At 60.6% G+C, this 115,343-nt stretch carries 103 protein-coding genes and 3 pseudogenes (1 of these 106 running past the window's edge); 54 read left to right on the top strand and 52 right to left on the bottom strand.

The window, feature by feature from the left end; translation table 11 throughout:
- A protein-coding gene (locus F8N62_RS27440; RefSeq protein WP_150713609.1) for a lipocalin family protein crosses the window boundary here: on the top strand, positions 1-284 show its 3' portion. Its footprint begins 286 nt before the window's first position; 284 of the gene's 570 nt are visible here — the last part of the coding sequence; the start codon falls outside the window, past its left edge; it ends in the stop codon at positions 282-284.
- A gap of 93 nt (positions 285-377) precedes the next feature.
- Here F8N62_RS27440 and F8N62_RS27435 read toward each other — a convergent pair whose 3' ends face one another.
- Positions 378-1,742: a formimidoylglutamate deiminase gene (locus tag F8N62_RS27435; RefSeq protein WP_150713608.1), complete on the bottom strand. Its 1,365-nt coding sequence runs from the start codon at positions 1,740-1,742 to the stop codon at positions 378-380.
- Between the two features lie 200 nt (positions 1,743-1,942).
- Between F8N62_RS27435 and hutC the strand changes: the two genes are divergently transcribed.
- The 15 genes from hutC to mdoH all read left to right on the top strand — a co-directional run bounded on the left by hutC (position 1,943) and on the right by mdoH (position 21,529).
- The gene (gene hutC, locus F8N62_RS27430) at positions 1,943-2,611 is read left to right on the top strand and encodes a histidine utilization repressor (RefSeq protein ID WP_263597239.1); all 669 of its coding nucleotides are present in this window, start codon (positions 1,943-1,945) and stop codon (positions 2,609-2,611) included.
- 10 nt (positions 2,612-2,621) lie between these two features.
- A complete protein-coding gene (locus F8N62_RS27425; protein ID WP_150713606.1) occupies positions 2,622-3,191 on the top strand; it encodes a HutD family protein in 570 nt (189 codons plus the stop codon).
- A gap of 397 nt (positions 3,192-3,588) precedes the next feature.
- Entirely contained in the window at positions 3,589-5,286 is a 1,698-nt protein-coding gene (gene hutU, locus F8N62_RS27420) for a urocanate hydratase (protein WP_150713605.1), read from the top strand.
- 147 nt (positions 5,287-5,433) lie between these two features.
- Positions 5,434-6,906, top strand: a complete 1,473-nt coding sequence (locus tag F8N62_RS27415; RefSeq protein WP_150713604.1) for a purine-cytosine permease family protein — start codon at positions 5,434-5,436, stop codon at positions 6,904-6,906.
- Between the two features lie 68 nt (positions 6,907-6,974).
- The gene (locus F8N62_RS27410) at positions 6,975-7,943 is read left to right on the top strand and encodes an ABC transporter substrate-binding protein (protein ID WP_150713603.1); all 969 of its coding nucleotides are present in this window, start codon (positions 6,975-6,977) and stop codon (positions 7,941-7,943) included.
- 70 nt (positions 7,944-8,013) lie between these two features.
- Positions 8,014-8,865 carry an ABC transporter permease gene (locus F8N62_RS27405; RefSeq protein ID WP_010464518.1) on the top strand — a complete coding sequence of 284 codons (852 nt, stop codon included), beginning with the start codon at positions 8,014-8,016 and terminating at the stop codon, positions 8,863-8,865.
- The gene (locus F8N62_RS27400) at positions 8,862-9,692 is read left to right on the top strand and encodes a quaternary amine ABC transporter ATP-binding protein (protein WP_150713602.1); all 831 of its coding nucleotides are present in this window, start codon (positions 8,862-8,864) and stop codon (positions 9,690-9,692) included. Before F8N62_RS27405 ends, F8N62_RS27400 begins: the two co-directional genes overlap by 4 nt.
- Positions 9,693-9,852: 160 nt before the next feature.
- The gene (gene hutH, locus F8N62_RS27395; protein ID WP_150713601.1) at positions 9,853-11,376 is read left to right on the top strand and encodes a histidine ammonia-lyase; all 1,524 of its coding nucleotides are present in this window, start codon (positions 9,853-9,855) and stop codon (positions 11,374-11,376) included.
- 116 nt (positions 11,377-11,492) lie between these two features.
- Positions 11,493-13,025, top strand: a complete 1,533-nt coding sequence (gene hutH / locus F8N62_RS27390) for a histidine ammonia-lyase (RefSeq protein WP_150713600.1) — start codon at positions 11,493-11,495, stop codon at positions 13,023-13,025.
- A gap of 156 nt (positions 13,026-13,181) precedes the next feature.
- The gene (gene hutI, locus F8N62_RS27385) at positions 13,182-14,387 is read left to right on the top strand and encodes an imidazolonepropionase (protein ID WP_150713599.1); all 1,206 of its coding nucleotides are present in this window, start codon (positions 13,182-13,184) and stop codon (positions 14,385-14,387) included.
- A 10-nt stretch (positions 14,388-14,397) separates the two neighbouring features.
- Positions 14,398-15,201: an N-formylglutamate deformylase gene (gene hutG / locus F8N62_RS27380; protein ID WP_150713598.1), complete on the top strand. Its 804-nt coding sequence runs from the start codon at positions 14,398-14,400 to the stop codon at positions 15,199-15,201.
- 214 nt (positions 15,202-15,415) lie between these two features.
- Positions 15,416-16,387: a prolyl aminopeptidase gene (gene pip / locus F8N62_RS27375; protein WP_150713597.1), complete on the top strand. Its 972-nt coding sequence runs from the start codon at positions 15,416-15,418 to the stop codon at positions 16,385-16,387.
- Entirely contained in the window at positions 16,384-16,821 is a 438-nt protein-coding gene (dtd, locus tag F8N62_RS27370; protein WP_150713596.1) for a D-aminoacyl-tRNA deacylase, read from the top strand. Before pip ends, dtd begins: the two co-directional genes overlap by 4 nt.
- Before the next feature lie 321 nt (positions 16,822-17,142).
- Complete coding sequence (locus F8N62_RS27365) at positions 17,143-18,966, top strand: glucan biosynthesis protein G (protein ID WP_150713595.1); 1,824 nt, start codon at positions 17,143-17,145, stop codon at positions 18,964-18,966.
- On the top strand, positions 18,959-21,529 hold the full coding sequence (mdoH, locus tag F8N62_RS27360) for a glucans biosynthesis glucosyltransferase MdoH (protein WP_150713594.1): 2,571 nt from the start codon (positions 18,959-18,961) through the stop codon (positions 21,527-21,529). The genes F8N62_RS27365 and mdoH overlap by 8 nt, the downstream gene beginning before the upstream one ends.
- A 331-nt stretch (positions 21,530-21,860) precedes the next feature.
- On the opposite strand, the gene F8N62_RS32395 is transcribed toward mdoH, so the two are convergent.
- The 11 genes and pseudogenes from F8N62_RS32395 to ubiE form a co-directional block, all read right to left on the bottom strand.
- Positions 21,861-22,574: a methyl-accepting chemotaxis protein gene (locus F8N62_RS32395; protein ID WP_412071991.1), complete on the bottom strand. Its 714-nt coding sequence runs from the start codon at positions 22,572-22,574 to the stop codon at positions 21,861-21,863.
- 144 nt (positions 22,575-22,718) lie between these two features.
- Positions 22,719-23,777 (bottom strand): annotated as a pseudogene (locus F8N62_RS32390) (methyl-accepting chemotaxis protein); the annotation flags it as partial.
- A 161-nt stretch (positions 23,778-23,938) separates the two neighbouring features.
- Positions 23,939-24,646, bottom strand: coding sequence for a 16S rRNA (uracil(1498)-N(3))-methyltransferase (locus F8N62_RS27350; RefSeq protein ID WP_150713592.1), 708 nt, complete (start codon positions 24,644-24,646; stop codon positions 23,939-23,941).
- Positions 24,643-25,437: a twin-arginine translocase subunit TatC gene (gene tatC, locus F8N62_RS27345; RefSeq protein WP_008025235.1), complete on the bottom strand. Its 795-nt coding sequence runs from the start codon at positions 25,435-25,437 to the stop codon at positions 24,643-24,645. The genes F8N62_RS27350 and tatC overlap by 4 nt, the downstream gene beginning before the upstream one ends.
- Entirely contained in the window at positions 25,434-25,874 is a 441-nt protein-coding gene (gene tatB / locus F8N62_RS27340) for a Sec-independent protein translocase protein TatB (protein WP_150713591.1), read from the bottom strand. Before tatB ends, tatC begins: the two co-directional genes overlap by 4 nt.
- 10 nt (positions 25,875-25,884) lie before the next feature.
- Positions 25,885-26,163 carry a twin-arginine translocase TatA/TatE family subunit gene (locus F8N62_RS27335; RefSeq protein ID WP_150713590.1) on the bottom strand — a complete coding sequence of 93 codons (279 nt, stop codon included), beginning with the start codon at positions 26,161-26,163 and terminating at the stop codon, positions 25,885-25,887.
- 25 nt (positions 26,164-26,188) lie between these two features.
- Positions 26,189-26,521, bottom strand: coding sequence for a phosphoribosyl-ATP diphosphatase (locus tag F8N62_RS27330; protein WP_008047820.1), 333 nt, complete (start codon positions 26,519-26,521; stop codon positions 26,189-26,191).
- Positions 26,514-26,915: a phosphoribosyl-AMP cyclohydrolase gene (gene hisI, locus F8N62_RS27325; protein WP_150713589.1), complete on the bottom strand. Its 402-nt coding sequence runs from the start codon at positions 26,913-26,915 to the stop codon at positions 26,514-26,516. Before hisI ends, F8N62_RS27330 begins: the two co-directional genes overlap by 8 nt.
- Positions 26,916-26,995: 80 nt before the next feature.
- A complete protein-coding gene (ubiB, locus tag F8N62_RS27320; RefSeq protein ID WP_150713588.1) occupies positions 26,996-28,600 on the bottom strand; it encodes a ubiquinone biosynthesis regulatory protein kinase UbiB in 1,605 nt (534 codons plus the stop codon).
- A complete protein-coding gene (locus F8N62_RS27315; RefSeq protein ID WP_150713587.1) occupies positions 28,597-29,220 on the bottom strand; it encodes an SCP2 domain-containing protein in 624 nt (207 codons plus the stop codon). Before F8N62_RS27315 ends, ubiB begins: the two co-directional genes overlap by 4 nt.
- On the bottom strand, positions 29,220-29,990 hold the full coding sequence (gene ubiE / locus F8N62_RS27310; RefSeq protein ID WP_060542605.1) for a bifunctional demethylmenaquinone methyltransferase/2-methoxy-6-polyprenyl-1,4-benzoquinol methylase UbiE: 771 nt from the start codon (positions 29,988-29,990) through the stop codon (positions 29,220-29,222). Before ubiE ends, F8N62_RS27315 begins: the two co-directional genes overlap by 1 nt.
- Before the next feature lie 155 nt (positions 29,991-30,145).
- Here ubiE and F8N62_RS27305 point away from each other — a divergent pair, with 155 nt between their 5' ends.
- The 3 genes from F8N62_RS27305 to F8N62_RS27295 all read left to right on the top strand — a co-directional run bounded on the left by F8N62_RS27305 (position 30,146) and on the right by F8N62_RS27295 (position 31,953).
- Entirely contained in the window at positions 30,146-30,421 is a 276-nt protein-coding gene (locus F8N62_RS27305; protein ID WP_150713586.1) for a polyhydroxyalkanoic acid system family protein, read from the top strand.
- Between the two features lie 223 nt (positions 30,422-30,644).
- A complete protein-coding gene (locus tag F8N62_RS27300) occupies positions 30,645-31,067 on the top strand; it encodes a phasin family protein (protein ID WP_150713585.1) in 423 nt (140 codons plus the stop codon).
- Positions 31,068-31,077: 10 nt separating this feature from the next.
- A complete protein-coding gene (locus F8N62_RS27295; RefSeq protein WP_150713584.1) occupies positions 31,078-31,953 on the top strand; it encodes a phasin family protein in 876 nt (291 codons plus the stop codon).
- Between the two features lie 123 nt (positions 31,954-32,076).
- On the opposite strand, the gene F8N62_RS27290 is transcribed toward F8N62_RS27295, so the two are convergent.
- The 10 genes from F8N62_RS27290 to F8N62_RS27245 all read right to left on the bottom strand — a co-directional run bounded on the left by F8N62_RS27290 (position 32,077) and on the right by F8N62_RS27245 (position 45,092).
- The gene (locus F8N62_RS27290; RefSeq protein WP_150713583.1) at positions 32,077-32,694 is read right to left on the bottom strand and encodes a TetR/AcrR family transcriptional regulator; all 618 of its coding nucleotides are present in this window, start codon (positions 32,692-32,694) and stop codon (positions 32,077-32,079) included.
- Positions 32,695-32,721: 27 nt separating this feature from the next.
- Positions 32,722-34,404: a class II poly(R)-hydroxyalkanoic acid synthase gene (phaC, locus tag F8N62_RS27285; RefSeq protein ID WP_150713582.1), complete on the bottom strand. Its 1,683-nt coding sequence runs from the start codon at positions 34,402-34,404 to the stop codon at positions 32,722-32,724.
- Positions 34,405-34,519: 115 nt separating this feature from the next.
- The gene (gene phaZ / locus F8N62_RS27280) at positions 34,520-35,374 is read right to left on the bottom strand and encodes a poly(3-hydroxyalkanoate) depolymerase (protein ID WP_150713581.1); all 855 of its coding nucleotides are present in this window, start codon (positions 35,372-35,374) and stop codon (positions 34,520-34,522) included.
- 222 nt (positions 35,375-35,596) lie between these two features.
- A complete protein-coding gene (phaC, locus tag F8N62_RS27275) occupies positions 35,597-37,276 on the bottom strand; it encodes a class II poly(R)-hydroxyalkanoic acid synthase (protein ID WP_150713580.1) in 1,680 nt (559 codons plus the stop codon).
- 257 nt (positions 37,277-37,533) lie between these two features.
- A complete protein-coding gene (locus F8N62_RS27270; protein ID WP_149416795.1) occupies positions 37,534-37,911 on the bottom strand; it encodes a gamma-butyrobetaine hydroxylase-like domain-containing protein in 378 nt (125 codons plus the stop codon).
- A gap of 137 nt (positions 37,912-38,048) precedes the next feature.
- Positions 38,049-39,386 carry an ATP-dependent protease ATPase subunit HslU gene (hslU, locus tag F8N62_RS27265; protein WP_150713579.1) on the bottom strand — a complete coding sequence of 446 codons (1,338 nt, stop codon included), beginning with the start codon at positions 39,384-39,386 and terminating at the stop codon, positions 38,049-38,051.
- A gap of 55 nt (positions 39,387-39,441) precedes the next feature.
- Positions 39,442-39,972 (bottom strand): ATP-dependent protease subunit HslV, encoded by a 531-nt coding sequence (gene hslV / locus F8N62_RS27260; protein WP_007899242.1) that lies wholly within the window; start codon positions 39,970-39,972, stop codon positions 39,442-39,444.
- 244 nt (positions 39,973-40,216) lie between these two features.
- Positions 40,217-40,912 (bottom strand): SPOR domain-containing protein, encoded by a 696-nt coding sequence (locus F8N62_RS27255; RefSeq protein WP_150713578.1) that lies wholly within the window; start codon positions 40,910-40,912, stop codon positions 40,217-40,219.
- 1 nt (position 40,913) lies between these two features.
- Positions 40,914-42,650 (bottom strand): arginine--tRNA ligase, encoded by a 1,737-nt coding sequence (gene argS / locus F8N62_RS27250; protein WP_150713577.1) that lies wholly within the window; start codon positions 42,648-42,650, stop codon positions 40,914-40,916.
- A gap of 222 nt (positions 42,651-42,872) precedes the next feature.
- The gene (locus F8N62_RS27245) at positions 42,873-45,092 is read right to left on the bottom strand and encodes a primosomal protein N' (protein WP_150713576.1); all 2,220 of its coding nucleotides are present in this window, start codon (positions 45,090-45,092) and stop codon (positions 42,873-42,875) included.
- Between the two features lie 377 nt (positions 45,093-45,469).
- Between F8N62_RS27245 and rpmE the strand changes: the two genes are divergently transcribed.
- The 3 genes from rpmE to F8N62_RS27230 all read left to right on the top strand — a co-directional run bounded on the left by rpmE (position 45,470) and on the right by F8N62_RS27230 (position 47,989).
- The gene (gene rpmE, locus F8N62_RS27240; RefSeq protein WP_150713575.1) at positions 45,470-45,724 is read left to right on the top strand and encodes a 50S ribosomal protein L31; all 255 of its coding nucleotides are present in this window, start codon (positions 45,470-45,472) and stop codon (positions 45,722-45,724) included.
- Positions 45,725-45,737: 13 nt separating this feature from the next.
- Entirely contained in the window at positions 45,738-46,538 is an 801-nt protein-coding gene (locus F8N62_RS27235) for a thermonuclease family protein (protein ID WP_150713574.1), read from the top strand.
- Positions 46,539-46,720: 182 nt separating this feature from the next.
- On the top strand, positions 46,721-47,989 hold the full coding sequence (locus F8N62_RS27230) for a malic enzyme-like NAD(P)-binding protein (RefSeq protein ID WP_150713573.1): 1,269 nt from the start codon (positions 46,721-46,723) through the stop codon (positions 47,987-47,989).
- Positions 47,990-48,257: 268 nt separating this feature from the next.
- Here F8N62_RS27230 and F8N62_RS27225 read toward each other — a convergent pair whose 3' ends face one another.
- Entirely contained in the window at positions 48,258-50,693 is a 2,436-nt protein-coding gene (locus tag F8N62_RS27225; protein ID WP_412071990.1) for a penicillin-binding protein 1A, read from the bottom strand.
- A gap of 219 nt (positions 50,694-50,912) precedes the next feature.
- On the opposite strand from F8N62_RS27225, the gene F8N62_RS27220 reads away from it, so the two are divergent.
- From F8N62_RS27220 to gspM, 24 genes are all read left to right on the top strand, one after another.
- Entirely contained in the window at positions 50,913-51,977 is a 1,065-nt protein-coding gene (locus F8N62_RS27220; protein ID WP_150713571.1) for a pilus assembly protein PilM, read from the top strand.
- The gene (locus F8N62_RS27215; protein ID WP_150713570.1) at positions 51,977-52,543 is read left to right on the top strand and encodes a PilN domain-containing protein; all 567 of its coding nucleotides are present in this window, start codon (positions 51,977-51,979) and stop codon (positions 52,541-52,543) included. The genes F8N62_RS27220 and F8N62_RS27215 overlap by 1 nt, the downstream gene beginning before the upstream one ends.
- Positions 52,540-53,163, top strand: a complete 624-nt coding sequence (gene pilO / locus F8N62_RS27210) for a type 4a pilus biogenesis protein PilO (protein ID WP_150713569.1) — start codon at positions 52,540-52,542, stop codon at positions 53,161-53,163. Before F8N62_RS27215 ends, pilO begins: the two co-directional genes overlap by 4 nt.
- On the top strand, positions 53,160-53,687 hold the full coding sequence (locus F8N62_RS27205; protein ID WP_150713568.1) for a pilus assembly protein PilP: 528 nt from the start codon (positions 53,160-53,162) through the stop codon (positions 53,685-53,687). The genes pilO and F8N62_RS27205 overlap by 4 nt, the downstream gene beginning before the upstream one ends.
- A 13-nt stretch (positions 53,688-53,700) precedes the next feature.
- Positions 53,701-55,776, top strand: a complete 2,076-nt coding sequence (gene pilQ, locus F8N62_RS27200; protein ID WP_150713567.1) for a type IV pilus secretin PilQ — start codon at positions 53,701-53,703, stop codon at positions 55,774-55,776.
- 4 nt (positions 55,777-55,780) lie between these two features.
- Positions 55,781-56,299, top strand: coding sequence for a shikimate kinase AroK (gene aroK, locus F8N62_RS27195; RefSeq protein WP_150713566.1), 519 nt, complete (start codon positions 55,781-55,783; stop codon positions 56,297-56,299).
- Positions 56,300-56,450: 151 nt separating this feature from the next.
- On the top strand, positions 56,451-57,551 hold the full coding sequence (gene aroB, locus F8N62_RS27190; RefSeq protein WP_150713565.1) for a 3-dehydroquinate synthase: 1,101 nt from the start codon (positions 56,451-56,453) through the stop codon (positions 57,549-57,551).
- A 10-nt stretch (positions 57,552-57,561) separates the two neighbouring features.
- Entirely contained in the window at positions 57,562-59,157 is a 1,596-nt protein-coding gene (locus F8N62_RS27185) for an AAA family ATPase (RefSeq protein ID WP_150713564.1), read from the top strand.
- Between the two features lie 350 nt (positions 59,158-59,507).
- The gene (gene gltB, locus F8N62_RS27175; RefSeq protein ID WP_150713563.1) at positions 59,508-63,953 is read left to right on the top strand and encodes a glutamate synthase large subunit; all 4,446 of its coding nucleotides are present in this window, start codon (positions 59,508-59,510) and stop codon (positions 63,951-63,953) included.
- 33 nt (positions 63,954-63,986) lie between these two features.
- Positions 63,987-65,405: an FAD-dependent oxidoreductase gene (locus F8N62_RS27170; RefSeq protein WP_150713562.1), complete on the top strand. Its 1,419-nt coding sequence runs from the start codon at positions 63,987-63,989 to the stop codon at positions 65,403-65,405.
- A 247-nt stretch (positions 65,406-65,652) separates the two neighbouring features.
- A complete protein-coding gene (hemE, locus tag F8N62_RS27165; RefSeq protein ID WP_150713561.1) occupies positions 65,653-66,720 on the top strand; it encodes a uroporphyrinogen decarboxylase in 1,068 nt (355 codons plus the stop codon).
- A 292-nt stretch (positions 66,721-67,012) separates the two neighbouring features.
- Positions 67,013-68,479, top strand: coding sequence for an N-acetylglucosamine-binding protein GbpA (gbpA, locus tag F8N62_RS27160; protein ID WP_150713560.1), 1,467 nt, complete (start codon positions 67,013-67,015; stop codon positions 68,477-68,479).
- A gap of 79 nt (positions 68,480-68,558) precedes the next feature.
- Positions 68,559-69,101, top strand: coding sequence for a cytochrome b (locus F8N62_RS27155; protein ID WP_150713559.1), 543 nt, complete (start codon positions 68,559-68,561; stop codon positions 69,099-69,101).
- A complete protein-coding gene (locus F8N62_RS27150; protein WP_224791423.1) occupies positions 69,098-69,607 on the top strand; it encodes a type II secretion system protein N in 510 nt (169 codons plus the stop codon). Before F8N62_RS27155 ends, F8N62_RS27150 begins: the two co-directional genes overlap by 4 nt.
- Before the next feature lie 8 nt (positions 69,608-69,615).
- Positions 69,616-71,544: a type II secretion system secretin GspD gene (gene gspD, locus F8N62_RS27145; protein ID WP_150713558.1), complete on the top strand. Its 1,929-nt coding sequence runs from the start codon at positions 69,616-69,618 to the stop codon at positions 71,542-71,544.
- On the top strand, positions 71,541-73,022 hold the full coding sequence (gspE, locus tag F8N62_RS27140; protein ID WP_150713557.1) for a type II secretion system ATPase GspE: 1,482 nt from the start codon (positions 71,541-71,543) through the stop codon (positions 73,020-73,022). Before gspD ends, gspE begins: the two co-directional genes overlap by 4 nt.
- A 3-nt stretch (positions 73,023-73,025) precedes the next feature.
- On the top strand, positions 73,026-74,234 hold the full coding sequence (gspF, locus tag F8N62_RS27135) for a type II secretion system inner membrane protein GspF (protein WP_150713556.1): 1,209 nt from the start codon (positions 73,026-73,028) through the stop codon (positions 74,232-74,234).
- Between the two features lie 3 nt (positions 74,235-74,237).
- Positions 74,238-74,693 carry a type II secretion system major pseudopilin GspG gene (gene gspG / locus F8N62_RS27130; protein WP_150713555.1) on the top strand — a complete coding sequence of 152 codons (456 nt, stop codon included), beginning with the start codon at positions 74,238-74,240 and terminating at the stop codon, positions 74,691-74,693.
- A gap of 3 nt (positions 74,694-74,696) precedes the next feature.
- The gene (gene gspH / locus F8N62_RS27125; protein ID WP_150713554.1) at positions 74,697-75,164 is read left to right on the top strand and encodes a type II secretion system minor pseudopilin GspH; all 468 of its coding nucleotides are present in this window, start codon (positions 74,697-74,699) and stop codon (positions 75,162-75,164) included.
- Positions 75,157-75,540, top strand: a complete 384-nt coding sequence (gspI, locus tag F8N62_RS27120) for a type II secretion system minor pseudopilin GspI (RefSeq protein WP_150713553.1) — start codon at positions 75,157-75,159, stop codon at positions 75,538-75,540. The genes gspH and gspI overlap by 8 nt, the downstream gene beginning before the upstream one ends.
- On the top strand, positions 75,533-76,075 hold the full coding sequence (locus F8N62_RS27115; RefSeq protein WP_150713552.1) for a type II secretion system protein GspJ: 543 nt from the start codon (positions 75,533-75,535) through the stop codon (positions 76,073-76,075). Before gspI ends, F8N62_RS27115 begins: the two co-directional genes overlap by 8 nt.
- The gene (locus tag F8N62_RS27110; protein ID WP_150713551.1) at positions 76,072-76,923 is read left to right on the top strand and encodes a type II secretion system protein GspK; all 852 of its coding nucleotides are present in this window, start codon (positions 76,072-76,074) and stop codon (positions 76,921-76,923) included. The genes F8N62_RS27115 and F8N62_RS27110 overlap by 4 nt, the downstream gene beginning before the upstream one ends.
- Positions 76,920-78,026 carry a type II secretion system protein GspL gene (gene gspL / locus F8N62_RS27105; RefSeq protein ID WP_150713550.1) on the top strand — a complete coding sequence of 369 codons (1,107 nt, stop codon included), beginning with the start codon at positions 76,920-76,922 and terminating at the stop codon, positions 78,024-78,026. The genes F8N62_RS27110 and gspL overlap by 4 nt, the downstream gene beginning before the upstream one ends.
- Positions 78,023-78,454: a type II secretion system protein GspM gene (gspM, locus tag F8N62_RS27100; protein WP_150713549.1), complete on the top strand. Its 432-nt coding sequence runs from the start codon at positions 78,023-78,025 to the stop codon at positions 78,452-78,454. Before gspL ends, gspM begins: the two co-directional genes overlap by 4 nt.
- Before the next feature lie 160 nt (positions 78,455-78,614).
- Here gspM and F8N62_RS27090 read toward each other — a convergent pair whose 3' ends face one another.
- Complete coding sequence (locus F8N62_RS27090) at positions 78,615-79,844, bottom strand: MFS transporter (RefSeq protein ID WP_412071989.1); 1,230 nt, start codon at positions 79,842-79,844, stop codon at positions 78,615-78,617.
- A 168-nt stretch (positions 79,845-80,012) separates the two neighbouring features.
- Between F8N62_RS27090 and F8N62_RS27085 the strand changes: the two genes are divergently transcribed.
- Together F8N62_RS27085 and F8N62_RS27080 are read left to right on the top strand one after the other, a co-directional pair.
- The gene (locus F8N62_RS27085) at positions 80,013-80,915 is read left to right on the top strand and encodes a LysR family transcriptional regulator (RefSeq protein ID WP_150713547.1); all 903 of its coding nucleotides are present in this window, start codon (positions 80,013-80,015) and stop codon (positions 80,913-80,915) included.
- A gap of 465 nt (positions 80,916-81,380) precedes the next feature.
- Positions 81,381-81,647: a DUF6124 family protein gene (locus F8N62_RS27080; protein WP_150713546.1), complete on the top strand. Its 267-nt coding sequence runs from the start codon at positions 81,381-81,383 to the stop codon at positions 81,645-81,647.
- Positions 81,648-81,692: 45 nt separating this feature from the next.
- Here F8N62_RS27080 and F8N62_RS27075 read toward each other — a convergent pair whose 3' ends face one another.
- The 22 genes from F8N62_RS27075 to F8N62_RS26965 all read right to left on the bottom strand — a co-directional run bounded on the left by F8N62_RS27075 (position 81,693) and on the right by F8N62_RS26965 (position 102,600).
- Complete coding sequence (locus F8N62_RS27075; protein WP_150713545.1) at positions 81,693-82,403, bottom strand: hypothetical protein; 711 nt, start codon at positions 82,401-82,403, stop codon at positions 81,693-81,695.
- 66 nt (positions 82,404-82,469) lie between these two features.
- Positions 82,470-83,183, bottom strand: a complete 714-nt coding sequence (locus F8N62_RS27070; RefSeq protein ID WP_150713544.1) for a hypothetical protein — start codon at positions 83,181-83,183, stop codon at positions 82,470-82,472.
- Positions 83,180-84,328 (bottom strand): DUF2515 family protein, encoded by a 1,149-nt coding sequence (locus F8N62_RS27065; protein WP_150713543.1) that lies wholly within the window; start codon positions 84,326-84,328, stop codon positions 83,180-83,182. Before F8N62_RS27065 ends, F8N62_RS27070 begins: the two co-directional genes overlap by 4 nt.
- Before the next feature lie 642 nt (positions 84,329-84,970).
- Entirely contained in the window at positions 84,971-86,197 is a 1,227-nt protein-coding gene (locus F8N62_RS27055) for a beta-ketoacyl-ACP synthase (RefSeq protein WP_150713541.1), read from the bottom strand.
- On the bottom strand, positions 86,197-86,925 hold the full coding sequence (gene fabG / locus F8N62_RS27050; RefSeq protein ID WP_150713540.1) for a 3-oxoacyl-ACP reductase FabG: 729 nt from the start codon (positions 86,923-86,925) through the stop codon (positions 86,197-86,199). Before fabG ends, F8N62_RS27055 begins: the two co-directional genes overlap by 1 nt.
- The gene (locus F8N62_RS27045; RefSeq protein WP_150713539.1) at positions 86,922-87,383 is read right to left on the bottom strand and encodes a hotdog family protein; all 462 of its coding nucleotides are present in this window, start codon (positions 87,381-87,383) and stop codon (positions 86,922-86,924) included. Before F8N62_RS27045 ends, fabG begins: the two co-directional genes overlap by 4 nt.
- Positions 87,380-88,576 (bottom strand): beta-ketoacyl-[acyl-carrier-protein] synthase family protein, encoded by a 1,197-nt coding sequence (locus tag F8N62_RS27040; RefSeq protein WP_150713538.1) that lies wholly within the window; start codon positions 88,574-88,576, stop codon positions 87,380-87,382. Before F8N62_RS27040 ends, F8N62_RS27045 begins: the two co-directional genes overlap by 4 nt.
- Positions 88,573-89,187 carry a hypothetical protein gene (locus F8N62_RS27035; RefSeq protein WP_150713537.1) on the bottom strand — a complete coding sequence of 205 codons (615 nt, stop codon included), beginning with the start codon at positions 89,185-89,187 and terminating at the stop codon, positions 88,573-88,575. The genes F8N62_RS27040 and F8N62_RS27035 overlap by 4 nt, the downstream gene beginning before the upstream one ends.
- Positions 89,184-90,431: an NAD(P)/FAD-dependent oxidoreductase gene (locus tag F8N62_RS27030; RefSeq protein WP_150713536.1), complete on the bottom strand. Its 1,248-nt coding sequence runs from the start codon at positions 90,429-90,431 to the stop codon at positions 89,184-89,186. Before F8N62_RS27030 ends, F8N62_RS27035 begins: the two co-directional genes overlap by 4 nt.
- Positions 90,418-91,572, bottom strand: a complete 1,155-nt coding sequence (locus F8N62_RS27025; RefSeq protein ID WP_150713612.1) for a sodium:proton antiporter — start codon at positions 91,570-91,572, stop codon at positions 90,418-90,420. Before F8N62_RS27025 ends, F8N62_RS27030 begins: the two co-directional genes overlap by 14 nt.
- Positions 91,572-93,911: an MMPL family transporter gene (locus F8N62_RS27020; protein ID WP_150713535.1), complete on the bottom strand. Its 2,340-nt coding sequence runs from the start codon at positions 93,909-93,911 to the stop codon at positions 91,572-91,574. Before F8N62_RS27020 ends, F8N62_RS27025 begins: the two co-directional genes overlap by 1 nt.
- Positions 93,895-94,599, bottom strand: a complete 705-nt coding sequence (locus tag F8N62_RS27015) for an outer membrane lipoprotein carrier protein LolA (protein WP_150713534.1) — start codon at positions 94,597-94,599, stop codon at positions 93,895-93,897. Before F8N62_RS27015 ends, F8N62_RS27020 begins: the two co-directional genes overlap by 17 nt.
- Positions 94,596-95,021, bottom strand: coding sequence for an acyl-CoA thioesterase (locus tag F8N62_RS27010; RefSeq protein WP_150713533.1), 426 nt, complete (start codon positions 95,019-95,021; stop codon positions 94,596-94,598). Before F8N62_RS27010 ends, F8N62_RS27015 begins: the two co-directional genes overlap by 4 nt.
- Positions 95,014-96,558 carry an HAL/PAL/TAL family ammonia-lyase gene (locus F8N62_RS27005; protein ID WP_150713532.1) on the bottom strand — a complete coding sequence of 515 codons (1,545 nt, stop codon included), beginning with the start codon at positions 96,556-96,558 and terminating at the stop codon, positions 95,014-95,016. Before F8N62_RS27005 ends, F8N62_RS27010 begins: the two co-directional genes overlap by 8 nt.
- Positions 96,539-97,486, bottom strand: a complete 948-nt coding sequence (locus F8N62_RS27000; RefSeq protein ID WP_150713531.1) for a glycosyl transferase — start codon at positions 97,484-97,486, stop codon at positions 96,539-96,541. Before F8N62_RS27000 ends, F8N62_RS27005 begins: the two co-directional genes overlap by 20 nt.
- A complete protein-coding gene (locus F8N62_RS26995; protein WP_150713530.1) occupies positions 97,483-98,217 on the bottom strand; it encodes a glycosyltransferase family 2 protein in 735 nt (244 codons plus the stop codon). The genes F8N62_RS27000 and F8N62_RS26995 overlap by 4 nt, the downstream gene beginning before the upstream one ends.
- Positions 98,218-98,348: 131 nt before the next feature.
- Positions 98,349-100,031 (bottom strand): acyl-CoA synthetase family protein, encoded by a 1,683-nt coding sequence (locus tag F8N62_RS26990; RefSeq protein ID WP_150713529.1) that lies wholly within the window; start codon positions 100,029-100,031, stop codon positions 98,349-98,351.
- Positions 100,028-100,573, bottom strand: a complete 546-nt coding sequence (locus tag F8N62_RS26985; protein WP_150713528.1) for a hypothetical protein — start codon at positions 100,571-100,573, stop codon at positions 100,028-100,030. Before F8N62_RS26985 ends, F8N62_RS26990 begins: the two co-directional genes overlap by 4 nt.
- Positions 100,570-100,824, bottom strand: coding sequence for an acyl carrier protein (locus F8N62_RS26980; protein WP_084320988.1), 255 nt, complete (start codon positions 100,822-100,824; stop codon positions 100,570-100,572). The genes F8N62_RS26985 and F8N62_RS26980 overlap by 4 nt, the downstream gene beginning before the upstream one ends.
- Before the next feature lie 9 nt (positions 100,825-100,833).
- A complete protein-coding gene (locus F8N62_RS26975; RefSeq protein WP_150713527.1) occupies positions 100,834-101,109 on the bottom strand; it encodes a phosphopantetheine-binding protein in 276 nt (91 codons plus the stop codon).
- Entirely contained in the window at positions 101,087-101,899 is an 813-nt protein-coding gene (locus F8N62_RS26970; RefSeq protein ID WP_150713526.1) for a lysophospholipid acyltransferase family protein, read from the bottom strand. Before F8N62_RS26970 ends, F8N62_RS26975 begins: the two co-directional genes overlap by 23 nt.
- On the bottom strand, positions 101,875-102,600 hold the full coding sequence (locus F8N62_RS26965; RefSeq protein WP_150713525.1) for a beta-ketoacyl synthase chain length factor: 726 nt from the start codon (positions 102,598-102,600) through the stop codon (positions 101,875-101,877). Before F8N62_RS26965 ends, F8N62_RS26970 begins: the two co-directional genes overlap by 25 nt.
- A 264-nt stretch (positions 102,601-102,864) precedes the next feature.
- Here F8N62_RS26965 and F8N62_RS26960 point away from each other — a divergent pair, with 264 nt between their 5' ends.
- Positions 102,865-103,635, top strand: coding sequence for a ParA family protein (locus F8N62_RS26960; RefSeq protein ID WP_150713524.1), 771 nt, complete (start codon positions 102,865-102,867; stop codon positions 103,633-103,635).
- 131 nt (positions 103,636-103,766) lie between these two features.
- Here F8N62_RS26960 and trxC read toward each other — a convergent pair whose 3' ends face one another.
- On the bottom strand, positions 103,767-104,201 hold the full coding sequence (gene trxC / locus F8N62_RS26955) for a thioredoxin TrxC (RefSeq protein ID WP_150713523.1): 435 nt from the start codon (positions 104,199-104,201) through the stop codon (positions 103,767-103,769).
- Between the two features lie 192 nt (positions 104,202-104,393).
- Between trxC and F8N62_RS26950 the strand changes: the two genes are divergently transcribed.
- Both F8N62_RS26950 and F8N62_RS26945 read left to right on the top strand, forming a co-directional pair.
- Entirely contained in the window at positions 104,394-104,690 is a 297-nt protein-coding gene (locus F8N62_RS26950; protein ID WP_150713522.1) for a type II toxin-antitoxin system HigB family toxin, read from the top strand.
- On the top strand, positions 104,687-105,088 hold the full coding sequence (locus F8N62_RS26945; protein WP_150713521.1) for a helix-turn-helix domain-containing protein: 402 nt from the start codon (positions 104,687-104,689) through the stop codon (positions 105,086-105,088). The genes F8N62_RS26950 and F8N62_RS26945 overlap by 4 nt, the downstream gene beginning before the upstream one ends.
- Before the next feature lie 6 nt (positions 105,089-105,094).
- Here F8N62_RS26945 and selO read toward each other — a convergent pair whose 3' ends face one another.
- The 5 genes and pseudogenes from selO to F8N62_RS32380 form a co-directional block, all read right to left on the bottom strand.
- Positions 105,095-106,558 carry a protein adenylyltransferase SelO gene (gene selO / locus F8N62_RS26940; protein WP_150713520.1) on the bottom strand — a complete coding sequence of 488 codons (1,464 nt, stop codon included), beginning with the start codon at positions 106,556-106,558 and terminating at the stop codon, positions 105,095-105,097.
- Between the two features lie 48 nt (positions 106,559-106,606).
- Complete coding sequence (gene mscK / locus F8N62_RS26935) at positions 106,607-109,957, bottom strand: mechanosensitive channel MscK (RefSeq protein ID WP_150713519.1); 3,351 nt, start codon at positions 109,955-109,957, stop codon at positions 106,607-106,609.
- Positions 109,958-109,991: 34 nt separating this feature from the next.
- Positions 109,992-111,734, bottom strand: coding sequence for a potassium/proton antiporter (locus F8N62_RS26930; RefSeq protein ID WP_150713518.1), 1,743 nt, complete (start codon positions 111,732-111,734; stop codon positions 109,992-109,994).
- 199 nt (positions 111,735-111,933) lie between these two features.
- Positions 111,934-112,533, bottom strand: a pseudogene (locus F8N62_RS32385) (methyl-accepting chemotaxis protein); the annotation flags it as partial.
- A 303-nt stretch (positions 112,534-112,836) separates the two neighbouring features.
- A pseudogene (locus F8N62_RS32380) lies at positions 112,837-113,493 on the bottom strand (MCP four helix bundle domain-containing protein); the annotation flags it as partial.
- 359 nt (positions 113,494-113,852) lie between these two features.
- Between F8N62_RS32380 and F8N62_RS26920 the strand changes: the two are divergent.
- The 3 genes from F8N62_RS26920 to F8N62_RS26910 all read left to right on the top strand — a co-directional run.
- Positions 113,853-114,083 (top strand): hypothetical protein, encoded by a 231-nt coding sequence (locus F8N62_RS26920; protein WP_150713516.1) that lies wholly within the window; start codon positions 113,853-113,855, stop codon positions 114,081-114,083.
- Entirely contained in the window at positions 114,080-114,382 is a 303-nt protein-coding gene (locus F8N62_RS26915; RefSeq protein WP_150713515.1) for a cell division protein ZapA, read from the top strand. Before F8N62_RS26920 ends, F8N62_RS26915 begins: the two co-directional genes overlap by 4 nt.
- 100 nt (positions 114,383-114,482) lie before the next feature.
- Positions 114,483-115,343: cache domain-containing protein (locus tag F8N62_RS26910; RefSeq protein ID WP_191632452.1), on the top strand; the 861-nt coding region annotated here is incomplete at its 3' end.

Here is a 115,343-nt window from a genome sequence, read left to right as displayed (position 1 = left end):
CGGGCAAGACCGACAAGTTGTGGGTCGAGTTCGATAACTGGTTCTCGCGATTGCTGCCGGGTGTGGCGAAAGGCGAATACTGGGTGTTGTACGTCAGCGACGACTACAAGACCGCCATCGTCGGTGACCCTAGTCGCAAGTATTTGTGGCTGCTGTCGCGCACGCCGTCGGTCAATGGTGTCGTGCGTGAAGAATTGCTGAGCAAGGCGCGTCAGCAGGGTTACGACACTACGCGGCTGATCTGGCGTGCGTCGGATACGCAGATGGCCAAGACCTCGAACTAGCGGCGCGGTTGAAAAAGAGATCGCAGCCTTCGGCAGCTCCTACAGAATCACTCGATCCCTGTAGGAGCTGCCGAAGGCTGCGATCTTTTGCTTTTAGCCGAGAAGTTCGCGCAGGACCTGGGTGAACGCGCGATTGCTTTCCTCTTCGCCGGCATGCCGTCCATTGCGCACGACCCATTGGCCATTGACCAGCACATCGCGCACCTGGCGATCGCCGCCGGCAAACAACCAGCGATTGAGTATCCCGTCACCGATGGCCGTCGCCAGGTACGGATCGTTACCGTCCAGCACCAGCCAATCCGCACGCTTACCCACCTCCAGCGCACCGATCGGCTGGCCCAACGCCTGCGCGCCGCCATCGAGTGCCGCGTCGTACAGCGTACGGCCGACCATCGGCTGTTCCGCGCCGTACAGCCGGTTACGCCGCTGATCACGCAGACGCTGGCCGTATTCCAGCCAGCGCAGTTCTTCCACCACGCTCAACGAGACATGACTGTCGGAACCGATGCCCATGCGCCCGCCCTGAGCGAGGAAATCCACCGCCGGGAAAATCCCGTCGCCGAGGTTCGCTTCGGTGGTCAGGCACAAACCGGCGATGGCGCGACTCGTGGCCATCAGCGTGACCTCTTCCGGGTTGGCGTGGGTCGCGTGGACCAGGCACCAGCGCTGGTCGACCTCGGTGTTTTCGTACAGCCATTGCAGCGGACGTCGGCCGCTCCAGCTCAGACAGTCGTCGACTTCCTTCTGCTGCTCGGCAATGTGAATGTGCACCGGGCACTGCTTGTCGCTCGCCGCCAGCACTTCGCTGATTTGCTGCGGGGTGACCGCGCGCAACGAGTGGAAACACAGGCCCAGTGACTGCGCAGGTTGCTGCGCCAGGATCGGCTGCAAACGCGCCTGAAGTGTCAGGTAGTTTTCAGTGCTGTTGATAAAGCGCCGCTGGCCGTCGTTCGGTGCCTGGCCGCCAAAACCGGAATGGCTGTAGAGCACCGGCAGCAGGGTAAGACCGATACCGGCTGAACTGGCTGCCTGACTGATGCGCAAGGCCAGCTCAGCCGGGTCGGCATAGGGTTGGCCGTTGGTGTCGTGGTGTACGTAATGAAATTCCGCAACCGAGGTGTAGCCGGCCTTGAGCATTTCGATGTACAGCTGACGGGCGATCACGCCGAGTTGGTCCGGGCTGATTTTTCCGACGAGGCGATACATCAAATCGCGCCAGGTCCAGAAACTGTCGTTCGGATTTCCTGCCACTTCCGCCAGCCCGGCCATTGCCCGCTGGAACGCATGGGAGTGCAAATTCGGCATTCCCGGCAGTACCGGGCCGCTTATCCGTTCGGCGCCATCTGCGTGGGAATCGGCCTGGATATGGGTCAAAACGCCGTCGGCGCTGACCTCAAGTCGTACATTGTTGGCCCATCCACTAGGCAGCAGCGCGCGTTCGGCAAAGAAGGCGGACATGGTTCAGCACCCCATCGTGTGTTATTTGTATATACATATACAGACGTTTGCCTGCTCGGTAAACTCCGGCAAGCTAGCAACCTCTTACAGATGATCAAGGATTAACCGTGCCGACTCCGCCTGCCACATTGCCGCCAAATGCCAATCTGAGCGCCAATCTGGGCGACAGTCCGGCGCCTTTGTACGCGCGCGTCAAACAGATGATCACCCAGCAAATCGACAGCGGAAACTGGCCCCCGCACTACCGCGTTCCGTCGGAAAGCGAGCTGGTCAGCCAGCTCGGTTTCAGCCGCATGACCATCAACCGCGCGCTCCGCGAGATGACCGCCGACGGTCTGTTGGTGCGCATGCAAGGGGTGGGCACGTTCGTCGCCGAGCCGAAGAGCCAGTCGGCGTTGTTTGAAGTGCACAACATCGCCGACGAAATCGCCTCCCGCGGCCATCGCCATACCTGCAAGGTGATCACCCTCGAAGAAGAGGCTGCCGGTTCCGAACGCGCACTGGCGCTGGACATGCGTGAAGGTCAGAGGGTGTTCCACTCGCTGATCGTGCATTTCGAAAATGACATTCCGGTGCAAATCGAAGACCGTTTCGTTAACGCACTGGTGGCTCCGGATTACCTCAAGCAGGACTTCACCCTGCAAACGCCTTACGCCTATCTCAACCAGGTCGCGCCGCTGACCGAAGGCGAGCACGTGGTCGAGGCGATTCTGGCCGAGGCCAGCGAGTGCAAATTGTTGCAGATTGAAAAAGGTGAGCCGTGCCTGCTGATTCGCCGCCGCACCTGGTCGGGCCGTCAGCCAGTGACGGCCGCCCGATTGATCCATCCGGGTTCCCGTCATCGTCTGGAAGGCCGGTTCCATAAATAGAGAGCCATAAATGAGTAGCGTGAAGGTTCTACGCGCGGTCGATTATCCGCGCATGCCGTGGAAAAACGGCGGTGGCAGCACTGAAGAAATCACCCGAGATGCAGGCGCGGGCCTCGACGGTTTCGGCTGGCGCCTGTCGATTGCCGATATCGGCGAGTCGGGCGGGTTTTCCACCTTCGCCGGTTACCAGCGGATCATCACCGTGCTGCAAGGCGACGGCATGACATTGTGCGTTGACGGTCAGCACACTCGAGCGTTGTTACCCCTCGATCCATTTGCCTTCAGCGGCGAGAGCCAGGTTTCCTGCACGTTGCTTGGCGGGCCGATTCGCGACTTCAACCTGATTTATGCGCCGCAGCGTTACAGCGCACGGTTGCAGTGGCTGGAGGGAGAGCAGCGGTTTTTCAGTGAGGCCGGGACCGTTTTGGTGTTCAGCATCGCTGAAGCGCTTGAGGTGAAGGTCGGTAACGGCGCCCAGCAACTCGGTCGCCATGACTGCCTGCAACTCGTCGGTAACAACAGCTTGCTGGAAGTCTCCAGTAACGGCCCATGCTGTGTGATTGAGCTCACTGCACACTGATTCAAAACCCTTCAAAGATCGCAGCCTTCGGCAGCTCCTACAGGATGTACACCGTCCCCGACGTAGGAGCTGCCGAAGGCTGCGATCTTTTAGTTTCTAGCGTTCCCGAATGCGCACCAACTTGTTACCGAACGCCCCAGCGTGGCGCAAAACCACGCTCAAGTAACAAGCCTTTTACCCTCGCAGAATCCCGACGAAAAATTTCATCTGCCGCAGAACCCTTGATCTACAGGGCTTTCCAGCGCCACAGAATTTTTCTTGAACACCCCTCCAAGAAGTTGGCCGCCTGATTGCATATGCTTGTATGTACAAGTAAAGACGTATGCGTATGAGTCGATCGAGGCTCCCCGCAGCGTCCACTGATTCGGTTTGGATTGATCGCTGAGGAGTCTTTTTCGTGACTGACAATAAACCTGCTACCGCCTCTTTTACAAAGCGCCGTGATGTTGAAATCCGCGCATCGCGCGGTAACACGCTGACCGCCAAAAGTTGGCTGACTGAAGCTCCACTGCGCATGCTGATGAACAACCTCGACCCGGAAGTCGCCGAGAACCCTAAAGAACTGGTGGTTTACGGTGGTATCGGTCGTGCGGCGCGTAACTGGGAATGCTACGACAAGATCGTCGAAAGCCTGACCAACCTGAACGACGACGAGACCCTGCTGGTGCAATCCGGCAAGCCGGTCGGCGTGTTCAAGACTCATACCAACGCTCCGCGCGTGCTGATCGCCAACTCCAACCTGGTGCCACACTGGGCGAGCTGGGAGCACTTCAACGAACTCGACGCGAAAGGCCTGGCCATGTACGGCCAGATGACCGCCGGCAGCTGGATCTACATCGGCAGCCAGGGCATCGTTCAAGGCACCTACGAAACCTTCGTCGAAGCCGGTCGCCAACATTACAACGATGACTTGAAAGGTCGTTGGGTCCTGACCGCAGGCCTCGGTGGCATGGGCGGCGCTCAACCGCTGGCCGCCACCCTGGCCGGCGCGTGCTCGCTGAACATCGAATGCCAGCAGGTCAGCATCGATTTCCGCCTGAACAGCCGTTACGTCGACGAGCAAGCCACCGACCTCGATGACGCCCTGGCCCGTATCGAAAAATACACCAAGGAAGGCAAGGCGATTTCCATCGCCCTGCTGGGTAACGCGGCGGAGATCCTCCCGGAACTGGTCAAGCGCGGCGTGCGCCCGGACATGGTCACCGACCAGACCAGCGCCCACGACCCGCTCAACGGTTACCTGCCGGCCGGCTGGACCTGGGACGAGTACCGCGCTCGCGCCAAGACCGAACCTGCCGCCGTGGTCAAAGCCGCCAAGCAATCGATGGCCGTGCACGTGAAAGCAATGCTCGAATTCCAGAAAATGGGCATTCCAACCTTCGATTACGGCAACAACATCCGTCAGATGGCACAAGAAGAAGGCGTGGAAAACGCATTCGACTTCCCAGGCTTCGTACCCGCTTACATCCGTCCGCTGTTCTGCCGTGGCATCGGCCCGTTCCGCTGGGCTGCACTGTCGGGCAATGCCGAAGACATCTACAAGACTGACGCCAAAGTCAAAGAACTGATCCCGGACGACGCCCACCTGCACAACTGGCTGGACATGGCGCGCGAGCGCATCAGCTTCCAGGGTCTGCCAGCGCGTATCTGCTGGGTTGGCCTGGGCCTGCGCGCCAAGCTCGGTCTGGCGTTCAACGAGATGGTGCGCAGCGGTGAATTGTCCGCGCCCATCGTGATCGGTCGCGACCACCTGGACTCCGGTTCGGTCGCCAGCCCGAACCGCGAAACCGAATCGATGCAGGACGGTTCCGACGCCGTGTCCGACTGGCCACTGCTCAACGCTCTGCTCAATACCGCGAGCGGCGCGACCTGGGTTTCCCTGCACCACGGCGGCGGCGTTGGCATGGGCTTCTCCCAGCACTCGGGCATGGTGATTGTCTGCGACGGTACTGACGAAGCGGCCGAACGCATTGCTCGCGTACTGCACAACGACCCGGCGACCGGTGTCATGCGTCATGCCGATGCGGGTTATCAGATCGCAATCGACTGCGCCAAGGAACAAGGGCTGAACCTGCCGATGATTACCGGCAAATAACGCCGAACCCCGTAGGAGCTGCCGCAGGCTGCGATCTTTTGATCTTGATCTAATTAAAAGATCGCAGCCTCGTTTCACTCGACAGCTCCTACATAGCTCCTACACAGATCAAAAAAACACCGACCAACAATCCATAGAGGTTGAATCATGGCTGTTAACAACGATCGTGCAGGCAGTAAACCGTTGATCGAGACACGTTCGATCGACTACATCCCGGAGGCGGAAAGACACGGTCGTCTGTTGAGCCAGTTCACCCTGTGGATGGGTGCAAACCTGCAAATCACCGCGATTGTCACCGGGGCCCTGGCCGTGGTGCTGGGCGGTGATGTGTTCTGGTCGTTGATCGGTTTGCTCATCGGGCAACTGGTCGGCGGTGGCGTGATGGCGCTGCACGCGGCGCAAGGGCCCAAACTCGGCCTGCCGCAGATGATCTCCAGCCGGGTACAGTTCGGCGTGTATGGCGCGGCCATCCCGATCGTGCTGGTGTGTTTGATGTACCTCGGTTTCACCGCAACCGGAACCGTACTGTCCGGCCAGGCACTGGGCCAGTTGTTTGGCGTCAGCGACAGCGTCGGTATCCTCATTTTCGCCAGTGTCATCGTGCTGGTCACGGTGCTCGGATATCGGGTGATCCATTTCATTGGCCGAGTCGCCAGCGTCATTGGAGTGATTGCCTTTGTGTACCTGTTCTATCGTCTGATGAGCCAGACGGACGTTGGCGCGCTCCTGCAAATCCGCCACTTCAGCTGGAGCAGCTTCCTGCTCGCGGTGTCGCTCGCGGCATCCTGGCAGATCGCCTTCGGCCCTTACGTGGCTGACTATTCACGTTACCTGCCGAGCAAGACTTCCTCGGTGAAAACCTTCTTCGCCGCTGGCGCCGGTTCGGTCATTGGCGCACAGGTGGCGATGATCCTCGGTGTGTTTGCCGCGGCCTCGGCCAATGGGCAATTCGCTGGCCACGAAGTGGCTTATATCGTTGGTTTGGGCGGTACCGGTGCCACCGCTGCGCTGCTGTACTTCAGCATCGCGTTCGGCAAGGTCACCATCTCCACGCTGAACTCCTACGGCAGCTTCATGTGCATCGCCACCATCATCAGTGGTTTTCGTGGCCACCTGCAGGTCACGCGCTTGCAGCGTCTGATCTTCGTGCTAGCCATCGTCGGTGCTGCAACCCTGATCGCGTTGCTCGGCCAGCACTCGTTCCTCGGTGCGTTCAAGTCCTTCATCCTGTTCTTGCTGGCGTTCTTCACGCCTTGGAGCGCGATCAACCTGGTGGACTACTACTGCATTACCCGCGAGCGTTATGACGTGCCGGCGCTGGCCGATCCGAACGGTCGCTACGGCCGTTGGAACGCCTTGGGTATCAGCGTTTATGTCTTTGGTGTGCTGGTGCAACTGCCGTTCATTTCCACCAAGTTCTATACCGGTCCGCTGGTGGAGGCCATGGGTGGCGTGGATATTTCCTGGATCATCGGTCTGGTGTTGCCCGCAGCCCTGTATTACCTGTGTGCGAAAAAGTGGCACGGGTCCGTTCCCGATCAACTGATCCTGCCCGTCGAGCAGGACAGCGTTGCACCACCAAAAACTAGCGGGGCCGGTCGCGCTGCGGCGCAGGCCTGACTGGACGAGGACAGGGCTGGATGCCTCTTGACTGCCGTAAGCCCATTCATGATTAGGAGCGTCACACAATGAAATCGAACAAGACCCTGCTGACCACATTGCTTTCCATGGGCCTGCTCGCCAGCGCCGGCGTCACTCAGGCAGCCGGCTGGTGCGAGTCGGGCAAACCGGTGAAATTCGCCGGCCTGAACTGGGAAAGCGGCATGTTGCTGACCGACGTGATGCAAGTCGTGTTGGAGAAAGGCTACGACTGCAAGACCGACAGCCTGCCTGGCAACTCCATCACCATGGAAAACGCCCTGAGCAGCAACGACATTCAAGTGTTTGCCGAGGAGTGGGTTGGCCGCAGCGAAGTCTGGAACAAGGCCGAAAAGGCCGGCAAAGTCGTCGGTGTCGGCGCCCCGGTCGTGGGCGCAATCGAAGGCTGGTACGTGCCGCGCTACGTGATTGAAGGCGACGCGAAGCGCAAGCTCGAACCGAAGGCGCCGGACCTGAAAACCATTGCCGACCTGGCCAAGTACTCCGCCGTGTTCAAGGATCAGGAAGAGCCAGCCAAGGGCCGTTTCTACAACTGCCCGGCCGGTTGGACCTGTGAGCTGGACAACAGCGAAATGCTCAAGAGCTACGGCCTCGAAAGCACGTACACCAACTTCCGCCCAGGCACCGGCCCGGCGCTGGATGCGGCGGTGTTGTCGAGCTACAAGCGTGGCGAGCCGATCCTGTTCTACTACTGGTCGCCTACGCCGCTGATGGGTCAGGTTGACCTGGTCAAACTCGAAGAAAAACCCGGCGTGGACAAGAGCGTGACCATCAAGGTCGGCCTGTCCAAGACTTTCCACGACGAAGCCCCGGAACTGGTGGCCGTGCTGGAAAAGGTCAACCTGCCCATCGACCTGCTGAACCAGAACCTTGCACGCATGACCAAAGAGCGGATCGAGTCGCCAAAACTGGCGAAGATCTTCTTGAAGGAACATCCTGAAGTCTGGCACGCGTGGGTGAGCGAAGACGCAGCCAAAAAGATCGACGCGGCTTTGTAGGTTGAGCTTCTCCGACTGCCATCAGCGGCAGTCGCAGGCTTGATCGCAACCCCTTGATTGAGAGTCTCTTATGTTTCCCGAAAGCTTTACCTTTTCCATCGCCGACTGGGTCAACGGTTGGGTCGATTCGCTGGTCACCAACTACGGCGACGTGTTCCGGCACATCTCCGACACCCTGTTGTGGGCCATCGTCAATCTTGAAGGGCTGCTGCGTGCGGCGCCCTGGTGGCTGATGCTGGCAATCGTCGCGGGTGTGGCCTGGCACGCGACCCGCAAAGTGGTGACCACTGCGGTGATCGTCGGTTTGCTGTTCCTGGTGGGCGCTGTCGGCCTCTGGGACAAGCTCATGCAGACGCTGGCGCTGATGATGGTCGCGACGGTGATTTCGGTGCTGATCGGCATTCCGCTGGGCATTCTTTCGGCTCGCAGCAATCGCCTGCGTTCGGTATTGATGCCGTTGCTGGACATCATGCAGACCATGCCGAGTTTCGTGTACCTGATCCCGGTGCTGATGCTGTTTGGCCTAGGCAAGGTTCCGGCGATCTTCGCCACCGTGATCTACGCCGCGCCACCGCTGATTCGTCTGACCGACCTGGGCATCCGTCAGGTTGACGGCGAAGTGATGGAAGCGATCAACGCCTTCGGTGCCAACCGCTGGCAGCAACTGTTTGGCGTGCAACTGCCGCTGGCCCTGCCGAGCATCATGGCCGGAATCAACCAGACCACCATGATGGCGCTGTCGATGGTGGTGATCGCCTCGATGATCGGCGCCCGTGGCCTTGGCGAAGATGTGTTGGTGGGGATTCAGACCCTCAACGTCGGACGCGGACTTGAAGCCGGTCTGGCGATCGTGATTCTGGCAGTGGTCATCGACCGCATTACTCAGGCGTATGGTCGGCCACGGCATGAGGTGAGCAAATGAGCAACGAAGCCATCAGCAAAATCGAAGTCAAAAACGTCTTCAAGATTTTCGGCAACCGCTCGAAGGAAGCGCTGGGCATGATTGGCCAGGGCAAAACCAAGGATCAGGTGCTGGCCGAAACCGGCTGTGTGGTCGGCGTGAACGACCTGTCGCTGAGCATCGGCACCGGCGAGATTTTTGTGATCATGGGCCTGTCGGGTTCCGGAAAATCCACCCTGGTGCGCCACTTCAATCGCCTGATCGACCCCACCAGCGGTGCGATCCTGGTGGACGGCGTGGACATCTTGCAATACGACATGGAAGCCCTGCGCGAATTTCGCCGGCACAAGATCAGCATGGTGTTCCAGAGCTTCGGCCTGCTGCCGCACAAGACCGTGTTGGATAACGTCGCTTACGGCCTGAAAGTGCGCGGCGAGAGCAAGCAGATGTGCTCCGAGCGGGCGCTGCACTGGATCAACACCGTGGGCCTCAAGGGCTACGAAAACAAATACCCGCACCAGCTCTCGGGCGGCATGCGTCAGCGTGTCGGCCTGGCGCGTGCATTGGCGGCGGACACTGACATTATCCTGATGGACGAAGCGTTCAGTGCGCTTGACCCGCTGATCCGCGCGGAGATGCAGGACCAGTTGCTGGAACTGCAAAAGACCCTGCACAAAACCATCGTGTTCATCACCCATGACCTCGACGAGGCCGTGCGCATCGGTAACCGCATTGCCATCCTCAAGGATGGGCGGCTGATTCAGGTCGGCACGCCGCGAGAGATCCTGCATTCGCCGGCGGATGAGTACGTCGACCGCTTCGTGCAGCGGCGGGCTGCGGTGGTTTAAAGAGATTTGCGGTGTTTTGGCGGGCCCCATCGCGGGCAAGCCCGCTCCCACAGTGTTCTGTTGTGTGAATAAAATTTGTGCACCACAACAATCCCTGTGGGAGCGGGCTTGCCCGCGATGAGGCCGGTGAAGCTGCATCAATATTTGGTTGAGGTCAAAGATGTCCCAGGCTGAAAAAATCGTTATCACAGGCGATCGATTGCGTTGGCAGGATGTGGTCGCGGTAGCCCGTCACGGCGCACAACTCGAGCTGTCGCCCGAGAGCTGGGCGCGCATCGACAATGCGCAGGCCATCGTCCAGCGCATCGTCACCAGCGGCGAGCGCGCCTACGGCGTCAACACCGGTCTGGGTGCGTTGTGCAACGTCTCCCTGCAAGGTGAACAGCTCAGTCAACTGTCGCGCAACACCTTGCTCAGTCACGCCTGTGGCGTTGGCGCTCCACTGGCCGACGAGCAGACCCGCGCGATCATGTGCGCAGCGATCCGCAATTACAGCCATGGCAAGTCCGGCATTCATCGCCAGGTCGTCGAAGCCCTGCTGGCGTTGCTCAATCGCGGCATCACCCCGCAAGTACCGTCCCAGGGTTCGGTCGGTTACCTGACCCACATGGCGCATATCGGCATCGCGCTGCTGGGCGTCGGCAATGTCAGCTATCGCGGGCAGGTCATTTCTGCGCAACAGGCCCTGGCCGAAGAAGGTCTGCAACCGGTTCAGCTCGGCGCCAAAGACGGCTTGTGCCTGGTCAACGGTACGCCGTGCATGAGCGGCCTCAGCTGCCTGGCGATTGCCGATGCGACGCGTTTGGTGCAATGGGCTGACGTGATCGGCGCCATGAGCTTCGAAGCTCAGCGCGGGCAGATTGCAGCGTTCGATGCCGAAATCATTGCCCTCAAGCCGCACCCCGGCATGCAGCAGGTCGGCATCAATTTGCGGGCGCTGCTCGACGGCAGTGAAGTGATTGCGTCGAGCAAGGGCATTCGCACGCAGGATGCGTTGAGCATCCGTTCGATCCCGCAAGTCCACGGCGCCGCTCGGGATCAACTGGCCCATGCGATTCAACAGATCGAAACCGAACTCAACGGTTGCACCGACAATCCGCTGTTGTTGGGCACGCCGGATAACTTCCGCGTCATGTCCCAGGCCAACCCGCACGGCCAATCGGTCGCGCTGGCGGCCGATCTGCTGGCGATTGCCATGGCCGAAATCGGCTCCATCGCCGAGCGTCGCCTCGACCGTTTGATCAACCCGCACGTCAGCGGTCTGCCGGCTTTTCTGGTGGCTAATCCGGGGGTGAATTCCGGGATGATGATCGTGCAATACGTCGCCGCTTCGCTGTGCGCGGAAAACCGCCAATTGGCGCAACCGGCGGTGCTCGACAACTACGTGACCTCGGGCCTGCAGGAAGACCACCTGAGCATGGGCACCAACGCTGCGCTGAAGCTGCATCGCGCGTTGGAAAACTGCACGCAAATCCTCGCCATCGAGTACCTGTTGGCGGCTCAGGGCTTTGAATTCCTCAAAGAACAGCGCTTCGGCGCCGGCACCGATACTGCGTGGCGTCTGCTGCGTGAGCGGGTTCCGGCCTACGACCAGGATCGTTGGCTGGCACCGGATATCGCCGCCGCTGCCGGGGTGTTGAAAGATCCTGTTTTGCTGCACAAGGCTTTACCGAATCTGAACTGATTTCCACTGCACCAGCGTGCCAAGGCGCGGCTCCCCAAAAGGCGAGACGCGACGGACAACGGACATCTCCGGAGCGTCTGGTGAGCTCATGACAAACTCTCAAAAGGAGAATAAAAGTGACTGCGCTAAACCTGATTCCCGGCCAACTGAGCCTTGCCCAACTGCGTGATATCTACCAGCAGCCGGTAAAAATTACCCTCGACAACAGCGCCTCGGCGCAGATCGAAGCCAGCGTGGCCTGCGTGGAACAGATCCTCGCCGAGAACCGCACCGCCTATGGCATCAACACCGGTTTCGGCCTGCTGGCCTCGACGCGCATTGCCAGCGAAGACCTGGAAAACCTGCAACGCTCACTGGTGTTGTCCCACGCCGCCGGTGTCGGCGAGCCGATCAGCGACGCGCTGGTGCGTCTGGTCATGGTGCTCAAGGTCAACAGCCTGAGCCGTGGTTTCTCCGGCATCCGTCGCGTGGTCATCGACGCGCTGATCGCCCTGATCAACGCCGAGGTGTACCCGCACATTCCATTGAAAGGCTCGGTCGGTGCTTCCGGTGACCTGGCGCCATTGGCGCACATGTCGCTGGTGCTGCTGGGTGAAGGCAAGGCGCGCTACAAAGGCGAATGGCTGGAAGCGACCGAGGCGCTGAAAGTTGCCGGTCTGACCCCGCTGACACTGGCGGCGAAAGAGGGCCTGGCATTGCTCAACGGTACGCAGGTGTCCACGGCTTACGCATTGCGCGGTTTGTTTGAAGGTGAAGATTTGTTTGCCGGCGCCTTGTCGCTGGGTGCCCTGACGGTCGAAGCGGTACTCGGTTCGCGCTCGCCGTTCGATGCGCGCATCCACGCCGCACGTGGCCAGAAAGGCCAGATCGACGCCGCGGCCGCTTACCGCGATTTGCTCGGCGAGCGCAGTGAAGTCTCCGACTCGCACCAGAACTGCGACAAGGTTCAGGACCCGTATTCCCTGCGCTGCCAGCCGCAAGTCATGGGCGCCTGCCTGACCCAGTTCCGTCAGGCCGCCGAAGTGCTCGCCATCGAAGCCAACGCCGTCTCGGACAACCCGCTGGTGTTTGCCGCTGAAGGCGACGTGATTTCCGGCGGTAACTTCCACGCCGAACCCGTGGCCATGGCCGCCGACAACATGGCGTTGGCCATCGCTGAAATCGGCTCGCTGAGCGAACGTCGTATCTCGCTGATGATGGACAAGCACATGTCGCAACTGCCCCCATTCTTGGTGGCCAATGGCGGCGTGAATTCCGGTTTCATGATCGCTCAAGTGACTGCGGCGGCCCTGGCCAGTGAAAACAAGGCGTTGTCTCATCCGCATTCGGTGGACAGCCTGCCGACTTCGGCCAACCAGGAAGACCACGTGTCCATGGCGCCGGCGGCCGGCAAGCGGTTGTGGGAAATGGCTGAGAACACCCGCGGTGTGTTGGCCGTGGAATGGCTGGCGGCGTGCCAAGGGCTGGACTTGCGCGACGGCCTGAAGACCTCGGCGAAGCTGGAAAAAGCCCGGGCGATTTTGCGTAAAGAAGTGCCGTTCTATGAGAAGGACCGTTTCTTCGCGCCGGACATCAATGCAGCCAGCGAATTGTTGGCGACGCGCTGCTTGAACGAGCTGATCACGGCGAGCATTTTGCCTAGCCTGTGACGGCCCACCTGTAGGAGCTGCCGCAGGCTGCGATCTTTTGATTTCGCTTTTCAAAGGATCGCAGCCTCGTTGCACTCGGCAGCTCCTACAGGGGAATGCGTACCCCTGTGGGAGCGAGCCTGCTCGCGATTTTTTGAATACTGTGGAGACTAAGGGATGAAAACCCTCTGGCAACACTGCCACGTCGCAACCATGGCGCAGGGCGTCTACTCGATCATCGAAGACGCGGCCATCGTGACGTCCGGTGCGCACATTGAGTGGATCGGTCCTCGCGCTGAACTGCCTGCGGGTGAATACCCGGCCGTCAACGATTTGAACGGGGCCTGGGTCACTCCGGGCCTGATCGACTGCCACACCCACACGGTGTTCGGCGGTAACCGCAGCGGTGAATTCGAACAGCGCCTGCAAGGCGTCAGCTACGCGGAAATTGCCGCGGCCGGTGGCGGCATTGCCAGCACCGTGCGCGCGACCCGCGCTGCGACCGAAGACGAACTGTTCACCAGCGCCGCCAAGCGTCTGAAGAGTCTGATGCGCGACGGCGTCACCACGGTCGAGATGAAATCCGGTTACGGCCTCGACCTGAGCAGCGAACGCAAAATCCTGCGGGTGATCCGTCGTCTTGGTGCCGAACTGCCGGTCAGCGTGCGCAGCACCTGCCTGGCGGCCCATGCTTTGCCGCCGGAGTACGCAGATCAGGCCGACGCCTACATCGATCACATCTGCGCAGAAATGCTCCCGGCCCTGGCCGCCGAAGGTCTGGTCGATGCGGTCGACGCATTTTGCGAATACCTGGCGTTTTCGCCAGCGCAGGTCGAGCGGGTGTTCCTCACCGCTCAGGAACTGGGTCTGCCGGTGAAGCTGCACGCCGAGCAACTGTCGTCGCTGCACGGTTCGAGTCTGGCGGCGCGTTACCACGCATTGTCCGCCGATCACCTCGAGTTCATGACCGAGGAAGACGCCATCGCCATGGCCGAGTCGGGCACTGTCGCCGTGTTGCTGCCCGGCGCGTTCTACTTTCTGCGCGAGACTCAGTTGCCGCCGATGGACGCGTTGCGCAAGCACGCTGTGAAAATCGCCATTGCCAGCGACCTCAACCCGGGCACTTCGCCGGGGCTGTCGTTGCGCTTGATGCTGAACATGGCCTGCACCTGTTTCCGCATGACCCCGGAAGAGGCCCTGGCCGGTGCGACGATTCATGCCGCCACGGCGTTGGGCATGGCCGAGACTCACGGTTCGCTGGAAGCCGGCAAGGTCGCGGATTTTGTCGCCTGGCAAATCGATCGTCCCGCCGACCTGTCGTACTGGCTGGGCGGTGATCTGGAAAAACGCGTCGTGCGTCACGGCGTCGAAACGAGCGTTTAGGAGAACAGTTGTGGATAAGGTTCTGAACTTCAAACAAGGCCGCGTGCCGCTGCTGATCAGCATGCCCCACGCCGGCCTGCGCCTGACCCCGGCGGTCGAAGCCGGATTGATCGGCGACGCGAAAAGCCTGCCGGACACCGACTGGCACATCCCGCAGCTCTATGAGTTCGCCGCCGAGCTGGGCGCCAGTACGTTGGCCGCCGAATACTCGCGGTTCGTCATCGACCTGAATCGTCCATCGGACGACAAGCCTTTATATGCCGGCGCCACCACCGGGCTGTTCCCGGCAACATTGTTCGATGGAATTCCGCTGTTTCGCGAGGGTATGGAGCCTTCGGCGGCCGAGCGCGCGTCGTATCTGGAGCAGGTCTGGACGCCGTATCACAGCACCTTGCAGAACGAGCTGGCACGGCTTAGAGCCGAATTCGGCTACGCGCTGCTGTTCGATGCGCACTCGATCCGTTCGATTATCCCGCACCTGTTCGACGGCAAACTGCCGGACTTCAACCTCGGGACTTTCAACGGCGCCAGTTGCGATCCGCAGTTGGCCACTCAGCTGGAGGCCATCTGCGCGCGCCACGACAATTACAGCCATGTGCTGAACGGTCGTTTCAAGGGCGGTCACATCACCCGGCACTACGGTAACCCGGCCGACAATATTCACGCCGTGCAGCTGGAACTGGGCCAATGCACGTACATGGAAGAGTTCGAACCGTTCCGCTATCGCCCGGACCTGGCGGCGCCGACTCAAGTGGTGCTCAAGGAACTGCTGCAAGGGTTGCTGGCCTGGGGCGAAAAGCACTACAAGCGCTAAAACCTAGCGAAAAACCCTGTGGGAGCGAGCCTGCTCGCGAAGAATTCGGGAGCGCCGCGGGGTGTCTGACGCAGCGCGTTATCGTTGACGCTCTTCGCGAGCAGGCTCGCTCCCACAGGGATCGTGCTCATGACGTAATTCGGGTTTATGATGCCCAACGGCAGAATAATAGAAGTCCCCCCAGGGATGACCTCGACCCCTTACGGAGCGCGCAATGCAGACTTTGTACCCGCAGATCAAACCCTACGCCCGGCATGATCTGGCCGTCGATGAAACCCACACCCTGTATGTCGACGAAAGCGGTTCACCGCAAGGTTTGCCGGTGGTGTTCATCCACGGCGGCCCCGGCGCCGGGTGTGATGCACAAAGTCGCTGCTTTTTTGATCCGAACCTGTACCGCATCGTCACCTTCGACCAGCGCGGTTGCGGTCGCTCCACCCCCCACGCCAGCCTGGAAAACAACACCACCTGGGATCTGGTCGCCGACCTCGAGCGAATTCGCCAGCACCTGGGCATCGACAAATGGGTCCTGTTTGGCGGCTCGTGGGGTTCGACCCTGGCGCTGGCCTACGCGCAAACCCATCCGGAGCGCGTGCACGGTCTGATTGTTCGTGGGATTTTTCTCTGCCGTCCGCAGGAAATCGAGTGGTTCTACCAGGCCGGCGCCAGTCGTCTGTTCCCCGATTACTGGCAGGATTACGTCGCGCCGATCCCGCTGGACGAGCGCGACGACTTGCTGACTGCTTTCCACAAACGCCTCACCGGCAACGATCAGATCGCCCAGATGCACGCCGCCAAGGCGTGGTCCACCTGGGAAGGCCGGACCGCGACCCTGCGTCCGAACCCGCTGGTGGTCGACCGTTTTTCCGAGCCGCAGCGTGCGCTGTCCATCGCCCGCATCGAATGCCATTACTTCACCAACAACGCCTTCCTCGAGCCCAACCAACTGATCCGCGACATGGGCAAGATCGCCCATCTGCCTGGCGTGATCGTGCACGGGCGCTACGACGTAATCTGCCCGCTGGATAACGCCTGGGAATTGCATCAGAACTGGCCGAACAGTGAATTGCAGGTCATTCGCGACGCTGGCCATGCCGCGTCCGAACCGGGCATCACCGATGCACTGGTGCGCGCCGCCGATCAGATGGCCCGGCGTCTGCTCGACCTGTCCCCTGAAGAAGCATGAAAGGCCTGTTGCAACGCGTGACTGGCGCGCGAGTCGAGGTAGCGGGGGAGGTGGTGGGCGCCGTCGATCAGGGTTTGCTGGTACTGGTGGCGGTCGAGCCCGAGGATACTCGGGCGAGTGCCGACAAACTTCTGCATAAGCTGCTTAACTATCGTGTGTTCAGTGACGCCGAGGGCAAGATGAATCTGTCCTTGGTGGATGTCGCAGGCGGGCTGCTACTGGTCTCTCAGTTCACCCTGGCTGCCGACACCCGAAGCGGGTTGCGCCCGGGTTTTTCAACGGCCGCTCCTCCGGCGCTGGGCGAAGAACTTTTCGACTATCTATTAGGCAAAGCGAAACAGGTGCATGGCACTGTGGCATCAGGTAGATTCGGCGCGGATATGCAGGTGCACCTGGTCAATGATGGCCCGGTAACCTTCCTGTTACAGACCTGAAAGCGCTTGAAACATGTTTTTAAGCCCTTTTCGACTGAAAACAGGGGTTTTTCGCGATAAATACTTTGTTACCCCTGATGCGTTGTAACGCGGCCTGCTAGATAATCGCGCGCTGCGGGGATCAGCGTTCGTTGGCCCATTTTGACTTAGGTAGAGACTTGTCCTGGACCTGTTGGGGAATCATTTAGCCCCATAGGAGTCGGAACAATGCTCGCCAACTTGGCAAGAATGGTTTGTAAGGTCGGTTTTTTCATGCCGTTCACCTCACAAACCCTTTAACTGGCCGTTGGTTTTTTGATCTGTTTTCGGCGAGGGTTGCTCGTGATTGTTAGTCCCTGTGTTGCACCAAAATTGTCTGCCAAACGGTTACGAAGCGCTCTGGTAGCGGGCTCTGCCCTGCTGTGCCTGCTCAGCGCCGGCCAACTTTGGGCATTCAGTCTGGATGACGTGTCGGCCAAGGCGAAAGAGCTGGCCGGGCAGAAATACGAAGCCCCGCGCAGTAACCTGCCGAACGAATTCCGCGAAATGAAATTCGCGGACTATCAGAAAATTCGCTTCCGCACCGAAAAAGCGGAATGGGCTGATCAGAAAACCCCATTCAAGCTGTCGTTCTATCACCAGGGTATGCATTTCGATACGCCGGTGAAAATCAACGAAATCACGGCCAACACCGTCGAAGAGATCAAATACGACCCGAGTCGTTTCGATTTCGGCGACGTCAAGTTCGATCCGAAAGCCACCGAACAACTGGGTTACGCCGGTTTCCGTGTGCTGTATCCGATCAACAAGGCCGACAAGCAAGACGAAATCATGACCATGCTCGGCGCGAGTTATTTCCGCGTTGTCGGCAAGGGTCACACCTATGGCTTGTCCGCTCGCGGCATGGCCATCGATACCGCGCTGCCGTCCGGCGAAGAATTCCCGCGCTTCACCGAGTTCTGGATTGAACAGCCGAGACCGGGCGACAAGCACCTGGTGATCTTCGCGCTGCTGGATTCGCCACGCGCCACCGGTGCGTACCGCCTGACCCTGCGTCCGGGCAGCGACACCATTGTTGACGTCAAGGCGCAGATGTTCCTGCGTGACAAGGTCACCAAGCTCGGTGTAGCGCCGCTGACCAGCATGTTCCTGTTCGGCGCGAACCAGCCTTCGAAAGTGCTGAACTACCGTCGCGAACTGCATGACTCCAGCGGTCTGTCGATCCATGCCGGCAACGGCGAGTGGATCTGGCGTCCGCTGAACAACCCGAAACACCTGTCGGTGAGCAACTTCTCGGTCGAGAACCCGCGCGGTTTCGGCTTGCTGCAACGTGGCCGTGACTTCAGCCACTACGAAGACCTCGATGACCGCTACGACAAACGCCCAAGTGCCTGGATCGAGCCAAAAGGCGATTGGGGCAAGGGATCGGTCGACCTGGTCGAAATTCCGACCGCCGACGAAACCAATGACAACATCGTTGCGTTCTGGAGCCCGGAAAAACTGCCGGAGCCTGGCCAGCCGCTCGACGTCGCTTATCGCCTGCACTGGACCATCGACGAAGCGTCGCTGCACTCGCCTGACAGCGCCTGGGTTCAGCAGACCTTGCGTTCCACAGGTGACGTCAAACAGTCCAATCTGATCCGTCAGCCGGACGGCAGCGTTGCCTATCTGGTGGACTTCGAAGGCCCGTCCCTGGCGGCGTTGCCGGAAACCGCAGACGTTCGCAGTCAGGTCAGCGTTGGCGATAACGCCGAGCTGGTCGAGAACAGCGTGCGCTACAACCCTGAAACCAAGGGCTGGCGCCTGACCCTGCGGATGAAAATCAAGGACGCGGGCAAGCCGACCGAAATGCGCGCAGCACTGGTGCAGAACATCGTCCCTGAGGACCTGGCCAAGTCGTCGTTGCCGGTGTCCAATTCTTCTGTTGCCAAGGCCGACAAGGTGGCTGCCAAGCAGCAAGCGAAGGAAGAAGCCAAGCAAGCCGAGGCCAAGCAAGCGGAGGCCAAGCAGGCCGAAGCCAAGCCAGTCGTAGAGACCAAGGACAAGGACAACAAAGACGCCAAGCAGCCAGCCGCTGCCGACGCGGCCCCAGCCACACCGGAATCGGCACCGACTGAACAAGTCCTGACCGAGACCTGGAGCTATCAGTTGCCTGCCGATGAGTAATTCTCAAGTACAGCCGGAGACGCTTGCCGAGTATCTGGCGCATCTACCCATGACCGACGAGCAGCGCGCGGAACTCGCGGGCTGCCAGTCTTTCAGTGAGTTGCACCAGCGTCTATCGTCTTCGACGTTTGACGCACCGACCGAGGCTGCCCAAGCCTCGGTGGGCCGCCGCTTGACCCTGAACACCGCTGAAGAGCTGGAAGAAGCGGAAATGCTGGTGCTCGACGCCAGCGGTCGGGTTTGCCTCAAGGCCACCCCGCCGATCCGCCGGACCAAAGTCGTACCGGAGCCGTGGCGCACCAACATTCTGGTGCGTGGCTGGCGGCGTCTGACCGGACGCACCAATCCGCCGGCCCCGCCGAAGGACGAGAACGTGTTGCCCGCGGCTCGCTGGCGCACCGTCGGTTCGATCCGCCGTTACATTCTGTTGGTGTTGATGCTCGGCCAGACCATCGTCGCCGGCTGGTACATGAAAGGCATCATGCCGTACCAGGGCTGGTCGTTCGTCGACCTCAACGAAGTCCTGCATCAACCGATCCTGCAAACCGTCACGCAAGTCCTGCCGTATGCGCTGCAAACCAGCATCCTGATTCTGTTCGGGATTCTGTTCTGCTGGGTGTCCGCCGGTTTCTGGACCGCACTGATGGGCTTCCTCGAGTTACTCACCGGCCACGATAAATACCGTATCTCCGGTAAAAGTGCCGGCAACGAGCCGATTGCCAAAGAGGCGCGCACCGCGCTGGTGATGCCGATCTGCAACGAAGACGTGCCGCGGGTGTTCGCCGGTTTGCGCGCGACGTTCGAGTCGGTGGCGGCCACGGGTGACCTGGATCGCTTCGACTTCTTCGTGCTCAGCGACAGTAACGACGCTGATATCTGTGTGGCCGAGCAGCAGGCCTGGCTGGAGGTTTGCCGCGAAGCCAAGGGCTTTGGCAAGATCTTCTATCGCCGTCGCCGTCGCCGGGTAAAACGCAAAAGCGGCAACCTCGACGACTTCTGCCGTCGCTGGGGCGGTGACTACAAATACATGGTCGTGCTCGACGCCGACTCGGTCATGAGCGGCGAGTGCCTGACCAGTCTGGTGCGTTTGATGGAAGCGACGCCGGACGCCGGGATCATTCAGACCGCGCCTCGTGCCTCGGGCATGGACACGCTGTATGCGCGCATGCAGCAGTTCGCGACCCGGGTCTACGGGCCGCTGTTCACCGCCGGCCTGCACTTTTGGCAGTTGGGTGAATCCCATTACTGGGGTCACAACGCAATCATCCGCATGAAGCCGTTCATCGAGCACTGCGCCCTGGCGCCGTTGCCCGGTAAAGGCGCGTTTGCCGGTGCAATTCTGTCCCACGACTTCGTCGAAGCCGCGCTGATGCGCCGTGCCGGCTGGGGCGTGTGGATTGCCTACGATTTGCCGGGCAGCTACGAAGAATTGCCGCCAAACCTGCTGGACGAACTCAAGCGTGACCGTCGCTGGTGCCACGGCAACCTGATGAACTTCCGCCTGTTCCTCGTCAAAGGCATGCACCCGGTTCACCGTGCGGTGTTCCTCACGGGCGTGATGTCGTACCTGTCGGCGCCGTTGTGGTTCTTCTTCCTCGTGCTGTCGACGGCGCTGCTGGCGGTCAACACGTTGATGGAGCCGCAGTACTTCATGGAACCGCGTCAGCTCTATCCGCTGTGGCCGCAATGGCACCCGGACAAAGCGGTCGCACTGTTCTCGACCACCGTCGTGCTGCTGTTCCTGCCGAAACTGTTGAGCATCATCCTGATCTGGGCCAAGGGCGCGAAAGAGTTCGGTGGCAAGTTCAAGGTGACTCTGTCGATGCTGCTGGAGATGCTGTTTTCGATGTTGCTGGCCCCGGTGCGGATGATCTTCCACACCCGTTTCGTGCTCGCCGCGTTTCTGGGCTGGGCGGCGACCTGGAATTCGCCACAACGTGACGACGACTCCACGCCATGGAGCGAAGCGGTCAAGCGCCACGGTCCGCAAACCTTGCTGGGCTTCTTCTGGGCCCTGCTGGTAATCTGGCTGAACCCGAGCTTCCTCTGGTGGCTGGTGCCGATCGTCGGTTCGCTGATGCTGTCGATTCCGGTGTCGGTGATTTCCAGTCGTGTCGGCCTGGGCCTGAAGTCCCGTGACGAAAGCCTGTTCCTGATTCCCGAGGAATACAATCCTCCACAGGCGCTGGTCGCAACCGACCAGTACACCCACGAAAACCGCTATCACGCATTGAATGACGGCTTCGTCCGCGCGGTGGTCGATCCTCAGCAGAACGCCCTGGCGTGTTCGCTGGCGACATCGCGTCACCGTGAGGCCGAGCCGATCGAATGGCTGAGGATCGAACGGGTTCGCCACGCGTTGAAAGTCGGGCCGGATGGCTTGAGCAACAATGAGCGTGTGCAATTGCTGAGCGACCCGGTAGCACTGGCTCGCCTGCATGAGCAGATCTGGAACGACGGCCACCCCGAGTGGCTGCAAGCGTGGCGCCAATCGGTGAAGGCCGATCCGCATGCGCCGTTGCTACCGCTCAAGCCGCTGAGCGCACAGCCGCAACTGGCCTAAAAAGCCAAAAAGATCGCAGCCTTCGGCAGCTCCTACGGATATACACCGCGTAGGAGCTGCCGGAGGCTGCGATTCTTTGTTTCTACCCCTTGTGCAAACGAGCGAGTGCGTCAGCATCCGTCCCCGAATGGGTGCGCCCGGATATTTTTTGTCCGCAGCGGTGCGTTTCCTCAGGAGAGCCATCGTTTGCGCGCCGCATAAACGCAATGGGCCCTTCGCGGTGATGGCCGGTGTTGCACAAATTGCATGAACACCGCTTAACCCTGTGGGAGCGGGCTTGCCCGCGAAGGCATCACCTCAGTCCAGTGTGGACTGAAGCACTCGCATCACCTCAAACCTTGAACCGCCCCACCAGCATCTGCAAATGCGTCCCCAACCGCGCCAGCTCAACGCTGGACGCCGCAGTCTCTTCACTCGCTGCCGAGGTCTGCTCGGATACATCGCGCACGTTCAGTACGCTGCGGTTGATTTCTTCAGCCACGGCGCTTTGCTGTTCGGCCGCCGCAGCGATCTGCTGGTTCATCGACTGAATTGCCGACACGGTGCGGGTGATGCTTTCCAGTGAGCCGCCAGCGCGGCGCGTCAGTTCGACGCTGCTGTCGGTCAGGCTGCGGCTGTTGTCCATGATGGTCGCGACTTGCTGGGTGCCGGTTTGCAGGCCGACGATCAACTCTTCGATTTCCTCTGTGGACTTCTGAGTGCGCTGGGCCAGGCTGCGCACTTCATCGGCCACCACTGCAAAACCGCGTCCGGCTTCACCGGCACGAGCGGCTTCAATGGCCGCGTTAAGGGCCAGCAGGTTGGTTTGCTGGGCCACGGATTTGATCACGTCGAGGACGCTGCCGATCTTGTCGCTCTCGCGTTTGAGATGGGCCATGGCCTCGGTGGAATTCCCGACTTCGAGGGCCAGGCGCTCGATCTGGGCGATGGCTTCGCCGACCACTTTGTCACCCTCGCGGGCTTGTTGATCGGCAGCGACAGCCGCTTCGGAGGCTTCCTCGGCGTTGCGCGCGACTTCCTGCACGGTGGCGGTCATTTCGTTCATGGCGGTCGCCACCTGGTCAGTCTCGACCTTCTGGCTGTTGACCCCGGCGCTGGTCTGCTCGGTGACGGCCGACAACTCTTCGGCGGCGCTGGCAATTTGCGTGACGCCTTCGCTGATCCCGCCGATCAACTCACGCAGGCCCAGCGTCATGCTCTGCATGGCGCGCTGGAGCTGACCGAGTTCGTCCTGACGCTGCGAAACGAGGTTTTGCGTCAGGTCGCCGGCGGCGATGCGCTCGGCGACTTTCAACGTCTGGCTCAACGGAATGACGATCTGGCGGGTGATGGCCCACGCCGCGAACACGCCAAACACCAACGCCAGTACGGTAGCGAGCAGCAGCATATTCTTGGCGTGCGCGGCATCGGTGTCGCGCACAATGGTTTGCGAGGTGGTGAGCTTTTTGCTGACGTCGAGCAGGATGTTGCCTTGGGCGGCCATGTGTTTCAGGGCGGCGGCGGTGGCAATCTGTGAGTCTCGGAACTGGCTCACCGCTGCCCGATAGGCTTTCAGCGATTCGCTGGCCTGTTGCAGATTGGCCGTGTGCTCTTGCGGTAGTTTTGCCGGTAGGCTTTCAAGGGTGTTCAGGGCATTGGTGATCGCGTCCAGCGCCGGTTGTTCGGCATCGGCCTTGCCACTGTAGGTGTATCCGCGCACCTGATAGCGGGCTTGTTGAAGAAGTTTACTGACTTCGACCACGCTGTTGAAATCGGCAACGCTGTCGCCTTGCTGCAGGGTTTTCTCGACGTCAGTCACTTTCGCCACGGCGTTATCGGCATTGGCGCCGAGTTTGCTGCGGGCATCTTCGCGGTTGGCGCCGGCCTGAATCATGGTGGCGAAGGCTTGTTTGTATTCGCTGACTGCGGCCAGTTGCTGGTCGATCATGGCCGCGTCGGCGGGTTGTTCGATCAGCGTGCGCGCGGTTTTCAGGCCGGTGTCGAGTTGGCCGAGCAAGTCGTTGACGACGCCCGGGCCTTGCTCGCCACGGCGCATTTCGTAGTCGAGGCGGGCGATGCGCAGGTCTTTGGTCAAGCCGTCGAGAGAGGAAATGAAGCCCAGCTTATCGCCACGACTGGTCACTTCACTCAACCCGGTCCAGCCGGTAAAAGTGATCAGCAGCGTCAGTAGCAACACCAGGCCGAAGCCGACACCCAGCTTGCGATTGACGCTGACGTTCCCCAGTTTCTCGGCTAGCCATCGGTACATGTTGCAACTCCCACGGGACCATAAGTTGGTTTTATGGGGACTGTATCGGCTGGAGTGCGGGAATCTGTAGGAGCTGCCGCAGGCTGCGATCCTTTGATTTTAATCCTGGAGGGGAAGATCAAAAGATCGCAGCCTGCGGCAGCTCCTACGGAGGTGACAGTTCAGAAGAGCCGTGCGAGCAGGGCCGTGACGGCGGTTTCGACGCGCAGGATGCGCTCGCCAAGCTGCACCGGTTGCAGGCCGGCCTTGCCCAGCAGATCGATTTCGTAGGGGATCCAGCCACCTTCGGGGCCGATGGCCAGGGTCACCGGTTCATCCAGACCCCGTGGGCATGACGGATAGTTGCCCGGATGGCCGACCAAGCCGAGGGTGCCTTCGGTCATGGCGGGCAATCGGTCTTCGACGAAAGGTTTGAAGCGCTTCTCGATGACGACCTCCGGCAGTACGGTGTCGCGGGCCTGTTCGAGGCCGAGGATCAGTTGCTCGCGAATGGCTTCAGGTTCGAGGAACGGAGTCTGCCAAAAGCTCTTCTCGACGCGATAGCTGTTCACCAGCACGATGCGCGGCACACCCATGGCCGCCACGGTCTGAAACACTCGACGCAGCATCTTGGGGCGCGGCAGGGCCAGCAGCAAAGTCAGCGGCAGCTTGGCGGGCGGTGGTTGGTCGAGGATGACGCGCAGTTCGGCTTCAGCGGCGTCAAGACGCAGCACTTCGGCTGGCCCCATCAGGCCGCCAATACGCCCGACGCGCATGCTGTCACCCACTTCACAGCGGTGGACTTCCTGCATGTGGGTCAACCGGCGATCGCGCAGGATTACCCGGTCGACCGCAATGAAGTCGGCCTCTTCGAGGAGCAGCAGGTTCACGCCTGGGTCGCTGGAGGCTGGTCGTTGTGATCGTCGACCGGCTGGTCGTCCGGATGATCGCCGCGCTTGCTGATCAGGCCGCCGAACAGGATGCCGATTTCAAACAACAGCCACATCGGTACGGCCAGCAGCGTCTGCGAGAAGATGTCTGGCGGGGTCAGGATCATGCCGACCACAAAGCAGCCGATGATCACGTACGGGCGGATTTTCTTCAGGTATTTGACGTCGACCACACCGATCCACACCAGCAGCACCACGGCCACCGGTATTTCAAACGCCACGCCGAAGGCAAAGAACAGCGTCATGACGAAGTCGAGGTAACTACTGATGTCGGTCATCATCTCCACGCCGGCCGGGGTGGCGGCGGCGAAAAATTTGAAAATCAACGGGAACACCAGGTAATAGGCGAAGGCCATGCCGGCATAGAACAGCATGATGCTCGAGACCAGCAAGGGCACGGCGATACGTTTTTCATGCTTGTACAGGCCCGGCGCGATGAAGCCCCAGATCTGATGCAGGATCACCGGGATCGCCAGGAACAGCGACACCATCATCGTCAGCTTCAGGGGCGTCAGGAACGGCGACGACACGTCAGTGGCGATCATCGTCGCGCCGACTGGCAGGTATTGCCGCAGCGGCGTGGAGACGAAGGTGTAGATCTGCTGGGTGAAGGCAAACAGTCCGGCGAAGATGATGAAGATCGCCGCTACGCAGCGCAGCAGACGGGTACGCAACTCGGTGAGGTGCGAAACCAGCGGCATGTGCTGGTCGTTTTCTGGGAGATCGCTCATGGGGCTCGCGGCGGCAAAGGGGTGTCGTGAGGCGCCGGCGTTACGGGCGCGGCGGCAGGAGCAACGGGGGCTACTGGCGCCACAACTGGCGCGGGTTCGACGGCGGTCGGCGTTTCAGTCGGAGCAGCGTTGGCGTTCGGCGCATGAATCGTCGGCGGCACCTCTGGCTGAACCGGTGTCGGCTCCTGCTGAGTCGGCGTGAAAATCTTCCGCGCCTCCTGCTCCAGCGACAGAATGTGCTCGTTGTGCAGTTGCCGACGAATCTCGTCGGCACCGATTTCACGTTCAACTTCCTGCTTGATCGCGTTAAAGCTGCGCTTCAAACGCCCGACCCACAGGCCAGCCGTGCGCGCGGCACCCGGCAGGCGCTCGGGGCCGAGCACCAGCAAGGCGACGAGCCCGACGAGCAGCAGTTCAGAGAAGCTGATACCAAACATTAGTCTGTGCTCACACGTCTTTGCGGATCGGCTCTTCGACTTTTTGCGCCTGCACGTCGATGGTGTGCGGCGGGTTCACCGACTGCGCAGCCTGCGGCTGTACAGGTGGCACCGGTTGCGCCGGGGTCACCGTCGGATCGGCCGGCTTTTCGTCATCGTTCATGGCTTTGCGAAAGCCCTTGATCGACTCGCCGACGTCAGTGCCGAGGTTCTTCAGTTTCTTGGTGCCGAACACCAGCACGACAACCACCAGGATGACGACCCAGTGTTTCCAGTCAAAAATGCCCATGTTGCTGCTCCTCTCAAATAGATGTTCAGGCGGACGGACGCGAGGCTTTCTCGGCGTGTCCGGACAGACCGAAGCGACGGTCCAGTTCATCGAGTACAGCCTGTGGATGCTGCCCCAGTTGGGCGAGCATGACCATGCTGTGGAACCACAGGTCGGCGGTCTCGTAGATCACATCGCTGCAGTCACCGCTGATGGCGGCATCCTTGGCGGCGATAATGGTTTCGACCGACTCTTCGCCGACTTTTTCCAGAATCTTGTTCAAGCCCTTGTGGTACAGGCTGGCGACATACGAGCTGTCGGCGGCGGCGCCTTTGCGCTCTTCCAGCACCTCGGCCAGGCGGGTCAGGGTGTCACTCATGGCGGTGTCCTGCGGAGTAGATGGCGTGCGGGTCTTTCAGAACAGGGTCGACGGTGGTCCAGTCGCCGTTCTCGAAAACGCGGTAGAAGCAACTCTGGCGACCGGTGTGGCAAGCGATGTCGCCGATCTGCTCGACCATCAGGATGATCACGTCGGCGTCACAGTCCAGGCGCATCTCATGCAGGGTTTGCACATGACCGGACTCTTCGCCCTTGCGCCACAGCTTGCCACGGGAGCGCGACCAGTAAATGGCGCGGTTTTCGGCAGCGGTCAGTTCCAGCGCTTCACGGTTCATCCAGGCCATCATCAGCACGCGCCCGGTCTTGTGATCCTGGGCAATCGCCGGCACCAGGCCGTCGGCGTCCCATTTGATCTCGTCCAGCCAGTTTTTCATCTTCGACTCCGACAGCGAGCCCCGCACTTCATGAGCAGAGCCCAACGTTCAAACAGTGTGCCAGTGGATCACACAACTGGCTATCGGCGCACGACCAGATACAAACCGACGGCCATCATGATTCCAGCCGGCCAGTAAGCCAGTTCGTTCAACGGCCCGCCGATCGCCAGCACCGCACCGCCGGCCAGGTGTGCCGTGCCAAGCAGCCGCAGGAACCAGTCATCCCGGCGCCGATGCCACGGTGGTGGCGGGTCGCAGGCGTGGGGTTGGGACATGCGTTCGAGCAGGTCGCGGGCCATGTTGGCCAGGTGCGGCAGTTGTTCGAACTGGCTCTGCACATTGCCGAGCAAGGCTTTGGGGCTGACGCGCTCGCGCATCCAGCGTTCAAGGAATGGCTGCGCGGTGTTCCACAGATCAAGGTCCGGGTACAGCTGACGGCCCAGGCCTTCGATGTTCAACAGGGTTTTTTGCAGCAGCACCAGCTGCGGCTGCACTTCCATGTTGAAGCGTCGCGCCGTCTGGAACAGGCGCATCAGCACCTGACCGAAGGAAATATCCTTTAACGGTTTTTCGAAGATCGGCTCGCAGACCGTCCGGATCGCCGCTTCGAATTCATTGAGCTTGGTTTCCGCCGGCACCCAACCCGAATCGATGTGCAGTTGTGCCACACGCCGGTAGTCACGCTTGAAAAATGCAAACAGGTTGCGCGCCAGGTAATCCTGGTCTTCCGGGGTCAGGCTGCCGACGATGCCGCAGTCGATCGCAATATACTGCGGGCTCCACGGGTTGACGGTGCTGACGAAGATGTTGCCGGGATGCATGTCGGCGTGGAAGAAGCTGTCGCGGAATACCTGGGTGAAGAAGATCTCAACGCCGCGCTCGGCGAGCATCTTCATGTCGGTGCGCTGATCGGCGAGGGTCGCGAGGTCGGTGACCTGAATGCCGTAGATGCGCTCCATCACCAGCACTTTCGGCCGGCACCAGTCCCAATAGACTTGCGGCACGTAGAGCAACGGCGAACCTTCAAAGTTGCGCTTCAACTGGCTGGCGTTGGCCGCCTCGCGCAGCAGGTCGAGTTCGTCGTAGATGGTTTTTTCGTAATCCAGCACCACGTCCACCGGGTGCAGCAGACGGGCATCAGCCGAGAGTTTTTCAGCGGCGCGGGCGAGGATGAACAGCCACGCGAGATCCTGGGCGATGATCGGTTTCAGGCCCGGGCGAATGACTTTGACTACTACTTCTTCACCGGTTTTCAGCTGCGCGGCATGCACCTGCGCCACCGAGGCCGAAGCCAGCGGCTCCACGTCGAAACGGCTGAACACTTCGCTGATTTTCTTGCCGAGCTGTTCTTCGATCAGCTTGATCGACACTTGCGAATCGAACGGCGGCACGCGGTCCTGCAGCTTCATCAGCTCGTCGGCAATGTCTTCCGGCAACAGGTCGCGACGGGTCGACAGAATCTGCCCGAACTTGATGAAAATCGGCCCCAGATCTTGCAGTGCCAGGCGCAATCGCGCACCGCGGCTCAGGTCCAGCGTCTTGCGCGGGAACCAGCGCCACGGCAAGGCATAGCGCAGCGCCAGCAGAAACCAGGGCAGCGGCAAGGCGAACAACAGGTCATCGAGGCGGTAGCGAATCACAACGCGCTGGATGCGCAACAAACGGCGGACGGCAAGCAGCTTCATGCGTTATCGCTTGGGTCGAGGGATCGGGAAAGGCGCTCGAAACGCGCCTCGAGACGTTCCAGATCGAGTTTGATCTGGTCCAGTTCACTGAAACGGGCTTCGGCTTCGCGCTGACCGACAAGGGTGCGCGATTCTTCGGCCAGGTATTCGCCGAGGTTCTGGCCAAGGCTGACGAACCCTTGCTGATACCAGCGTGCGCGGCTGCGCAGGTGTCCGCCGACCAGTTGCGTGGCGACCGGGCCGAGCCAGCGCGAGAGTTCGTATTCCCAGTCCAGCTCGAGGTCCTGAAGGATCGCCGCCAGTTCCAGCAGCACGCCGCTGTCACCGTCGAGTTCGACTTCAGGGCCATGCAGCACCGAGGTCTTGTCCTTGCTCATCGCCAGTTTCAACAGACTGGAAGCCGGCGCGCGCAAGGTGCAGTCGGCGCCGGTTTCCCACTGGGAAGCGAGCATCAGGCCTTCGTCACTGGGCAAGATGAACAGTTTCAACGCCGGGCTGCGGCAATCGACGGCAATCACCTTGCCGCTCAAATGCGCCAGCCGCGGCAGCGCCGTGCTGTCGAGACGCAGCACCCGGTTCAGACCGAGCTCAACGCTGGCGAGCAGGCCGGCGAGCAACATCAGGGTTTGATGCCGCGGTGCAGGGCGACGATGCCTGCGGTCATGTTGTGATAAGTCACGCGGTCGAAACCGGCCTCGACCATCATCGATTTCAGGGTTTCCTGATTCGGGTGCATGCGGATCGATTCGGCCAGGTAGCGATAGCTTTCCGAGTCGTTGGTGATCAGTTTGCCCATCAACGGCATGAAGGCGAACGAGTAAGCGTCGTAGGCCTTGGACATCAGCGCGTTGGTCGGCTTGGAGAATTCCAGCACCAGCAAACGGCCGCCCGGCTTGAGCACGCGCAGCATTGAACGCAGGGCGTCTTCTTTATGGGTGACGTTGCGCAGGCCGAACGCGATGGTCACGCAGTCGAAATGATTGTCCGGGAACGGCAGCTTTTCAGCGTCGGCCTGAACAAACTCGACGTTGCCGGCCACGCCCAGATCCAGCAGGCGGTCGCGACCGACCTTGAGCATGGATTCGTTGATGTCGGCCAACACCACCTGGCCGGTCGGGCCCACGAGGTGCGAGAATTTCTTGGTCAGGTCACCGGTGCCGCCGGCGATGTCCAGCACGCGGTTACCGCTGCGAACGCCCGACAGTTCGATCGCGAATCGCTTCCACAACCGGTGCATGCCGCCCGACAGGAGGTCGTTCATCAAGTCGTACTTGGCGGCTACCGAGTGGAAAACTTCAGCGACTTTTTCCGCTTTTTGGCTTTCCGGAACGTTTTTGAAACCGAAGTGAGTGGTGGGTTCGGCATCGCTGCCTTTGCGCTGATCAGTCATATCGCTGTCACCAGAAGAGAATGCGGGACATTCTAATCCCGGTGGCCTGCTTTGTCTTGGCAAGGCTGAAGGTAAGATAGGTAATCACCGGGACGTTTTGCCGCAGTGGCGGTCAAGATGCTTCAGGAAAGTATTCATAAAGCAGGAGTCATTCGATGGCCCGTATTAGTGTTGAACGTGCCCACGGCCTGGGCAAGGAAGCGGCTCGCGAGAAGGCCGACAAGTTGGCGCAGAAGCTGTCCGATCAATATGGCCTGGAGCCGCAATGGTCCGGCGACGTCCTCAACCTCAAGCGTTCCGGGGTGAAAGGCGCAGTGCATGTGGGCGAGGACTCGATCAGGGTTGATGTCGAACTGGGCCTGTTGATGTCGGCCATGAGCGGCACGATCAAATCGGAAATCGAAAAGGCGCTGGATAAAGCGTTGGCGTGATTCTGGAAAGATCGCAGCCTCGTTTCACTCGACAGCTCCTACAGAGGGAGGCGGTGCACGCCTGTAGGAGCTGTCGAGTGAAACGAGCTGCGATCTTCTCTAGCAGGCGCCACGCTTTCATGTCAGTTGTTAGGGTGCCGTTTCTAATTTTTCTGCCTACTTTGTGCATGAGCCCGACACTTTCGCGGGCAGTTCCTCAAACCTTCTGCGCGTGAGGTGCACCATGGCCAAAGTTATTTTGAAGAAAAAAATCGACGCTTCGACAACGGCTCTGAGCGACGTTAAATCTTATGCCCGCAAGATCTGGCTGGCAGGCCTGGGTGCCTATACCAAGGTCGGTCAAGAGGGCAGCGAATACATTCAAGAGTTGATCAAGGCTGGTCAAACTGTTGAATCCAAAGGCAAAAAAGTAGTTGCTGAGAAACTTGAGGCAGCTAACTCAGAGATCAACGAAGCCAAGAGTGAAGTCAGTACTTTCAAAGGCAAGGTCGAAGTTCAACTCGACAAAGTCGAGAAGGCTTTTGACTCGCGTGTCGCAAGTGCCTTGAATCGTATTGGCATTCCGTCTAAACATGACGTTGAGACACTCTCTGCTAAGCTCGATGAACTGACGGCATTGCTCGAACGCGTCGCGCGTAAATCTTAAGGAGAACGGGATGGCTGGCAAAAAGAATACTGACAAAGAAGGCAGCTCGTGGATCGGGAAGGTCGAAGACTACTCCCGCAAAATCTGGCTGGCTGGTTTAGGCGTGTACTCGAAGATCGACACTGACGGCAGCAAGCTCTTCGATACATTGGTCAAAGACGGCGAGAAAGCCGAGAAGCTCACCAAGAATGCTGTCGGCAAGAAAGTCGATGACGTCAAGGATTCTGCTTCCTCGGCCAAATCGCGCATCACTGGCGTGAAAGATCGTGCGCTGGGCAAGTGGGATGAGCTCGAAGGGGCTTTCGACAAGCGCCTGAACAGCGCCATTTCGCGCCTCGGTGTACCGAGCCGCAATGAAGTGAAAGCGCTGCACAGCAAGGTCGATACCTTGACCAAGCAAATCGAAAGACTCACCGGTGCCAAGGTTGCGCCTGTTGCGGCGAAAACCGCAGCGGCCAAGCCTGCTGCCAAACCGCTGGCCAAGGCGGCTGCAAAACCTGTTGCCAAAGCTGCATCGAAAGTCGCGTCGGCAGCCAAGTCCGCGACTAAAACTGCCGCAGCGAAACCTGCAGCAGCCAAGGCAGCGGTCAAATCGGTGGCCAGCAAGGCTGCAGCGAAACCCGCTGCCAAGCCAGCCGCGAAAACTGCAGCAGCTAAACCCGCAGCGAAAAGCACGGCGGCCAAGCCAGCGGCAAAACCTGCCGCAGCGAAGAAGCCAGCGGTGAAAAAACCGGCAGCGTCGAAAGCCGCTACGCCAAAACCAGCAGTGGCTGCCGCCAAACCGGCACCGACTCCGGCCAGCACAACCAACTCCGCTGCTGCACCGACCCCTGCTGCAACCCCGACTGCCGCGCCAGCTCCATCGACGCCAACCAGTCAGTCCTGATTCCAGGGCTCAAGAAAACGCCCGGCCTTCAAAGGTCGGGCGTTTTTGTTTGACTGAAAGGATCGCAGCCTTCGGCAGCTCCTACCTGCGTACTCCGTAGGAGCTGCCGAAGGCTGCGATCTTTTAATGTTCTTCGAGGTATTGAAGCGCCAGTTGCTCGGTCGCCACTTTGATCGGCGGCAGCAAGTGCGGCGCCACCAGCATCATGATCTGATAAACCACCAGCCTCACCTCACCCTCACGATCCAGAATCCGCTGATAATCCAACGAGAACAGCAGCGTCAGGGTGATCTGCTCCACCAACTGCCCCAGCGCCTGCGTGTCGCTGACCAACTGCCCTTGAGCCTTCAACCTTGCGAGCAATGACGCCAGCGTACGCTTCAGTGCGTTGAGCAAGTTGCGGATGCCTTTGGCCAGTTTCGGCAATCGTCCCGCCAGGTTCGACAGGTCCTGGAACAGAAAGCGGTAATGGGCCAGGCGCTCGACGATCAGGTGCAGAAACAGCCAGTAATCTTCCGGTGCCAGTTCCACATCAGCGGGCGGATCCAGCAGCGGCGCGAGCTCGGCCTGAAAGCGTTCGAACAACCCGAGAATCAACGGCTCCTTGCCATGAAAATGGTAATAGAGATTGCCCGGGCTGATCCCCATTTCATTGGCAACTTCCATGGTGGAGACGTTCGGTTCGCCTTTCTGATTGAACAACTGCAAAGCACATTCGAGAATCCGGTCGCGGGTTTTCATCCAGTCTTCTTAATGGTTCGTTGAACGTCAGCGCACACGCACGTAAGTACCGGGTGCTGCCTCCATCGGTGGATAGTTCTGGTTGCCGAGGGCCATGTGGGTTTCTTTCTGCGCGCCCGAGCGTTCCTGAATCCAGCTCAGCCATGGCGTCCACCAGCTGCCGTCGACTTGCTTGGCATCGTAATACCAGGCCCGCGGATCGCTGCTCAGTTTCGCGCTCTCGACAAAGTTGGCTTTCGGGTTTGAGGGCGGGTTGAGAATGCTCTGCACATGACCGCTGTTGGACAGCACGAAGCGCCGCTCGCCACCCAGCAACAGCGTTGAGCGGTACACCGCGTCCCACGGCGTGATGTGGTCGTTGATGCCGGCCACACTGAAGCTGTCGACAGTGACTTTCTGCAAATCGATTGGCGTGCCGCACACTTCAAGACCGCCCGGATGACTCAGCGGGTTGTGCTTGAAGAAGTCCAGCAGGTCGCCATGCAAGGCTGCCGGCAGGCGCGTGTTGTCGTTGTTCCAGTAGAGGATGTCGAACGCCGGCGGCTCCTTGCCCAGCAGGTAATTGTTGACGAAATAGCTCCAGATCAAATCGTTGGGCCGCATCCAGGCGAACACCTTGGCCATGTCCCGGCCGTCCAGCACCCCTTTCTGATAGGAACGACGCTTGGCCGCTTCGAGGGTTTGTTCGTCGGCAAAGAGCGTGGCCGGGCTGTCCATCTGGCTGTCCAGCAGGCTCACCAGATACGTCGCGCTCGACACCCGACGCATCTGCCGCTTGGCCTGCAAATGACCTTGCAGCGCGGCAATGGTCAGGCCGCCGGCGCAGGCACCCATCAGGTTGACTTCCCGCGCGCCGGTGATCGCCCGGCACACATTCATCGCTTCTTCCACGGCTTCGACATACGTCGACAGGCCCCATTCGCGGTGACGCACGTCCGGGTTACGCCAGCTGATCATGAAGGTTTGCAGGCCGTTTTTCAGGGCGAACTGGACGAAGCTGTTGCCGGGGCTCAGGTCGAAAATGTAGTACTTGTTGATTTGTGGCGGCACCACCAGCAGCGGCTTGGAATACTGCTTTTCGCTCATCGGCTTGTACTGGATCAGCTCCAGCAGCTCGTTGCGAAACACCACGGAGCCGGTGGTGGTGGCGACGGTTTTGCCGACCTCGAACGCCTGCTTCGTGACCTGTCTGGGCAGGCCGTCGTTGTGCAGGAAATCGTCGACCAGGTGACTGACGCCACGCACCAGGCTGTTGCCTCCGGAGTTGAAGATTTCCTTGATCGCCAGCGGATTGAGCAGGCTGTTGGACGGTGCCACGGCGTCGTTGAGCAAGGCGAACGCGAAGTGCGCGCGGGCGCGATCGTCCGGGTCCATGTTGCTGTCGTCGATCCAGCTTTTGACCTGCTTTTGCCAGCTCAGGTACGCCTGCAAGCTGCGGCGATAAAACGGGTTGAGGCTCCATGCCGGGTCGGCAAAACGACTGTCCTGCGGGTTGGTCGGGTGCAGGGTTTCACCCAGCAACACACGTCCCAACTGGCCGCCCAGCTTCAAGGCGTGGCGAGCACTGTGCACCGGGTTGCGCAAACCATGGGCGGCAACACTGCGCAGGGTCGACAACAGATCACGGCCACGCAGGCCGGTAATCGCACTCTGTGCGTTGATGAACGCGGCGGGAGTGGGCAAAAACTCCCTCACTGGTTTTTCGCGCATGGATCAACACTCCTTCGTCTTCAGGCCAAATACAAACACACCGAACCAGAACACCATAGACGCTGTAACGGGTTGTTGCGCGGCACGGCGTCCTGCCGACCGACAATGGGGGCTGTTAACCGCCCAATGGTGCCGGATGCGGATGCATCACGGCGCGCTGCCGTTCTTCTTCAAGGAATTTCATGATGATCGGCGCCACGGCCTCGGCGCGGGTGATCAGGAACAGATGCCCGTCATCGATGATGTGCAGCTGCGCGTTGGGAATTCGCCAGGCCAGCAAGCGCATGTTGATCAGCGGGATCAGCGGGTCGTCGTCGCCGGCCAGCACCAGCGTCGGCTGGTGGATTTTGTGCAGCCAGTGAATGCTGGTCCAGCCGAGACCGGCGAACAGCTGCCAGTAGTAACCGAGCTTGCCTGCCGAACGGACCTTGGCCGCGTGACTGGCGGCAAGGGTCGGATCGCGACGGAACGAGCCGCCGTAGATCATCGGCGCAATGCGGATCACATGCGACGGCTGGATGTAACGCCGGGGGCTGGCCATCATCCACAACACTTTCGGCTTGCCCGGCACCATCACCGCGCCGGCCGCCGTTGCCGCCAGCACCAGCTTCTTGCAGCGTTCGGGGTAGTCGTAGGCGAACTGCTGGGCGAGGGCGCCACCCCACGACACGCCGATCACGTTGACTCGCCCGTAATCGAGATAGTCGAGCATGCGCGCGGTGAGTTTGGCCAGGCCCGGAAAGCGATACGGCCGGTTCGGCGTTGACGAACCGCCCACCCCGGGCACATCGAACGCGATGACTTCGAGGTCCGGGTCCAGCGCTGCGACGAACGGAAACACCAGCTCCAGGTTGGCGCCAATGCCGTTGAAAATCAGCAAGGGCGTCAAGTGAGGCTTGCCGGGGCGTACCGCCGTGCGGAGGGTCTGGCCATCCAGGTCGACGGTACGAAAAATGAACGGTTGCGGCATGCTTCAAGCCCTGTGGGTGAGTTATCCCCACTCCCCTGTAGGAGCGAGCTTGTGTGGTGAGGGGATTTATCCCCGTTCGACTGCGAAGCAGCCGTAAAACCATTGCACTCGGTGTAACTGCAGCACCGATGTCTCAGGTTTCGGGCTGGCTTCGCCACCCAACGGGGATAAATCCCCTCACCACAAAAAGCCCGCTCCCACAGTGTGGGTGGGGTGCGTCGATTACCGCTCGTGTACGTAAGTGCCCGGCGCTGCTTCGCCGGCGGTGTAGGTTTTGTTGCCCAGGCTGGTCGGGGATTTTTTCAGTTTGCCCGAACGCTCGGCCTGCCAGGCCTGCCAGTGCAGCCACCAGGAATCGGTGTGCTTGGTGGAGTTTTCTTGCCAGTCTTCGGCCTTGACCGGCATTTCGCTGCTGGTCATATACCGTGACTTCGGGTTGCCCGGCGGGTTCAGAATGCTTTGGATATGCCCGCTGCTGGACAGCACGAATTCAACCTTGCCACCAAACAACTGCGCCGACTTGTAGCAGGACTTCCACGGCGTGATGTGGTCGTTGGTGCCGGCCAGGGAAAAGATGTCCGCGGTGACCTGCTTCAGATCAATCGGCGTGCCGCACACTTCCAGTGCATCGGGACGAATCAGCGGATTGCTTTTGAACATCTCGATCAGATCGCCGTGGAACGCTGCCGGCAACCGGGTGGTGTCGTTGTTCCAGAACAGAATGTCGAACACCGGCGGCTCGTTGCCCAGCAGGTAGTTGTTGACCCAGTAGTTCCAGATCAGATCGTTGGGGCGCATCCAGGCGAAGACTTTCGCCATGTCGCGACCTTCGAGCACACCGGCCTGATACGAGTGGCGCTTGGCGGCTTCGAGGGTTTGCTCGTCGACGAACAACGCCACGTCGCTGTCCAGGGTGGTGTCCAGCACGCTCACCAGCAGCGTGAGGGCGTTGACCTTTTTCTCTCCGATTGCCGCGTAGTGGCCCAGCAGCGCGGTGCAGGTGATGCCACCCGAGCAGGCGCCGAGCATATTCACGTCTTTGCTGCCGGTAATCGCAGTGACCACGTCCACCGCTTCCTTGAGCGCTTCGATGTAGGTCGTCAGGCCCCACTCGCGTTGCTCCTTCGTCGGGTTGCGCCAGCTGACGATGAACGTCTGTACGTTGTTGCGCAGGCAGAAGCGCGCCAGGCTCTTGTCCGGGCTCAAATCAAAGACGTAGAACTTGTTGATTTGCGGCGGCACCACCAGCAACGGACGCTCATGCACCTGCTCGGTGATCGGCCGGTACTGGATCAGCTCCAGCACGTCGTTGCGGAACACCACCGCGCCTTCGGTCACGCCCAGGCTCTTGCCGACTTCGAAGGCGCCCATGTTGACCTGGCTCGGCATGCCGCCGTTGTGCACCAGATCCTTGGCCAGGTGCGAGAGCCCGTCGAGCAGACTTTTGCCACCGGTTTCGAAGAACCGTTTGACCGCCGCCGGGTTGGCCGCGCTGTTGGTCGGCGCCATGGCCTCGGTCATGAGGTTGATCACGAAATGCCCGCGGGCCGTGTCCTTGGGGCCCAGATTACTGTCGTCGATCCAGTCGTGGAGTTCCTTGCGCCACGCCAGGTAAGTTTGCAGATAACGTTTGTAGAGCGGGTTCTGGCTCCAGGCCGGATCGGCGAAGCGACGGTCATCGCTGGTCGGTTGCAGCCCGGATTTGCCGAACAGCACGTTCTTGAGTTCAAGGCCGAAATGCGCGACATGCTTCGCGCTGTGAATCGGTTGCCTGATGGCCTGCCTAAGCACCATTCGGGCGGAAGCCAGCAGATCCTTTCCACGCAGCCCAACGACAGGATTCAGCCCCAGGGTGTTTTCAGAGGCCTGATACTTCAAGTCATCGTTATTCTTGTTACTCATCTACGACGCTCCATTGTCCTGAGACGAGTACCAGGTCCAGCTGTGTCCGTACACAGCTAATGCCAGGTACTACTGCTCGGGTGACCGTTAATTCTGCATCGCTGCTTTTTAGTTCAGAGTGCACTGCAGGGAACTTGCCAGCTCCATTGGTTACCCGAGTTTAATTTTTTTCGCAAGCAGGCCAATGACTGGCCTTTGGGCCAAGCATTCAATCAGATGAAATTAGAAAATGCGTTCTAACGCGCAAGAGGCTCGGGCTAGAGCATCAGCTTGACGACCGACTCGTTCGGATCACGGGTTTTGCCGGCAGCTTTCAGTTCGGCAAGATAATCGTTCCAGAGATCTTCCTGACGCACACCCAGCTGGTACAAATACTCCCAGGTGAACAGGCCGCTGTCGTGGCCGTCGTCGAAGGTCAATTTCAGTGCGTACTGACCGGCCGGTTCTACTTTGCTCAGACCGACGCCGATCTTGCCAAATTGCAGGATAGGTTTGCCGTGGCCCTGGACCTCGGCGGAAGGAGAGTGCACGCGCAGGAATTCGGCGGGCAGGTGATGCTCCTCACCGGACGCGTATTTCAGCGAAAGGGTTTTCGAGGCTTTGTGCAGTTTGATGTCGGTGGGGAGTTGGGTCATGTTGGGTCGTCCGTCTATAGGGAACGATCTGTAGGAGCTGCCGCAGGCTGCGATCTTTTGATCTTCGGCATCAACCGAAAAAGATCGCAGCCTGCGGCAGCTCCTACAGGTGTCACGTTCGCACAGGAGTAGGTGACCTACAGGATATAACGGGACAGGTCTTCGTTCTGCGCCAATTCGCCCAGGTGGCTGTTGACGTATTCGGCGTCGATCAGGATCACCTTGTCGTCGTGGGCGCTGGCCAGATCGCCGGCGCTGAACGACACTTCTTCCAGCAGACGCTCCAGCAAGGTGTGCAGGCGACGGGCACCGATGTTCTCGGTTTTCTCATTCACCTGCCAGGCGATCTCGGCGATGCGCTTGATGCCGTCCGGCTGGAACTCGATGCACAAACCTTCGGTTTTCAACAGCGCGCAATACTGCTCGGTGAGCGAGGCATGCGGTTCGCTGAGGATGCGTTCGAAGTCTTGCGGCGTCAGCGCTTTGAGCTCGACACGGATCGGCAGACGACCTTGCAGCTCCGGCACCAGATCGCTCGGCTTGCTCAAGTGGAAGGCGCCAGAGGCGATAAACAGGATGTGGTCAGTCTTGACCATGCCCAGTTTGGTGTTGACGGTGCAGCCTTCAATCAGCGGCAGCAAATCGCGCTGCACGCCTTCACGGGACACGTCGACGCCACCGGAATTGCCACGCTTGGCGACCTTGTCGATTTCGTCGATAAACACAATGCCGTGCTGCTCGACCGCTTCCAGCGCCTTGGCCTTCAACTCTTCCTCGTTGACCAGGCGACCGGCTTCTTCGTCACGCACCAGCTTCAACGCTTCCTTGACCTTGAGCTTGCGGTTTTTCTTCTTGCCCTTGCCCATGTTGGCAAACAGGCTTTGCAGCTGATTGGTCATTTCTTCCATGCCCGGTGGCGCGGAAATATCGACGCCGGCCGCTTCAGCGACTTCGATTTCGATCTCCTTGTCATCCAGCTGACCTTCGCGCAGGCGCTTGCGGAACAGCTGGCGGGTGTTGGAATCGGCGGACGGGGCGTCTTCGTTGCTGAAACCCATGCGTGCCGGTGGCAGCAAGGCGTCGAGGATGCGCTCTTCGGCGGCGTCTTCGGCGCGGTGGCGAACCTTGGTCATTTCCTGTTCGCGCAGCAGTTTGATGGCGGCGTCAGCCAGATCGCGAATGATTGATTCGACGTCACGGCCCACGTAGCCGACTTCGGTAAATTTGGTGGCTTCGACTTTGATGAACGGCGCGTTGGCCAGTTTGGCCAGGCGACGGGCGATCTCGGTTTTACCGACACCGGTCGGGCCGATCATCAGGATGTTCTTGGGGGTGACTTCAACGCGCAGCTCTTCCGGCAGCTGCATCCGGCGCCAGCGGTTACGCAGCGCGATGGCGACGGCGCGCTTGGCATCGTCCTGGCCGATGATATGGCGATTGAGTTCGTGGACGATTTCACGGGGAGTCATGGACATAGTAATTGGCGGTCCTCAAGCAAAAGTGAGCCGTGGCGCGAGCGCCGGAACAGGCTTACTCGGCGAGGTCCTGCTCCTCAATGGTGAAGGTGTGGTTAGTGAATACGCAGATGTCGCCGGCAATGCCGAGCGCGGTTTCGACGATTTCGCGGGCCGACAGGTCCGTTTTCTTCAGCAGCGCGCTGGCGGCGGCCTGGGCGTAACCGCCACCGGAACCCATGGCGATCAGGCCTTCTTCGGGTTCGACCACGTCGCCGTTGCCGGTGATGATCAGGGACGCGTCTTTGTTGGCGACCGCGAGCATGGCTTCGAGGCGGCTGAGGGAGCGGTCGGTGCGCCATTCTTTGGCGAGTTCGACGGCGGCGCGAACCAGGTGACCCTGATGTTTCTCAAGCTGGCCTTCGAAACGTTCGAAGAGGGTGAAGGCGTCAGCCGTGGCCCCGGCAAATCCGGCGATAACCTGACCGTGGTACAGGCGACGAACTTTCTTCGCGTTGCCTTTCATCACGGTATTGCCGAGAGAAACCTGGCCGTCGCCGCCCATGACGACTTTGCCGTGGCGGCGAACTGAAACGATGGTGGTCAAGAGAGAGTCTCCACGCAGCGGGGCGAAAATGCCTTATGCAAACTCATATGGGGGTGGTGGAGCGTTTTTCAACTGCGGAGCGGGAGAGGGGACGAGCGGTGCAAGGTGCGTAGGAGCTGCCGAAGGCTGCGATCTCTTGATCTTGTTTTTTAAGACAGGAAACCCGCAACCCCGGAAAAGATCGCAGCCTGCGGCAGCTCCTACAGGGATTTGGCTCTCCCGTGAGAGCTGCGGCGACGGTGGATCAGCGGTTTTGGCGTTGTTGTAACAACAGGTTGCTGAAACCCGCGCCGGCCAGTTGTTTCTGCGCCGTAGTCAGTTGCTCACGATTGCTGAACGGGCCGACCAGTACCCGATACCAGGTCTCGTCTTTAACTGTGCCCGATTCAACCGCCACCGCCTGCCCCAGCAGAATGATCTGCGCCCGAACCTTGTCCGCATCAGTTTCCTTGCGGAACGAACCGGCCTGCAGGAAGAACTTGGTCACTGGCGCGGCCTTGGCGACAGGCGGTGCCGGTGGCGGCGTAATGCCGGCCAGGGCCGCCTGAGCCCGCGCGGTGTCGATCTTCGCGGCTTCGGCGGGGGTGACCGGCGTGGTCGGCACAACCGGCGTTGGCGGGGTTTTCTCCGGCACAGCATCCGGCGGCACGATCACTTCCGATTCCGGCAGCAGAGTGTAGAAGTCGTACTTCGGTTTCACCGGCTGCGTCGGGCTCGGCGGGGTCTTGTTGGCCTCGACCATCCTGGCTTTCTGCTGCTCGATTTTCTCGCGCTTGACGCTCTCGCTGCCTTTGCCCGGCTCCAGCTTCATCAGGAATACAATGAACGCGCCGACCGTCAGGCCAATGGCCATCCACAGCCAGCCCGGGATCGGTTGCTTTGCAGGAGCTTGGTAACGGCTGGCGCCACGCTTGGGTGCAGGTTTTTTCTTGGCAGCCAACTTACATACGCTCCAGAGTTTCCAGACCCAAGAGTTCCAGGCCTTGCTTGAGAGTGCGGCCGGTCAGCGCGGCGAGGCGCAGGCGGCTTTGCATTTGCGCCGGAGTGTCGGCGCTGAGGATCGGGCAGTTCTCGTAGAAACTGGAGAACAGGCCGGCGACATCGTACAGGTAGGTGCAGAGGATGTGCGGCGTGCCCTTGTCGGACACGTTGTTCAGTACTTCGCCAAACTGTGCGAGTTTCGCTGCCAGCTCGTGTTCGTGAGCGGCTTCGAGGACGATCTGGCCTTCGACTTCGCTGAAATCCTTGCCGAGTTTACGGAACACACCGGCCACGCGGGTGTAGGCGTACAACAGGTAGGGCGCGGTGTTGCCTTCGAAGTTCAGCATCAGGTCGAAGTTGAAGCTGTAGTCGCTGGTGCGGTGTTTGGACAGGTCGGCGTATTTCACCGCGCCGATGCCCACGACATTGGCGATGTTGCGCAATTCGTCATCGGCCAGCTCCGGGTTCTTGTCCTTGACCAGGGTGTAGGCGCGTTCCTGGGCTTCGGTCAGCAAGTCGATCAGCTTCACGGTGCCGCCATCGCGGGTCTTGAATGGACGGCCATCTTTACCGTTCATGGTGCCGAAGCCCATGTGCTCCATTTCCATCGGGTGCGTGACGAAGCCGGCCTTGCGCGCTACAGCGAACACTTGCTGGAAGTGCAGGGCCTGGCGCTGGTCGACAAAGTACAACGCCCGATCCGCCTTTAGAGTGCCGCTGCGATAACGCACGGCCGCCAGGTCGGTGGTGGCGTAGAGGTAGCCGCCGTCGGCCTTGACGATGATTACCGGCAGCGGGTCGCCGTCGGCATTCTTGAACTCGTCGAGGAACACGCACTGGGCGCCGTTGCTTTCGACCAGCAGGCCAGCGGCCTTGAGGTCGTTAACCACGTTGATCAGGTCGTCGTTGTAGGCGCTTTCGCCCATCACATCGGCCATGGTCAGTTTGACGTTCAACAGTTCGTAGATTTTCTGGCAGTGCGACAGCGAGATGTCTTTGAATTTGGTCCAGAGCGCCAGGCAGTCCGGGTCGCCGGCTTGCAGCTTGACCACCAGGCCACGGGCGCGATCGGCGAACTCTTCGGATTCGTCGAAGCGGCCCTTGGCGGCGCGATAGAAGTTTTCCAGGTCCGACAGTTCGTCGCTGGTGATCGGGTTTTCCTGCAGATACGCCATCAGCATGCCGAACTGGGTGCCCCAGTCGCCGACGTGGTTCTGCCGGATCACTTCGTCGCCGAGGAACTCCAGAACGCGGGCCACGCCGTCGCCGATGATGGTCGAGCGCAAGTGGCCGACGTGCATTTCCTTGGCGAGGTTGGGTGCCGACAGGTCGACAACGGTACGTTGCGCCGGGCCGGCCTTGCGCACGCCGATGTGCTCGTCGGCCAGTGCGGCGTCGAGGCGAGAGGCCAGGGCCTGGGTGTTCTGGAAGAAGTTCAGGAAGCCCGGGCCGGCAATTTCGGTCTTGGTGACGTTCTCGTCGGCCGGCAGCGCGGCGATGATTTTCTCGGCCAGATCGCGCGGCTTCATGCCGGCCGGCTTGGCCAGCATCATCGCGATATTGCTGGCGAAATCGCCGTTCTTCTTGTCACGGGAGTTTTCCACCTGGATCGCCGGCGACAGGCCTTCAGGCAACACACCTTCGTTGACGAGTTGGGTGATGGCTTGTTGGATCAGCTGGCGAATGGTGTCTTTCATGGTCTTCTCTTTCGACCGCAAGCGCGGCGGCGCTTCAATGCGCTGGTGGAAAAACTGGGCATTATCCGTTGCGAAGGCGGGCTTGCCAACTATAGCGGGCAGGTTGTGGATATGTGGTGCCAAAAGCGGCAAAGATCGTCCGAACGCGGCCCGAACCTTCGGCAGCTCCTACGTCGAGCGCGTTTCCTGTAGGAGCTGCCGGAGGCTGCGATCTTTTGATCTTTAATACAAATCGACGGGATCAACATCCAGGGACCAACGCACCGCCCGCCCGCTCGGCATCTGCTCCAGCACCAGCAACCAACTGGCCAGCAACCGATGCAGCGGCGCCCGGGCCGTCGCCTGCAACAACAACTGCGCCCGATATCGCCCGGCCCGGCGCTCCATCGGCGCCGGCACCGGACCGAGTAGCTCGATCCCGTTCAGATTCTGTTCGGCCAGCAATCGTTCGGCTTCGCTGCACGCCTCATCGAGAAAATTTTCGGCCTGCCCCGGTTTGTGCGCCTCGGCCCGCAGCAATGCCAAATGCGCAAACGGCGGCAATCCCGCACTGCGACGTTCGCTCAAGGCCTGCTCGGCAAACGCGAAATAACCTTGCTCGGTCAGTTGCACCAACAGCGGATGGTCCGCCAGATGCGTCTGGATAATCACCTTGCCCGGCTCTTCTGCACGGCCCGCGCGCCCGGCGACCTGGACGATCAACTGCGCCATGCGTTCGCTGGCGCGGAAGTCCCCGGAGAACAATCCACCGTCGGCATCGAGAATCGACACCAGCGTGACCCGAGGAAAATGGTGCCCTTTGGCGAGCATCTGCGTGCCGACCAGAATGCACGGCTGTCCTTTTTGAATGGTCGCGAACAGCTGATTCATCGCGTCTTTGCGCGAGGTGCTGTCGCGGTCGACCCGCAGCACCGGAAAGTCCGGGAACAGGATCGCCAAACGTTCTTCCGCGCGTTCGGTGCCGGCGCCCACGGGTCGCAAATCGACTTTGCCGCACTTCGGGCAGTGCCGGGGTACGCGCTCGACGTAGCCGCAATGATGGCAGCGCAGCTCGCCGGAGCGCTGGTGCACGGTCATCCGCGCATCGCAGCGCTGGCATTCGGACATCCAGCCGCAGTCGTGGCAAAGCAGGGTGGGCGCAAAGCCACGGCGGTTGAGGAACACCAGGACCTGCTGGCCAGCGGCGAGTGTCTGGCCGATGGCTTGCTGCATCGGCCCGGAAATACCGCTGTCCAGCGGACGACTTTTCACGTCCAGACGCAGGAATCGCGGCTGCTTGGCGCCCCCGGCGCGCTCGTTCAGGCGCAGGAGGCCGTAACGGCCGGTGTAGGCGTTGTGCAGGCTTTCCAGAGAGGGCGTGGCGGAACCGAGCACAATCGGGATGTTTTCCTGGCGTGCACGCACCAATGCCAGATCACGGGCGTGATAGCGCAGGCCTTCCTGCTGTTTATAGGAGCCGTCGTGCTCTTCGTCGATGATGATGAGGCCGGGGTTCTTCATCGGCGTGAACAGCGCGGAGCGGGTGCCGATAATAATGTCAGCGTCGCCGTCGCGGGCGGCGAGCCAGGCTTCGAGGCGCTCGCGATCGTTGACCGCCGAGTGAATCAGCGCGATGCGTGCGTTGAAGCGTTGCTCGAAGCGCGCGAGGGTTTGCGGGCCGAGGTTGATCTCCGGGATCAGCACCAGCGCCTGTTTGCCAGCCTCGAGGGTTTCGCGGATCAGTTGCAAATAGACTTCGGTCTTGCCGCTGCCGGTGACGCCGGCCAGCAGGAACGCGTGATAACTGTCGAACCCGGCGCGAATGGCTTCATAGGCGGCGCGCTGTTCGGGGTTGAGCGGCAACTCCGGTTGCGCCAGCCAATGCTCGTGGCGGGCGCCGGGTGCGTGTTTGCGGATGTCGACGTGCACCAGATCCTTGGCCAGCAGCAGATCGAGGCTGTCCTTGCTCAACATCAGTTTGCTCAGCAGCTGATGGGCAACCCCGTGGGGATGCTGGGCCAGCGTTGCCAGCGCCTCACGCTGACGCGGGGCGCGGGCGATGCGCGGGTCGTCAAGGCTCGCACCGGGCGCAGCGGACCAGAAACGTTCCTGGCGAGCCTCGGCCAGTTCGCCCTGGCGCAACAGCACCGGCAGCGCCCAGCTCAAGGTGTCCCCGAGGCTGTGCTGATAATACTGCGAGGTCCACAGGCACAGCTTGAACAGCGCGGGTGGCAGCGGTGGCGTGGCGTCGAGCAGGGCCAGGGCCGGTTTGAGTTTTTCTGCGGGGACTTCGCTGGTGTCGGTGACCTCCACCAGAATCCCGATCATTTCCCGTCGGCCGAACGGCACCCGCAGGCGCATGCCCGGCTGCAACTGGGCCCGCAGGACCCCGGCCGGGGCACGGTAATCGAACAGGCGGCGCAGTGGCGAAGGCAGGGCGAGGCGCAAAATGGCATCGGGCACGCGGGGGGATCTCTTTGAGCAGCAATAAATGAAAGGCTGGGCGCACTACTTGTGGGAGCGAGCCTGTGTAGTGAGGGGATTTAGCGAAACGTCGCACCGCCCCGTTCGGCTGCGCAGCAGTCCGCAAACCCGGTGAATACGGTGTTGCTGATACACCGAGGTTGCCGGTTTGGGGCGGCTTCGCCACCCAGCGGGGATGAATCCCCTCACCACAAAGTTTGCTCCCGCCAGGGGGGCTTTGGGTCGGGAGCCTAGCAGACGGTCGGTAGAAGGGACAGCTTGCGTGATTGGCGATGTCTGGTAGAATCCGCGGCCTAATTACGTGCGGTATTCAACAATAGTGTTGAGTGGCGGCACGCTAGCCTGAGGAATACACCATGAAAGCCGATATCCATCCAGCATACGAAACCATCGAAGTAACTTGCAGCTGCGGCAACAAGTTCGAAACCCGTTCGAACCTGTGCAAGCCACTGGGTACTGACGTATGCAACGAGTGCCACCCGTTCTACACCGGTAAGCAGAAAACTCTGGATACTGGCGGTCGTGTACAGCGCTTCGCAGACCGTTTCGGCGCTTTCGGCAAGAAAGCACCGGCAGAAGCTGCTGCAGAAGACAAAGCTCCAGCAGCATAAGGTTTCAAAGCCCATGGGCTTTACCTTGCTGTTAAAAAAGGCGTCCCTCGCGGGCGCCTTTTTTGTGTCTGCGATTTGGCTTTCTGGTGCCCAGGCCTTCTGTCCAGCGCCGAATGGACTGACGCCGGTCGCGGTGCAGCGCGTAGTCGATGGCGATACCTTGCGCCTGAGCGATGGCCGCAGCGTGCGCATGATCGGCTTGAACACGCCCGAGCTGGGCAAGCAAGGCCGAACCGACGAACCATTCGCGGTGGCGGCACGCAAACGTCTGGAAGCGCTGGTGGCCGCCAGCGACGGGCGGGTCGGTTTGCTCCCGGGTAAAGAGAGCAAGGATCGCTACGGGCGTACCTTGGCCCATGTTTATGGCGCCAATGGCGCCAACCTCGAAGCACAAATGCTCGCCGAAGGTCTTGGTTTTCAGGTGGCTGTTGCGCCGAATGTCGATCTGGTCTCCTGCCAGCAAGCAGCGGAGCGCAGTGCTCGTGGGGCCCGTCTCGGTGTGTGGCGCCAGTCGCCTGTGCTCAAAGTGGAGCAGATCACGGAGTCCGGTTTCGCCGTGCTCAGTGGGCGTGTGAGCAAGGTCCAGCGCAATCGCGGCGGGGTTTGGATCGAGTTGCAGGATTCGCTTGTATTGCGCGTTGCGCCCAATTTGCTCGGGCAGTTCGATGCAGCGTCCCTGCAGCGCCTGAAAGGCCAGCAGATCGAGGCTCGGGGCTGGGTCGTGGATCGCTCGCGTCGCGGTGGATTGAAACCGGGGCAGGCGCGCTGGCTGCTGCCGTTAACGGATCCGGCGATGCTGCAAACCTCGCCCTGATAAAAAATTGTAGACATTTTTTCTGTTGATTGTGAACAGTCTATCCCTTGTGTTCCGTGGCTCTTGGCCCAAAGTCGTAGGGCCGGGCGCTTGACAGGGGTGACCGGTCAGTCTTGTGGGGACTTTGCGAGGCGCGTATCCTCGCTGACCAGTCTGTCCAACAGTAAAAGCGGAATGCCCCCATGTCTGATTTGAAAACTGCCGCTCTCGAATATCACGCCCATCCTCGTCCAGGTAAGCTGAGTGTCGAGCTCACCAAGGCCACCGCTACCGCCCGCGACCTGTCGCTGGCCTACAGCCCCGGCGTAGCCGAACCAGTACGCGAAATCGCCCGCGATCCTGAACTGGCCTACAAATACACCGGTAAAGGCAACCTGGTAGCAGTCATTTCCGATGGCACCGCGATTCTCGGCCTGGGTAACCTCGGCCCATTGGCTTCCAAGCCAGTGATGGAAGGCAAAGGCGTGCTGTTCAAGCGCTTCGCCGGCATCGACGTTTTCGACATCGAAGTCGATTCCGAAAGCCCGCAAGCCTTCATCGACACCGTCAAGCGCATCTCCATCACTTTCGGTGGCATCAACCTGGAAGACATCAAGGCACCTGAGTGCTTTGAGATCGAACGCGCTCTGATCGAGCAGTGCGACATTCCGGTCTTCCACGATGACCAGCACGGCACCGCGATCGTTACCGCGGCCGGCATGATCAATGCCCTGGAAATCGCTGGCAAAACCCTCGCTGACGCCAAAATCGTTTGCCTGGGCGCCGGTGCGGCCGCCATCTCCTGCATGAAATTGCTGGTGAGCATGGGTGCCAACATCGAAAACATTTACATGGTTGACCGCACCGGCGTGATCCACTCCGGCCGTGACGACCTGAACCAGTACAAGGCTGTCTTCGCTCACGCGACTGAAAAACGCACCCTGGCTGATGCGCTGCAAGGCGCTGACGTGTTCGTCGGCTTGTCCGGCCCGAACCTGCTGAGCCCGGAAGGCCTCAAATCCATGGCGGCCAACCCGATCGTGTTCGCGTGCTCGAACCCGGATCCGGAAATCTCCCCGGAGCTGGCTCACGCCACCCGTGACGACGTGATCATGGCGACCGGCCGTTCGGACTACCCGAACCAGGTCAACAACGTACTGGGCTTCCCGTTCATCTTCCGTGGTGCCCTGGACGTTCGCGCCAAGCGCATCAACGAAGAAATGAAAGTGGCCGCGGCCAACGCCCTGCGTGAACTGGCCAAGCTGCCGGTTCCTCAGGAAGTGTGCGATGCCTACGGCGGCATCAAGCTGGAATTCGGTCGTGAGTACATCATCCCGAAACCAATGGATGCCCGCTTGATCACCCTGATCTCCGATGCCGTGGCCAAGGCTGCGATCGAGACCGGTGTGGCAACCCTGCCGTATCCGAAGAACTACCCGCTGAAAAGCGTGGATGACGTGTTCAACGGCTAAGCCGTTGTAACGCTTCAACACAAAGCCCCGGCTCTCATGAGTCGGGGTTTTTTTTGTCTGCGGTATGCGTGTGATCTGTGAGGGCCTCTTCGCGGGCAAGCCCGCTCCCACAGGAACTGCGCTGATGCACATTTCTCCAGTGCACCACAACACCCTGTGGGAGCGGGCTTGCCCGCGAAGAGGCCGGGTCAGTCAGCGCAAAGACATCAGGCAATAAAAAGCCCCATACCTCTCTCGAGGGCGGGGCTTTTTGGTGTGGCCGTTGCGATCAGAACAGATCGATAGGCGCCGCTTCATCCGCTGGCAGCGGGCTGCCCGGCGCGTTGCCGTTACCCAGTTCATTTGCCGATGGCGGTGTGTCTTCGGCCTTGAACAGTTCGAAGTACGCGCCAGGCGTGCCAGGGGTGGCTGCGCGACCGCTGACGGGATCAACCCGCAGGCTCAGGAGGCCTTCGGGCTCTGGCTGTGTATGCGGCGGCTTGTCTTTGAGCGCGGCGGCCATGTAATTCATCCAGATCGGCAGCGCGACAGTGCCGCCGAACTCGCGTTTACCCAGGCTTTCCGGCTGGTCGAAACCGGTCCAGACCGTGGTCACGTAATCGGCGTTGTAGCCCGAGAACCAGGCATCCTTGGATTCGTTGGTCGTACCGGTTTTGCCGGCAATGTCAGGTCGGCCCAGCGCCAGTGCGCGGCGGCCGGTGCCCAGTTTGATCACGTCCTCGAGCATGCTGTTGAGGATGTAAGTGGTGCGGCCGTCAACGATGCGCTCGGCCACGGCCGGGGCTTGAGGTGCGGGCTGGCCCGGCACTTCGCCAGGCGTCGCGTTGACCGTAAAGGCTTCGGCTGCCGGGGCGGCGATGCCATCCGGCGCAACATTGCCCTGGGGTACGCTCGGCGGATTGGCGACGAACAGCGAGTCGCCATTACGGCTGTCGATCTTGTCGATGATGTACGGGGTGATCTTGTAGCCGCCGTTGGCGAATGTGCTCCAGCCGGTGGCGATCTCCATTGGCGTCAAGGTCGCGGTGCCCAGGGCCAGCGACAGGTTGCGCGGCAGGTCCTGTTTGTTGAAGCCGAACTTGCTGATGTAGTCGATGGTGCGATCAATGCCCAGCGCCTGCACCAAGCGGATCGACACCAGGTTGCGCGACTTGTACAGACCTTCACGCAGACGGATCGGGCCGAGGAAGGTGTTGGTGTCGTTCTTCGGGCGCCAGACCTTGTCCAGGTATTCGTCGACGAACACGATCGGTGCGTCATTGACCAGGCTGGCAGCGGTGTAACCGTTATCCAGGGCGGCGCTGTAGACGAACGGTTTGAAGCTCGAACCCGGCTGACGCTTGGCCTGCAGGGCGCGGTTGTAATTGCTTTGCTCGAAGGCGAAACCGCCGACCAGCGAGCGTATGGCGCCGTTCTGCGGATCCAGGGAGACCAATGCGCCCTGAGCCTGCGGGATCTGGCTGAACTTCAGCGAATTGTCCGGCTGGCGCTGCACGCGCACCAGATCGCCGACTTGCGCGACATCCGACGGCTGCTTCGGGTTGGGGCCCATGCTGTTGGTGTTGAGGAACGGCCGCGCCCATTTCATGGTGTCCCAGCCAATGTGCTCGTCGCCGGTACGGGTCATCACTTGCAGGCCGGTCTTGTCGACCTGGGTGACGATGGCGGGCTCAAGGCTGCTGATCGTGCGCTGCTTGGTCAGCTCGGTCGCCCAGGCCTCGCGGGTCTTGCCCGGGAGACGCGACTCGGGGCCGCGATAGCCGTGACGCTGGTCGTAGGTCATCAACCCTTCGTGAAGTGCGGTGTTGGCCATTTCCTGCAGGTTGCTCGGCACGGTGGTCGTGACGCGGAAGCCTTCGGTGTAGGCATCGCTGCCGTAGCGCCCGACCATTTCGGCGCGGGCCATCTCGGCGATGTAGGGTGCGTTCACTTCCGGGGTCGGCACATGGTAACTGGCGTTCAGCGGCTCGTTGATCGCTGTGGTGTAATCCGCTTCGGTGATCTTGCCGAGCTTGTACATACGCCCAAGAATCCAGTCGCGACGCTCTTTGCTGCGTGCCGGGTTGGCCAGCGGGTTGAAGCGCGACGGGGCTTTCGGCAGACCGGCAATCATCGCCATCTGCGCCAGGCTGACGTCACGGATCGACTTGCCGTAATACACCTGGGCTGCCGCTTCGATACCGTAGGCACGGTTGCCGAGGTAGATCTTATTGACGTACAACTCAAGGATCTCGTCCTTGGTCAGTTGCCGTTCGATTTGCAGCGCCAGAAGAATTTCAGTGGTTTTGCGTGAGAAGCTGCGTTCGCTGGTCAGGAAGAAGTTCTTCGCGACCTGCATGGTGATGGTGCTGCCGCCGGACTGGATGTGTCCGCTTTTTACCAGCTGAGTGGCTGCGCGCATCAGGCTGCCGGGATCGACGCCGTAGTGGTTGGCAAAATTGTCGTCTTCAGCACTTAGTAACGCATTGATGAAATTGGGGGGAATGTCGGCGAAACGGATCGGGGTACGGCGCATTTCGCCAAACTCTGCGATCAACTTGTCGTCGCTGCTGTACACGCGCAGGGGAATCTGCAACTGGATACTTCTCAGTGCCTCCACAGACGGCAATCCAGGGCTAAGGTAAAGATACGCGCCGCTCAGACTCAGGAGCAGTCCGCAGAAAACGGCGACGATGGACCAACCGAAAAATTTCAGCAGACGAATCAAGGCTTTGTGTTATCCAGATTAAAGAAAGAAATAGGCATCAGGTTTCAGGTAAAAGTAGAACGACCCGAGCATGGCGTAAAAAGCGGAAAAAAACGCTGGGCATTATAAGCATTTTTACGCCGGGGGGCGTCATTTGCGCTGCTGTCAAGACGGGTGGGTTGAACGCAATGGTCATTACAGAGTCCGTAACTCACGGATAGTCATAGGGAATTGGTAGTGCTAGGACTCTTCAATAAAAAAGCCAATACGCTTTTGGGGATCGACATCAGCTCCACGTCGGTAAAGCTTCTTGAGCTAAGCCGTCAGGGCAACCGTTACCGGGTTGAGGCGTATGCGGTAGAGCCGCTGCCTGCCAGTGCCGTCATCGAGAAAAATATCGCCGAGCTCGAAGGCGTGGGCCAGGCACTCGCGCGCGTGCTGCTCAAGGCAAGGACCAGTCTCAGGAACGTCGCCGTGGCCGTGGCCGGGTCGGCGGTGATCACCAAAACCATCGAAATGGACGCCGGGCTTTCCGACGACGAGATGGAAAACCAGCTGAAGATCGAGGCCGATCAATATATCCCTTATCCCTTGGACGAAGTGGCCATCGACTTTGAGGTTCAGGGCGTGTCGGCGCGCAACCCCGAACGGGTGAATGTGCTGCTGGCAGCCTGTCGCAAGGAAAACGTCGAAGTTCGGGAAGCGGCCCTGGCCCTGGCCGGGCTGACCGCTCGCGTGGTCGATGTCGAGGCCTATGCGCTGGAACGTTCTTTCGGTTTGCTGACCAGGCATCTGGCGCCCGCACAGGAGCGTCTGACGGTCGCCATCGTTGATATCGGCGCGACCATGACCACCCTCAGCGTGCTGCACAACGGAAAGATCATCTACACCCGTGAACAACTGTTCGGTGGCCGCCAGTTGACGGAAGAAATCCAGCGACGATATGGCCTGACGCTGGAGCAGGCGGGGCTGGCGAAAAAGCAGGGCGGTTTGCCGGACGATTACGTCAGTGAGGTGTTACAGCCGTTTCGCGATGCACTGGTGCAGCAAGTGTCGCGTTCATTGCAGTTTTTCTTCGCGTCCGGTCAATACAACGCGGTCGACCACATCCTGCTCGCCGGTGGCAGCGCTTCGGTCGCGGGTCTGGACCGGTTGATCGAACAGCGACTGGGCACGCCGACACAGGTGGCCAATCCCTTTTCGGATATGGCCCTGAGCAGCAAGGTCAACGCCGGCGCCCTCGCCGGCGACGCGCCCGCACTGATGATCGCGTGCGGTCTGGCCCTCAGGAGTTTCGACTGATGGCGCGGATCAATCTTTTACCCTGGCGCGAAGAGCTGCGGGAAGAACGGCGCAAACGCTTTTTGCTGGCACTGGTCGCTGTCCTCGCGGGGGCTGTAGGCGCGGTGTTTATTGCGGATCAGGCCATCAGCGCTGCAATCGACCGGCAAATCGCCCGAAACGATTACATCGGCAAACAGATCGCAACGGTTGATGAGCGGATCAAACAGATCAGTGAACTCAAGGCACGTCGCCAGCAATTGGTCGAACGCATGCGCATCATTCAGGACCTGCAAGGCAATCGTCCGATCAGCGGGAGGATTTTCGACCAGCTGGCGCGTACCTTGCCGGACGGCGTGTTTTTCACCGAGGTCAAAATGGAGGGCAAAACCCTATCCATCACTGGCGCGGCGGAATCCAACAATCGGGTCTCGGACCTGATGCGCAATCTCGACGCCTCGGACTGGTTCGACGCGCCCACCCTGACGGAGGTCAAGTCGACCACCGATGGAAAGCTGGATCAGGCCAATGTTTTTCAATTGACCGTTCGTCAGACCCAGCCTGCTGCCATGGAGGCCGTTAAATGAGTCCGGCCGAATGGTTTGAAGGCCTGCGCAAGATCGACATCAACGATCTGGACACCAATAACATGGGGTCCTGGCCTCCCGCCATCAAGGCGCTGTCGGGTGTGCTGCTGATGATCCTGGTGCTGGCGCTGGGCTACAACTTTTCAATCAGCGATCTTCAGAGTCAGCTTGACCTCAAGCGCGACGAGGAGTCGACACTCAAGGAGCAGTTCGCCAACAAGGTGCACATGGCGGCGAATCTGGAGTTGTACATTCAGCAGATGAAGGAAATGGAGAATTCCTTTGGCGTATTGTTGCGGCAATTGCCCAGCGACACCGAAGTGCCGGGTCTGCTGGAGGACATCACGCGAACCGGCCTGGGCAGTGGCCTGGAGTTCGAAGAAATCAAGCTCTTGCCGGAAGTCACCCAGCCGTTCTACATAGAGCTGCCGATCCAGATCACCGTCACCGGCGCCTACCACGACCTCGCCACTTTCGTCAGTGGTGTCGCCGGGCTGCCGCGGATCGTCACCCTGCACGACTTCGACCTCGCACCGGCCAACCCCGAGGGTGGCCCGAAATTGCGCATGAGCATTCTCGCCAAGACCTATCGCTATAACGACAAGGGGCTGCAAAAATGAGCCCGATTCGTTTTGTTCCGCTGGTGGGAATCGTGGCCGTTCTTGCCGGTTGCGGCAGCGGCACTGATTTCAGCGACCTGGACGCGTACATGAATGAAATGCGATTGCGCGCGCCCGGCAGGATTGAACCAACGCCGACGTTCCGGTCTTACCCAACGTTCACCTATAACGCTGCTAACCTGCGGAGCCCTTTTTCCCGGCAGGTCAGGGTCGACCTGGCCGGCCAGAAGCATGGCGCGCGCAACGTCAAACCTGACCCCGGTCGGGTCAAGCAATACCTCGAAGGATTCAACATCGAGCAGTTTGAAATGGTCGGCACGATCTCCAATGCGGCTGGCTCCTTCGCGCTGTTGCGCGGGGCGGGCGGGGTGCATCGGTTGAAAGTCGGCGATTACCTGGGACGTAACGATGGCCGGATCGTCGGCATCAGCGGCTCACAAGTCGATGTGGTCGAAATCGTTCCCGACGGCGAAGGCGCCTGGCTGGAACGTCCGCGGACCATCCCTTTGAAAGAGCACTCATAGTGGAACTCGAACAATGAACAGGATTTTCGCCACCTTCGGAGTTTCGCTATGGATAGCGTTGCTTTCGCCGACGGTACATGCAGCCAACCTCAAGGCGCTGGATGTCGCCGCGCTGCCGGGGGACCGCGTCGAGTTGAAGTTGTCTTTTGATGGTGCTCCGCCGGAGCCTCAAGGCTATACGACGGAGCAGCCGGCGCGGATTGCGCTGGACTTGCCGGGAGTTGTCAGCCAACTGGCCAGCAAAACCCGCGAGCTGGGCGGCGGCAACGCTCGCAGTGCCACGGTGGTGGAAGCCAAGGACCGCACGCGGCTGATCATCAACCTGACTCAGCTGGCGCCGTACACCGCGCGGGTCGAGGGCAACAATCTGTTTGTGGTGGTCGGTCGTGGAGGCAATAACACCACCTCCGCGCCCACAGCCAAAGCGCCGCGCACGGCCATCGCAACACCCGCACCGGCGAAAACCTATGCGCCCGTGAGCAAGGCAATCCGCGGCGTTGACTTCCAGCGCGGCACCCAGGGTGAAGGCAATGTCGTCATCGATCTGTCGGATCCGTCCATCGCCCCGGACATCCAGGAGCGCGACGGCAAGATTGTCCTCGGTTTTGCCGGGACTCAATTACCTGAACCGTTGCGGGTCCGCCTGGACGTCAAGGATTTCGCCACGCCCGTGCAATTCGTCAACGCCAGCGCCACGGGTGATCGGGCGACTATCAGCATCGAACCCAGCGGTGCGTTCGACTATTCGACGTATCAGACCGACAACAAACTGACCGTCAGCATCCGCCCGATGACCGCCGACGACCTGCAAAAGCGCACTGCCGAACGCTTTGCCTACACCGGTGAAAAGCTCTCGCTGAATTTCCAGGACATCGACGTGCGCTCGGTGCTGCAACTGATCGCCGATTTCACCAACCTTAATCTGGTGGCCAGCGATACGGTGCAGGGCGGCATCACCTTGCGCTTGCAGAACGTCCCGTGGGATCAGGCGCTGGACCTTGTGTTGAAAACCAAGGGGCTGGATAAACGCAAGATCGGCAATGTGCTGCTGGTGGCGCCGGCCGATGAGATCGCTGCGCGTGAGCGTCAGGAACTGGAGTCGCAGAAACAGATTGCCGAGCTGGCACCGTTGCGTCGCGAACTGCTGCAGGTCAATTACGCCAAGGCGGCCGATATCGCTAAGCTCTTCACGTCGGTGACCAGCGCCGAGGCGAAAATCGACGAGCGGGGCTCGATCACCGTTGATGACCGGACCAACAACATCATTGCCTACCAGACCCAGGACCGCCTCGACGAGCTGCGCCGCATCGTCGCGCAACTGGATATCCCGGTGCGTCAGGTCATGATCGAAGCGCGAATTGTCGAAGCCAACGTCGATTACGACAAAAGCCTCGGCGTGCGCTGGGGTGGCTCGATACAAAAGGGCAACTGGAATGGCTCCGGGGTCAATGGATCGTCGACCACTATCGGCACGCCCGGCAGCACCAGCACCAACTCACCGTTCGTCGATCTGGGAACCTCGGCCAACACCTCGGGGCTCGGCATCGCCTTCATCACCGACAATGTCTTGCTCGACCTCGAGCTGACAGCGATGGAGAAAACCGGCAACGGGGAAATCGTCTCACAGCCCAAGGTGGTCACCTCCGACAAGGAAACCGCGAAAATCCTCAAGGGCACCGAGATTCCGTACCAGGAAGCCAGCTCCAGTGGCGCTACCTCTGTGTCCTTTAAAGAAGCCTCGCTCTCGCTGGAAGTGACGCCGCAGATCACGCCGGACAACCGCATCATCATGGAGGTCAAGGTTACCAAGGACGAACCGGACTACCTGAACAAGGTGCAGGACGTACCGCCGATCAAGAAAAACGAGGTCAACGCCAAGGTCCTGGTCAATGACGGCGAAACCATCGTCATCGGTGGCGTTTTCTCAAATACTCAGAGCAAGGTTGTAGATAAGGTGCCATTTCTCGGTGATGTGCCGTATCTTGGCCGCCTTTTCCGGCGTGACGTGGTTTCGGAGAAAAAATCCGAGCTGCTGGTATTTCTCACTCCGCGTATCATGAACAACCAGGCGATTGCTGTGAGTCATTGATTCTGTGCGAAATTTGATTCTTGTTGGACCGATGGGTGCTGGAAAAAGCACCATCGGCCGGTTGCTGGCCAAAGAGCTGCGCCTGCCGTTCAAAGATTCCGATAAGGAAATTGAATTGCGCACGGGTGCCAATATCCCGTGGATCTTCGATAAGGAAGGCGAACCGGGCTTTCGCGACCGCGAGCAGGCGATGATTGCCGAACTGTGCGACTGCGATGGCGTGGTGTTGGCAACCGGCGGCGGGGCGGTCATGCGCGAAGCCAATCGGCGGGCGCTGCACGCCGGTGGTCGGGTGGTTTACCTGCATGCTTCCGTTGAGCAGCAAGTCGGGCGTACCGCCCGGGATCGCAATCGACCCTTGCTGCGTACGGCCGACCCGGCCAAGACGCTTCGCGACCTTTTGGAGTTGCGCGATCCGCTTTACCGGGAAATCGCGGACCTGGTGGTGGAAACCGATGAGCGGCCGCCGCGCATGGTGGTGCTCGACATTCTCGAACGCTTGCAGCAACTGCCTCCCCGTTAAAGCGCAGCGCGAAATGCGCTATCCTCGACGTCCTGCCATGACCGCCCAGGGTTGTGGCGGATGGCGACCAAACGGCGTCGCACCGGCAGATGCCGTAGACATTCGATAATTCAAGGCAGGACGCCTGATTCCATCTTCATTGTGGGGACACATGCAGACACTCAAGGTCGATCTAGGCGAGCGCAGCTACCCGATTCATATTGGCGAAGGCCTGTTGGATCAGCCTGAGCTGCTGGCCCCGCATATTCGCGGACGGCAAGTGGCGATCATCTCCAACGAAACCGTCGCGCCCCTCTATCTTGAACGTCTGACCCGCAGCCTCGCGCAGTTCTCGGTGATCTCCGTGGTGTTGCCGGATGGCGAAGCCTTCAAGAACTGGGAAACCCTGCAACTGATTTTCGACGGTCTGCTGACCGCGCGGCACGACCGCCGCACCACGGTCATCGCCCTCGGTGGCGGTGTGATTGGTGACATGGCCGGTTTTGCGGCAGCCTGCTACCAGCGTGGCGTCGATTTCATTCAGGTTCCAACCACATTGCTGTCGCAAGTCGACTCTTCTGTGGGCGGCAAGACCGGGATCAATCACCCGATGGGCAAGAACATGGTCGGCGCTTTCTATCAGCCGAATGTGGTGCTGATCGATACCGCCTCCCTCAATACCCTGCCGGCCCGCGAGTTGTCCGCCGGGCTTGCTGAAGTCATCAAATACGGGCTGATCTGCGACGAGCCGTTCCTGACCTGGCTCGAAGAGAATGTCGATCGCCTGCGCGCCCTGGATCAGGTGGCACTGACCTACGCCATCGAGCGTTCCTGTGCGGCCAAGGCCGCGGTAGTTGGCGCCGATGAAAAGGAAACCGGGGTTCGTGCCACATTGAACCTGGGGCACACCTTTGGCCACGCCATCGAAACCCACATGGGCTATGGTGTGTGGCTTCATGGAGAGGCGGTCGCTGCTGGCACCGTAATGGCTTTGGAAATGTCCGCGCGTCTCGGCTGGATCAGCGAGCAGGAGCGTGATCGTGGCATACGCCTGTTCCAGCGTGCCGGCCTGCCGGTCATCCCGCCTGAAGAGATGACGCAAGCCGATTTTCTCGAACACATGGCAGTTGACAAGAAAGTGATCGACGGTCGTTTGCGCCTGGTGCTGCTGCGCCACATGGGCGAAGCGGTGGTGACCGACGATTATCCGAAAGAAGTTTTACAGGCCACGCTGGGAGCGGATTACCGCGCCCTGGCTCAGCTTAAAGGTTAATAAGATCCCGATGACTAGTTTGCATGCCGACGAGGCTTTCCTCGGCCACTTCCAGTTGAGTCATGACCCTTTTGCTCCACGGGTGCCTGGCTTCAAATTCTTCCCGGCCCAGCGCAAACCGGTGCTGGGGCAACTGCATCATCTGGCCCGCTATAGCCAGTTGTTGCTGGTGGTGACCGGCCCGCAAGGCAGTGGCAAGACGCTGTTGCGCCAGGCGCTGGTCGCCAGTACCAATAAACAATCGGTGCAAAGCGTGGTGGTGTCCGCCCGTGGCGCCGGCGATGCGGCTGGCGTGTTGCGTCAGGTGGCTCAAGCGCTGAATGTCGCTCAGGCCGAAATTGGCCCGATCCTGGCTCAAGTGGTGCAACTTGCGCTCACCGGGCAGGAAGTCTATTTGCTGGTGGACGATGCCGAGCAACTCGACGAGTCTGCGCTGGATGCCTTGATGGAATTGGCCGCCGGTGCGCCAGAAGGTCGCCCGCACGTGTTCCTGTTTGGCGAGTCGTCGCTGATCGCTCAGCTCGAGGCATTGAGCCTCGAAGAAGAACGTTTCCACGTCATCGAATTGCAGCCTTACACCGAAGAAGAAACCCGCGAATATCTGGATCAGCGGCTTGAAGGCGCGGGTCGGGGTATCGAACTTTTCACCGCAGATCAGATCTCTGATATTCACGAAAGCTCCGACGGCTGGCCTGGCAACATCAATCAGGTTGCCCGCGATGCACTGATCGAAGTCATGATTGCCAGCCGCTCAGCGGTCAAGCGTCCAAGTATGGGGTTCAACATGCCGAAGAAACACGTATTGGCGATATCCGCCGTCGTCGTGGTCGCGGTAGCCGCCGCCTGGCTGATGCCGGGTCGCAGCAAAGCACCGACCACCGGCACACCTGCCAACGAACAGGCGCAACTGCCGCTCGGCCAGGGCACGCCGCAACCGAACAGCGGCGGCGCGCCGGCCGTCGAATTTGCCGGTAACTCGCAGCCGATGCCGTTGCCGCTGGTCGGCAACTCGCAACCGGTCATGCGCAGTCCGCTTGCCGAAGCCGCCGGCGGTATTACCGAAGGCGACGACGGCGTGCCGGTCGAAGGTTCCAGCGAGACGCCGCCGACCGTGACCACCACCGCGCCGCCTGCGGGCGTTCCGGCTGGTCCGGCGCCGACAGCGGCTGCCAAGCCGACGCCTGCACCGACTCAGGTCGCGACGGCTAAACCGGTCCCGACAGCGCCAGCCATCAAGCCCGCTCCAGCGCCAGCCAAGCCGGCCGCCGCTGCCGCCGCCAAACCTGCCGAGAAGCCAGTCACCGTGGCCAAGGCCGCTGGCGGCACCTGGTACGCAGGCCAGGCCCCGGGCAATTACGTGGTGCAGATCCTCGGCACCAGCTCCGAAGCGAGCGCGCAAAGCTTCGTCAAGGAGCAGGGCGGCGAGTACCGTTACTTCAAGAAAGTCCTGAACGGTAAACCGCTTTACGTCATTACCTATGGCAGCTTCGCGAACCGCGATGCAGCCCTCAGCGCCATCAAGGCCTTGCCAGCGAAGGTTCAGGCTGGTAAACCTTGGCCTCGCACTGTCGCCAGCGTCCAACAGGAACTGGCAGCAACTCGCTGAAGATTCGGCGGCCTTACCCAGGCCGCCTCTCCCGGCACCTCAAAATTTCTGCAAGCGCGCGCTGGTCTTCAAGACCGCGTGCCTTGTGGTGTCTGCGTCACAGTAGTCTTTGAGTCGTAGCGGTCAGAATTAAAAAAGTTTTGACTAGCACAGCAGATCGCTTTAAACCTTTCATAAATGCGACATAGATTTGCGACAGTTCGTCGTCAAATTTGTGAGCCTCTGTGTCGGTGTGTACAATGACCTCCCTTTTGCCCCCGCAAAGCTGGCGTACGTTCGGCGCGAATGGCAAGTGGTTGAATTGAAAAGAAATTTGCCTCGAAAAGAGGCAGCCTGGTGAGAAAGTGTCTATGAAAGCAGGTCTGTACCAACCAGATGAATTCAAGGATAACTGCGGTTTCGGCCTGATAGCCCATATGCAGGGCGAGCCCAGTCATACCCTTTTGCAAACGGCCATCGAGGCCCTGACCTGCATGACCCACCGCGGTGGGATCAACGCCGACGGCAAGACCGGTGACGGTTGCGGTCTGCTGATTCAAAAGCCGGATGCGTTCCTGCGAGCCATCACCCAGGAGACCTTCGGCGTCGAACTGCCCAAGCAATATGCGGTGGGCATGGTCTTCTTCAACCAGGACCCGGTGAAAGCCGAAGCCGCTCGCGAGAACATGAACCGCGAGATCCTGGCCGAAGGCCTGACCCTGGTGGGCTGGCGCAAAGTGCCAATCGACACCAGCGTTCTCGGCCGCCTGGCCCTTGAACGCCTCCCTCAGATCGAGCAGGTGTACATCGGCGGTGAAGGCCTGAGCGATCAGGACATGGCGATCAAGCTGTTCAGCGCCCGTCGTCGCTCGTCCGTGGCCAACGCCGCCGACGTCGATCACTACATCTGCAGCTTTTCCCACAAGACCATCATTTATAAAGGCCTGATGATGCCGGCGGATTTGACCGCCTTCTATCCAGACCTCAGCGACCAGCGCCTGCAAACCTCGATTTGCGTGTTCCATCAGCGCTTCTCCACCAACACCCTGCCGAAATGGCCGCTCGCCCAGCCGTTCCGCTTCCTCGCCCACAACGGCGAGATCAACACCATCACCGGCAACCGCAACTGGGCCCAGGCCCGTCGCACCAAGTTCACCAACGATCTGATGGATCTGGAAGAGCTCGGCCCGCTGGTGAACCGCGTCGGTTCCGACTCCTCGAGCATGGACAACATGCTCGAGCTGATGGTCACCGGTGGCATCGACCTGTTCCGTGGCGTGCGGATGATCATTCCGCCTGCGTGGCAGAACGTCGAAACCATGGACCCGGATCTGCGTGCGTTCTACGAATACAACTCGATGCACATGGAGCCGTGGGACGGCCCGGCCGGCGTGGTCATGACCGATGGTCGCTACGCGGTGTGCCTGCTTGACCGTAACGGTCTGCGCCCTGCGCGTTGGGTCACCACCAAAAACGGTTTCATCACCCTGGCCTCGGAAATCGGTGTCTGGAATTACCAGCCTGAAGACGTGATCGCCAAGGGCCGTGTGGGCCCGGGCCAGATCTTTGCCGTGGACACCGAAACCGGTCAGATCCTCGACACCGACGCCATCGACAACCGCTTGAAGTCCCGTCATCCGTACAAGCAATGGCTGCGCAAGAATGCCCTGCGCATCCAGGCGACCATGGAAGACAACGACCACGGTTCGGCGTTTTACGACGTCGACCAGCTCAAGCAGTACATGAAGATGTACCAGGTCACGTTCGAAGAGCGTGATCAAGTGCTGCGACCGCTCGGCGAGCAAGGCTACGAGGCCGTCGGCTCGATGGGCGACGATACGCCGATGGCCGTGCTGTCCCAACGCGTGCGCACGCCGTACGACTATTTCCGTCAGCAGTTCGCGCAGGTGACCAACCCGCCGATCGACCCGTTGCGTGAAGCGATCGTCATGTCGCTGGAGATCTGCCTCGGGGCCGAGCGCAACATCTTCCAGGAGTCGCCGGAACACGCCTCGCGCGTGATCCTCAGCTCGCCGGTCATCTCCCCGGCGAAGTGGCGCTCGCTGATGAACCTCGATCGCCCGGGCTTCGAACGCCAGGTCATCGACCTCAACTACGACGAAAGCGTTGGCCTCGAAGCCGCAGTGCGTAACGTCGCCGATCAGGCTGAAGAAGCCGTTCGCGCCGGTCGCACCCAGATCGTCCTGAGCGACCGTCACATCGCGCCGGGCAAGTTGCCGATCCACGCTTCGCTCGCCACCGGCGCGGTGCACCACCGCCTGACCGAAAAAGGCCTGCGTTGCGACTCCAACATCCTCGTGGAAACCGCCACCGCTCGCGACCCGCATCACTTTGCGGTGCTGATCGGTTTCGGCGCCTCGGCGGTTTATCCGTTCCTGGCCTACGAAGTGCTGGGCGACCTGATCCGTACCGGTGAAGTTTTGGGCGACCTCTACGAGGTGTTCAAGAACTACCGCAAAGGCATCACCAAAGGCCTGCTGAAAATCCTCTCGAAGATGGGTATTTCCACCATCGCGTCCTACCGGGGTGCGCAGCTGTTCGAAGCCATCGGCCTGTCCGAAGAAGTCTGCGACCTGAGTTTCCGTGGCGTCCCAAGCCGCATCAAGGGTGCGCGTTTCGTCGACATCGAAGCCGAGCAGAAAGCCCTTGCCGCCGAAGCCTGGAGCCCGCGCAAGCCGATCCAGCAGGGCGGTTTGCTGAAATTCGTCCATGGCGGCGAATATCACGCCTACAACCCGGACGTGGTCAACACCCTGCAAGCCGCTGTGCAGCAGGGTGACTACAGCAAGTTCAAGGAATACACGGCGCTGGTGGACAACCGTCCGGTGTCGATGATCCGCGACCTGTTCAAGGTAAAAACCCTGGACACGCCGCTGGACATCAGCGAGATCGAACCGCTGGAGTCGGTGCTCAAGCGCTTCGACTCCGCGGGCATCTCCCTCGGCGCGTTGTCGCCGGAAGCCCACGAAGCCCTGGCCGAAGCCATGAATCGTCTCGGTGCGCGTTCCAACTCCGGCGAAGGCGGCGAAGACCCGGCGCGCTACGGCACGATCAAGAGCTCGAAAATCAAGCAGGTCGCCACCGGCCGTTTCGGGGTGACCCCGGAATACCTGGTGAACGCTGAAGTGCTGCAGATCAAAGTCGCTCAGGGCGCCAAGCCCGGCGAAGGGGGTCAGCTGCCAGGCGGCAAGGTCAATGGCCTGATCGCCAAGCTGCGTTATGCGGTGCCGGGCGTGACCCTGATTTCGCCACCACCGCACCACGACATCTATTCCATCGAAGACTTGTCGCAGCTCATTTTTGACCTGAAACAAGTCAACCCGAAAGCGCTGGTCTCGGTGAAGCTGGTCGCAGAAGCGGGCGTCGGCACCATCGCCGCCGGTGTGGCCAAGGCCTACGCGGACTTGATCACCATTTCCGGTTACGACGGCGGCACCGGCGCATCGCCGCTGACCTCGATCAAATACGCCGGCGCACCATGGGAACTCGGCCTGGCCGAAACCCACCAGACCCTGCGCGGCAACGACCTGCGCGGAAAAGTCCGGGTGCAGACCGACGGCGGCCTGAAAACCGGCCTCGACGTGATCAAGGCGGCCATCCTCGGCGCCGAAAGCTTCGGTTTCGGCACTGCGCCAATGATCGCGCTGGGCTGCAAATACCTGCGTATCTGCCACCTGAACAACTGCGCCACCGGCGTCGCGACGCAGAACGAGAAGCTGCGCAAGGATCACTACATCGGCACCGTCGACATGGTGATCAACTTCTTCACCTACGTCGCCGAAGAAACCCGTGAGTGGCTGGCCAAGCTGGGCGTGCGCTCCCTCGAAGAGCTGATCGGTCGCACCGATCTGCTGGACATTCTCGAGGGCCAGACCGCCAAGCAGAATCACCTCGACCTGACGCCGTTGCTCGGCAGCGATCACATCCCGGCAGACAAACCACAGTTTTGCCAGGTCGACCGCAACCCGCCGTTCGACAAAGGCCTGCTGGCCGAGAAAATGATCGACATGGCCACCTCGGCCATCAACGACATGAGCGGCGCCGAGTTCGCCCTGGATATCTGCAACTGCGACCGTTCGATCGGCGCACGGGTCTCCGGTGAAATTGCACGCAAGCATGGCAACCAAGGCATGGCGAACGCGCCGATCACCTTCCGCTTCAAAGGGACGGCCGGTCAGAGCTTCGGTGTGTGGAACGCCGGCGGCCTGAACATGTACCTGGAAGGCGATGCCAACGACTACGTCGGCAAAGGCATGACCGGCGGCAAACTGGTGATCGTTCCGCCGAAGGGCAGCGTCTACAAGACTCAGGACAGTGCGATCATCGGCAACACCTGCCTGTACGGCGCCACCGGTGGCAAGCTGTTCGCCGCCGGCACCGCGGGCGAGCGTTTCGCGGTGCGTAACTCCGGTGCTCACACCGTGGTGGAAGGCACGGGCGATCATTGCTGCGAGTACATGACCGGTGGTTTCGTCTGCGTATTGGGCAAGACCGGTTACAACTTCGGCTCAGGCATGACCGGCGGTTTCGCCTACGTGCTCGATCAGGACAACAGCTTCGTTGACCGGGTCAACCACGAACTGGTGGAAATCCAGCGGATCAGCGGTGAGGCGATGGAAGCCTACCGCAGCCACCTGCAACGCGTGCTGGACGAATACGTCGCGGAAACCGACAGCGAATGGGGTCGTAACCTCGCTGAAAACCTCGATGACTATCTGCGTCGTTTCTGGCTGGTCAAGCCCAAGGCTGCCAACCTGAAATCGTTGCTTTCCAGCACCCGTGCCAACCCGCAGTGATATGCGCCTGAAGAGTTTGATGAGGTTTTAACAATGGCTGAACGTCTGAATAACGACTTCCAGTTCATCGACGTCGGGCGCAAAGATCCGAAGAAGAAACTGTTGCGTCAACGCAAGAAAGAGTTCGTGGAAATCTACGAACCCTTCAAACCCCAGCACTCGGCCGATCAGGCCCACCGCTGCCTGGGTTGCGGTAACCCGTATTGCGAATGGAAGTGCCCGGTGCACAACTTCATTCCGAACTGGCTGAAACTGGTGGCCGAAGGCAACATCCTGCAGGCCGCCGAGCTGTCGCACCAGACCAACACCCTGCCGGAAGTCTGCGGCCGGGTGTGCCCGCAGGACCGTCTGTGCGAGGGTGCCTGCACCCTCAACGACGGCTTCGGCGCGGTGACCATCGGTTCGGTCGAGAAGTACATCACCGACACGGCGTTCGCCATGGGCTGGCGCCCGGACATGTCCAAGGTCAAGCCGACCGGCAAGCGTGTTGCAATCATCGGCGCCGGCCCTGCCGGCCTCGGTTGTGCCGACGTGCTGGTTCGCGGTGGTGTGTCCCCGGTGGTGTTCGACAAGAACCCGGAAATCGGCGGCCTGCTGACGTTCGGCATCCCCGAGTTCAAGCTGGAAAAGACCGTGCTGAGCAATCGTCGCGAAGTCTTCACCGGCATGGGCATCGAATTCCGCCTGAACACCGAAGTGGGCAAGGACGTGACCATCGAGCAATTGCTCGAAGAATACGATGCTGTGTTCATGGGCATGGGCACCTACACCTACATGAAGGGCGGCTTTGCCGGTGAGGACCTGCCGGGCGTGCATGACGCTTTGGACTTCCTGATCGCCAACGTCAACCGCAACCTGGGCTTTGAAAAGTCGCCGGAAGATTTCGTCGACATGAAAGGCAAGAAGGTCGTGGTGCTCGGTGGTGGTGACACGGCGATGGACTGCAACCGTACCTCGATTCGTCAGGGCGCCAAGTCGGTGACCTGCGCCTATCGTCGTGACGAAGCAAACATGCCGGGCTCGCGCAAAGAGGTGAAGAACGCCAAGGAAGAAGGCGTGAAATTCCTCTACAACCGCCAGCCGATCGCTATCGTCGGTGAAGACAAGGTTGAAGGCGTGAAGGTGGTCGAGACCCGTCTCGGCGAACCGGACGCCCGCGGCCGCCGCAGCCCCGAGCCGATCCCGGGTTCCGAAGAGATCATCCCGGCCGACGCCGTGGTCATCGCGTTCGGTTTCCGCCCGAGCCCGGCGCCTTGGTTCGAACAGTTCAGCATCCAGACCGACAGCCAGGGCCGCGTTGTTGCGCCTGAGCAAGGTCAGTACAAGCATCAGACCAGCAACCCGAAAATCTTCGCCGGTGGCGATATGGTGCGCGGTTCTGACCTGGTGGTGACGGCGATCTTCGAAGGGCGTAATGCCGCTGAAGGGATCCTGGACTACCTGGGCGTCTAAACCCAGTTCTAAACTGCACCGCAATACCTGTGGGAGCTGGCTTGCCAGCGATGCAGGCACCTTGGTGCTTCAGATGCACCGAGGTGATGCTATCGCTGGCAAGCCAGCTCCCACAATGTTTCGTGGTGTTGCAAAAATATGTATTTCATTGCGACAAATTGACCCGATAGACAAAAGGCACGGCTCTTGCCGTGCCTTTTGCGTCGCGCTCTGAGAAAATGCCCGCACTTTTTTTCCGGATGCCGACATGACTGCCCTGAAGAACGACCGTTTCCTTCGTGCCCTGCTCAAGCAACCCGTTGACGTCACGCCTGTCTGGATGATGCGTCAGGCCGGTCGCTACCTGCCGGAATACCGCGCCAGTCGCGCCAAGGCCGGCGACTTCATGAGCCTGTGCATGAACCCGGAATTCGCCTGCGAAGTCACTATGCAGCCGCTCGACCGCTATCCACAGCTGGACGCGGCGATCCTGTTCTCCGACATCCTCACCATTCCCGATGCCATGGGCCAGGGCCTGTACTTCGAAACCGGCGAAGGTCCGCGCTTCAAGAAAGTCGTCAGCACGATGGCCGACATCGAAGCCCTGCCGATTCCTGATCCGCACAAAGACCTTGGCTACGTGATGGACGCGGTCAGCACTATCCGCCGCGAGCTCAACGGCCGCGTGCCGCTGATCGGCTTCTCTGGCAGCCCATGGACACTGGCGACCTACATGGTCGAAGGCGGCTCGTCGAAAGATTTCCGCAAGACCAAGGCCATGCTCTACGACAACCCGCAAGCCATGCACTTGCTGCTGGATAAACTCGCGCAGTCGGTCACCAGCTACCTCAATGGCCAGATCATGGCCGGGGCGCAAGCGGTGCAGATCTTCGACACTTGGGGCGGCAATCTCTCGGCGGCGGCGTACCAGGAATTCTCGCTGGCCTACATGCGCAAAATCGTCAGCGGCCTGATCCGCGAGCACGAAGGCCGCAAGGTGCCGGTCATCCTGTTCACCAAGAACGGCGGCCTGTGGCTGGAAAGCATTGCCGACGCTGGCGCTGATGCGTTGGGCCTGGACTGGACCTGCGACATCGGCAACGCCCGCGACCGCGTTGGCGACAAAGTCGCGTTGCAAGGCAACATGGACCCGACCGTGCTCTACGCGAAGCCGGAAGCCATTCGCACCGAAGTCGGGCGCATCCTCGCCAGCTACGGCAAGGGCAGTGGCCACGTGTTCAACCTCGGTCACGGCATCACCCCGGAAGTCGATCCGGAGCATGCGGGTGCATTCCTGCGCGCGGTTCATGAGTTGTCGGCGCAGTATCACGAGTAGTTTTCTTTCGTTTCAATTCAACCTGTCCGGGTTAACCGCCGGACAGGTTTTTTTATGCCCGTTGAACGCTAGGCTCACGAATGCGTTTTTTCCTGTACGAATGTTTTCCCGCTTTGTCAGATAGGTGGCCAGAGAGACCAATCCTCTTGAAGGCGGCGACTTCTCCTACATAGAAACATCCTCCATCCCGGTAACGTTTCAGACCTTCGTTCGGTGACCCACCGAACGGGATTACGAACGGCGGCGTCACTCGGCACGCCTCGATTTTCGATAAGCAGTCTGGAATACAATCATGAAAAAAAACTTCTACAAAGGAGGTGCGTTAACCGCATGCTCCTCTTCAATGATTCTGTTATCGGCAATGTTGGCGTCTCAAACCGTTTCGGCGCATGGCTACCTTGATGTGCCACCTTCACGTGCGCTGCTCTGTCAGAAAGGCGTGAACACGAACTGCGGTGGCGCGCAATACGAACCTCAAAGCGTGGGCGAAACGTTCAAGGGTTTCCCCGCTGGCAGCGGTGGCGGTGCAGGGCAAGGACCGGTCGACGGCAAAATCGCCAGTGGCGGATCTGCGTTGTTCTCCGCGTTGGACGCTCAGTTCGCCACTCGCTGGCATCTGACTGAGATCACAGACCGCAACATCGATTTCCAATGGCGTTACACCGCAGTGCACCCTGCGACCAAGCATGAGTACTTCATCACTCGCAACGGCTGGAATCCAAACGAGTCGCTGAAGCGTACTTCCTTCGAAAGCACGCCGTTCTGCACCATCGACGGCGGTAATCAGAAGCCTGAGTCGGGTGCCAAGCACAGCTGCACCATCCCGGCAGACAAATCTGGCCACCATGTGATTCTCGCGATCTGGATCGTTGGAGATACCCAAGCGGCGTTTTACAACCCGGCGGACGTGAACATTATTGCGGAAGCGGAGTTGCCAGGTGGCTGGTTATCCGTGGGTGGCATCGCGCCGTCAACTCAGTTGCTGATCGGTGACAAGGTCAAGGCTCGTGCCTTCTCACGGACTGGCGAGAGTCCGGACTACAGCGTCGAAATCTCTATCGATAAAATCGAAGAGGGTTCGCCAAACGAGTGGTCGTTCAAGCTGGCAGAAAAAATCAACAGCACCCACACACTGATCCGTGCCGGTATCCGTGATGACGCCGGCGAAATTGCACCGGTTCGGGGTAACAACTCTCTCTACGCGCAGAAAGACAGCGGCATTACCCGTTACGAAGTGCAGCTGAACATGAAGGAGGACACCGCTGCCCGCATGTCGGTCGCTTCTCAGCAAGCGGAATACGTGCTGGATAAAGGCCTGGCCAAGGTCGATTTCAGCATGATCGCCAACCGCAAAATGAATGTCGAAGCGACCTTGTTCGATGAGAACAACAAGCCCGTCGGCACGACCTCCGCTCAGGTGGACAGCGGCACCAGCAGCCTGACCATGGATGTTCGCAGCAACCCCGGCCCACACACCTTGACGCTGGTCGGCACCACCCTTGATGGCCGTACCACTCGCCAGGACACCCAGCCCACCAACATGACCGGCGAAGGTGCCGGCGCCGATTACGACTTTGTATTCCCCGACAGCTTCACCGAGTACAAGGCCGGCACCAAAGTGCTGCAACCGAAGACCAACGAAGTCTTTGAATGCAAGCAGGGTCAGGAAGCGGGTTACTGCAAGCAGTACAGCCCGACCGCCAACGGATTTGAACCCGGTGTAGGCGCGCACTGGCACATGGCGTGGAACAAGCTCTAAGTCCCGCCCTGTAACACTTCAGGCGATCCGTGAAGGATCGCCTGAAAGCTCCTTCTCCTGTTGAAAATCGAGTTGAAAAATGACGATTTTGGGTTATTCCACCCAACGCGTATGGCTGCACTGGTTGTCGGCGGCGGTGATTGTTTGGACGCTGGCGTCGGGTTTTTTTGTGGCCTGGGTCGACGTGCCTGCCCGCGCCGGTGAATGGGTCGCTTTCGTCAATGTATCGTTGACCACGGTGTTCATTCCGTTTTTTGTCTGGCGCCTCTTTCTTTTCGTTGCTCATGCCCGGCACACGCGCCTGAGTCGTTTATCGCTGATGGAAAAACTCGCCCTGTGTGCCCACACGCTGATTTACCTCACGGTGACCGTCGTACTGGTGACCGGGGTGTTGATGATGGATCGGCCGATAGACGTTTTCGGCGTCGTCGAGATGGCTCAGCCGCTGAGTGATTCAGCGCTCATCGCCCTGTTTGTCACGATTCACGTGTGGTCGTGCCTGGTCCTTTCGCTGCTGATACTGATGCATGTCGGCGCGGTCATTTTCCATGAGCTGTGCGGCCATCGCCTATTGCGGCGAATGTCCTTGTGCAGCCTTGTTCGAAGTGAACAGCTCGAGTGAACCGGTGTCTTTGCACATTCAGCCTGATGGTGATTGCCGTCGGGTATGGAGCTTTTCTGGCGTGGCACGAGTGGGCGTATCGCAAAAGCCTGGCGCCACCGTTGTCGGTCGCGGCGACGATCACCCCGCCATCGCCGCCTGTACCCCTCGATCCGGCGGCGGTGGCAACGGTGCTGGGCCTGACAGCTGAAACCACGTTGATGCCAAGCACCGAGCCAATGACCTTGCAGGCCAGTTTTGTCCTCGGCACAGGCTTGTCCAAAGCCTTGCTGGCAGACGCTCAAGGCTCGCGCATGTACCAGGTGGGCGATCAGTTGCCTGGCGGCAGTGTCCTGCGTCGCGTCGAGGCCAGTCGAGCGGTGTTGTGGAACAAGGGCAGAGAAGAAGTGCTGACGCTCAAGACCTCTGCCGGGCGATTTCTGCACCCCTTCGACCCGCAAGCCGAGTCTCAGGCGCCTGCCATTTCTGCGCGTTATCTACGCCCGCACCCCGGGCAGTCAGAGTGATCACTCCCATGAACAGCTTCATCGGCGCGCAGTCTTTGCGCACCCTTCTTTTTCTGGCCGCTTTGGCGACGGTGCTCTTTCATGGCGCGCTGTCGGCCGAGGAAGAAAAATGGCAACTGGCGATGAACAATGCCGAGCTGCGTGACATCGTTGAAGAAATCTCCGGCATTCTCGGCACCACGGTCGTGCTCGACCCTCGAGTGGCCGGGCGCATCACGGTCATGTCCCGACAAGCCCTCGATCGTGAGGGTGTTCGCCGCTTGTTTTATTCGGTGCTCGACGCCCACAACTTCACGGTGATCGACGAGGGTGACCGGATACTGATTACCCCGGTCACCGAAGCCAAAACCCGAGCGGGTCAAGGCACGGCGAAAACCGCCACGGCGTCGCAGTTCGTCACCCAGGTCATCGAATTGAACACCAGCAGTGCCAACGACCTTTCCGGGCTGGTGCGGCCTCTGGTCTCGGCCAACGGCTATGTCGGGCCTTCGGTCTCGGCGAACGCGCTGGTGGTGACCGATACGGCCGCTAATGTGAAGCGTATTGCGCAGGTCGTTCAACAGCTGGATGCCGGGAATAACAACCGGCACACCGTGGTGCAACTGCTGCATGCGCAGGCCGCCGATGCAGTGACGGTGATTGAATCCTCTCTGGGCAAGCGCAACGCCGACACAACGATTCAAGTGCTCGCCGACACCCGCACCAACCGCTTGATTCTGATTGGCCCACCTGCGGTGCGCCAGCGCCTGAGTGAGCTGGCGCGTGGCCTCGACACGCCCGCCACCGCAGCCCTCGACAACGCCCGAGTGATTCGCTTGCGCCACAGTGATGCCAAGCAATTGGCCGAAGTACTGGAAGCCATGGGGCAGGGTCGAAAGCAGCCATCGACCATTAACGGTGTGAAGGAAAACCCGTCCGGCGCGGCATTCATCATCAAGGCCGACGAAAGCCAGAACGCGCTGGTGCTGATTGCCGAGCCGGCGCAGATCCGAACTGTCGAAAACATCGTGCGGCAGTTGGACCAGCCGCGGGCGCAAGTGCTGATTCATGCCGCCATTGTCGAAATTTCCGGAGACATCGCCGAAGCCGTGGGCGTGCAGTGGGGCATCAACAGCGGCGACGCGACAGGCTTCATCAACTTCCCCGGCACCGACATTCCAATCATCGGCGGGCTGAACTTCACTGAGAATAAATCTGCCCCGGAAGGCGCACTCCTGCACCTGGGCAGTGACCGTTTCGGGGCGTTGATTTCGGCACTGGCCAGCAACACCCACAGCAATCTGCTCTCAACCCCGAGCCTGCTGACGCTGGACAATCAGGAAGCGGAAATCATCGTCGGCCAAAACGTCCCGTTCAAGACCGGCTCCTACGCCACCAACAGCAATGGCGCGGAGAATCCTTTCACCACCGTCGAACGCAAGGACGTCGGCATCAGCCTGAAGATCAAGCCGTACATCAACGAAGGCTCGACCTTGCGTCTTGAGGTCGAACAGGAAGTGTCAGACATCGCGCCGTCGGTCTCGGGCATCGATTCTTCAGACCTGATCACCAACAAGCGCGCCCTCAAGAGCACCATCCTCGCCGACGACGGCGAGATCATTGTGATCGGTGGTCTGATCCGCGACAGCGTTCGCACCCAGCAAAGCGGGGTGCCACTGCTGCGCGATATTCCGTACCTGGGCGCGCTGTTTCGCTGGACCCGGGACACGCAAACCAAAAGCAATCTGATGGTGTTTTTGCGGCCCACCATCGTGCGCAGCAAGGAAGACCTGGCGGCCGTAAGCCAGCAGCGCTACAACGCGCTGCGGGAGCTGAGCCAGCCGGGGGCGCACGGCAATAACTCGTTGCTGCTGCCGGCAGAATCGCGTCAGTTGTTCGACCCGCCAGGCGCCGCTCCCGTGCTCGATTTGCGCAAAAAAGCACCGGCAAATCCATGAGCCTTTCGAACGATCTCCCCGAACAATTGCCCTTCGGTTTCGCCCGGCGTTTCGGCGTACTGCTGGAGCGAGACGGCACGCAAATGAGCCTTGCACTGCGCGCTGACACGCCGCTCACCGCGCTGTCGGAAGTGCGTCGGGCATGCGGCCGGGATCTGCCAATCCGGGTGCTGGACGCCGATGGCTTCGCCGCGCGCCTTGCCGCCGCCTACCGTGAAGGCCAGAGCGCGGCGGAGCAGGTCGCCCAAGGGCTGGACGACGAACTGGACTTGCTCAGTCTGGTCGATCAGGTTCCGCAAACCGCCGATTTACTGGAACAGCAGGGCGACGCGCCGATCATCCGCCTGATCAACGCCCTGCTCAGCGAGGCCGTGCGCGAGCAGGCGTCCGACGTACACCTCGAGACGTTCGAACACTCGCTGTCGGTGCGCATGCGGGTCGACGGACAACTGCGCGAAATGCTCAGGCCCCGACGGGAACTGGCGACGCTGCTGGTGTCACGGATCAAGGTCATGGCGCGCCTGGACATCGCTGAAAAGCGGGTGCCGCAGGATGGTCGCATGGCCCTGCGACTGGCCGGGCATGAAGTCGATGTGCGGGTTTCGACACTGCCGTCGGCCCACGGCGAGCGCGTGGTGCTGCGCTTGCTCGACAAACAGGCCGGGCGCCTGGAATTGCCGCGCCTCGGCATGCCGGCCGACACCTTGGCGGCGTTGCATCAGCTACTCGCAAAACCTCACGGCATTCTGTTGGTGACCGGTCCCACCGGCTCCGGCAAGACCACCAGTCTGTACGCCGCACTCAGCAGCCTGAACGACCAGACGCGCAACATTCTCACGGTCGAAGACCCGATCGAATATCACCTGCCGGGTGTCGGCCAGATGCCGGTCAATCCGAAAGTGGACATGACGTTTGCCCGGGGCCTGCGAGCGATTTTGCGTCAGGATCCGGACGTGGTGATGGTCGGCGAGATCCGTGATCGCGAGACGGCGGAAATCGCCGTTCAGGCCTCGCTGACCGGGCATCTGGTGCTCTCGACCTTGCACACCAACAGCGCGGTGGGCGCGGTGACGCGGCTGGTCGATATGGGGGTCGATACCTACCTGCTGGCGTCGTCGCTGGTGGGCATTCTGGCCCAGCGATTACTGCGCACGTTGTGCCCGCACTGCAAGGCGCCGTACTGCGCCGATGCGGCGCAATGTCAGCGCCTGGGTATCGATTCTGCGGCGCTGCCACAGCTGTTCAGAGCCGTGGGCTGTGATCAGTGTCAGCACGGTTATCGCGGGCGAATCGGCATCTACGAGTTGATCAGTGTCACGCCGGCCTTGTCGGTGCTGATTCATCAGGGCGCCAGTGAGCAGGTGTTGATCGAGGAGGCGCGCAAGGTGTCCCGCAGCTTGTTTCAAGACGGTCGGCAACGAGTGCTCGACGGCGTGACCAGCCTCGATGAGTTATTGCGCGTGACCCAGGAGGACTAGCCGGTGCCGACCTTCGATTACCGCGCTGACGATGCCCTGGGCCGACGTTGCAAGGGCCGACTCGAAGCCGACGGCGCGCGTCACGCCCGGCAACTGCTGCGCGAGCGCGGCTTGTGGCCGCACGAACTCAATGAAGTCAGCACGGGCGGCGAAGGCGCAGCGCAGCCGCGCAGTGGACGCCTGAGCGCGGCCGATCTGGCGCTGCTGACCTTGCAGTTGTCGACGCTGGTCCAGGCCGGGCTGCCTCTGGAAGAAGCGCTCGAAGCGGTGACGAAACAGAGTGCGAAGCGCAAAGTCGCCGGCCTGTTGTCGGCCGTCAGGAGCCGGGTGATGGAAGGCCATGCCCTTTCAACCGCACTGGGGCAGTTTCCCAGAGCGTTCCCCGAATTGTTCCGCGCCACCGTTGCGGCGGGTGAGCGATCCGGTCATTTGGGCCAGGTTCTGGAACAACTGGCGGCTTACACCCAGGCCCGCCAGGCGTCGCGGCAAAAGATCCAGATGGCCTTGGTGTACCCGTTGATTTTGATGTTGGCCAGCGTCGCGATTGTCGGATTCCTGCTCGGCTATGTGGTGCCGGACGTGGTGAAAATTTTTGTCGACAGCGGCCAGCCGTTGCCGTGGCTGACCCGGGCGCTGATCGGCCTGAGCGACGGCCTGCGCCAGCATTTTCTGCCATTGATGGTCGCACTGGCGGCGCTGATCGGACTCTGGCGCTGGAGCCTGCGTCAACCGGCCTGGCGTCTGCGCTGGCATCGTCTGGCATTGCACGTACCGGTGATGGGCAACGTGTTGCGGGCGATGGAAGCCGCACGGTTCGCCAGCACGTTGGCGATCCTCGGCAAAAGTGCCGTGCCGCTGGTGGACGCACTGGAAATCGCCGCCGCGGTCATCGGCAACCTGACCATTCGCGCGCGGATGGTCGATGTCGCGCGCTCGGTCCGTGAAGGCGCAACGCTGACCCGTGGCCTGGAACTCAGCGGCGACATCCCGCCGATGATGCTGCACATGATCGCCAGCGGCGAACGCGCCGGCGAACTCGATCAGATGCTGGTGCGGGCCGCCGAGCAGCAGGAAAACAGTTTGGCTGCGCGCATTGCACTGGTCGTCAGCCTGTTCGAACCGGCCATGCTGGTGCTGATGGGCGGCGTCGTGCTGCTGATCGTCATGGCCATCCTCCTACCGATTCTCAGCCTCAACCAATTGGTGAATTGACCCATGCATTCTTTACGTCACATTCCTGCTCGTGCCCAGCGCGGTTTTACCCTGATCGAAATCATGGTGGTGGTCGTGATCATCGGCGTGCTCGGGGCCATCGTGGTGCCGCAGTTCATGAGCCGTCCCGATCAGGCCAAAGTCACCGCGGCCAAAATCGATATCCAGGCCATTGCCACGGCCCTCGAAATGTACCGCCTCGACAACTTCCACTACCCCTCGACGCAGCAAGGCCTGGAAGCATTGAGTAAACGTCCTTCGGGCATGCCGGCCGCGCGCAACTGGAACGTTCAGGGTTATCTGAAAAGCCTGCCCGTTGACCCGTGGGGGTCGCCGTATCAGTTCATCAATCCCGGTGTGCAATCGATCGATGGCAGCTACGACTTGTACTCCCTTGGGGCCGATGGCGTGGCGGGCGGTGACGGGCATGCGGCCGATATCGGTAACTGGGGCGATTGACCCATGCGTCAACGCTGTCGGGGGTTTACCTTGCTCGAACTGATGATCGTGATCGTTTTGATCGGTGTGCTGCTGGGCATGGCGAGCTTAGCCACGGGGCCGAATCCGGCACGTCAGGCCCGGCAGGAAGCGCACGCAATGGCCGGGCTCGTTGGCCAGCTGCGTGAACGCGCGGTGCTTGATGGAGAGGAATACGGCCTGCGGTTGAGTGACGGCGGCTACCGGATGATGCGGCTTGCGGCTCAAGGCTGGCAGCCGATGGCGGCGCTCCAGGCATGGCCCGTCAACGTGCAGCTGTACCTCGAGCAGGACGGGCACCCGCAGACTTTGCAGGGCGATGAAGGACCTCCGCAATTGTTGATGCTCAGCAGCGATGAGACCAGCGCGTTCACGCTGACGTTCTCGACCCCGGACAGGACGCTTTTAAGCGTTTCGAGCGATGGCCTTGGCAAGGTGGTGATCGATGGCTGATCCACTGTCCGCACCCCGCATGCGCGGCTTCACGCTGCTGGAAATCATGGTGGCTCTGGCGATTTTCTCCACGCTGGCAGCGGCCGTGCTCTCGGCAAGCCAGTACGTGGTGAAGCAAACCGCTGCGGTCGAAGAGCGACTCTTTGCCGCCTGGCTGGCGGATAATCAATTGAACGAACTGCGACTTCAATCCGGGTTGCCGCTCGGCCAACAGACGCGGGTGATGAAAATGGATCGCCGTGACTGGCAACTGCGCCAGCACATCAAACCGTCGACCGACCCGCGCCTGCTGAAAGTCGATATTGACGTCAGCGTGTCCGGTCGCGAGCAAACCCTGCACCGCGCCAGTGGCTGGATACCGGCTCGTGATGAATAAGCAGAGCGGTTTCACCCTGCTTGAGTTGGTGATTGCCATGGCAATCTTTGCCTTGTTGGGGCTGGCGAGCTGGGGCCTGTTCGACGGCGTCGTGCGCGTGCAGCAGGGCACGACCGCGCATGAACGGGAATTCAGAGCGCTGCAACGGGCGGTGGCGGTGATTGAGCGGGACCTGTTCCACGTCACCGAACACCCTGTTGTGCTCGGGCAAACGTCACTGCAGTTGCAACGCAGCCATTGGCGCAATCCTTTGGACCAGCCCCGCAGCGAGCGGCAGACACTGACTTACCGGCTCGACAACGGCACGCTGTGGCGTGAAAGCCAGGGCGAGGGCGAGCAACTCATACAGCGGCAAAAACTGCTCGACGATGTCCGTGACTTGAGCTGGCGTTTGTTCGAACGGGAGTCCGGCTGGCGCAACGATTGGCCGTCCGCACGGGACGCGACGGCGGCGATGGCCGTGGAGCTGCAGGTGTCGGTGGGGCGTTTCGAGACGATCCGGCGGGTGTTGCTGTTGCCGGCTGCGTTGCCATGAATGGGCATCAACGGGGTATCGCCCTGATCAGTGTGTTGTTGGTGATGAGTCTGGCGTTATTGATCACCAGCGGCTTGCTGCGCAGCCATCGCCTGTCGCTGCAATCCAGCGGACAGGCATTGCAGCAAGTCCATTTGCGCCAACTCGCGGTGGCCGGTGAAGCCTGGGCGCTGTTGCGCTTGCAGGAAGCGGCAAAGGACGCGCAGAAAACCGTCGATCTGACTCAGGACTGGGCGCGGATGACGCCCGATTTCGACGTCGATGACGCGCAAATCCGCGTCGATATCGAAGACCTTGCCGGGCGGTTCAATCTCAATACTTTGTTGATTGAGGGGCAGATCGATCAAGTCACCCGCAAGCGCTGGGCGCGTTTTCTCGATGGGCTCGGCCTCCCTCCGCTGCAACTGAGTCAGGTCGGCGCCTTGCGAGAACTGAGCCAGCTGCGCCTGCTGCCGGACGTTGATGGACAGCTGCTGCGACAACTGGAGCCATGGGTCGCGTTGTTGCCGGTGGAGGCCGCGCTGAACATCAACACGGCACCGGCGCCGGTGTTAACAGCGCTCGACGGCGTAGAGACCGCCACGGCCGCCGCGCTGGTTCAACAGCGTTCGACAACTGCATGGGCCAGCGTCCAGGCCTTTACCCAGGACCCGCTGCTCGCCGGCGCGGGCCTGAGCAGTCACGGACTGGGGACCAGCAGTCGCTGGTTTCGAATCACGGTGCAGATTGTTCAGGGGCAGAGCCGCCTGCGGCTTGCAACGGATGTCGAACGCGACCCCAAAACCCATCACTTCAAAGTCCTGCAACGACGTCTTCTACCTTCGAGTGCCCCCGAGATGCCGCGATGAACACCTGGCTTTACCTGACCGCCGAGGGCCTGGCCGACGCGTCGAATGACTGGCCTTGCTGCCTGTGGTCTGCAACCGGCGAACGCCAACTCATGCCAATGAATCAGGCCGCGCTCGCCCTGAATGGTCGAGCCATCAATTTGTTGCTGCCCATGGAATTGTGCAGTTGGGTGCGCAGCGAGCCGTGGCCCTCCAGGCGCCAGCCCGGCGCGCAAGCCATCGCGTTTGCGGTGGAGGATCAACTGAGCGAAGCGCTGGAAAAACTGCACCTGAGTATTGGCGCTCGTGACGGGGACGGGCGCTATCCGGTGATGGTGATCGGCCGGCAGCGATTTGCCGTAGTGCTGGCGCTGCTCGCCGAATCGGGCATCGAGGTGCGTTCGGTGTTTGTCGATGCTGATGTCATGCCGGGGCCTGAGCCAACGGTTATCCGTTGGTTTGATCGATGGCTACTGGGCGGCGGGATACCGGCTCGGGTGGCCATGGCGGATGATGGTCTGACATCGCTCAGATCGGCCTTGCCGCCTGACAGTCGATGGATCGACGAGCGAGAAGAGGCGACCTATATCGATCAATGCATGACCCTGCGGCCGTTGCATGCCATCAATCTGTTGCAAGGTCAGTTCGCCGCGCGCAGCAAACGCCTGCCGTGGCGTCTCGGTGTACTGGCGTTGTTGGCGATGCTGCTGCTGACCTGGGGCGCCAGCGCTACGCGCGTGCATTTTCTGGAGAGTGAAACCCGTCGGCTCTACAGCCAGAACGAGCAACGGTTCAAAGCGCTCTATCCTGACCAGAGCCGTATCGTCGATCTGGCGACGCAGCTCAAAGCGCTGCAGGGCCAAAGCGCTGAGCCGCAGAAGACACGTATCGCCGGTTTGGTGAATCTGATCGAGCAGGTCATCGGCGCGAGCCATGTCGAGGTCCGGCGGATCGAATTTCGCGTCGGCGACGGCTGGAAAATCCAGCTGACCGCCAACAGCTTTGCCGAGCTGGAACAGTTGCGCGAACGCGGGCGGCAGCAAGGTGTGCCGGTCCGGCTCGACAACGCGAGCAAAGAGCGCAACCGCATCCAGGCGACGCTGACCGTGGAGGACAACACATGATTGCGCAATGGCAACGGCTGTCCATTCGCGAGCGTCGACTGTTGCTGGGCATGGGCGCACTGGTATTGGCCGTCGTCGCGTTCAGCCTGATCTGGCAGCCGACACGACAGCGTCTGGAAACCGTAGAACGGCGGTATCAGCAGCAACTGAGCCTGGTGGCAGAGCTGCAACGGGCGCAACCCCGCAGCGCGGTCTTGATCGCTACTGATCAACCGTTGTCACTGCGTCTCAGTGAAAGTGCTGCGGCAGCGGGGCTCGAACTGCATCAGATGGAGGCTGACAATGACTTGCTGCGCCTGACTATCAGCGGCGACGCAAGGAGGCTGCTGCAATGGCTGGATAACGCCGAGCGTGATGGCGCTGCAATGCACTCGCTGACGCTGGAAAAGCGTGATGCGGTGCTGGAGGCTCGGGTGGTTCTGCGGTAGCGGTGGGCTGAAGAGATTCCGTGTGGGAGCGAGCCTGCTCGCGATTGCGCAGTGTCAGTCTCCAGAGATGTTGACTGATAAACCGCCATCGCGAGCAAGCTCGCTCCCACAGGTTTTTTGTTGGCCATGGCATGGGTGTTCACCGGTAATCGGCGATCACCTAACCCTGCGCAGCCCCCGGCAACGGCGGCAACTTCGCCAGCCTTAACGCAATCAACAGCGCCACCACCAGCAACGCGCCTATAAACACGCCGATGCCGTTCCATCCACCCAAGTGCCAAAACACCCCGCCCGCCGTCCCGGCAATACTCGACCCGGCGTAATAGCTGAACAAGTACAGCGACGCTGCCTGGCCCTTGGCTTTGAGGGCGCGGCGGCCGATCCAGCTGCTGGCCACCGAATGCGCGGCGAAGAAACCGAAGGTGAACATCAGCATGCCAATGATCACCAAGGGCAGGGGCGTGAACATCGTCAGGGCGAGGCCGGCGAGCATCAGCACGATGGTGGCCCAGAGCACCTTGCGTCGGCCCAGCTTGTCCGCCAGCGCACCGATTTTTGCCGAGCTGTAGATGCCCGACAGGTACACCACCGAAAGCAGCCCGACGAAGGCCTGGTCCATGTGGTACGGCTCGGCCAGCAAGCGATAACCGATGTAATTGAACAGGGTGACGAACGCGCCCATCAACACAAAGGCTTCGAGGAACAGCAGCGGTAAACCGGCGTCGCGAAAATGCATGCTGAAGCCATCGAGCAGGCTGCGCGGGTGCAGCGAGCGCGCGCGGAAGTTGCGGGATTCGGGGAGGATTTTCCAGAACACCGCCGCCGCGATCAGCGCCAGTCCGCCGATCACCAGCATTGCTGTATGCCAGCTGACAAAGTCGATCAATACGCCGGTGATCAAGCGCCCGCTCATCCCGCCAATCGCGTTGCCGGCGATGTACAGGCCCATCGCCAGACCGATGTGCTGCGGGTGAATTTCTTCGCTCAAGTACGTCATGGCGACCGCCGCCAGGCCACTCAATGACAACCCGATCAGCGCGCGCATCAGCAACACGCCGTGCCAGCTCGGCATCATCGAACTGGCGATGGTGCACAGCGCCGCCGCAAACAGCGCCGCCACCATCACCGGTTTACGCCCGACACGGTCGGAAATCGGGCCGGTAATCAGCAGGCCGATGGCGAGCATGCCGGTGGCCACCGAGAGGATCAGGCTGCTCTGCGCGGCGTTGATGGAATATTCGTGGGACAACAGCGGCATCATCGGTTGCACGCAGTACAGCAGCGCAAAGGTCGCGAAGCCGCCGGAGAACAAGGCCAGCACCGTGCGCATGAACATCGGCGTGCCTTTTTCGATGTAGATTTCCTTGAGCTCGGCGACGGCATCGTCCAGCGCGGCGGGCGGAACTTCATGGGCGAGTGGGGCGACAGCAGTTTTCACTTCAGACCTCGGGGGGAGCGCAGCCGGTCAGGCAATGAAAAAAGCATATAGCTGGCTAATGATTCAATCCAATATATTGTTCGACCTGTTTAAGAGGTTTTGCGACCTAATGAGGTTTTTATGGAATTGCGTCACCTGCGCTACTTCATCGCTGTTGCCGAAGAACTGCATTTCGGCCGCGCCGCACAGGTGCTGGGCATCTCGCAACCGCCGCTGAGCCAACAGATTCAGGCGCTGGAGCAAGAAGTCGGCGCACGGCTCTTCGAGCGGACCAATCGTCGGGTCGAGCTCAGTGAAGCCGGTCGGTTGTTTCTGCAAGAGGCGCGGTTGGTGCTGGCGCAAGTCGATAAAGCGGCTGATGTCGCACGGCGGGCGCAGTTGGGGGAGTTGGGTGAACTGAAGATCGGCTTCACCTCGTCGGCGCCGTTCAACTCGACCATTCCCCAGGCGATTTTCTCATTTCGTCAGCGTTTCCCGGCGGTGCATTTGAACCTGCGGGAAATGAGCAGCACCCAAGTGGCCGAGGCGTTGGTGGACGAGTCAATTGAAGTCGGCATCATGCGGCCCTTGGGGTTGCCGGATTCGCTGAGCGTGGTCGAATTGATGCGCGAGCCACTGGTGGCGGTGCTCAGTTCCAAGCATCCGTTGGTGGTCGACAGTGAAGACGGTCTGTTCCTGTCGGCATTGGCCCTCGAGCCGTTTGTATTTTTCCCACGCAGTTACGGCAGCGGGTTGTACGCGCAGTTGCTCAGCCTGGCGCGGGATTCCGGCTTCAGTCCGCACTTCGCCCAAGAGGCGGGGGAAGCGATGACCATCATCGGATTGGTGGCGGCGGGATTGGGGGTGTCGGTGTTGCCCGCGTCTTATCAGCGGATGCGCATTGATGGCGTGGTCTATCGGCCGCTGCTCGATCCGGCTGCGGTGTCGGCGGTTTGGCTGGTGCAGCGCAAGGATCAGAAATCGCCGATGGCCAAGGCGTTTGTCGAACTGCTGACGCGCAAGGTCGAACCGCTTAAGTCATGAACGACGCGACCTGTAGGAGCCGGCTTGCTGGCGATAGCGGAGTGCCACGCGACATCGATGTTAACCGTTACGCCGCCATCGCCAGCAAGCCGGCTCCTACAGGATTTGCGCCGTGTCAGCGGTGGTTGTGGGAAGTTTCCTAAGACCGGTTCCAGGAGGCTACAAGACCTTGCGGCACAGCCTACAACTACGCCAGAATCCGCCGGCTTGTGCGCTTTGAGGGCCCTCGGTAACTTGATTCGCATCACTGATTCCCAGTGATCGGGTTTAGTAGCCCGTGTCCACACGATGCGCACTAGCGTTTCATTAAGTCAGGTATCCGATACCTGCGCTTGATGGCAGCAGTGCGCAGGGCGCCCTCGGGCGCGCCGGTTTTCGTGTGTCCCCGGTCTACTAACCTGCGCACAGCTGCCACCCTTTCGATTAGTAGCGACTCGGTGATGGCCTACTTTTGGGACACCGATTATGACCAATACAACAGAAAACCCACCAGACACCGATCCAGACACTCGCCGTCAACCCAGCACATTCTTCTTCGTCTCCCCCGACATCGACAACGTTGCCTTGCTGGCGTACGCCTGCGAATCCCTGGCATCAGCGAATGTCATGGCGAGCGATTTCGTGAGGTACCTGGAAGGATCACATTGCAACACGCTGCTGGGCATTCAACAGTCGATCATGCTGGGAGAACTGGCGGTGAACCGCGTGTTGGATAACCTCGATCCGCCCTGATCGACCGCGCTGATCGTTCCCACGCACAAAGTGGGAACGACCAGCTCATGGTTTTGCACTGCCAGCGGTCGACTCGGGGATCGACGTTTGCTTGGGATGGCCAGGGTGCAGCGGATTCTCCTCCCACCTTGCTTCAATTTCATCGAAGGGTACCCACGGTCTGGCAACGGAAAGGGTGATGAGATAGCGTTCTTCGGTCGGGTTTCTGGAATCCTTGAAACGGCCCAACAGCAGCATTACCTGATACTTGTCGCCCGCCTGCCAAAAGGATCGTCCGTGCCGGATCCCTTTCCGAAGCCAGGCCCGCCATTCGGGTGTATCGGCGATGGTGGGGTCGTTTCGCAGGCCCATCGCCATCCAGCCTTTTTCTCGCCATTGCTCCTGTAAGTCGAGAACGACCTTGAGGGCGTCATCGAGCAGCAACGGTTCTATTTGGGGGGACATGCGGATGTCTTCAATGACGTTGTCGTCAAAACCAACCGTGAAAAAGCGAGCCAGCGGCGTGACGAACCCGTACTGTGGGTCAATTAATCGCAATCGTGCATCCACTGAAGGGATGCCGAGCCATACGTGTCCACGGATTAACGGGCTAAAAGAGGCTGAAGAACGGTTACGCATCTCTTCATACGTTCCGCCTATCTCCAGGGCAATTTCCGGTTCTTCCCACAGAGGCTGCTTCAGTTGATGGATGGCAGCCAGCATCAGCACAGCCAGAAGCAGCCAGCCTGCGCCTCGGTGCCAGTTGCGCAGGTTCATGCCTCGCCACCCGAGGCGATTTCTCAAATCGACTGCTCCAGCGTGAGACGGTTACCATCGCGCAACTCAAGGTTCTCCACTGCCAGCGGTCGACTCGGGGATCAACGATTGCTTGGGACTGCCGGGGTGCAGCGGATTTTCCTGCTCCCATCCTTCTTCAATTTCATCGAAGGGTACCCACGGTCTGGCAATGGAAAGGGTGATGAGATAGCGTTCTTCAGTCGGATTTCTGTAGTCAGTGAACTGCCCCAAAACCAGCATGACTTGATACTTGTCTCCTGCCTGCCAGAAGGATCGCCCGGATCGTTCACTGTCCCCAAGCCAGGCCCGCCATTCGGGTGTATCGGCGATGGTGGGGTTGTTTCGCAGGCCCATCGCCACCCAGCCTTTTTTGCGCCACTGGTCCTGTAAGTCGAGAACGACCTTGAGGGCGTCATCGAGCAGCAACGGTTCTATTTGGGGGGACATGCGGATGTCTTCAATGACATTGTCGTCAAATCCGACAGTGAAAAAACGAGCCAGAGGCGTGATGAACCCGTATTGCGGATCAATCAATCGTAATCGTGCATCCACCGCTGGAATCCCGAGCCATAGGTTCCCAGGGAGTAACGGGCTAAAAGAGGCTGAAGAACGGTTACGCATCTCTTCATACGTTCCGCCTATCTCCAGCGCAATTTCCGGTTCTGCCCACAGAGGCTGCTTCAGTTGATGGTTGGCAGCCAGCGTTAGCACGCCCATAAGCAGCCAGCCTGCGCCTCGGTGCCAGTTGCGCAGGTTCATGCCTCGCCACCCGAGGCGATTTCTCGAATCGACTGCTCTAACGCACCTCGGTTACCGTCGTTGAGCATGCCATCGAAACTTGCCGCAGCCCGGAGTACAAAAGGCATGCGTTGATTGATGTCCGACAAGTCCGCCAGTGGATGGCTACTGAAACCGATGGTGCGTCCGTCCTCAACGGGTTGGCATTGGCTCGTGAGGGTCAACTCGATCGCCTGGGCCACACCAGAGGGAAAACCGGTCACGTAGGAGGCGTGGTTCGCACGTAGCAGAGCCACCATTTGCGGGTTCTCGTAAATGGCGGGCTGCAGAATGTTGCGCTGCTCATGCCTCGCTAGATACACAACGCTCCTGGCAATATCCCCGGTATCAATCGCCTCGAAAGCATCAATAATTTCCTGCTGGAATTGTCCGAAGCGAAGCCTTTTTTGCTCAACCGGCCAAAGCACCGGAAACTTCGGATGCCCATAGATTCCCTCTCGCGCTTCCAGGCACTTCTTCAATTCCTTCAACCCACGCTTCGCATAAAACTCATGCAGCGGGAAAATATCCAGAAACAGCGAGGTATTCCCAAGCGCCATCATGTCGTGCACATGCCGGAACTGCTGTTGCACCAGCGACAAGTCTTCCCCCGCTGAACGAAAATCCACCGAAGGCACCGGATTACGCGCATCGGCTTCCTTGTAGTCGCGCAGTTCATCTGCCTGCCCGGACATCCTGTCCGGGGTCAACAGACCATGTTCTCGGCGGCTGTCGCGCATTCGCCCTCGCGTCTCACGCTCCTGGCGAATGAGTTCAATACTGTCCGCCGCATGCAGCAGCCCACAGCCAACCTGCTTGGAAGCAAACGCTGCGAGCCCGGCCCACTGGAACCGCGGATCGTGCAACCACAGCCGGGCGTACGCAGCGTTGATCACTCGGTTGCGCTCCACCGGGTCTGCTATTAGCACACCGCCGGGTGCGACGATTTCTTCGGCTTCGCGCTGGTAGGTACGCCAAAGGCATGCGCACGTGAGGATGGGGACGTCGGTCACCCAGGTTTTGACGCCGTAAAGCTGCATCTCTTTGCATTCACAGTCAGCAACGGGCGTGCTGTTGTGGTTCAGGAGTTGTTCATCGCTGGGGTGTTCTTTGAAACACTGAGTCATGGCTGGAGGACTGTCTATCAGGGAATCCTTGAACCCTAACAGCCATAAATCCCGCCCGGATCAGGCAGATGAAAAATCAGAATTCACTGGCAGGTGAGAGGCGAATAGCGGGAGGGAAAGTTCGATTAGACGTGTAGGAAATATCTTTTAACGCCTCGTCCATCGCCGAAAAATCAACGACGTATTCACCCCGCCAAACGCAAAATTATTGTTCATCGCGTTTGTCGAACTGCTGACGCGCGAGGTTGAACCATTAACGGCGTGACTGCTTCGCAGCCATTCGCGAGCAGGCTCGCTCCCACAGGGATTTGCGGTGTGGACACGATTTTTGTTCCACCACCGCTCCACTGTGGGAGCGAGCCTGCTCGCGAAAACATCCGCAAGATCACCAAAAAGGGTGTGGCTACCGAGGCCACACCCGGTCTACTAGCCTGCGCACAGCTGCGACCCTTTTGATTAGTAGCGACTCGGGCCTTCAGCAGTCGATCATGCCGGGAGAACTGGCAGTGAACCGCGCGCTGGATAACTTCGATCCGCCTGGATAACTTAAGCGCATATTAAAAAGATCGCAGCCTTCGGCAGCGCCTACAGGTGTACACCGTTCTGTAGGAGCTGCCGAAGGCTGCGATCTTTTGATCTTGCTTACGACCAGCGCTTGAATATCAGCGACGTATTCACCCCACCAAACGCAAAGTTATTGTTCATCACATACCGATTACTCATCTGCCGAAACTCGCCGCGCAAGTAATCCAGCTTCCCGCAGTTCGGATCAACCTCATCAAGGTTGAACGTATGCGCATACGAATCGCGGTTCATCATTTCGATGCTGAACCAGGACTCCAGCGCTCCGCACGCGCCAAGGGTGTGGCCGAGGAAGCTTTTCTGCGAGCTGATCGGCATGTGCTCACCAAACAGGCTGCTGGTCGCCAGGGTTTCGGCGATGTCGCCCTGTTCAGTCGCGGTGCCGTGGCCGTTGACGTATCCGATGTCTGACGGCTGCAAACCGGCGTCTTCCAGGGCCAGTTCCATGGCCCGGCGCATGGTGAGTTGCTCTGGACGCGTGGTGTGCTGGCCGTCGGCGTTGCTGCCGAAGCCGACCAGTTCAGCGTGAATGTGCGCACCGCGCGCCAGTGCGTGTTCGAGTTCTTCGAGCACCAGCATGCCGCCGCCTTCACCGATCACCAGGCCATCGCGACCGCTGTCGTAGGGGCGCGGTGACGTCTGCGGCGCATCGTTTTTCAGGCTGGTGGCGTACAGCGCGTCGAAGACCATCGCTTCGGTGGGGCACAGTTCCTCGGCGCCGCCGGCGAGCATCAGTGGCAACCGGCCGAACTTGATCGATTCATAGGCATAGCCGATGCCCTGGCTGCCGCTGGTGCAGGCGCTGGAGGTCGGGATCAGCCGGCCGGTAAGGCCGAAGAAGATGCTGATATTCGCCGCCGTGGTGTGCGGCATCATGCGCACGTAGGAGTTGGCGTTCAGGCCTTCGGCGACCGAGTTGAGCAGCATGTTGCCGAACGCCTTGATTTCGTCGGTGCTACCGGTGGACGAGCCGCAGGCAACGCCCATGCGCCCGTCCTTGATCGACTCGTCGCCGAGCAGTCCGGCGTCAGCCAAAGCCCTCTCCGCCGCGCCGACCGCCAGGCGCGATACCCGGCCCATGCTGCGCAATTGCTTTCGGGTCCAGTGGCTCGGCACTTTGAAGTCATCGATCGGCCCGGCCAGCCGCGTGTTGAGCTCGGTAAAACGATCCCACTCGTCCATCCGGCGGATGCCGCTGCGGTTGGCCGCGAAATGGCCGGCGATGGTGTCCCAGTCGCTGCCCAGTGAGGTGATGCCGGCCATGCCGGTGACGACGACGCGCTTCATCAGCACAGGCCTCCGTTGACGGCCAGCACCTGGCGGGTGATGTACGACGCTTCCGCCGACATCAGGAAATTCACCGCGCCGGCCACCTCTTCGGGGGTGCCCATGCGCTGTGCGGGAATCATCTTCATCAGTTCTTCCACCGGTACGTTTTCGTCGAGCATGGCTGTGTCGATCAGGCCGGGTGCGACACAGTTGACGGTAATTTTGCGCTTGCCCAATTCGATCGCCAACGCTTTCGCCGCGCCGATCAAACCGGCCTTGGAGGCGCTGTAATTGACCTGCCCGCGATTGCCGATCAAACCCGAAACCGAGGTAATACACACAATTCGCCCGGCGGCGCGTCGACGGATCATCGGCATCATCACCGGGTGCAGCACGTTATAGAAACCGTCGAGGTTGGTGCGCATCACTACGTCCCAATCATCCTCGCTCAGCGCCGGAAAAGCACCGTCACGCGTCAGGCCGGCGTTCAGCACCACGCCGTAATAGGCGCCGTGGCTTTCCACGTCGGCTTCGAGAATGGCTTTGCAGCTGGCCCGGTCGGACACGTCGAATTGCAGGATGCGCGCGTTGCGTCCCAGGGCTTGGACCTCGGCTTTCACCCCTTCAGCGTCCGCCAGACCGCTGCGGCAATGCAGCACGATGTCATGCCCGGCCTGGGCCAGGCGCAGGGCGATGGCGCGACCGATGCCACGGCTGGAACCGGTGACCAGTATCGATTCAGTCATGACTGGACTCCTTGGGTTTCATGAAGGTACTGCGCGGCCTGCGGCGGGCGGAACACGTTCAGACGGGCGGTGGCGTGAATGCCGGGGGCATTGATGTGGCATTCGAACACGCCCATGCCGTTGTCGTCTTCCAGCGAACGAATCCCGTGGATGGTCAGCTCGGTGCCCGCGGGAAAATGTTCGACGTTGCATTCGAATTTGCGCGAGCCCAGCAAAAAGCCCAGCGCCACCGCGTCGCCCCGCTGGCGCGCATGGCAGCCGGCGTAGGCGGCCACGCTCTGGGCCATCAGTTCGATGCCGACCCACGCCGGCAGGCCTCCGTCGGCACGGCTGAAGAGGCCGCCCGGCCTGACGGTCAGGCGGGTGTGAATCTGCTCGTCATCGAACGCGAGGATCTGCTCGATAAGGATCATGTCGCCCGCGTGGGGCAGCAGTTCGGCGAGCGGCCAGTCAATCATGGGGCGTCTCCGATAATCAGGCTGACGTTGTTGCCACCGAAAGCAAAGGAATTGCTCATCAGGTAGCGTGGTGCAATGGACGTCAGACGGTCGCTAGGGGTCACCCACTTCAGGGCCGGCAGTTCGGGGTCCGGTTGGCCGTCCCAGACGTGTGGCGGCAGCGCGTGTCCGGGGTTGTCAGCCGTGAGGCTCAGCCAGCAGAACGCCGCTTCCAGCGCGCCCGCCGCGCCGAGGGTGTGGCCGGTCATCGGTTTGGTCGACGAGCAGGGCACGCCTTGCGGGAACAACGCCCTCACCGCCAGGCTTTCCATGGCGTCGTTGTGTTGAGTGGCGGTGCCGTGCAGGTTCAGATAAGCAATGTGTTCGGCTTGCAGATGCGCGCGGCTCAAGGCTTTGCGCATCGCTTGCAGGGCGCCGCGGCCGCTGGGTTCCGGCGCAGAAATGTGGTGTGCATCGGAGCTGGCGCCGCTGCCAAGCAAGGCGATGGACTGACGGACGTCGGGACTTTTGGTCATCAGGAACAGCACGGCGGCTTCGCCGATGTTGATGCCGTTGCGGTCGACCGAAAACGGGTTACAGCGCTGCTCGGAGACCGCTTCCAGCGCCGAAAATCCGTTGAGGGTCAGCTTGCACAAACTGTCGACCCCGCCGCACAACACCGCATCGCACAGGCCCAGGTCCAACAGTCGTTGAGCACTCATCAACGCCCGGGCGCTTGAGGTACAGGCCGTGGAAATCACATAGGCCGGCCCACTGAGTTGCAGCCAGTCGGCGAGGAAAGTCGCCGGTGCGCCGAGTTCCTGTTGCTGATAGTCGTAATCGGCCGGGAACTGATGCTCGCGAATGTAATGGGCCAGCCCGCGACTGGCTTCGTCGATGCCGGAGGTGCTGGTGCCGAGAATCACGCCGATGCGGTCGCGACCGTAGGTCTGGATCGCGTGATCGATGTCGTCGCGGATTTGCAGCGCGGCTTCCAGCAACAGCTGATTGTTGCGGCTGCTCTGATTGGCCAGTTCGGCCGGGATAGGCGTCAGTTCGCCGCGCACTGCCGCCACCGGCAGCGACCGCTCCGGCACCCAGCCAGACTCGCTGCGCATGCCGGAGCAATCGCCGGCGAACAGGTTGCGCGCGACTTCCTGTTTGTCGCGTCCCAGGGCGCAGATCACCCCGAGAGCGTTGAGGTAAGCGGTCATGGCGTTTCACCGGTCAGCGGCGAGATTAAATACTTCGGACCTTTGGGCAGGTTCAATTCAAATCTCAACGGTTGTGAGTAACGCACTTCCCAGTGTTCTGGCAGAGATCGTTGCACGCCATGCTGCCAGGCTTGGGGATAGTTGCCGTGCAATTGATCCTTGGGCGTCAGCGCAAACAGTAACGCGGCGAACAGCTCCCGGGCTTCCGCATTGGGCGGTAGCAGACCGTCGGCCTGCCATTGGCCGTCGATGAATGTTTGCCGCGCCTGGGGAATGCCCAGCAAGTCCATCATCGACCAGCGAATGCCCGGGCCCTCTGGGACGATCACCAGCACCCAGTCCTGACGCTGGCCGTCCAGCAGACGCTGGATGTGCAATTGCTGCGGCAAAGGCAGGGTCGGGTGTTGTACGGGCAGCGGTGCCTGGCTGGCGCAGGCACTCAAAAACAGTACCGCGCCAAATAGCAAAAATCGCCAGACAGCCGCTATCCCTGTGGGAGCGAGCCAACTCGCGAATGCGTCGGTACATCCGCTACTTTTGTTGACTGACCCACCGCTTTCGCGAGCAGGCTCGCTCCCACAGTTTTGATTTGCGTCGCTCAGGTCACTCATGTGGCCTCCCTGGCACAGAGTTCCGAGAGCATCCGCAGCCGGCGTTTTGGTTCGGCGACGAAAGGATTACGTTCGTCCCAGGCATAACCGGCGAGGATCGAGCAGATCATGCGGCGGATGTCCTCGGAGCCGCCCTCGTAATAGATCACGTCCTGGAAAGTCCCGGCGTACCAGCCTTCGACATAGCAACGGAAGGTGTCGACGCCGCGCTTGAGCGGTGCGGCGAACTCGGTTTGCCAGTCGACGCTTTCGCCTTCCAGCTGACGGTGCAGCACCCCGGCAGCCATGCTCGCCGAACGCATGGCGATGGTCACCCCGGAGGAAAAGACCGGGTCGAGAAATTCCGCCGCGTTACCGAGCAATGCAAAGCCTGGACCGTGCAGGGTTTTGACGTTGGCCGAATACCCGCCGATGGTGCGCGCCGGCGTGTCCCACACGGCATTGTCGAGCACGCCGGACAGGCTTGGCGTCTCGGCAATGAAACCGCGCAGGCAGTCGTCGAGATTCTCGCTGCGGCCGGCGAAATGTTCCGCCGCCGCGACCACGCCCACCGAGCAACGGCCATCGCTGAAGGGGATGGTCCAGAACCAGACATCGCGCTGGGTCGGATGAGTGGTGATGAGGATTTTCGTGCGGTCAAAGTTCGGGTGATCGATGTGGTCTTCAACGTGGGTGAATACCGCCTGACGCACCGGAAAGTTCGACGGTGCCTCAAGGTCGAGCAAGCGCGGCAGGACGCGGCCGTAACCGCTGGCATCAAGGATGAAATCCGCTTCGATGCGGTACTCACTGCCGTCTTCGCGTTGCACGCCGAGCAACGGCTTTGCCCGATCGATGTCAACACTCACGATCGCTTCGCCGTAACGGATTTCCACACCTTGCAGCGCCGCTTGATCGGCCAGCAGTTTGTCGAAATCGGCGCGCTGGACCTGAAAGGTCGTCGGCTTGCCATTGCTGAAGGTGTCGCCGAAATCGAAAGCGCTGTAGTGCTCGCCCCAGGCGAAGGCGGCCCCGGTTTTCAGCTGGAAACCGGCCGCGTTCACCGCGTCGAGCATGCCGGCTTCTTCGACGAAATCCAGGCAGTGCGACAGCAGGCTTTCGCCGATGGAGAAACGCGGGAAATGCTGACGCTCAATCACCAAGACGTCATGGCCCTTGCGCTTGAGCAACGCGGCGGCGATGGCACCCGATGGACCGGCACCGATGATCACTACCTGACGACGTTCCATTTCAACGGTTGGCATGGGGGCTCCTTGCCGGGACGGCAGCCAGAGGGGTTCGGTGCATGCCGGCGAATGCCGGCAGCAGTGTCGCAATCAGGCCCATCAGCATCAGCGCAAAGTACAGCGCCGGGCTGATGAGTTGCTGTTGCAGTAGCAGGTTGAGAAATACGATTTCGCTCAAGCCGCGAATGTTCAGCAGAATACTTTCGCGCCAACGGCTGGCGCCTGCAAACGAAGCGCCGGCCCACCCCAGACCCAGCCAGTTGCCCAGCAGTTTGCTGGCAATCGGCAATAGCAGCAGCGCGGCCAGTTGCGCCCAGCCCAGGCTGTCCATGGCGCTGTGGACGTTGATCTGTACGATGCCGAACGTGAGGATCAGCGGGATCGCGATCCAGGTCTGCAAGCGATTCATCCACGCCGCCGGCATTGGCAACACCAACGGCGCCTTCAAGGTGGCCATGCTCAACAAGTAGCCGATGCCGACAATCAGAGCATTGAGCTTGTAGTGCTCGGCGACCACCAGCAGCGCGAAGAACAGACCGCTGTAAACCCGTGGCTGACGCAAGCCAAGTACCCGCAGCACAAAGGGCACGCACGCGCACGCCAACGGCAGCAACAGACTGCTCAAATGCAGACTGCCCTGGGCGATGGCGAACACGGTCCAGCACGTCAGGTCGATCAGGATCGCGGTCTGCACCAGACGCCGGGTGGCGGTGGTCGGGTAGCCGATGTGCCGCAGATACAGGTACAACACCGGAATCGCGGTGATGGCGAACAGCAGTCCGACCGCCAGTGAGCTGATCCACGGTTGTGGCGGCAGCCACCAGATCGCCGTGGCGAGGCCGCAGGCGAACGGCACGCAGAAACTCGGCAGGGCGATTTTCAGGCTCTGGCGATCCAGTCGCAGATCGATCACGTCGCTGAGGATATAGCCCAGTAACAACGCGAAACTCAGGCTGTAGAGGTTTTTCAGCCAGATCGGCGCGACCAGCGCTGCGCCGCTCAACTGCCAGTGGGGTTCGACCCAGAAATACATCAGCAACGGCAGTCCGAGGGTGGCCAGCAGTAACTGACTGACGATCGGGATCAGGCCGAAGTGCCGACCGGCACGCGTGGCCACGGCGAATAGCGCGAGGGCCATCGCCCAGAACAGCACGATCATCACGCTGCCGACTCCGCGACCGTGGTCGCATGCACCTGACGTCCGGCCCAGGGCGCCAGCAAGAAGCTGAACGCCAACCCCAGACTCACCGACAGTCCGAAGTTGCTAACGGCCGGGGTGCTGGACACCGCCAGCAAACCGAACGACAACCAAGTGGTCAACGCCGCGAGCAAGGTGCCCAGCAGGCTCACAGCGGCGCCGCCGACCTGTTCGCGCATGAGGATCGCGTAATCGACGCTGATCGCCGTCACCAGCAGCAGGCCGAACAGGCTGAACAGCGTCAGCGGCTGCCCGAGCCAGCCAAGGCTGGCGAGACTGCACAGCGCCGCCAGCAGCGGCAGGGCAACGATGCGCAGCGCGCCGCCGAGGCCGAACGGCAGGATCAGCACCAACACGATCAGCACGCAGGAGGCGAGTTTCAATTCAGCCGCGCTGATTTGCGTCTGGGCAAATACGTTGTTCAATTCGCCCAGACGATCCACCAGTTGCACACCGGGCAAATCCAGCGCCTGCACCCGCAGCAGCGCCGGGTTATTCAGGCCTTGCAGGCTGACCATCGCTGCCACGCCGTCATCGGTCGGGCCCAGCCACAAGGTGCGATAGGGTTCGGCCAGCGGCCCGGCCAGCGCCGCGTCGATGTCTGCGACGGGCAACGCCTGCAACGTCGCCAACTCGGTTTGCAGCGCCTCGACCGGCACCCCGAGGTCGAGCAGCGGTTGCCAGAACGACGGCAACTTGCTCAGTGCGTCGCGCACTTGTCGCTGTTCGCCGGGCTGGCTGACCAATTGACTGAGCGATAGATAGCCCTGGAGTTTTTCCAGATTGACCAACTGATCCAGACGCTCGCTCAACGCGGTCTGGCGTTCGAGCAATTCTTGCTGATTGGCCGCCCGCACCAGGAAAAACTGGCTGGTGGGTTGATAGCCGGTGATGCGCGCAATGGTCTGGGCTTCGTCCGTCAATTGCTGCGGCGCGCCGACCCATTGGCGGATATCGTTTTTACTCTCCAGTTGCAGCAGACCAGCGACGCAGAAAGCGATCAGCAAGGCCAGCAGCACCGGCGTTTTGGCGACTTTGAGCAGCGCTTCGCGGCAATCGAGCAAGTATTCCGACACCCGCAGCGGCCATTGCGCCGGGCGCAAATCCGCACCTTTGAGCAACGCTGGCAACAGGCACACCGCCGACAGGTAAGCGCCGACCAGCCCGGCAGCGGAAAACACGGCGATCTGGGTCAGGGCCGGGAACGGGGTCCAGGCCAATGCGAGGTAACCGATGCAACTGGTGATCAGGCTCAGCGTCAGCCCCGGCAACGTCAGGCGCAGCGCCGGCCAACTGTGCCAGGGTTTCAGGCTCCAGCTTTTGGACAAGTAGTGCAGTGGATAATCGACCGCAACGCCGATCAGGCTGGAACCGAGCACCAGCGTCATTACATGCATATGACCGAACAGCGCCACGCACGCCACTGCACCGAACAACATGCCCACCAGCACCGGAACAAACGCCAGCAATACGCGCCAACGGCGGAACGCCAGCAACAGCAGTAACAGAATGCCGACGGTGGCGCCGCCACCGACCCAGGTCATTTCCCGGGTCGCTTGCTGTTGGCCGGCGGCGGCGTAGAGCAAGCCGCTGGCGGCCAGCAGTTGCACGTTGTCACGGGCCGCGTCCTCGCGACTGTGTTTGAGCAGGTCTGCCACTTGCAGCGGCAGGTTCATGTCAAAGGCATTGCCGGTGGTGCGCGCGCGCAGCAACACCCAGCTTTTGCCGTCGGCATCGGCGACCAGCGCACCGCTGCCGATGTCCAGTTGCACGGCGCCGTGTTGCGGCTGGCTGTTCTGGATGCGCCCGGTCAGGCCCAGCCAGTCATCCTGACTCGGCACCAGACTGAAACCGGTGAATGGGTCGAAGAGTGTCTGCACCCGCTGCTGAATGAAGGCGTCAGGGTGTTCGATCAATTGCTGCCGATCCATCGCCGAGAGCATCGCCAGCCGGCCTTGCATCAATTGCGTGCGCAACGCCGGCAAGTCGGCTTGCAGGGTCCACTGGACCTTTTCAAACAAGCCGCTGGCCTGCCATTGCTCGCCGAGTTTCTGCGCGGTGGCCACGGCTTGCTGGCGATCGGTGTGACCGACCAGCACCAGCATTTCGCGGTTCAGCGGTTCCTGCATGCGTTGCTCGGCGCGCAGTTCCAGCGCGTCCGGCGCCGTACCCGGCACCAGTTCCATCAAATTGGCTGACAGCGGCGCGCCGTCACGCCATTGCCAACCGGCGAGCGCGAGCACCGCCAGCAGCAGGATCAGAAACAGCCGTGGAAGCGTGCGTTCACTCGGCAAAGTCATGTTGCTCCGCGTCGCTCAACGGTTGGCCGCTGGTGCTGTCCGGCATGCGCAGGAAAGTGCTGTCACCTTGGGTTTCCAGCAGCTCGATGCTATTGACCAGTTCGCCGCCGGTGATGTTGATCTGATTGAACACCTGCTTGAGCAGCAGCGAGCGCGGCGTCAGGGTCAGCTCCCAGTGCTGTGCGTCACCGCTCAGGGAAAGCTCGAAGTCCCGTTGCAGGCCGCTGCTGTCACCTTGCAGCACGGCGAGGAACAAGCGGTTTTGCTCAGCGCCGGCGCTCTTGCCCGGCAGCATCTGCCAACCAGCGGCGTCACGCCGCGCGATGCCTTTGGCGGTGATGCGGTAATCCTGTTGCAGCGGGGTTTTCAGCAACCACAGCAGACCGTGGTTTTTCGCGAGGACGAAAGTGCCCTTGCTGGTCAGCGGCTGGGGCAGGGCGCGCAGGTGTTTTTCCTGGATGAAATTGCCGTGGATCACATCGGGTTTGGCCAGTTGGTCGCTGAGCTGTTGCAGATCGAAGGCATTGGCCAGGCCTGGAACGGCCAGCAACACGCACAACACTGTAGGAGCGAGCTTGCTCGCGATGTACGTCAACGATAACGCGTGCTGCCTGAATGAGCGCGGTGCCCGGACGTTTTTCGCGAGCAAGCTCGCTCCTACAGGGGAGCGGGGGTAACAGAACATCATGGCAGGGCCCTCTCGACGGCGTCGGTAAAGACTTTGGGCGAAGCCAACTGCATCTCACGGCTGCTCATGTCGACCGCCACCTGCACCGAACTGGCACGGGTCAAGCGCTCACCGGTCTGCAGGTCGCTGATCAGGTAATTGATCTTCAGACGGTTCTCCCACTCCACCAGATTGGCCCGCACGTTAAGCTTCTGGCCGAACACCGCACCGCGCACGTACCTCAGTTGCAGATCGATCACCGGCCAGGCGTAACCCGATTCGACCATGGCGCTGTAGTTGTGGCCGATCTTGTCCAGCAGCGCGCAGCGGGCGATTTCCAGGTATTTGACGTAATGGCCGTGCCAGACGACGTTCATGGTGTCGACGTCGAAAAACGGCACGAGGATTTCCGTATCGGTGTGAAGCACGCCCTGGCTACGCATGCAGCCTCCAGTGTTGCTCGGCAATCCGTTGCAGGCACAGGCGCAATTCACCTTCCAGTGCGCGGTCTTCAATGACCGGCGGGAAGTCCTTGGCCAGCGCTTCGTGCATGGCCGCGAGGGCCGGCGGCAACGGGCGGGCGTCTTCAGCTTTGCCGCGCAGCCACACGCCTTGATTGGCGGCGAGGAGGGTGGCGGCGGCGACCTGTTCGGTCAGCTCCAGCACGCGGATCGCATCGCGGGCGGCGATGGTGCCCATGCTCACTTTGTCCTGGTTGTGGCATTCGGTGGAGCGCGAAAACACACTGGCGGGCATGGTGTTTTTCAGCGCTTCGGCGGTCCAGGCGCTGGTGCCGATCTGCACGGCCTTGAAGCCGTGGTTGAGCATCGCCCGATCCGCCGTGGCGCCGGACAGATTACTCGGCAAGCCATGGTTGTAACGCTCGTCCACCAGCAGGGCGAGCTGACGGTCGAGCAGGTCGGCGACATTGGCCACGAGGTTTTTCAGGCTGTCCATGGCGAACGCGATGTGGCCGCCGTAGAAGTGCCCGCCGTGCAGCACACGCTCGGCTTCGGCGTCGATGATCGGGTTGTCGTTGGCGCTGTTCAGTTCGATCTCGATAAACGAGCGCAGCCAGTTGAGGCTGTCGGCCAATACGCCGAGCACGTGCGGCGCGCAGCGCAGGGAATAGCGGTCTTGCAGGCGATGCAGCGGCGCGGTCGGCGCGTCGATCGCCAGATCCTTGCGCAGCCATGCGGCCACTTGCATCTGCCCCGGATGCGGTTTGGCGGCGAACAGGCGCTCGTCGAAGTGTTCCGGGTTGCCCTGCAACGCGACCACATTCAACGCGGTAATGCGCGTGGCCAGTTGCAGCAGGTAATCGGCGCGAGCATAGGCCAGGCACGCGAGGCCGGTCATCACGGCGGTGCCGTTCATCAGTGCCAGTGCTTCTTTCGGGCGCAACACCAGCGGTTGCCAACCCAGTTCACGGTGCACGTCGGCGGCCTGGCGGCGTTCGCCTCGGAACATCACTTCACGCTCGCCTGACAGGGTCGCGGCGACATACGACAGCGGCGTCAGGTCACCGCTGGCGCCCACCGAACCTTCCTCCGGAATCAGCGGCAGGATGTCGTGTTCGAGGAACGCTTGCAGGCGCTCCAGCAGCTCCACGCGCACCCCGGACACGCCGTGGCACAGCGACTGTAAACGCGCCGCGAGTACCGCGCGGGTCGCCTGCGCGTCGAGCAGTTTGCCCAGGCCGCAGCCGTGGAACGTGTACAGATGACGCGGCAGTGCCTCGACGTGATGCAGGGGCACCGCGACCACGCAGGAATCACCGTAACCGGTGGTCACGCCGTAGATCACGCCTTCCTTGTCCAGCAGGGAATCGAGGAACCGTGCGCCTTTGGCGATGCGCTCGCGGTACGCGGGGTCGCCTTGCAGCTGCGTTGGCGCCTGACGGTTGGCCAGGGCCAGTACGTCTTCGATGCGCAAAGGGAGTTCGCCGAAGGTTACCGGCTCAAGCGTTGGCGTCGTCATCGGTCTTCCAGAAAGGGTAAAAGTTGAACCATTGTTGAGGCGCTTCGAGGCAATAGTGACCCAGGCGTTCGGCGTAGCGGGTCGCCCACTGATGAATGACCTGTTCGCGGTCGCTGCGTTTCCAGGTGATCGCATCAGCGAAAGGCTCGAGCGTCAGTCGATAGTGCCCTTCGGGCTGTTTCAGGCACAGAAGCAGGTTGACCGGGCATTTCAGCAAACCCGCCAGCAGCCACGGCCCTTGCGGGAATTTCGCCGGATGGCCGATGAAGTCCACGGTCACGCTGCGCCCGCCATGCAACGGCACGCGGTCGCCGGCAATCGCCAGCCACTCGCCGCGCTCCAGGCGCTCGTGAAGTTGCAGCATGATCACTGGGTCAAGTTCGCTGACCTGTATCAAGCGCAGATTGGTCGCCCCGGCTTCACCGAGCAATCGGTTGAACTGCTCGGCGTGCTTGGTGTGCACCAGCACGTTCATCGTGACTTTTTCGCCGATTTCCGCGAGCGCCCGGCAGACTTCGAGATTGCCCAGGTGCGCGCCCACCAGCAACTGCCCGCGAGTCCCGCGAAGTTGCGTGCGCAGCAGCGCCGGGTCGATGATTTCGATCTGCTCGATGCTCAGCTTGCCGTTCCACACGTCGAGCTTGTCGAGCATTGAATCGGCGAACGCCATGAACTGGCCGAACACCCGCCACTGGCTCGGGCGCAGGTCGTCCCGAGCGCTCCAGTCGGCGAGGCGTTGCTGGTATTGCCAGGCGCTGCGGCGGGCGCTGCGACCGAACAGGAAGAAGTACAAAACAATGCCGTACAGCAAAGGGCTCAACAGCCGCCGACCGAGGACTCTGGCGCCGAAGGCGGTGAGCTTCATCAGCCAGAAACTGCCGCGCTCCTGACGGTCGGCCCAATGTTGTTTGTCTGCGTTGTCGCTCATGCGCGCCACCGTCGCCAGAGGATGGCCGGGGCCCGTAGCAACATGCCGAAGAACAGCCGCGTGTGCATGCTCGAAATCAGTACGTTGTCGTGGAACATGCGGAAATGTGAGACGCCATCCAGCGGGTAATGCACCTTGGTCGGCAGCCATTGCATCGGCAGATTGCGCCAGGCCAGGCGCACCAGAATGTCGGAGTCGAAGTCCATGCGCTTGCCGATTTTCGCCGAGTCGATCAGGGTCAGGGTCGGTGGCAGCGGATAGACGCGGAACCCGCACATCGAGTCGCGAATCTGCAACGACAAGGTGTTGATCCAGACCATCACGTGGGTCAGGTAGCGAGCGTACAGGCGACCTTTCGGCACGCTGGCGTCGTATTGCGGATAGCCGCAGATCACCGCGTGCGGATGAAGGCGCGAGTGCTCAATGAAGGTGGCGACGTCTTGCAGGTCGTGCTGGCCGTCGGCGTCTACCTGCAATGCATGGCTGAAACCCAGGCGGGACGCTTCGCGCAGACCGGTCATGACCGCAGCGCCCTTGCCTTGATTGGCGGTGAGACGGAGCAGGTACACCCTCTCGCGTCGGGCCAGTTGATCGAGCACTGCCGCGCAGGGTTGATCGCTGGCGTCGTCCACCAGAATGCACGGCAGGCCGCAGGCGCTCAGCGCGTCGACCACCGTGGTGATGGCGGTTTCGTGGTTGTAGACGGGGACGATGGCGCAGGGGTTATGCATGGTGGCGTGCACCTGAAAGTCCGAGGTGACTGCATCGCGAGCAAGCTCGCTCCCACAGGGGAGGCGCTTCGTTCATAAGTCCAATGTGGGAGCGAGCCTGCTCGCGATTGAGTGCGCAGCACTCACCAGACTTACGCATCACCCGCAGCCTCCAGCAAAATCCGCCCACTGGAGCAGGTCGCCGTCTCATTGCGATAGGCAAAATACAACTTGCTACGCACCGGGTCGAAGCGCAGGTGCAGTTGGATTTCATCCCCCGGACGCACCAGTTGCTGGAATTTCAGCACTTCCATGCCGGCGAATTTCTGCGGCAGGTTCATCAATTGCTGGCCAAGGTTCAGCGCCCATTCCACCTGCACCACGCCGGGCAATACCGGCGCCCGGGGGAAGTGGCCGCTGAAGTAAGCGAGGTCCGGCGGCACCGCCAATTGCAGGCTCCACTCGCCATCGGTTTCACTCTGCTCAAGAACTTCCGGCGCTTTCGGGCGTGGCGCCAGCAACAAGGCTTCAACGTCGGCTTGAGGCAGCTTGCCCTGAGCGTTCAAGGGCAGTTGCCGCAGCAAGCGCCAGCGTCGGGGCAGGGCCAGGGCTTCGCAATGCTGGCTCAGGTGTTGGCGCAGTCCCTCAGTGAGGGTGCGGCGCCCCTGATTGCGCAAGGCATGCAGACCTTGCTCGCTGAGCACCAGCAACGCGCCCAGCGACGCACGATTTTCCTGAACCACGCCAAGGCGCGCTTCGGCGACCCAGTTGTGGGCCATCAGCGCTTGTTCCAGCATGGGCAGCGAGATACGTTTTTCTTCCAGTTTGACGATGCGGTCCAGTCGACCGAGTAATTCGAAGCGGCCGTCGGCGGCGATTCGCGCGGCGTCCGCAGTGTGTTCGATATGACCGGCCGGCAGGTACGCCGATGCGATGAGCAACGCGCCTTCGCTGTCCTGGCTCAATTCGACGCCGGCAAAAGGTTGCCAGAGATCATCGCCCTGACGCCAGGCAATGCCACCGGTTTCCGAACTGCCGAGAATCTCCATCGGCCATTGCTTCAGGCGTTGCTGAAGGCTTTGCGCGGCCTCGACGGGCAATGCACCACCCGAGGAAAATACCCGGCGAACCGCACTCAGCGCCGGCCAGTCGAGGTTGTCACCCATGCGCTTGAGCAATGCCGGGCTGGCCACCCAGGCGAACGCCGGATGTTCGCGGCTGGCGCGCTGCACATCTTCCGGAAACGCCAGTTGCTTGCGCACGAACCGGCGCCCGGCGCACAGCGGCCACAACACCCGAAACAGCAGGCCGTAGATGTGCTGGGTGGCGACGCTGCCAATCACGCATGCCTGACCGAGATCGGCGCCCCAAAGCTGCTCCAGTGCCTCGACCTCGTTGGCCAGTTGGCGCAGGGATTTGTCGATGCGCTTGGGTTCGCCACTCGAACCGGAGGTGCACAGGCTCAGCGTGCAGCGATCCAGATCCAGCGCGGCGGCGCTCAGTGGCGCGTAGCGATAGTCGCTCGGGTGCGCGTCATCGGCCTGATCGGTCAGCCACAGCTCGACGTCCCCCAACCAGCGCTGGCGTGTGTGCGGTTGCAGATCGGCAGGCAGCAAGACACTGACCCCGGCGCGCCAGGCGCCCAGCAGGGCAATCGCCAGGTCGGCAGCGTCTTCGAGGTGCACGGCGATGCGCTGCACGCCTTGCGCTTGCAGGCCGGCGGCCAGGCTCAAAGCCCGTTCGCACAGCTGGGCGTGATTCAGCGCCGGCTCGGCCGTCACGGCGCGTTCCGGTTGAGCCTTGAGCAACAACTGCTCAAGTTTTATCCAATTCATGGGTGGCCTCGTACCCGTTGTCGTATCAGCCATTCAATGGCAAACATCAAGCCGATCAACCCGTAGGAGATCAGGCCGGTGTACAACATCCACCAACTCAGCGGCGCCCAGAGAGTCAGGGCGGCGGCGCACAATCCGTTGCAGAGAAAAAACACGCACCAGGCAATCGTCACGTGCCGCGTGTAGCGAATAGCCTTGGCCGGCAAGCGTGGTTCACGCAAACGGGCCAGGCGTTCGACCATCGGCCGGCCGTATTTCAGGCTCAGCCCGAACAGCACCAGCATGAAGCCGCTGATGAGCACGGGGTACCAGCGCAGCAGGGCGGGGCTGTCGAACAGCGCCAGCAACAGGCAAAACACGATGGCGGCGGTGGCCATCCACCGGCTTCCCGGCCGGCGTCGCCCCGTTAGTGCCCGGGCCAGCCACAGGCTGCCCAAGAGCAAACCGAATTGCCACGGGGCAAAATGCTCCATGCCGAAATACACTGCAAAGGGATACAACAGGCCCGCCAGCAGCAGGCCGAGGCCGATCAGTCGGCTCATGCGGCTGGTTGAACCAGACGATAGACCGCCTCGACCACGTCGCTGACAGTACGCACCGTTTTGAATTCTTCGGCGGCGATTTTCTTGCCGGTCTGGCGTTTGATGTGATCGATCAGGTCGACCGCGTCAATGCTGTCGATTTCCAGGTCCTGATACAGGTTGGAATCGAGGCTCACACGTTCGGGGTCCAGCTCGAAGAGTTCGACCAAGGCATCGCGCAGGGTGTTGAAAATGTCGTCACGAGTTTGCATGGTCCGGTCTCAAGCTGCCTGTTTTGCAGTAACGAACGCCGCAAGGCTCGCCACGTTGCTGAAGTGATTACGGTTGTCTTTGGCGTCGGCGTCGATTTTGATGCCGTACTTTTTTTGAATCGCCAGGCCGAGTTCCAGAGCGTCAACCGAGTCCAGGCCCAAGCCTTCGCCGAACAGTGTCTGGTCGTCACCGATGTCTTGTGCGCTGATGTCTTCGAGACCGAGGGCGTCGATGATCAGTTGTTTGATTTCGTGCTTGAGGCTAACCGTTTGCAGATCGCTCATCTTCGGCGAGCTCCTTAATAAAGTAGTGATGCAAGTGATCATTGAGCTTGCGCGACGCTTGAGGCGCAGGCCCTTGCGCGGCGAAGGCCTGTGGGTCTATATCGGCCCCGACACGAAAACTGAAGTGCACGCGACGTTTAGGGATCCGATACCAGGGTTCGGCCTTGGTCAAAGTGGTCGGGCTGACCTTGATGATCACCGGGGTCAGGATTTTCGCACCCCGCAGCGCAATCGATGCGGCACCCCGATGAAAGGCGGGTGCTTCCCCGGGTTGGGTGCGCGTGCCCTCAGGGAAAATGATCAGGGTCTGGCCGCCTTTCAGCGCGTCGGCAGCGGCGTCGAGCATGTCCATGCTGCCGTCGTTGCTGATGTAATCGGTGCGGCGCAGCGGGCCACGGGTGAACGGGTTTTCCCAGAGGCTGCTTTTGACCACACAGTTGGAGTGGCCCACCAGACCGATCAGGAACACCACGTCGATCAGCGAAGGGTGATTGGCGATGATCATCTGCCCGGGGCGCCCGAGTCGTTCCGCGCCCTGAATGTCATAGGTCAGCACACCGGTGCGAGCCATGAATCGCACGAAAAACCAGAAACAGCGACTGACGGTCTGCCGCGCCCGTAGCCGATGTTGTTGTGCACTCCCGGGCAGGCAGCTCAGCACCGGGAAAACCACCAGGCGCAGGCACAACCCGCCCAACCCGAAAAGGGTGAAGCTTGCGGCAGTCGCCAGCAAACGCCAGTAATAGGCGTCGCGGGGTTTTTCGCTTACAGGTTGCGTTGCCAGGTCCATACACGATTTTTCCAGGCATGTTGGCAGGTGGTCTGCTGGCCGAGCAGGGTACGCAAGAGATTCAGGGCATGGGGCCAGTGGGCTTTGGACAACGCTTGCTGAGTGCTGTTCAGGGACAGCTGCCAATCGTGACCCGGCGTCAGCAACAAACCCACCGCGTAGGGGAAGGGCACGTCGTCGATCCAGGTTGAATACGCTTCGGGCGGCTGCTCCTCGGTGACCACCAGCAGAACCGCCGGCGCCCCTTCGCCAAGCAGCGCCGCCGCCTCTAGCATGCCGTGTTCAAGGCCATCGCCGGCCGCGGCCAGTGCCGTCATCTCGCTGGTTTCGCCACGCATGATCGACCACAAGCCGATCACCGCGTTGTGCACCGACAGGCTGAACTGGGTGGGTGACAGCGGTTGATCATTGGCCAGATCGCTGAGGATTTCGAAGGTGCGCGGGGTTTCGCCGTGACGGGAAATAAAGACCAACGGTAGGTCATGGCGACCATCGGCCAACGGCCAGCCCACGCTGAACGCCATCCGCGCGAGACGGCTGAGCCGTCGGCGCTGCATGGCCGGCAGAAACGACACGTCGGGAGCGGCCTCGCAGTTTGGCAGCACGACCGGTTGTCGGCTCCAGGCCTGCCAATCGTCCACGCTTTCGAGCCCAGGGGCCCACGCGCGCCATTGGGCGATGTTGAAGTTGATCACAGGCATTCATCCCGCCCCTGCGGGCTTTCTTGACGCGGCAAGTCGCAAAAACAGCGTTTCACCTGACGTGACGCTAAGCGCCGGGTGGCGCGCATTATCCCGGTGCGGCAGGCGCGTAGCAAATGCTGGTTACATTTTGTCCAGGGAAACGGACTGGATGGTTCGTGCAAAGCTGTCGTTTGGCCATTATTCATATTGGTCCCGCGAGGTAGCGAAGCAACGCTGTGGACAACTACACTCGGTCATTCTTTGATACACGGAGGTTTTGACATGCGGCGTGTGGTGTTCAATCAGAAAGGCGGCGTGGGCAAATCCAGCATTGCCTGCAATCTGGCGGCCGTCAGTGCCAGCGAGGGCTATCGCACCCTATTGGTGGACCTCGATGCTCAGGCCAATTCCACCCAGTACCTCACTGGGCTTACCGGTAACGACATTCCGATGGGCATTGCCGATTTTTTCAAGCAGACCCTGTCTTCGGGGCCGTTCTCGAAGAAGAATCAGGTCGATATCTACGAAACCCCGTTCGATAACCTCCACCTCATCACCGCGACCGCCGAACTGGCCGATTTGCAGCCCAAGCTGGAGGCAAAACACAAAATCAACAAGCTGCGCAAATTGCTCGAGGAATTGGACGGCGACTATGACCGGATTTACCTCGATACCCCGCCAGCCTTGAATTTTTATGCGGTTTCGGCGTTGATCGCCGCGGATCGTGTACTGATCCCTTTCGACTGCGACAGTTTTTCACGTCAGGCGCTTTATGGTTTGCTGGCGGAAATTGAAGAGTTGAAGGAAGACCATAATGAAGGGCTGGAAGTCGAAGGCATTGTCGTCAACCAGTTCCAGGCCCGTGCCAGCCTGCCCCAGCAAATCCTCGACGAACTGATTGCCGAGGGTTTGCCGGTGCTACCGGTCTATTTGGGCACCTCGGTGCGCATGCGTGAATCGCATCAGGCCAACACGCCGCTGATCCACCTCGACCCACGGCACAAACTGACCCAGCAATTCGTCGAGCTGCATAACTTCCTGGAAAACGCCTGATTCCTGCAAACAACACATAACTACTGTGGGAGCGAGCCTGCTCGCGAAAGCGATCTGTCATTCAACATCGATGTCGACTGACACACCGTCATCGCGAGCAGGCTCGCTCCCACATTTGGATTTGTGTGGGTTCAAATCCCTTGGCTACGCAACCAAGTCATCAACTGCGGCAACGGGAACGCCCCGCTCTGGCGCGCCACTTCCCGACCGTTCCTGAACAAAATCAGACTCGGAATCGAGCGAATCCCCAACTGCGCCGACAGCTGCTGATTTGCCTCACTGTCCAGCTTGGCCAGCCGACACTTGCCCGCCAATTGCCCCGCCGCCTGCTCGAATACCGGCGCAAACGACTTGCACGGCCCGCACCAGTCCGCCCACACATCCACCAGCAACGGCAGATCGCCTTTGATCTGGCTGGCGTAATCGGCTTGTTTCAGTTCGAACGGCTTGCCCAGCAAGACCTCGGCTTTGCAGCGACCGCATTTTGGGTGGTCGGCGAGGCGCTCGGCGGGGATGCGGTTGAGGCCGTTGCAGTGGGGGCAGGGGATGAGGAGTGGGTCGGTCATAAGAGGGTCCAAGTGAGAAGCCGATCAATGCTATGTGGAGACGTTTGCTCATATTTCAATCGTGCAGTGCCCGAGGATAAAACTAGGCTGAATGTGCTGAGTGAGGCCGCTGGTCAGCATTGGTATATCGCTACTTGCGATATTTCGAGTCTATGATTTACTCCCCATAGCAGAATGCGATAAGGATGTTGCATGCATGTCATCACCGAAAAACGAATACGGGACGCCAAGACTAAATGGCCCCATGCAGCCACCGCTCTGGACCATTGGTATCAGGTGGCCAGAGGCAGTAAACCGAGAGATTTTGCGGCGATGAAAAATCTTTTCCCCGCTATCGATAAGGTTGGGGAGTTTCACGTTTTCGATATCGGTGGAAACAAGCTGCGCCTGATCGCTTTTGTCAGGTATCGCTCTCAAAAGCTATACATCAAGGATGTGTTGGACCACCGCGAATATGACCGCGGAAAATGGAAGGGAGGAAAAGTATGAGTGTTCTGATCAAAAGAGCTGTTGAGCATTGGGAATTCGTCTCGCCGTTGCTGCGCAAGCCAAAAAATGAAGACGACTATGACCTGTTGGCGACAGCACTGGACGAATTGCTGGAGATGACGGGTGATGACGAGTCCCATCCGCTGATGAGTCTGGTGGATATCATCGGTGACTGGATCGAGGAATGGGATCACAAACATCACCCGATGCCGAAGCCTGGCGGCGCCGACGTCCTTGGCTACCTGATGCGTGAGCACCGTTTGACCCAGAGCGATCTACCGGGTGTCGGCACTCAATCGGTGGTCTCCGAAATTTTGAGCGGCAAGCGTCAGCTCAACCTGCGACAAGTCCGCTGGTTGGCCGAGCGCTTCGGTGTGTCAGTGGAAACCTTCATCTAAGCGGGTTCAAGACGAACAACTGATCTCCAAATGCTTGCCCCACTCCGGCGGCCGTTCGGCGTAGCTTTCCATACCCGGCTGCTCCTCGAACGGTTTGCTCAGCACCGCGTGCAGCCGGCGTACTTCTGAATAGTCGCCGCTTTCGGCCGCATCGATCGCTTTCTGCGCCAGGTAGTTGCGCAGGATGTAGAGCGGATTGACCGCGTGCATGCGTGTGCGGCGCTGTTCCTGATCAACGATACCTTCGAGAGCGATACGGGCTACATAGCGCTCGGCCCAGGCATCGAAGCCCTTGATGTCGACAAAGTCATCACGCAATCGGGCGACCGCCACCTCCGGAGATTCATCGCCGAGGCGACGGAAGAACAGGGTGTAATCGACGCCGCTGTTCTGCATCAGTTGCAGCAGTTGCTCCAGCAGTTGCTGGTCATCGTCTTGCGCGGTGGTGAATCCGAGGCGGCGGCGCATCAGGTCGAGGTAATGGGCCTGAAACAGCGGCAGGTAGAGGCCGAGGGTTTCACGAAGGGCCTCGACACTGATGAATGGCGTCAATGCCTGGGCCAGGGCGCTGAGGTTCCACTGGCCGATTGGCACCTGGTTGCTGAAGGAATAGCGGCCCTGATCGTCGGAATGGTTGCAGATGAAATTCGCGTCGAAATCATCGAGGAAGGCGAACGGGCCGAAATCGAAGGTGATGCCGAGGATCGACATGTTGTCGGTGTTCATCACCCCATGACAGAAGCCATAGGCCTGCCACTTGGCGATCAGTTCGGCGTTGCGCTCGACGATTTCGCGGAACATCGCCAAGTACGGTTCCGGCTGCTCAAGGCATTGCGCAAAGTGCATGGCCAGCACGTGTTCGCCGAGTTCTTTTTGTTGCTCGGGGCGGTTGGTGTAGTAGAAATATTCGAAGTGGCCGAAGCGCACGTGGCTTGGTGCCAGGCGCAGGACCATCGCTGCGCGCTCCTGTTTCTCGCGCCACACCGGGGTGTCGGAGCCGATCACGCACAAGGCGCGGGTGGTCGGGATGTTCAACGCATGCAGGGCTTCGGAGGCGAGAAACTCGCGGATCGATGAGCGCAGCACCGCGCGACCATCGCCCATACGCGAAAAAGGCGTCTGGCCTGCGCCCTTGAGGTGCAGGTCCCAATGCTCGCCGGCCTCGTTGTAGACCTCGCCAAGCAGAAGTCCCCGGCCGTCGCCCAGTTGCGGGTTGTAGGAACCGAACTGATGACCGGAATAGACCATCGCCCGAGGCACCGCATCCGCCCAGAGCTTGTGGCCGCTGAACAGTTCGGCGAACTCTTGGGTGTCAGCCACCGCCGGATCAAGGTCGAGCAATGCCATGGAGGCAGGACTCGCGACCACGAGGCGCGGGTTGTCGATAGGCTCGGGCAGCACGTGGGCGGAAAACGTATCGCCCAAGCGGTCGAAGCGATTATCGAAGGTCAGTTCGTCGAGGGCTTTCACCGGCCATCTCCAGCAGAATGTCCGAGCATTCTGCTAGGGATAGGGCGGTTAGTCGAGCTTGGCGGGCGGCGGCTCTTGCGTGGGATTGCCATCAACCCGTGGCAGGATGGTCTTGGTTTCCGACTCGATCGGGACGATTTTGTATTCCTCGCCGTGAAGGTTCTTGAGGTAAACCTCCATCTGCCGGAACGAGATGTTGATGTGCTGCTTCTTGAACTCGCGGTTGATGAAGCGGTTGACCTCGTCGAGCACCGGGTTCCGGTCGCCAAGGTCGCGCACGTGCATGCGCAACTCGTGGTCGAGGGTGCTTTCACCGAAATTCAGGAAATACACATGGGGTTCCGGGTCCTTCAACACCCGCGGGTTATCCCGGGCGGCCTTCAGCAGCAGCTCTTTCACCAGGTCCAGGTCCGACCCGTAGTCGACGCCAAGTTTCAGGGTCACCCGGGTAATGGTGTCGGTCAGGGACCAGTTGATCAGTTGCCCGGTGATGAACGTCTTGTTCGGGACAATGATGTCCTTGCGGTCGAAGTCGGTAATGGTCGTGGCGCGGATGCGGATCTTGCTCACCGTGCCCGACAGGTTGCCGATGGTGATCGTGTCGCCGATCCGCACCGGGCGTTCGAACAGGATCATGATGCCGGAGATGAAGTTTGCAAAAATCTCCTGCATCCCGAAGCCGAGCCCGACCGACAGCGCCGCCACCAGCCATTGCAACTTGTCCCAGCTCACGCCGAGGGTCGACAGGGTCGAGACGAAACCGACGCCGGCGATCACGTAAGACAGCAGCGTGGTCGTAGCGTAAGCGCTGCCTTGGGCCAGATTCAGCTTCGACAGCACCAGCACTTCCAGCAAACCCGGCAAGTTGCGCGCGAGGGCGAAGGTAATGCCGATGATGATCAGCGCGCCGAGCATGTCGCCGATGCTGATCGGCACCATGCTCATGTTGGCGCCCGTGCCGCTGGTGTATTCGTAGAGAGTGATGTTGTCCAGGTACGAGAACACCGAAATCAGATCGGACCAGACCCAGTACAGCGCCGCGATGAAACCGCCCAGCAGTGCCAGGCGAATCAGGCGCAGGGACTGTTCGTTGACCTTTTCGATGTCCAGCGTCGGCTCTTCGATCACCGCTTCGCCATCGCCGGCCTCTTTTGCCGCCTGACGTTTAGCCAGGGCGCGTTGGTAGGCCAAACGGCGGGCCGCCACACTGAGGCCGCGCACAAAGGTGGCTTCGATCACCAGCCAGAACATCAGCAGGTAAAGCGTGTTGATCAAGCGGTCGCTGAGTTTCAGCGCGGTGTAGTAGTAGCCGAAGCAGACCGCCACGAACAGCGCGACCGGCAGGATGGTGAACAGGACCCCGACGGCTTTGCGGAACAGTGAAGCGTTTTCGTGTGTCGGGCTGCTGACGAGCAATCGGCTGAGCAGCCAGGCCATCAAGGCGTAGCAGATCAGCACGACCGGCATGCCCAGCACGTCATCGGCCAGCGCCGCCGGTTGCAACTCGGCAACCGCCACCACCGCGACCAACGCCATGACCACCAGACCGAGACGACGGACCCAGCCCTGAAGGAATTCGACCTGGGGTTTCTCCCAGCGGAAATGCAGTTCAGCCACGCCGCCCGGCGCAAGGATCCGGTAGGCGGTATAGAACACCAGCCAGGCCTGCGCCATTTGCAGCAGCGCCGAACCCATGTTGGCGTTCTGCCCACGGGCGTCGATCTGCAAGGCCAGGCCGCACAGCGCCAGCCCCAGCGCCACTGGCAAGGCCAATAGAATATTGATCAGAATGGCCTGCGGCGTGTGCAGCTGGCTGTCACGCTTGAAGTGGCCAATGTCCTGGTGAACCTTGTTCAGCCGGGCATAAAGGCTTTTGCGCCGCCACAGCAGGGCGCCGATGACTAGCACCAACGGCAGGAACAACAGCGGCCGTTGCGTCAGGCCGTCGATCAGTTCGCTCACGCTCGACGCCAGCGGCAGGGTCGCGACCTGACGTTGCAGGCGCTCCGGCACGCCGCGCATCCATTCCGGATCGAGCGGCTTGTTGCTCGGAATCCAGAACATTTGCTCGTCGAGTGTTGCCCGCAGGCTTTGCGCGGTACTGAGCAACTGCTTCTGATTGAGTTGCAGGGTGATGGATTCATTGAGCACTGCGCTCAGTTCCCGGTTCAGTCGTTCCAGCAAGTCGGCGCGGGTGATGGCGATTTCCAGCAGCGTCTTGCGCAATTGCGGAGTGACTTGTTCCGGAGGCTGAGTCGCCAGCAGGGTGTCGACGTAGGTCGCCGGGTTGCTGAGCAATTCCCGTTGTTGGCTGACCTCGAACTGATACAGGCGAATGTCGGCGATCTGGTCCGCCAGGTCGCGATCGAGCTTGAGACGCGGCAGGGCCTGTTTCTGTTTGTAGAGGATTTTCGAGAGCAGCAGACTGCCCTTGAGCACGTTGATCTGCTCGTCGAGCGCCGAATCGCTCTGGGTCACGTTGTCAAGTTGCTGCTTGGTTTGCAGATTCTGTTGGGTGACGACGTTGAGGCGGTCGGTGGTTTTGAGCAGGTAATCGGAAAGCTTCAGGTTCGCCGCGCTTTCGGTGGCCAACAGAGCGCTGCTGCCGGACTTCTGTGCCTCGATCGACTGCTGAGTCACGGTCTCCTGGGACTGGGCCAGGCGCTTCTGGTTGATCAGGGTTTGCAGTTCCTGGATTTCCCGGTCCAGGCGGTCGGTTTTTTCCGTCAGCAAGTCGTGCTGGCCGTTGCCCAGATCCTGCAACTGGTTATTGCCGGCCAGTTCCTGGCGACGCAGCGGGATCAGCGCATTCAATGCCGCGAGCTCGGCCGTCAGCAGGTCGCGCTGCTCGCCGCTCAAGGTTTTGCCGTTGTCCTTGCCGAGTTTGAGGACGTTGTTGATCTGCTGGATACGCGTCTGGCTGGCGGAAATTTCCGCCTGCGCGCGTTCCGGGCGAGTCTGGGCGGTGATGACCAGGCTGTTCGCATCCGAGAGGGCTTTTTGCAGATCGCCTTGCTGGGTCGAGCGTTCGGTCAGCATCTGCTCGAGTTGCTGAATGGACTCTTTGGCAAAGCGTTGCGCCACCGGGACTTCGGTGGTGGCTTTGAGACGCGTCAGTTCGCGCTGGTTCTCGATGTTCTGTTTTGGCGCGGTGGCGAGTTGCTGCTTGAGATCGGCCAGCTTGCGCTCGTAATCGCGCTTGTTGTTGAGCTGGGTCAGCGTGTTTTGCAGGACGGTTTGCAGGGCCTTCTGATCGGCTTCCGGCAGCTTGCGGTCGGCGATCTTGTCCAGGCTCGTCTGCACGGCTTCGCTGGACAACGGTTCGGCCGCTTGCAACGTACCGACAGAAAGACTCAAGCCCAGCAGGGCCGTGATGAAAAAGGTGCGCAGGGTTGACATAGAGACCGATCTAAAGCGAGACGAAGTGTGGAGTTTAGAGGAAGAGTCCAGGACCCGGGCGACTTCCTTCGGGGAATCTGACGCCCACTTTGCCGATCTTGTTCCCCTCCATGACCGCGACCGTCCAGATGGTGTTGTTCCACTCCACCTGGTCACCCACCACCGGCGCACCGCCCACTTTCTGTGCAATGAAGCGGGCCAGGGACATGTCCGGATCGATGCCTTCGACCTTCAACCCGTACAGGGCAGCAACCGCGGCCAGCTGGGCGTCTCCTTCGAGGACGAAGTCGCCGAAGAAGCGCAAATCCAGACCCCGTTGCGGTGCCTGGCTGAACAGTTTTCCGAGGGCCGGCAAGTTGTGTTCATGGCCGATAACACACAGCAAATCATCGACTTCGAGCACCGTACTACCCGACGGATGGAGCAGTTGTTGACCCCGGAACAGCGCCGCGATGCGGGTGCCTTCGGGCATTTTCAGCTCGCGAAGGGGCGAGCCGATGCACCATTTTTCCGCGCCGAGGCGATAAACGAACAGTTCCCACTCGCTGGTGACGTGCACTTCCAGCGCGGCGCGGGAGATCGGCGCCGGCTCGGGCGGAACGGTGACTTTCAGCAGCTTCGCCACCCACGGCAGGCTTGTGCCCTGCACCAACAGCGAGACCAGCACGATAAAGAAGGCGAGGTTGAAATACAGTTGAGCGTGGGGCAGCCCCGCCATCAGCGGGAACACCGCCAGAATGATCGGGACCGCGCCGCGCAGGCCGACCCAGGCAATAAAGGCTTTTTCGCGCCCGTGGAAGGCCTTGAACGGCAGTAACCCGACCATCACCGACAGCGGCCGGGCAAACAGGATCATCCACAACGCCAGGCCCAGCGCGGGCAGGGCGATGGGCAGCAAGTCGTGTGGCGTGACCAGCAACCCCAGGACCAGGAACATGCCGATTTGCGCGAGCCACGCCATGCCATCGAGCATGTGCAGAATGCCGTGACGGCTGCGCACCGGACGGTTGCCGATCACCAGGCCGCACAAGTAGACCGCGAGGAAGCCGCTGCCGTGCAAGGCGTTGGTCAGGGCGAACACCACCAGGCCGCCGGCAATCACCAGAATGGGGTAGAGGCCGGTCGCCAGATTGATCCGGTTGACCATTTGCAACATGAGCCAGCCGCCGCCTAGTCCGATCACGCCGCCAATGCCGAACTCGCGCACCAGATGGCCCAGCAGGCTCCAGTGCAGGCCGGTTTCGCCGCTGGCAAGCATGTCAATCAGGGTCACGGTGAGAAACACCGCCATCGGGTCGTTGCTGCCGGATTCGATTTCGAGACTGGCGGAGACCCGTTCGTTCAGGCCTTTGCCGCCCAGCAACGAAAACACCGCCGCGGCATCCGTGGAGCCGACGATGGCGCCGATCAACAGGCCCTGAATCATGTTCAGGTCAAACAACCACGCCGCCGCCATGCCGGTCAGCCCGGTGGTGATCAGCACGCCGACCGTGGCCAGCGACAGTGCCGGCCATAACGCTACGCGGAAACTCGAGACCCTTGTGCGCAAACCGCCGTCGAGCAAAATCACCGCGAGCGCGAGGTTGCCGACCAGATAGGCCGTTGGGTAATTATCGAAAATAATGCCGGCACCGTCGACGCCGGCCACCATGCCCACGGCCAGGATAATCACCAGAATCGGGATACCGAGGCGGGACGAAAGTGAGCTCACCAGAATGCTCGCACCTACCAGCAACGCGCCGATCAAGAACAGGCTGTTGATGGTCGTCGCATTCAAAGGCAGTACTCCGGGAAAACTGATAGGCGGGCACAAACTGACCATGCAGTCTGCGTGCCAGCGATTCTAACCTGTTGAAATGTGATGCTGTCAAAAAGGTTTGCAGATCAAAAGATCGCAGCTGCGGCAGCTCCTACCGGGTGAACACCGATCCGGTGTAGGAGCTGCCGCAGGCTGCGATCTTTTTGGCATCACCCGATTACAGGCTAAACCGTCCAACCATATTGTTCAGGTCCAGCGCCAGCCGCGACAGTTCATTGCTCGCCGCACTGGTCTGGTTGGCCCCGGTCGCCGACTGCACCGACAAATCACGAATGTTCACCAGGTTGCGGTCCACTTCGCGAGCCACCTGCGCCTGCTCTTCCGCCGCGCTGGCGATCACCAGGTTGCGTTCGTTGATTTCAACGATGGCAGTGTTGATCGTATCCAGCGACAGACCGGCACCGCGGGCGATATTAAGGGTTGATTCGGCGCGCTCGGTGCTGTTGCGCATCGAGTCCACGGCGTGTTCGGTGCCGCTCTGGATGCTGCCGATCATGCGTTCGATTTCGCTGGTCGACTGCTGGGTGCGATGAGCCAACGCGCGAACCTCGTCCGCCACCACGGCAAAACCACGACCGGCTTCACCGGCGCGCGCGGCTTCAATCGCGGCGTTCAATGCCAGCAAATTGGTCTGGTCCGCCAGGCCGCGAATCACGTCCAGCACCTTGCCGATGTCGCGCGATTCGTTGGCCAGATCACCGATCAGGCTGGCGGTGCTCTGCACATCGGCGCTCATGCGTTCGATGGCGCTGACGGTTTCCTGAACCAGATCCCGGCCATCGCCGGCCGAGGTGGTGGCGTTCTTCGACGCTTCGGAGGTGCTCACCGCGTTGCGCGCGACTTCTTCCACGGCGCTGGTCATTTCGTTGACCGCGGTGGCGGCCTGTTCGATTTCGTTGTTCTGCTGGGTCAGGCCGCGAGCGCTTTCGTCGGTGACACTGTTGAGTTCTTCTGCGGCGGAGGCCAATTGCGTGGCCGAGCCGGAAATGCGTTGCAGGGTGTCGCGCAGCTTTTCCTGCATCTTCGACATGGCCAGCAGCAAACGGCCGGCTTCGTCTTCACCATCGACGGTGATCGGGCGAGTCAGGTTGCCTTCGGCAATTTCTTCGGCTGCGCTCAGGGCATTGGCGATGGGCTTGGTGATGCTGTTGGTGAGCAGCCAGGCGAACAGCACGGTCAGGCCGCTGGCGATCACCAGCAACGTGATGACCAGATTGAACGACGTCGAATATTGATCGCCAGCGCGCTGGTCGGTTTTTTCGATCTGCCGGGTGTTGATCTCGAGCAACTTCGCCAGGGCGGTGTTGACCTCTTCGGAATTGGCGAGCAACTCGGAGTTCAGCAGCTTGCGCAGATCGTCGACCTGATTGTTGCGCGAGAACGTTTTCATCCGCTCTTCAAGCTGACGGTACTGTGCCAGCAACTGCACGTACTTATCGTAAGCGCCTTGTTCTTCCGGGCCATCGATCAGCGGCTCGTAGACTTTCTGCGCCTCGCGGATCTGCTGGTTGCGCAGGTCGAACAGGTCAATGGTTTTCTGCTGGACATCAGGTTCGCGGTTCACCAGCAAACGGTAGGACAGCACCCGCAGACGCAGCGTCAGTTGCGTGAACTCATCGAGACTCTTGATGCTCGGCACGCTGATGGAGGCGATGTCTTCACCGGCACCGCGAATCTTGCTCATCTGGTTCAAGGCAAACGCTCCCAGAACCAGCATCAAGCCGCCAATCAGGGCGAATCCGAGGAACGCTCGCGGAGCGATATTCATATTACGAAGGGACATGGTTTCTACCGAAGTGAGCGCATCGAGCGGCGCTGAGACTGACGTATGGATGACTTATCGGTCACGCGACTAAAGTCTTGAGCGGCTGCGCGTATTTGTCGCACACAGGTGGCCCAAACTGTAGGAGCAGCCGGTCGACGAAGTGCAGGAACCAGATCCGGCAATCACAGTCTTTAAGGTTCGCGAGGAAGGACACTCGCCAGGTAAATCAAGGCCTTGCGCCCAATAACCCTGGCAAGCGTGGTGACTTTTCTTTATCGTACGCGCCCCTTGAAAATGCTTGGAAAATCAAAATGTTGGAAGCATCCCTAAACCAATTGGAGCAACTGGTCAGCGACCTTGTTCAACAGAACCAGACCCTGCTCGGCGCCAACCAGGCCCTGAGCGCAGAACTGGCCCAGGCCAAGGATGAAAACGAAAGCCTGCAACTGAACCTGATGGAGCAGGAAGAGAAACACGGCGCTACCGCAGCGCGCATCCAGGCCTTGGTTGAACGCGTCAGCGCCGGTCCGGTCAGCGCATGAGTGTCGGCGCCGCAGGGGTAAAAGTCGTCTCGATCCTGGGGGAGGACTATTCGATCAAGGCGCCGGCCGGGGAAGAGCAAACCCTGCTGGACGCTGCCATGATGTTGAAAGCCGCGCTGGCCGATACCAAAAGAAAGTACCCGACGCTGATCGGTGACCGCCTGTTGGTGCTGGCAGCGATGAATCTGTGCTCGCAGCAGATCGAAATGCAAAAGCAGCACAAGTTCGAACTCGACCGTTTCCAAGAGCAAGTCAGCGCCACGGTTGAAGTGATCGCCAAGACGATCAGTCAGGCCTGACAGGCTTTGCGCACAACCAAAGAATAAATTGTCGTTTGCGTTGTATACAATCGGCACGGCTGTTGCAGTGTTTCAGCCTCTTATTCTTTGGGGGTGCTCCATGCAGTTCTGGCGACGCAGTATTCAATGGCAGTTGATCCTCAGTATGGGCACCGCCCTGCTGGTCAGCATCCTGATCGTGGTGGGCATTTATACCCTCGTGGTCAACCGTCTCGCCCAGCGCTATCTGGTCGAACAAGCGCTGCCGTCGAGCATCGAAGCGATGCGCAACGACATCGAGCGCATCCTCGTGCAACCCCTCACCGCCGCCAAGGACATCGCCAGCAATAGCATGGTGCGCGACTGGTTGGCCGCCGGTGAAAACAGTGCCCAGGCACCCACGTTTGTGGCCTATCTGGAAGGCATCCGCGCTGAACACAAAGCGTTTACCGCGCTGATTGTCGGCACCGCTTCAAACCACTATTTCACTGAAAAAGGCCTGGACCGGACTCTCAGCCGCGCCAATCCCAAAGACGCTTGGTTCTATGCCTTCCTCGATGGCAACCAGCCACGCACTCTCAATATCGACAATGACACTGCGACCGGAGAATTGGCGCTGTTCATCGACCTCAAGGTTGAACAGGCCGGCAAAGTCGTGGGCGTTGCCGGGCTCGGGTTGAGCATGAAAGAGCTGTCGGAGCTGATCCACAACTTCAGCTTCGGTGAGCGCGGCAAGGTCTATCTCGTGCGTTCCGACGGTTTGATCCAGGTTCATCCCGAAGCGCAGTTCAGCGGCAAGCGTTCTTTGGTCGAGCAAATTGGCGCGCCGGCTGCGCAGGCGGTCATGGGTCAACAAACTGCCACCCACAGCAGCTTTGTACGCGAGGGCGAAGATTTTCTGGCGTTGAGCCTGCCGTTGCGTGATCTGGGCTGGACCCTGGTGGCCGAAGTGCCACAGTCGCAAATCTATGCCGAAGCCCGC

Origin of the sequence: Pseudomonas fluorescens (assembly GCF_902497785.1) — a bacterium.
Taxonomy (GTDB): Bacteria; Pseudomonadota; Gammaproteobacteria; order Pseudomonadales; family Pseudomonadaceae; genus Aquipseudomonas; species Aquipseudomonas fluorescens_BO.
The sequence above is the reverse complement of the archived record's forward strand: the minus strand, read 5'-3'. Positions and strand labels throughout refer to the sequence as shown.

Excerpts from the sequence above, each read along its gene's own strand:
- F8N62_RS27435 (WP_150713608.1), bottom strand. The coding sequence starts at position 1,742 with ATGTCCGCCTTCTTTGCCGAACGCGCGCTGCTGCCTAGTGGATGGGCC.
- hutC (WP_263597239.1), top strand. The coding sequence starts at position 1,943 with ATGATCACCCAGCAAATCGACAGCGGAAACTGGCCCCCGCACTACCGC.
- F8N62_RS27425 (WP_150713606.1), top strand. The coding sequence starts at position 2,622 with ATGAGTAGCGTGAAGGTTCTACGCGCGGTCGATTATCCGCGCATGCCG.
- F8N62_RS27415 (WP_150713604.1), top strand. The coding sequence starts at position 5,434 with ATGGCTGTTAACAACGATCGTGCAGGCAGTAAACCGTTGATCGAGACA.
- F8N62_RS27410 (WP_150713603.1), top strand. The coding sequence starts at position 6,975 with ATGAAATCGAACAAGACCCTGCTGACCACATTGCTTTCCATGGGCCTG.
- F8N62_RS27405 (WP_010464518.1), top strand. The coding sequence starts at position 8,014 with ATGTTTCCCGAAAGCTTTACCTTTTCCATCGCCGACTGGGTCAACGGT.
- F8N62_RS27400 (WP_150713602.1), top strand. The coding sequence starts at position 8,862 with ATGAGCAACGAAGCCATCAGCAAAATCGAAGTCAAAAACGTCTTCAAG.
- hutH (WP_150713601.1), top strand. The coding sequence starts at position 9,853 with ATGTCCCAGGCTGAAAAAATCGTTATCACAGGCGATCGATTGCGTTGG.
- hutI (WP_150713599.1), top strand. The coding sequence starts at position 13,182 with ATGAAAACCCTCTGGCAACACTGCCACGTCGCAACCATGGCGCAGGGC.
- pip (WP_150713597.1), top strand. The coding sequence starts at position 15,416 with ATGCAGACTTTGTACCCGCAGATCAAACCCTACGCCCGGCATGATCTG.
- dtd (WP_150713596.1), top strand. The coding sequence starts at position 16,384 with ATGAAAGGCCTGTTGCAACGCGTGACTGGCGCGCGAGTCGAGGTAGCG.
- mdoH (WP_150713594.1), top strand. The coding sequence starts at position 18,959 with ATGAGTAATTCTCAAGTACAGCCGGAGACGCTTGCCGAGTATCTGGCG.
- F8N62_RS32395 (WP_412071991.1), bottom strand. The coding sequence starts at position 22,574 with ATGAACGAAATGACCGCCACCGTGCAGGAAGTCGCGCGCAACGCCGAG.
- tatC (WP_008025235.1), bottom strand. The coding sequence starts at position 25,437 with ATGAGCGATCTCCCAGAAAACGACCAGCACATGCCGCTGGTTTCGCAC.
- tatB (WP_150713591.1), bottom strand. The coding sequence starts at position 25,874 with ATGTTTGGTATCAGCTTCTCTGAACTGCTGCTCGTCGGGCTCGTCGCC.
- F8N62_RS27335 (WP_150713590.1), bottom strand. The coding sequence starts at position 26,163 with ATGGGCATTTTTGACTGGAAACACTGGGTCGTCATCCTGGTGGTTGTC.
- F8N62_RS27330 (WP_008047820.1), bottom strand. The coding sequence starts at position 26,521 with ATGAGTGACACCCTGACCCGCCTGGCCGAGGTGCTGGAAGAGCGCAAA.
- hisI (WP_150713589.1), bottom strand. The coding sequence starts at position 26,915 with ATGAAAAACTGGCTGGACGAGATCAAATGGGACGCCGACGGCCTGGTG.
- ubiB (WP_150713588.1), bottom strand. The coding sequence starts at position 28,600 with ATGAAGCTGCTTGCCGTCCGCCGTTTGTTGCGCATCCAGCGCGTTGTG.
- F8N62_RS27315 (WP_150713587.1), bottom strand. The coding sequence starts at position 29,220 with ATGTTGCTCGCCGGCCTGCTCGCCAGCGTTGAGCTCGGTCTGAACCGG.
- ubiE (WP_060542605.1), bottom strand. The coding sequence starts at position 29,990 with ATGACTGATCAGCGCAAAGGCAGCGATGCCGAACCCACCACTCACTTC.
- F8N62_RS27305 (WP_150713586.1), top strand. The coding sequence starts at position 30,146 with ATGGCCCGTATTAGTGTTGAACGTGCCCACGGCCTGGGCAAGGAAGCG.
- F8N62_RS27300 (WP_150713585.1), top strand. The coding sequence starts at position 30,645 with ATGGCCAAAGTTATTTTGAAGAAAAAAATCGACGCTTCGACAACGGCT.
- F8N62_RS27295 (WP_150713584.1), top strand. The coding sequence starts at position 31,078 with ATGGCTGGCAAAAAGAATACTGACAAAGAAGGCAGCTCGTGGATCGGG.
- F8N62_RS27290 (WP_150713583.1), bottom strand. The coding sequence starts at position 32,694 with ATGAAAACCCGCGACCGGATTCTCGAATGTGCTTTGCAGTTGTTCAAT.
- phaC (WP_150713582.1), bottom strand. The coding sequence starts at position 34,404 with ATGCGCGAAAAACCAGTGAGGGAGTTTTTGCCCACTCCCGCCGCGTTC.
- phaZ (WP_150713581.1), bottom strand. The coding sequence starts at position 35,374 with ATGCCGCAACCGTTCATTTTTCGTACCGTCGACCTGGATGGCCAGACC.
- phaC (WP_150713580.1), bottom strand. The coding sequence starts at position 37,276 with ATGAGTAACAAGAATAACGATGACTTGAAGTATCAGGCCTCTGAAAAC.
- F8N62_RS27270 (WP_149416795.1), bottom strand. The coding sequence starts at position 37,911 with ATGACCCAACTCCCCACCGACATCAAACTGCACAAAGCCTCGAAAACC.
- hslU (WP_150713579.1), bottom strand. The coding sequence starts at position 39,386 with ATGTCCATGACTCCCCGTGAAATCGTCCACGAACTCAATCGCCATATC.
- argS (WP_150713577.1), bottom strand. The coding sequence starts at position 42,650 with ATGAAAGACACCATTCGCCAGCTGATCCAACAAGCCATCACCCAACTC.
- rpmE (WP_150713575.1), top strand. The coding sequence starts at position 45,470 with ATGAAAGCCGATATCCATCCAGCATACGAAACCATCGAAGTAACTTGC.
- F8N62_RS27235 (WP_150713574.1), top strand. The coding sequence starts at position 45,738 with ATGGGCTTTACCTTGCTGTTAAAAAAGGCGTCCCTCGCGGGCGCCTTT.
- F8N62_RS27230 (WP_150713573.1), top strand. The coding sequence starts at position 46,721 with ATGTCTGATTTGAAAACTGCCGCTCTCGAATATCACGCCCATCCTCGT.
- F8N62_RS27215 (WP_150713570.1), top strand. The coding sequence starts at position 51,977 with ATGGCGCGGATCAATCTTTTACCCTGGCGCGAAGAGCTGCGGGAAGAA.
- pilO (WP_150713569.1), top strand. The coding sequence starts at position 52,540 with ATGAGTCCGGCCGAATGGTTTGAAGGCCTGCGCAAGATCGACATCAAC.
- F8N62_RS27205 (WP_150713568.1), top strand. The coding sequence starts at position 53,160 with ATGAGCCCGATTCGTTTTGTTCCGCTGGTGGGAATCGTGGCCGTTCTT.
- pilQ (WP_150713567.1), top strand. The coding sequence starts at position 53,701 with ATGAACAGGATTTTCGCCACCTTCGGAGTTTCGCTATGGATAGCGTTG.
- aroB (WP_150713565.1), top strand. The coding sequence starts at position 56,451 with ATGCAGACACTCAAGGTCGATCTAGGCGAGCGCAGCTACCCGATTCAT.
- F8N62_RS27185 (WP_150713564.1), top strand. The coding sequence starts at position 57,562 with ATGACTAGTTTGCATGCCGACGAGGCTTTCCTCGGCCACTTCCAGTTG.
- gltB (WP_150713563.1), top strand. The coding sequence starts at position 59,508 with ATGAAAGCAGGTCTGTACCAACCAGATGAATTCAAGGATAACTGCGGT.
- F8N62_RS27170 (WP_150713562.1), top strand. The coding sequence starts at position 63,987 with ATGGCTGAACGTCTGAATAACGACTTCCAGTTCATCGACGTCGGGCGC.
- hemE (WP_150713561.1), top strand. The coding sequence starts at position 65,653 with ATGACTGCCCTGAAGAACGACCGTTTCCTTCGTGCCCTGCTCAAGCAA.
- gbpA (WP_150713560.1), top strand. The coding sequence starts at position 67,013 with ATGAAAAAAAACTTCTACAAAGGAGGTGCGTTAACCGCATGCTCCTCT.
- F8N62_RS27155 (WP_150713559.1), top strand. The coding sequence starts at position 68,559 with ATGACGATTTTGGGTTATTCCACCCAACGCGTATGGCTGCACTGGTTG.
- gspD (WP_150713558.1), top strand. The coding sequence starts at position 69,616 with ATGAACAGCTTCATCGGCGCGCAGTCTTTGCGCACCCTTCTTTTTCTG.
- gspE (WP_150713557.1), top strand. The coding sequence starts at position 71,541 with ATGAGCCTTTCGAACGATCTCCCCGAACAATTGCCCTTCGGTTTCGCC.
- gspG (WP_150713555.1), top strand. The coding sequence starts at position 74,238 with ATGCATTCTTTACGTCACATTCCTGCTCGTGCCCAGCGCGGTTTTACC.
- gspH (WP_150713554.1), top strand. The coding sequence starts at position 74,697 with ATGCGTCAACGCTGTCGGGGGTTTACCTTGCTCGAACTGATGATCGTG.
- gspI (WP_150713553.1), top strand. The coding sequence starts at position 75,157 with ATGGCTGATCCACTGTCCGCACCCCGCATGCGCGGCTTCACGCTGCTG.
- F8N62_RS27115 (WP_150713552.1), top strand. The coding sequence starts at position 75,533 with ATGAATAAGCAGAGCGGTTTCACCCTGCTTGAGTTGGTGATTGCCATG.
- F8N62_RS27110 (WP_150713551.1), top strand. The coding sequence starts at position 76,072 with ATGAATGGGCATCAACGGGGTATCGCCCTGATCAGTGTGTTGTTGGTG.
- gspL (WP_150713550.1), top strand. The coding sequence starts at position 76,920 with ATGAACACCTGGCTTTACCTGACCGCCGAGGGCCTGGCCGACGCGTCG.
- gspM (WP_150713549.1), top strand. The coding sequence starts at position 78,023 with ATGATTGCGCAATGGCAACGGCTGTCCATTCGCGAGCGTCGACTGTTG.
- F8N62_RS27085 (WP_150713547.1), top strand. The coding sequence starts at position 80,013 with ATGGAATTGCGTCACCTGCGCTACTTCATCGCTGTTGCCGAAGAACTG.
- F8N62_RS27080 (WP_150713546.1), top strand. The coding sequence starts at position 81,381 with ATGACCAATACAACAGAAAACCCACCAGACACCGATCCAGACACTCGC.
- F8N62_RS27075 (WP_150713545.1), bottom strand. The coding sequence starts at position 82,403 with ATGAACCTGCGCAACTGGCACCGAGGCGCAGGCTGGCTGCTTCTGGCT.
- F8N62_RS27070 (WP_150713544.1), bottom strand. The coding sequence starts at position 83,183 with ATGAACCTGCGCAACTGGCACCGAGGCGCAGGCTGGCTGCTTATGGGC.
- F8N62_RS27065 (WP_150713543.1), bottom strand. The coding sequence starts at position 84,328 with ATGACTCAGTGTTTCAAAGAACACCCCAGCGATGAACAACTCCTGAAC.
- F8N62_RS27055 (WP_150713541.1), bottom strand. The coding sequence starts at position 86,197 with ATGAAGCGCGTCGTCGTCACCGGCATGGCCGGCATCACCTCACTGGGC.
- fabG (WP_150713540.1), bottom strand. The coding sequence starts at position 86,925 with ATGACTGAATCGATACTGGTCACCGGTTCCAGCCGTGGCATCGGTCGC.
- F8N62_RS27045 (WP_150713539.1), bottom strand. The coding sequence starts at position 87,383 with ATGATTGACTGGCCGCTCGCCGAACTGCTGCCCCACGCGGGCGACATG.
- F8N62_RS27040 (WP_150713538.1), bottom strand. The coding sequence starts at position 88,576 with ATGACCGCTTACCTCAACGCTCTCGGGGTGATCTGCGCCCTGGGACGC.
- F8N62_RS27035 (WP_150713537.1), bottom strand. The coding sequence starts at position 89,187 with ATGAGTGACCTGAGCGACGCAAATCAAAACTGTGGGAGCGAGCCTGCT.
- F8N62_RS27030 (WP_150713536.1), bottom strand. The coding sequence starts at position 90,431 with ATGCCAACCGTTGAAATGGAACGTCGTCAGGTAGTGATCATCGGTGCC.
- F8N62_RS27025 (WP_150713612.1), bottom strand. The coding sequence starts at position 91,572 with ATGATCGTGCTGTTCTGGGCGATGGCCCTCGCGCTATTCGCCGTGGCC.
- F8N62_RS27020 (WP_150713535.1), bottom strand. The coding sequence starts at position 93,911 with ATGACTTTGCCGAGTGAACGCACGCTTCCACGGCTGTTTCTGATCCTG.
- F8N62_RS27015 (WP_150713534.1), bottom strand. The coding sequence starts at position 94,599 with ATGATGTTCTGTTACCCCCGCTCCCCTGTAGGAGCGAGCTTGCTCGCG.
- F8N62_RS27010 (WP_150713533.1), bottom strand. The coding sequence starts at position 95,021 with ATGCGTAGCCAGGGCGTGCTTCACACCGATACGGAAATCCTCGTGCCG.
- F8N62_RS27005 (WP_150713532.1), bottom strand. The coding sequence starts at position 96,558 with ATGACGACGCCAACGCTTGAGCCGGTAACCTTCGGCGAACTCCCTTTG.
- F8N62_RS27000 (WP_150713531.1), bottom strand. The coding sequence starts at position 97,486 with ATGAGCGACAACGCAGACAAACAACATTGGGCCGACCGTCAGGAGCGC.
- F8N62_RS26995 (WP_150713530.1), bottom strand. The coding sequence starts at position 98,217 with ATGCATAACCCCTGCGCCATCGTCCCCGTCTACAACCACGAAACCGCC.
- F8N62_RS26990 (WP_150713529.1), bottom strand. The coding sequence starts at position 100,031 with ATGAATTGGATAAAACTTGAGCAGTTGTTGCTCAAGGCTCAACCGGAA.
- F8N62_RS26985 (WP_150713528.1), bottom strand. The coding sequence starts at position 100,573 with ATGAGCCGACTGATCGGCCTCGGCCTGCTGCTGGCGGGCCTGTTGTAT.
- F8N62_RS26980 (WP_084320988.1), bottom strand. The coding sequence starts at position 100,824 with ATGCAAACTCGTGACGACATTTTCAACACCCTGCGCGATGCCTTGGTC.
- F8N62_RS26975 (WP_150713527.1), bottom strand. The coding sequence starts at position 101,109 with ATGAGCGATCTGCAAACGGTTAGCCTCAAGCACGAAATCAAACAACTG.
- F8N62_RS26970 (WP_150713526.1), bottom strand. The coding sequence starts at position 101,899 with ATGGACCTGGCAACGCAACCTGTAAGCGAAAAACCCCGCGACGCCTAT.
- F8N62_RS26965 (WP_150713525.1), bottom strand. The coding sequence starts at position 102,600 with ATGCCTGTGATCAACTTCAACATCGCCCAATGGCGCGCGTGGGCCCCT.
- F8N62_RS26960 (WP_150713524.1), top strand. The coding sequence starts at position 102,865 with ATGCGGCGTGTGGTGTTCAATCAGAAAGGCGGCGTGGGCAAATCCAGC.
- trxC (WP_150713523.1), bottom strand. The coding sequence starts at position 104,201 with ATGACCGACCCACTCCTCATCCCCTGCCCCCACTGCAACGGCCTCAAC.
- F8N62_RS26950 (WP_150713522.1), top strand. The coding sequence starts at position 104,394 with ATGCATGTCATCACCGAAAAACGAATACGGGACGCCAAGACTAAATGG.
- F8N62_RS26945 (WP_150713521.1), top strand. The coding sequence starts at position 104,687 with ATGAGTGTTCTGATCAAAAGAGCTGTTGAGCATTGGGAATTCGTCTCG.
- mscK (WP_150713519.1), bottom strand. The coding sequence starts at position 109,957 with ATGTCAACCCTGCGCACCTTTTTCATCACGGCCCTGCTGGGCTTGAGT.
- F8N62_RS26920 (WP_150713516.1), top strand. The coding sequence starts at position 113,853 with ATGTTGGAAGCATCCCTAAACCAATTGGAGCAACTGGTCAGCGACCTT.
- F8N62_RS26915 (WP_150713515.1), top strand. The coding sequence starts at position 114,080 with ATGAGTGTCGGCGCCGCAGGGGTAAAAGTCGTCTCGATCCTGGGGGAG.